Here is a 114,230-nt window from a genome sequence, read left to right as displayed (position 1 = left end):
GGGCTGCAGTCCGTTCAATCGCAGCGTGAGGTCGCAGACATAGAAGTTGAAGAAGTCACCGTAGATGCCACCTGCACGCCCCAAGATCTTCAACGCGGTCGGCAGCCTACTAATGATGTCGTTCAGTTGATCCTTCTGGTCGATGAGGGGCTGCTGGATGACCTCGAGTTGGGTGACGGTCTTCTGCAGCAGCGGACGGTTGTCGCCGAGCAGGTCGGCGACCGAGCCCGCAGCGTCGCTGATGTCGGCGACCGACGTCGCGATCGGATCGGCGCGGTTCTTCAAGCTGGTAATCAGCTTCTCGAAGTTCTGCACGGTCTCGTCGAACTGCTGCTGGTGCTTGACGGTCGTGTCCAGCACCGTGTTGAGGTTGCGGACCACCTCGCCGATGGCCTGGTCGCGGTCGGCCAGCGTCGACGTCAGCTCACTGGTCTGGTCGAGGATGTCGTTGATGGTGCCGCCCTGGCCCTGGAAGATCGTGATGATCGACTGGGCGATGTTGTTCACCTTGTCCGGATCGAGCGCCCGGAACAGCGGCCGGAACCCGCCGATCAGCGCGTCCAAGTCGAGCGCGGGCTGGGTGCGCTCGATCGGGATGGTGCCGCCTGCGGGCAGCCGCTTCTCGTCGTCGCCACGCTTGAGTTCGAGGTAGCGGTCACCGATCAGGTTCAGGTACCGGACCGATGCGGTGGTGCCCTGGAACAGCGGCAGCGACCGGTCGACGGCGAAGTCGACCTTGGCCTTGGTCCCGCCGTCGATCAGCTCGACGTTCGAAACCTTGCCGACCTCCACGCCGGAGGCGCGGACGAACTGTCCGGACCGAAGGCCACTGGCGTTCTTGAATATCGCCGTGTACCCGGTGGTGCGGTCGAACCGCAGCTGCCCGAACACCACGATGATGACCGCGGTGAACATGAGCAGCACCAGGGCGAAGGCGCCGAGCTTGATCGCTGTACCAGTAATCCTCATGGGTTGATCGTGTTCTCCCCGATTTGGCGTCCCCACACGTATTCGATGGCGAGCGGTTGACCGAGTCCGAGGTGGTTGTAAGGAGCGACGCTGGCGCCGGTGTCCATCACGAGGTACGGGCCCGGCCAGAGGTCACGGGTCACGGGCTGCCAGCAACCAGGCTGCCCCTCGGGGCCGCCGTGGGCGTTGACCCGCGGCAGGTTGTCGGGATACACGTACGGGTTGGGCGCACCGAGGATCTCGGAGTGGGTGCGCAGCGAGTAACCGTTGCCGCCGAGCGACGAGGCGATCTTGGGTTCGGCGTCGTGGAGGTTGCGGATGGTGCAGAACAGAGACGGGCTGTACTCGTCGAGCAGAGCGCTGGTCGTGACGAGATCGGCTGCGCCGCGGACCAGGTACGGACCGCTGCGCTCGAACACCTCTCCACCGGTGTTGCCGAACCCGACCGAGGACATCAACGCCTGGTCGAGATTGCCCCGTTGATCGTTGAGCGTGCGGGCCGTGGTGACGGCGTGCTCGAGTGAGTCGAAGAGGTCGGGCGCGGCGTTGGAGTACACCTCGGCGAGATCGGCCAGCCGCTGGTTGTCCTCACGGATCCGCGGCATGAGTGGGTTGACGTCGGCAAGGATCGCGTTGCCGTTCTCGATCGACTGACCGAACCGGTTACCCAATCCGTCGAGCGCCTGCGCGGTCGCGGTGAGCGTCTGGTTGAGCTTCACCGGGTCGACCTTCTCCGCCACCGACACCACGGTCTCGAACAGCGTGTTGAACTCCGTCGTCACCGTCGACACGTCGATCACGTCGGCCGATTTGATGCGTGCGGCCGACGGGTCCTTCGGCGAGCTGAACGCGACGTACTTGTTGCCGAACACCGTGGTCGCCTTGATCTCGGCGTCCACGTTCTGTGGGATCAGGTGGACGAACTTCTTGTCGACGTCGAGCATCACCCTGGCCTTGGGCACACCACCGACGTCCACCGCCTCGACCGTGGCCACATGGCCGATCTCGACGCCGTTGTAGGTGACCTTCGACCCGGGATCCATCGAAAGACCCGACCGCGCCGAGAGCATCGTCAGCTTCTCGGGCTTGGCGAAGGTGCCTCGGAATTCGCCCCATACGAGAGCGACGATGACGGCGGTGATCACCAGCAGGACCAGACCCGCCAGTTTGTACGGCGGTGTCTTCGGTGTGTTGACCGGCAATTGCACCTGGCCCGGGGCGGTCATCGATTACACCGTGAGGTTGAAGTTGGCGTCGGTGCCGTAAAGCGCCAACGAAGCGAACAGGACGACCAGCACGATCGCGATCAGGGAGGCGCGCATCGACCGGCCGACGGCCTCGCCGACGCCGACCGGACCGCCACTGGCGTAGAAGCCGTAGTAGCAGTGGTTGAGCATGACGATCACCGAGATGATGATCGCCTGCACGAACGACCAGGCCACGTCATCGGGGCGCAGGAACGTATTGAAGTAGTGCTCGTAGGTGCCGCTGGACTGGCCGTAGAACAGCGTGGTGGTCACCTGCGCGGCCACGAACGACATCAGGATCGCCATCGCGTACAGCGGGATGATGACGACGAAACCGGCAAGGATCCGGGTCGACACCAGATACGAGATCGACTTGATGCCCATCACCTCGAGGGCGTCGATCTCCTCGCTGATCCGCATCGCGCCCAGCTCCGCGGTCGCACCAGCCCCGACCGTTGACGCCAACGCGATACCCGCCTGCACCGGGGCCGCGATGCGCACGTTGACGAGCGCGGCGAAGAACCCGGTGAACGCCTCGACACCGATGTTGCCGAGCGACGCGAAACCCTGGATGGCGATCAGCGAGCCACCCGAGAGGGTGACGAAGCCAACGATGGCGACCGTGCCGCCGATGACGGCCATGGCGCCGGTGCCCATCCCGATCTCGGCGATCAGGCGCAGCATTTCCTTGCGGTAGTAGCGGAAGGCGTGCCCGATCGACCCGACCGCGGTGACGACGAACCAAGCGATGTGCCCGACGCTGTCGAGGAACCGCACCGGCGAGCCGACGAACTTCTCGCCACGGGCGACGGTGCGGGGGAACCGGGAGCGCAGAACGGTCGAAGTAGACATGTCAGTGCCCCGTTCCGAACCGCACGCCAATGGTTGTCAGGATCACGTTGACCGCGAACAGCGCGATCACGCACAACACCAGCGTTTCGTTGACCGCGGTGCCAACGCCCTTGGCGCCACCGGACACGGTCAGCCCGCGGTAGCAGCCGACCAGGCCGGCGATCAGACCGAACGTCATGGCCTTGACGATCGAGATGAGCACCTCGGGTAGACCGGTGATCAGCGTCAGCGTCGACACGTAGGCGCCTGCCGAGATGTTCTGCACGTACACCCCGAAGATGAAGCCGCCAACCAAACCGATGGTGATGACCGCACCGTTGAGCAGCAACGCCACGAACGTCGAGGCGATCACTCGTGGGACCACCAGTCGGTGGATCGGATCGATGCCAAGCACCTCGAGTGCGTCGATCTCCTCGCGGATGGTCCTGGCGCCGATGTCGGCGCAGATCGCGGTCGACCCCGCGCCTGCCACCACGAGCACCGTCACCAACGGGCCCAGCTGGGTCACCGCACCCAACGCCGCACCGGCACCGGAGATGTCGGCGGCGCCGAACTCCTTGAGCAGGATGTTCAGCGTGAAGATGATCAACACCGTCAGCGGGATCGACACCGCGAGGGTCGGCAGGAACGCCACCCGCATAAGGAACCAACCCTGAAGGATGAACTCCCGCCACTGGAAAGGCCGACGGAACAACGCCTTACCCGTCAAGACGCACATCTTGACGAAACCACCGACGGCCGTCAGACCAGGTCGGATCTGGTCGCGGACGTAGTCGACGATTCCTGGCGTCTGCGCTGTCACGAGGACCGCGCCCACGGGTCGTGGCGCGCCAGCAAATCCTGTCGCACGCCCTCTCCTCGCTGCTGCCCCATGTGTGTGATCGCGGTCTCCCTACTCGTCGGTAGTAAGGCGGACCACAGGACTGTACCCGATCCGATCGGAGCGGGGCACCGCATCGGCAGGATTGTGACCGCAACCGTTAGCAAACCCATCAGCGCTGGTCAGCCTTCTGACGTTCCGACAGAAACTGTTGACGCAGAAGAACTTTCGCCAGCGTCAACGGAACTCGCCACGCGGAAGCGCGTTCTCAGTTCCGTCTTCAGCACCTTGCCTGCAGGGTTTCTTGGCAGTGCTTCGACGACTTCCAGCGCCTTCGGATGCTTGTAGCGCGCCAGCCGTTCGGTGAGGAATCCGTCGAGGTCGGCCAGCGTCAGTTTGGTCTGCCCGACCGCGCCCAGGGCGACGATCGCCACCGGCACCTCGCCCCATCGGTCGTCCGGCCTGCCGATCACCGCCACTTCGGCGATCGCGGGGTGCCCTGCCAGCACGTTCTCCACCTCGGCGCAGTAGATGTTCTCGCCGCCGGAGATGATCATGTCCTTCTTGCGGTCGACCACCCAGACGTAACCCTCTTCGTCCTGGCGGACGAGGTCACCGGAGTGGAACCAGCCGCCGGCGAACGCCTCGGCGGTAGCCGTTGGGTTGTTCCAGTAGCCCGCCATCAATGTCGGTGCGCGGTAGACGATCTCGCCGATCTGGCCGACGGGTACGTCGTTCATGTCCTCGTCGACGACCCTGGCTGCGACCGTTGGGATGACCTTGCCGACCGACCCGAGCTTGCGGATCGCATCCCCACTGAGCAGCATGCACGTCACCGGTGACATCTCGGTCTGACCGAATGCGGCGAAGATCTGCGCACCGGGGAACGTTTCGGCCATCTCGCGCAGCAGCGTGTCGGACGCAGGCGCCGCCCCCCAGGACAGCACCCGCAACCGGAGCTGCCGGGGATTGGCCCTCTGCGCGGCGCACACCGCCTGCCACTGGGCAGGCACCAGGAAGATCGACGACACGCCCTCGGCCTCGAGCACGTCGAGCAACGCCCCTGGATCGAAGGCGCCGACCGGATACACCACGGTCGGCAGGCCGAGCAGAAGACCGCTGATGATGTTGCCGATGCCCGCGATGTGGAACAGCGGGACGCCGACGAACCCGACGTCGCCATTGATGTCGGGGCTGACCGTGAAGAGACTGGTCATCGCCTGCCCGGCGATGTTGTTGTGGGTCAGCACGGCGCCCTTGGGCCTGCCGGTGGTCCCCGAGGTGTACATGATCAGTGCGGGCGAGTCGTTGGGAATGTCTGGAATCTCCAGGGTCCCTGGGGCCCTACCCGCCTCGGCGAGCAACTCGTCGTAACCGAGGACTCCGTCTTCGCTCGCGCCGCCTACGACGATCACGGTGGTCAGAATCGGGTCGATGGCGCGGACCGCCGTCGCCACGCCGGCCAGCACCGGTTCGGTCACCACGACCCTGGCTTCGCAGTCGCCGACCAGGAAGGCGATCTCGGGCGGCGTCATGCGGAAGTTGACGGGCACCGCGATGGCGCCGAGCAGGTTGGTGGCCAGGATGGTCTCGACGAACTCCGTCCGGTTCAACATCAGGATCAACACCCGATCGCCGAAGGCGACGCCGCGCCGACTCATCGCACTCGCCAGGGCGGTGACGCGGCGGTCCAGCTCACCCCATGTCGTGGTGTGGCCGAGGAACCGCAGTGCCGTGGCATCGGGCTGCATCAACGCGTGGCGCGCGAGCTGGTTGGTCCAGTTCTGTCTGCGGGCCAGGTACGGCTGCTCGACGGGTGACGGCGAAGCGGTCAACGGCTGATGCTCCCCTGGTCACGGCGCAGGTTGCGCGACGTTGATATTTGATCAAACATGGTGTTGCCCCGGTCACAATATGGCCTCGGCCGCCCGGGGACAACCCCACGCCACGCATAGGAACAAAGCCAGGTCAATCACAGGACATGGCCAGGACGGACGGGGGACGGGACGCAGCCGTGAACGCACCCACCAAGCGGGTTCATCGCGAGCAACTCGCCGACGAGGTGGCCGCGCACCTGCGGGTTGGCATCATGTCCGGCACGCTGCGGCCGGGCACGTTCATCCGGCTCGACGAGACCGCCGCCGAACTCGGCGTCAGCATCACGCCGGTGCGCGAAGCCCTGCGCACGTTGCGCGGCGAGGGCATGGTGCGGCTCGAACCGCATCGGGGCCACATGGTTTCACCGTTGACGCGCGGTGACATCGAAGACATCTTCTGGCTGCAGGCCGCGATCGCCGGCCAGCTCGCCAGGACGGTTGCCGAGCGGATCACCGACGACGAGATCGACGAACTCGAGCGTCGCGCCGAAGCGGTGGCCGACGCCATCGCACATCGGCACGTCGACGACGTAGTCCACGCCGAGGTCGCCTTCCACCGGGCGTTCAACCGATCCTCGGGGCGGATCAAGCTCGCCTGGTTCCTGCACCACGCGGCCCGCTACCTGCCGCCGCGCATCTTCGCCGACGACCCGCAGTGGGGCCAGGTCACGGTGGCCAGTCGCCACGAACTGATCGCGGCCCTGCGGCGCCGAGACGCCGACGAGGTCGTTCGGCTGACCAACCGCCAATTCGCCGACGGCGCACGGAGACTCACCGCGCGCCTCGACGAACTGGGGTTGTGGTCGTAACCCGCTAAGAGGCAGCGCCGGAAGCTAACGCTTCGGCCCGTGATTTCAGGTTGCCCGCCAGGTGCTCGAGCGCGTCATTGACCATCTTCTTCACCATTGGCTGGGGCACCGGCATCGTCGTCTCGACGTCGAGGTCGACCGTCAGTAGCGCGGTCGGCCCCATGGCGACCACGGAGAACAGCTGCTCCTGCTTGGAGAACAGGTCGCCCTTCTGCATGACGGTCTGAATCTGGTTCTCGCCCGGGTAGTAGACGGCCTGGATGTAGCTGATGTCGAAGCCCGACACGGCTGCGTCGAGGCGCAACTGGCTTGGCCGGCCGTCGTCGTAGCGGGCCAGCACCCAGACGCCCTTCACCTCTTCGTTCCATTGCGGATAGGACTCGAAGTCCGCGACGATCGCAATGATCGAATCGGCAGAGGCAGAAACCTCCAGGGTCTTGCTCACGATCGGCATCAGACGAGCATATCGACCGCCATCCACGCGAACGGAGCCCAGTGAACCATCCCAAGAACACACCCATGCGGGTGGCGATCCTCGACGACTACCAGAACGTCGCGCTGACGTCGGCGGACTGGTCACCCGTGGCGGCCCTTGCCGAGATCACCGTGTTCACCGACCACGTCTCCGATCCGGACGAACTGGTCGAGCGCCTAGCCCCGTTCGACGCGCTCATGGTGATGCGGGAGCGAACCCCGTTGCCACGCAACGTCATCGAGCGACTGCCTCGGCTGAGGATGATCGCGTCGACCGGCGCGTTCAACGCGTCGATCGACATGGATGCGGCTGCTGACGCCGGCATCCACGTCACGCACACCACGGGCACGGTCGCGTCGACCGTCGAGTTGACCTGGGCGCTGATCCTCGGCGCGTCGCGCCATCTCGTCACAGAACGGCAGGCCGTGGCCGACGGCGGATGGCAGACGACCGTAGGGCGTGAACTGGATCGTCGCGTCCTCGGCGTCTTGGGCCTCGGCCGGATCGGAAGTCGGATCGCCAAGATCGGTGTGGCGTTCGGTATGGACGTGGTGGCGTGGAGTGCGAACCTGACCGCCGACGCCGCCGAGGAGTCCGGCGCCCGCTACCTGCCGCGTGATGAGTTCTTCGCCACCGCTGACGTCATCTCCATTCATCTGAAGCTCAGCGAGCGTTCCCGCGGTCTGGTCGGGGCCGCCGAACTCTCGGCGATGAAGGAGACTGCCCTGCTGGTCAACACGTCGCGCGGGCCGATCGTCGACGAGGCGGCGCTGATCGACGCGCTTCGATCCCGGTCCATCGCCGGTGCCGCGCTCGACGTGTTCGACGTCGAACCGCTGCCCGCCGGCCATCCGCTGCGCACCCTCGAAAACGTGCTGGCGACACCGCACATCGGATACGTCGCCGACCGCCCTTACCGGCTGTTCCACCGTGACGCCGCCGCTGCCATCGCCGAATGGCTGGAGCGCTCCTAACGCCCTATTCGACCACAGCCGGTTCCAGCAGCGCGCGGATGGCTTCGGGTATGGGGACCGGTCTGCGGGTCGACCTGTCCACGTAGACGTGCACCCAGTTGCCGACCGCCGCGACGGCCATGGGCGCGTCGGTGGTCCCCGGCGCGAAGACCGCAAGGCGGTAGGTGACGCTGCTCGTCCCGAGCCGCGTCACCGCGAGTCCGACGACGAGCGGGTCGGGGAACTTCAGCTCGGCGAAGTAGCGGCACCCGGACTCGGCGACCACGCCCAGCCACGGCGCGGTGATCGGCTCGATGTCGGTGCTGGTGTTGATCCAGGCGTTGATCGCGGTGTCGAACAGCGCGTAGTACACGGCGTTGTTGAGGTGGCCGAACATGTCGTTGTCCGTCCAGCGCGTGTGCACCGGCCAGTGCACCGGGAAGTCACTCCAGGTCAGATCTTTTTCGGCACCCGTCATGCGTTTTAGTCTGTCCCCCTGCACTTCGGGCGGAGGCACCCCCTCTTCGCGCGAGCGCTCATCGCCATCACGACGGGCACTGGCAGTCTGGTGGTCATGAAGATCCGCGGAGCCGTCCTCGAACGGATCGGCGCACCCCGCGACTACGCCCGATCGCGGCCGTTGACCATCGCCGACCTCGACCTCGAGCCGCCGGGGGACACCGAGCTGCTCGTCCGCATCGAGGCGGCGGGGTTGTGTCACTCGGATCTGTCGGTGGTCGACGGCAGCCGGGTCCGGCCGGTGCCGATGCTGCTCGGCCACGAGGCCGCGGGAATCGTCGAAGCGGCAGGCGCTGCGGTGAACGACGTGGCCGTAGGGCAGCGCGTCGTGATGACGTTCCTGCCGCGGTGCGGCGACTGCACCGCCTGCGCCACCGACGGTCTGGCGCCGTGCCTGGCGGGCAGCGCCGCCAACGGCGCGGGCACGCTGCTGTCCGGCGGGACCCGGCTGACGCGTGACGGTACCGAGGTGCTGCATCACCTCGGTGTGTCGGCGTTCGCCACCCACGCCGTCGTCGACCGCCGCTCGGTCGTATCGGTCGACGCCGACGTGCCTCCGGTGGTCGCGTCGCTGCTCGGGTGCGCGGTACTCACGGGAGGCGGCGCCGTGCTCAACGCAGGGCGCCCCCAACCCGGGCAGACGGTCGCCGTCGTAGGCATGGGCGGAGTCGGCATGGCGGCAATGCTGACGGCGCTGGCGCACGACGACGTCCACGTCGTCGCGGTCGACCAGGTACGCCACAAGCTGGACCGCGCGCTGGCCCTCGGGGCACACGAGGCGTATCCGCCGGATCACTTGGGCGACCTCAAGGCAGCGGTCGTGATCGAGGCAGCGGGACATCCGTCGGCGTTGGAGACGGCGATCGGCCTCACTGCGCCAGGGGGACGAACCGTCACCGTCGGTCTGCCGCATCCCGACGCCCGAATCAGTCTGTCGCCGTTGGGTTTCGTCGCAGAGGGGCGGTCGTTGATCGGCAGCTACCTCGGCTCAGCTGTGCCGGCAAGGGACATCCCTCGGTTCGTGGAGCTGTGGCGCTCCGGCCGCCTGCCGGTGGAGTCGTTGGTGTCGTCCACGATCGAGCTGGACCAGATCAACGAGGGCATGGACCGCCTCGCCGACGGGCACGCCGTCCGGCAGATCATCGAGATGTCCTAGTGAGTCGTTGAGGCCGTCGCGACGACACCGATTCGATGAATGACGCGCAAGGTGCCGTGTACCGTCGATGGGGCTGACCGAAGGCGGGAACAGATGTGGGGTAAGCGTCCGGACATGATCGTGCGGGACGGTTCGCCGTTCAACGCCGAACCGCCGTCAACAGCGTTGGCGGGTAGTGAGATCACCGCGATAGATACCTTTTACAGCCGCAATCACGGTCCCTTTCCCGACATCGCGCCCGAGCAGTGGCGCCTGCAAGTTGACGGCATGGTCGACACACCGCGCACCCTGACCTACGAGCAACTGATCAACGGCTTCAGCGCCCACTCGGTGGCGGCGACTCTGGCCTGCGCCGGTAACCGGCGAGCGGAGCTTCTAGCGGTCCGCCCGATACCCGGCAAGGACCCTTGGGCGCACGGTGCCATCTCGACGGCCGAATGGCGCGGCGCGAGGCTGGCGGACGTCCTCGACGCGGCAGGAGTCCACCACGGCGACGGTTTGCACGTTGCGTTCGGCGCACCCGACGTGGCGCCAGAAGCCGTCCCCGTCCAGTCGTATGGCAGCTCGATTCCGTTGGGCAAGGCCATGTCCGAGGAAGTGCTGCTGGCCTGGGAGATGAATTCCGAACCTTTGCCGCGGGTCCACGGTGGCCCGGTGCGGGTGGTGGTGCCGGGCTATGTCGGGGCTCGCAGCGTCAAGTGGGTGAACGCCATCAGGGTGCAATCGGTTCCTTCGGAGAACTACTTCCAAGCCAGCGACTATCGCATTCTGCCGCCCGAGGCCGACCCCGACACCGTGGCGCCGGGCGAGGGCATTTCATTGTCGTCGTTGCCGCTCAACTGCGACATCCTGGTCCCCGACGATGGCGCTGAGATTCCTGCCGGCCCGGTGACGATCCGCGGGTGGGCGCTCGCCGGTGACGGCCGCGGCATCGGCCGCGTCGACGTGTCCCTCGACGGGGGCAGCACATGGCGTCAAGCCGACGTCGAACCGGCGAGCAGCCGGTGGGCATGGTGGTTCTGGTCCCTGACCGTGGAGGTTCAACCGGGACCAATGGGTCTGACCGCGCGGGCCTGGGATGACACCGGCGTCACGCAACCGGAATCGCCTGCACAGCTGTGGAATCCGCGAGGATACGGCAACAACGCCTGGGCCCACATCAACGTCTCTGCGGGATGACGGCGCCAGCCTGCCCGCGCGTCCACGACCCGATCGTTCACTGCGAGATTTCCTCGAGTCGCCGGCCCGTCGCCCGCGGTCCGGGCAGGGCGACGAGGCCTGCGAGCAGACCCGTGACGGCGATCGTTGCGAATCCCTCGAAGAATGACCATTCGCGTACGACGACGGGCAAGAGCAGCGCGCCGACTGCGCCACCGATGTGGCCGATGCCGTCGGACAGCGCGAATCCGCTAGCGCGCCTACGGGTCGGAAAGCTCTCGGCCGTGAATGTGTAGGCGACTTGAAGGTATGACCCCAGGGCAGGTTAGTGGTGCGGATGGAGCACGGAGCCACAATCATGCCGTTTGGTCTAGAACCAGTCGTCGACCATCTCCAACGTGGTGCGGTCCAGACTCTCAAGCAGGTCCAGTTGTGGTGCGGTCCTTGGCAGTTCGTACCTGAAGAAGAACCGCGCCGCCTGCCGCTTGCCATTATAGAAAGCGCTGGAGAAGTCGCCGCTTGCCCTCTCGGCGGCGACGAACTGCTCCAGCCAGATCCAGGCGACCACGATGTGCCCGAACGCCTCGAGGTAGACCGCGCTGTTGGCCAGCGCGGCCTCGACGTCGCCAGAGCCGAACATCCCCGCCGTGACGGCGACGAGCCGTTCCCACGACGCCCGCAACCGCGTGGCCAGCTCGGCGGCCTCGCCACCGACCGCGGTGGCCTCGGCCACGGATGCGGAGACCGCTTTGCCGAGCTCGGCCAGACTGGCGCCACCCTGTTGAGTCACCTTGCGGCCCAACAGGTCCAGGCTCTGGATACCGTGGGTGCCCTCGTGGATCGGGTTGAGCCGGTTGTCGCGATAGTGCTGTTCGACGTCGTACTCGCGGGTGTACCCGTAGCCGCCGTGCACCTGGATCGCCAGGTCGTTGGCGGCAAGACACCACTGCGACGGCCAGCTCTTGGCCACCGGGGTGAGGATGTCCAGAAGGTGCGTCGCCTGCGCGGACTCCTCGGCGGACTCCGGGCCGTGTTGCAGGTCGATCAGCCGTGCGCAGTACAACGCCAGCGCCAGCCCGCCCTCCACATAGCTCTTCTGCGCCAACAGCATCCGCTTGACGTCGGGATGCTCGACGATCGCGATCTGAGGTGCCGACGGATCCTTGGCGGTCAGGGGCCTGCCCTGCGGGCGCTCCCGCGCGTACTGCAGTGACTTCAGGTAGCCGGTGTAACCGAGGGACACCGCACCCATTCCGACACCGAGGCGGGCCTCGTTCATCATGTGGAACATGTAGGTCAGGCCGCGGTGTGGTTCGCCGACCAGGTAGCCGACGGCGCCGGTTTCGCCGCCGGGGTTGAACGTCCCGTCGCCGAAGTTGAGCACGGTGTTGGTCACGCCCCGCTGGCCCATCTTGTGATTCAGCCCGGCCAGTGCCACGTCGTTGCGCTCGCCGATCGAACCGTCCGGGTTGACCAGGAACTTCGGCACGATGAACAGCGAGATGCCCTTGGTCCCAGCCGGACCGCCGGGAATCTTGGCGAGCACCAGGTTGACGATGTTCTCCGACATCTCGTGCTCGGCGCCCGAGATCCACATCTTCGACCCGAACAGGCGGTAGGTGCCGTCCTCGCGGGGTTCGGCGCGGGTGAGGACGTCGGCCAGCGACGAGCCGGCCTGCGTCTCCGATAGCGCCATCGTGCCGGTGAACCGGCCTGCGAGCATCGGCTTGACGAAGGTCTCGATCTGCTCGTCGGTCCCGAACTTGCCGAGCAGATTGGCGTTGGCGATGGTCAGCATCAGGTAGCCCGACGTGCTGACGTTGGCTGCGGACAGCCACGCGAAGGCCGCCTGCGCCACGCACATCGGCAACTGGGCGCCGCCGAGGCGCTCGTCGGCGCTCATCCCGAGGAGATCGGCCTTGGCGAACGCGTCCAGCGCCTCCTTGACCTCGTCGATGACGATGACGCGAGTGCCGTCGAACGTGGGTTCGTTGGCGTCGCTCTTCTTGTTGTGCGGGGCGAAGTACCGGGTCGCCAACTGCTCGCACAGATCGAGCACGCCGTCGAACGTCTCGCGGGAGTGGTCGGCGAACCGCTGCCGCTTGGTCAGCTCGTCGACGTGCAGCCACTCGTACAGCAGGAAGTCGAGATCGCGTCGCGACAACAGGTTGGACTTCATGGGTCCCATCATCGCCGAGACTGCTGGCAGATCGCGAAATTCACAGAGTCGGCGATCTGGCGGCAGTTCCGATGTTGGGCCGCAGCGGCGTACAGTACGTTCAGTTCGTACTGAACGTACTGTGCGGAGGTTTGGATGTCACCGGAAGAAGCCGAGTTCGTCGACCGGCTCGGTCTGTTCATGGAACGGCTCGGCGCGACGCGGACGATGGGGCGGGTCTATGGCTGGCTGTTGATCTGCGATCCGCCGCGGCAGTCGCTGACCGAACTGGCCGAGGTGCTGTCGGTCAGCAAGGCCTCGGTCAGCACGGTCGCCCGCCAACTGCAGGAGGGCGGGATGATCGAGCGGCTGCCAAGTCCTACCCGCCAGCACCACTACCGCGTCACGCCGGGCGGCTTCAGCAGCGTGCTCGACACGCAGCTGTCCCTGATGAAGCCCGGCATCGACGTCGCCGACTTCGGCCTGTCGCTGCTTGGCAAGGACCGCGCCGAGCAGCGCGAGCGGCTCGAAGACTTCCGGGACTTCTGTCAGTTCTCCACACAGGACTACCGCGATGAGTTGATGCAGCGGTGGAACGTCTACCGCGCCGACAGGAGGAAGAGATGACGACCAAGGTTGACTTCAGCTCCGTCGGTTGGCGTTCCGTGGAGTGGACGAACTTGGTCACCTTGTACTTTCGGGCATACGAAAGCCGTTCGCCCCGACCGATTTTGGGTGACCGTGCGGCGGCAGATGCCGTCGACCGCATCGACTACGACTTCAAGCGGATACACCGAGCGACGCAGCCGTGGGCGAACCAGTTTCTGGTCGCGTTGCGCGCCAAGAAGCTCGACGCCTGGACGGCCGACTTCATTCGCCGCCACCCCGACGCCGTCGTGCTGCACCTCGGCTGCGGGCTGGACACCCGGGCATTCCGGATCAACCCGCCCCCGACCGTGCGGTGGTTCGACCTCGATCAGCCTGGCGTCGTCGAACTCAGGCGCAAGCTGTACGACGAGACGGACGCCTACCGCATGATCGGCTCGTCGGTGACCGATCCCGGGTGGCTCGACCAGATACCGGCCGGCCGGCCGGCCGTGGTCGTCGCCGAGGGGCTGCTGATGTACATCACCGAACGCGAAGTCAGGGAAGTGTTCGCCCGTCTCATTGATCGGGTCGGTCACGGCGAGCTGCTCTTCGACGCGACGTCGCCGTCCGGCCCGCGGCTCTCGAAGCTCTTCACCCACGGAATCGTCAAGTGGGGCCTTCGCGACGCCCGCGACATCGAAGGATGGAATCTCGGGCTGCACTTCGTCGAGCAGGCCTCCACCATCGCGGGCTACGAGGCGATTCCGTACACACCACAGCGGTTGCTTTATCGGCTGATGTACGCAACCCCGGTCCGTAACTACGACGTGCTGAACCGCTTCGCCTTCTAGCGCGACGGGCCCGTGGCTTCAACGCCTTCTACGTCGATGCCCAGTGGCGATTCCGCCCGCACCGCCTCGTCCTTGATCAGGCCGCGCAGCAGGGCGGTGCTGAACTCGACGGCGATCTCCTGCGCCGTGCGGCGGCCCTGCGGCCGCAGCCACCGGTAGGAGCCCAGCGTCATCCCGATGTAGCCGAGCGCCAGCACGTGCGAGTCACAGTCGTAGAACTCGCCGCTGGCGATGCCGCGGTCGATGACGTCACGCATGTGTTCGTACACCGACGTTTCCGCCTTGCGGATGTAGGCCACCTGCTCCTCGGTGAACCACTCGGTGATGTACGGAGCTTCCTGGAAGTACACGGCCCCGCGCTCGATGTCACTGGCGATGCCAACGAGCAGGCGGCGGGTGAAGTGATAGATCATCTCGCGCGCGCTTGCGGATGGATCGTCATGCAGCGCGCCCACGGTGAAGTCGGCGGCACTCTTGCAGATGTCGAACAGAATCAGCGACTTGCTCGCGTAGTAGTGGTAGACCGTGGCCTTGTTGAGGCCGACCGCGTCGGCGACGTCGTCCATCCGGGTGCCGTGATACCCCCGCGCGGCGAAGAGCTTCGTGGCTACCGCAAGCAGCTCCTCGCGACGGGTCAACCCGTTCGAAGGTGGTTCCGTGGACATGGCGACTCACTATATGCAGGCCGGGACTTCGCCCGGGTACCAATCAACTGGTTGGCCAGTGTAGGCATTCGACGCCATCCGGTGTCGCTCGCGGGGTCCCTGGGACTAGACTTCTATCAAAGTCGCTTCGCTGGGAGGTACTGATGGATCCGAATCCGGACTACGACGCGAGCGACGAGATCGAGTACTTCTTCAACTGGTTCCCCTGGGCGCTGCGCGGCGTCTACCCACCTCCCGCGTATCCGCCGGTCTAACTCCGGGCTCGTACTTCATCCGTCGCGGTGTTTGCCCAGTAAACGGATTCATGCGCGGCTGACGCCCATTTGGCTCGTCATCGGTCGCTGAAACGACCTCGCACGGAGCCTCTCCGCATCCGCGGCGGGACATCACCGTCGTTCTCCGCCCCACCGGCGGTGCCTGCGACTTCGTGCCGTGCCCCACGGCAGCGCGTCACCGCCTGGAAGCCGGGCCGACGGATCTGTACGTCCGCAGCCGGACTCCGAAGGGCGTCGCATTCTGGCACACCGATGCAAGTTGCGGAGCATGCCACGCCGAACGGCATTTGCGGCTGCAACTAGTCTGCATGATCTGTGGATCGCAGGACACTACGCTAACTAATTCGCTAAAAGTGCATGATTTGCGCGAATGTCAATATTTGGTTAACGGCAAACGACCACTGTGCTACCTATTTTCGGCCCGGCTAGATAACTGCCCTACCGAAGTGGCTAGCCGTTGCTGGAACGCCGGAGCACCGTTACTCTCCTGCTATGTCAATCTTGACGACACGCTTGGCGCGCCCGTCGGGTGACTCATGTCCGCCGACGAATGCCCGGCCGACCGACTTCTCCCGTCGCCGCCTCCTGGCGCAAATCGCGAACACCACCATCGTCATGCGCCAGTGCTCGAGCCTGACGGCCGCTGCCGTCGCGTTGCTCGATCCCGCTGTCCCCGGTGCGGCGCACACCGTGCTCATGATGGGTCTGGCGGGGTGGGCCATCTATCGACTGGTCACCAGATCCGGGTCTGCCATCGCCACCGCGGGCGACGTGGCATGGCTCGTTGTCATCGGCGCCGCAATTCCCGTGCTGGCCACCCCCGACGAGTTCTTCGGGATGGCGAGTATCCCGCAGACCGTGGTCGCTGTCTCGATCGGCACTCTCGGAGTCCAGCTTCCCGCGCTGTGGTCGGCGACGGTACTGGCGGTCGGTATCTGCGCGTACGTTTCGGGCGCGTCCGCGGTGGTCGGCTGGGGTGGTGCTCTTCTCTTCCACGACCTCCTTTCGATCGTGGTCGCGTGGACCGTGTCGGTGCTGCTTCGGCTGGCGATCGAGCGGGTGGCTCGGACGGCGGATCAAGCACACCAAGATCGACTGGCCGCCGAAGTCGCCGCCGGCGTCGCCCAGGCACGCCGCAACTCAGACCGAGAACAGTTGGCGATGCTGCACGACACTGCCGCGGCAACTCTGTTGTTGGTCGCGAATACCCCGCACGTTCCCCTAGAGCGGGTGGCGGCCCAGGCGTCTCGTGACCTGATGGTTCTTCAGGCGCGACCTGTCATCGATCACTGCGCTCCCGTCGACGTCATTCGACTACTGCGGGACGATTCGACGTATCTGGACGTGCCGATCTACTTCACGGGCCTCGATCATCTGTGGTTGGACGCCGAGCCGGCCCACGCACTCGTCGCCGCCAGTCGGGAGGCACTCAACAACGTCGACCGCCACGCCGACGCGAATTCCGTGACCATCTACGCGGGTAGGCATCGCCTCGACATCACCGACGACGGTAGGGGCATCAGCACCGGGACGTCGCGGGGTCACGGAATAGACCAATCGATCGTCGCCCGGATGCAGCGCGTCGGCGGCCGCGCCTTCGTCCACTCGGCGCCCGGCGGCGGTACCACCGTCGAACTTCAATGGCGGTCCGACGACGAGGAATTGATCTCGGCCGGTTCCAGGGACGACGACGAGTTGGAGCGCAACCTGTGGTCGAGGTACGGACTCGCGCTTACCGTGTCCAACATCCTCGTCGTCACCGTCGGGTTGTGGCACGCCTTGTCGGCCAACATTCAGATGCCCGCGGTGCAGATCGGGCTGGCCGTCGCCGTCGCGCTGTGCGCCCTATCGGCACCCCTGACTGTCCGGCACGGCGGGCGGTGGGTGCTCCCGGGCGTCGTCGCGACCCTGACAGGTATCGCAATCGTTCAACAAGCGACGCTCAGCGAATCTGAGGTTGTCTACGCGAGCTGGTCGCAGGCGGCCGTCGGCTTCTGTCTCCTGCCGCATCTGCTGCGAAGCCCATTCGCAAGGGGCCTGGCGTTTCTCCTGACCCTCTGGATTACTCCGGCCGTCATCGTCCTGACCCGAGTACCGACAGTCCATATGGTGTTGGCCTTCGCAGTCGGGGCAGCCGCGTTCCTCGTCCCGCAGATTGCGGCTTTCTCGTTCATCACCTCGGTACGGACCTCACTCCGTCTGGCTCGACGCGAGAACGCGACACGCCTGCGCCTGGAGGCGCGAGTAGGCGTCGCGGAGGCCATGGCAAGCCAACGCGACCGGCGTTACTCCGACACTGTGGCTCGCCTCGTCCCGCTGCTTCGGACGCTGTCGCAACGGGGCCCGATCACCGAGGAACTTCGCCGTCAGGCTCGTGCGGAATGTCGCAGGCTTCGGGCACTATTCGATGAGTCCGGACCGGAGTCAACGCTGTTGTCGAAGCGCATCCAATCGTTGATCGGCGAGGCCGAGAGGCGAGGACTGAACGTCACGGCGCACGTCGACGGTGACCTTCCGACGATGTCGCTCGATACTGCCGAACGCGTGCTGCACCACATCGACGCCGCGCTCGACCGGGCGTCTACGTGGGCGCGAATAGTTCTGATTTCCGCGCACGCCGAAGTCGAATTGAGCGTGGTGTGCGACGTGGCGAGCAAGCGAAGCCCCGTGCGGCAACCATCCGGGGGTGCGGAAGTCGTTGTCGACAAAGACACGATGTGGATGACACTACGTGCAGGATGAAGACAGAATCGGGGGAATTGGTGGGGGCAGGGGGAAATACCGACACTACGTCGGTGGCAGTCGTGGATGATCACGACGCAATTCAGTTGGCGGTCCAAATCTGGTGCCAGGAGACGAATCCGCCGATCTCGATCGACGCGGGCTACCGTTCGACGACGGAGTTCCTCGCCACTCATCAGGATGGCTCGCTGGCGGTGGTCGTCTTCGATCTCGAGCAGAGCCAACACCGGCCCGATTTCGCGGGCCTCGAGAAGGTCGCCGCGATGGGACACCGGGTCATCGTCTACTCCCATCTCGCTGGCGACGAGGTGATCCTGCGCTGTCTGGAATTGGGCGCAGTCACGTTCATCGTGAAATCAGAGGGACGGTCTCATCTGATCGACGCCATGCGCGCCGCCCTTGTCAATGAGCCGTACGTGGGCCCGAAGATGGCCAAGGCGATCTTTCACGACAGGAGCGTGGGTAGGCCCAGGCTGGCTCCCCGCGAACAAGAGGTACTCATCGCGTGGTTCCAGACCGAGAGCAAGGATCTCGTCGGCCAGAAGCTGAGGATCTCCTCCACGACAGTCCGGACTCACCTGCAGCGCGTACGCGCGAAGTATGCGGCCGCGGGTCGTCCGGCGCCGACCAAGTCCGCCTTGGTGGCGCGGGCGATTCAGGACGGGATCATCTTCCTCGACGATCTGTAACCGCCTTCCGGTGTCGTCGAGATCGAGGACTGCGCGGGCAGATTCGTAAGTAACTCGAGTCGACCAAAATGACTGGCGACGGCGCTGACAACGCCGAGCCCCGAGTTGGTCGACTGCCACGCATCGCTCAGCGCGGAATCCACCGTTCCTCGATGACTGGTGGCCAGTGCCACGCCATGTCGGGCGCGCACGGTGAAACTGCCTGGACCATCCCCGAAGACGGCTCCCACGACCTCGTGATCGTCGAACACCAGGCGCCGCAGGGGACCAACCGTGCGCATCTCGACGCCCTTCTCCCGGGCCCGCGTCAGCAGCCAGGCGGATAGCGACATCTCCAATGGATTGCGCGGCGGAGAAACGAGATTGCTGATCTCGAGCCGTTCACCGGACGCCTGCACGTACTCCTTTGCTCCCGGAATGCTGATCCGGCTGTAGAGCACGCCGTACGGCGAGCTGAGGCAAATGCGGGTCCACCGCAGAAGGTTGGCACCGAAGAACGGAGCTACGGTGCCCGACGATGTCCGCGAACGATTCATCGGATCGTCGACGCGACGGAGGTTCACCGCACACGGCTCTGGCGAAGATCCTGGTGGGCCGGCGTCATCAGTGAGGGCGTGCAGGTACGCCATCGTCGCATCCGACAGTCTCTCTTCACTCCATACAGCTCGCAGGGCGCTCGCCCAGGTCCTCGGACGTGCCGACCGGTCCGCTCGTCTCCCCGCGTGACGGCATTCGGCGACGAGCACCGTCATGCCTGCGTCGGCCGCCGAGATGGCGGCGCCGAGCACCGCCGGACCCGACCCGACGCACAGCACGTCCACCTCCGTGTCGAAACGCTCCACCGCGTCGTTGTTACCCGTGCTTGGACCGCGTGAAAGCCCCTGTGCTCGCCGGTGATACCAGCGTCTCCCCCAATTGAACATTCACACCGCAGTTGTTGGGCCGACGAGCACGGCGGAGTTGTACCCGCCCATGCCCATCGACGTCTTGAGGGTGATGCCGCCGTCGAACGACGTGAGCCCATCGAGCAGACGTGGGTGGGCCGCGCTCACGATCGGGGCGGCCGGGATGACGTCGCGTTCGTAGGCCATCACTCCCGCGGCGAGTTCCACCGCTCCCGCACTGGCCAGGCAGTGACCAAGGAGTGGCTTGAGTGCGTACAGAGACGGTTGGTCCGTGCCGAAGACCGCCTCCAGGAACGCTAGTTCGGCGGTGTTGCACTGCTCGGTTCCGGTGCCGTGCGCGTTCAGATACCGCACGGCCTCAGCGTGTACCCCGGCATCGTCCAAGGCCTCGGTCACACAGCGAATCGCTTGCGCGTGAGAGGGATCCATGCCGGTGGCGTGGTAACCGTCGCTGGTCATCGCTCCGCCAAGGAACGCCGCGTAGGGATCGCTGGATCGCGACGACAAGACGAAACCCACCGCCGCCTCGCCAGGCGGAAAGCCACGACCACCCTCTTGGAAGGGTCGACACGCCTCCTGCGGTTCGATGTCCACGACGGCGGCACCCATGCCTGCGAATCCGGCCACCACCTCCGGAGTGAACGAGAGGTCCGCCGCGATCACGACGACGTCGTCGGCCTTCCCGGTGTCCAACCACTGCTTGGCAGTCAGCATCGCGTTGTTGGAGGAGGAACAGGTGGCCGACACCTCGAACGACGGGCCGTGAAACCCGAACTCCTTCATGAACATCGCCGTGGGCGTCGACGGGAAGGCGCGGACGAAGTCGCGCGAACGACGCGCGTTTCCTCGGCTTACCTCGCGCCATGCGTACATGTCGTTGAAGCAGCCCGCATAGAGCACGCCGACCCGTTCTCCCGGTGTCCATCCCCGCATTCGGGCGTCTGCCACTGCCTCGCGTCCCGACGCCATGAATGCTCGGCCGAACAGCCCGTCGCCGTCGGCCGGATCACCGCCTTCGGGCACGCGCGCGAGCCACGCGGAGTCGGCGCCGCCGTCGCCGAAACCGCCGAGGAGTCGGGCCGCGGACTTACCGCTGCACAGTCCGTCCCAGAACACCTCCCTGCCCCAGCCGTATCCGGTGACGAGACCTAGACCGGCGACGCCGATGTGATTGTGTGACATAGTTTTTCCTTAGTGTCGTAGATGATTTTGGGGGGGAGAACTACCGGGTGCCGTTGCCTGCGGCCGGCGACTGAATCCACGCGATCGCTTCGCCGTCGAACTGAGGTCCGGCAATGGCGGGCACGGGTGGCTCGAGCAACGCCGCCATGTCATGGAGGCGCTCGAGCGCGCGCGTCACGGCTTGCACGTCGACGCGGCCCGGATCGAACGAGGCCGAGAACAGCACCCGTCCCTCCACGGCACAGGCAGACACGCTGATGCCGTCGGAATCCACTGGGTAGGCCATCGTGATGTAGTGGGCATTGCTCGGGTCGAGCCACGGGATGTGTTCGACTCCGGGGTTTCGCATCATGGAGTTGAACGTCATCGTCAGCGGCCCCTCACCGGGCGGGGCCGACGGCGTCGGCCGGCGCAACGCGGTGGAAACCGCGCCCGCCAACAACGCCGGCACCGCACGTGATGACGACACCAGTTCCCTCAGAGCTGTCGCTACCGCTTCCATGTCCCTCATGTCCGCAGGTACGAACGCACTCTTTGCGAAGTTGCCCGGACGCAATGCCTGCTTCTTCGGGAGGTGGCGTCGCAGATCTACCAATGTGTAGAAGCCCGAGTCGTTCACCGAAATCCCTTCGGCGGACAGCGCTCGGTACACGGCTGACGCCATCAACGCCGTCGTGGGGAGATCAGGAAGGGCCGTCTTGCGCCAAGCCTTGAACGCATTGAATTCACTGGCCGACAGCAACGTGCCCGTCGCCGTCGTCGCCGACGGACGAACGGGATGTGGCACTGGGTTGGCCTCCGTTGGCACCGGCTCCGACGTGTCGGCCGACCGCATGTGGTGCCACCAGTCCCTCCAGTGCCGCCGCGACTCCTTGAGGAAGATGCTCAGCGCCACGCCGAGACCGGCGTCGGCTCTCAGCGGCCGCAGGCCGTCGACGTCGCCGAGTGCCATCAGCACGGCGAACGGCGAGAACACGGCGGCGTCTCCGCACGCATGCGCAAAGTAGAAGGTGATCGACGCCGGTCCGACGATGACCTTGAACGGTGCGGTCGAGTCCGGGTCTGGCCGGTTCGCGTCGAGATAGGAAAATGCATCGTCGACGTGGAAGGGATCGCCACCCACGATGGTCTCCGTCACGTGACGCCGCCGGTCCTCCGGCGCGACGGGGAGCCAGCGACCGCCCCCGGCTTCAAGCGTGCAGCAGAGCGGGTGGAGCGGGTCGGATTCCATGAATTCGACCATCTTCGAATGCAGTTCGTCGACATCCGGCGAATGGATCGGCGTCAGTGTGAGCACCGTCCAGTGGTTCAGCCAGGTGCGGTCCAGATAGCTGGTCCGCCTGCCGCGCCCGAAAACCCGTGATTTGCTCATTTTCCCAACCCCTCGTGTTGAAGTGACCTCGTGTCGAACTCGTGTCCGTCGATTCCCGTGGACACCGCAAGAACCGCGCCCGATGCCCGATAGACGTCGACGGTGCGTGTGACGACGTCCCGCCAGTCGGGAGCCGTGCACTTGTCCGGCCGCGGCGCCACGAGTTGTCGCCGTATCTCGGCAGCGACGGCTGCCGGTGACTCGTCAGTCATGACCGTGACGCATCGCCGGAGGAATTCGTCGGCGATCTCCCGGTGTGCGGGGATGTCACTCAGGATGATTCGCGCGCCGGCACACGCGGCCTCCACAGGGGCCATGCCGAATGCCTCGCGCTCGGACATGGACACGAAGACGTGCGCGGTACGCAGCCACCGGTGCAGTTCGTCGTCAGTTACGTTGCCCACCAGTTTGACCCGGTCCTGAAGCTGCAGCTCGGTCGTCAACGCCGCCAGTTCGTCACGTTGAGTTCCATCGCCGATGACGACCAGTTGTGTGGGCGCCGGAACCTGGCTGAACGCGCGGATTACCTCGTCGGTGCGTTTGTAGGGTTCCAGCCTGCCCACACAAACGACTGTGGGTGGTTGCTCAGGGATGGGTGGGGCGCTGCGAATCGTTGATGCGTCGATTCCGTTCGGTATCACGGTCACGCGGTCCGCGATGGACGGGAAGTCGCCGACCAGCATGCGGCGCTCGGCCTCGGACACACAGATGATCGCGTCGCATCTCCGAATGAACAGCTTGATGAGGTGGTAGTACGGGATGTGCAGAAGGTTCGCGATCTTCGAATGCCCGTGCTTGCCGTGGTAGTGGGGTGTGAAGACCGTGGGCGCCCGCCTGCCGAGTATTGCCAATGCCGTCGTCGCGTGATAGCTGTGCAGGTGCATCACGCGGTCACTGCGCCGGCTTCGGATCGCGGCCCACGCTAGGCCCGGCGACACGGACATCGAGCTGACCGCCCACGCTGGATAGGTGACTACCCAGCAGTCGTCCTGGTGCTCCACCTCGGTCCTGCCGACGCCGCGTCGGGCGGTCAGCACCACCACTCGTATTCCTTGGTACGCAAGCTCTTTGACGAGAGCCGACGCGTGTGACTCGAGCCCTCCACGCGTACCGCGGAAGCTGGGTGTGACGAGTGTGACGATTCCTGGGCCGCGCAGCCCGACACGGGCAAGTCCATTCATAAGCCGATCAGCCTCTCGATTTCTGCTGCGATGAGCGCGTGACCGTCCCGGTTGGGATGCGGATCGCCCTTGGTGCAGTAGTAGCTCAGCGCACAGACCCGGCCGATGGACGCTGTGACCGTGCCATGCCCTGCCAACGCGCTCTTGTCCGTCGCGGGCAGATCACCGCCTACGAGAGTGGTCGTGTCCACGAACAACGCGCCGTACTTCGAATATGTCTGCCGCAGAGCTGGATTGAGGTAGTCGTCGAACAAGGCCACCGAGAAGCCGGCGCGCTGCTGGGCGACGGGATCAAACGTCAGGTGATCGGCGACGAAGACGTTGATGTAGGAAACGCCGACGATCGGCACTTTCCGGCCGACCGTGGCGCGGACTCGCGACAGCAGGTAGTCCACGCTCAGCACGACTCGGGGCACTTGAACTTCCGCGCACCTCTGCGCGCTCGCGGCATCCTCCTCGTTCAGGCAGCGAATCACGTCGTTCCCGCCCATGGCGACGGTGACCAGGCCGATCCGATCTGGATGGCTGTCGATGAAATCCGTCGCGGCGACGGACTGAGGGCGGTCGGGGTAGTCGATGCCGCCTGGCGCAAGGGCGCCGGGTTCACAGCCGGGTTCGAAGGTCATCGCATACGCGGTTTCGCCCGAGCACGCGAAGTTGACGGTGGTCCATCCGTCGCCGCCCTTCGCGAGCTTGTCCTGAACCTGGTAGACGAAGGCGTCGACGGAGGTGGAGCCAGGACTGTCGCCGTTGGGTCGGTAACCGGCGGCATACGAGTCACCGATGGATACGTAGTACGTCGAGTCGCCGTCGCGACCAGAGGCCGTCGCCACTGCCGACCAGATCCCCCAGACGGACCCCGCAGCGAGTACCAGGACCATCGCCACGGCCCAGAGACGCGTCGCCCTGGTCATCGAAATTGTATTGCCACAGTTAATCATGGCAACTCTGAACATGGATGCAGACGACCGGACGACCCACGACGCGTACCAAGGTAGCCATTCGGTGTGCCTCCCGTCGGATGAGGTTTAGCCAATTCCTTGCGTTTGCGATGACGATAAGTCGGGTACCGCGGATGCACAACCCGAGACGGCCATTATCCGTCGCCTGGCGAACAATGCGTGAATTCGACTACATTCCGTGTAATCCGTTCGGCCGACAACGGCTGTAGCCATTTCCAGTATTGGCGATCATCGCACGTCAAAACCTTGTTCCGAAGCGAGTCCGATCGCTGAGACATCATCGGAATTGCGGCGGAGCGCCTCGGCCGACGGTCTCGGCAATACAGGATTCTACGGACCACGAGGCCGGTCCTCGGCTTTTCGCGGCGCGCGTCGGTGCTTTCTTCTGACGGACATCAACCACCTCGGATGCTTGCCTTCCACGCTCCTGACTAAATAGCCGAAACCGCCGCCGAGGCCCCTTTTCCGAGAAAAGGTGCATTCCGCCGAATCGGTGCTAATCTGCGAGAGCAAACTTTCAGACCGTTGCCGTTCCGAACGGCGTCGACTTCTTCCACCCGGCAGCACCAAGGGGAACAGATGACTACCAGACAATCGACTTGCCGGCCCAGCCGGACCATCCCGCCAAGAGGACGAATTCACCGCGACGGTGAGTTCCCGGTACTGGAAGGACCACGGCGGTGATCGAACTGTCCATCGTCATGCCGGTGTTCAACGAAGCTGCGACCGTTGCGAACGCCGTCGAACGCGTGCTGGCCGTGGAGTACCCGTGCCCCGTCGAACTGATCGTCGTCGATGACGGCAGCACGGATCTGACCGCCCGGCTGTTGCGTTCCTACGTCAAGCGTGGCGTAACCGTGCTGTGCCACCCCGTCAACCGTGGGAAGGGCGCCGCTGTGCTGACCGGTGTCCGCCGGGCCACCGGAACTCACGTGCTGATTCTCGACGCCGACCTCGAGTACAGCCCCGCAGACATTCCCGCGCTACTGGAGCCCGTCATCGCCGGCATCTCCGACCACGTCTTCGGCACGCGTGTCTTCGGCCTGAACACACGGTTCCCGTCCTACCGGTTCGCCATGGGTGGCCGAATCACCACGGCGGTCGCCAACATGCTTTTCGATTCGTGCCTGACCGACATGCATACCTGTCTCAAACTCGTTCCCCTGGAACACTTCCGCTGCCTCGCGCTCGCACAGCAGGGGTTCGGCCTCGACACCGAGTTGACGGCGATGATGCTGCACGCCGGCGTACGTCCGTACGAGGTGCCGATCACGTACAACGGCCGCACCCTCGAGCAGGGAAAGAAGATCGGTTGGCTCGACGGCTTGTCCTGCATGCGGATCCTGATGTGGACGCGGATGAAGAGGTCGCCGGCGCTCCCGCCCGGCCCGTTCGGCCAGGCCCGGATCGGGCTCGTTCCGGCCAGTCCGGGATCGCGCGCGAACCGGTCCCTGCACCTTGACGACGAGCCAGACTGGGAAATGCTCGATGCAGCCACCTGACACTCTGGTCGGCACAGGGACACCGGATTTCGTAGTTCAGCCCGCCGGCCACCAACGCAAGCGAGTCATGCTGGTGGGGCCGGGTTTTCGATTCCTCAGCGGTCTGTCGGTCTATAGCTGCCGGTTGGCCAACGCACTGGCGGAAGATCACGACGTGTCCGTCGTGTTGCTCGACCGCCTGATCCCCGCGCGGCTCTACCCGGGCTGGCGCCGAGTGGGCGCCGACCTGACGTCGTTGCGCTATGACCCGCGAGTGCGCGAAGTCGCGACCGTCGACTGGTACTGGGGCACCTCGATCGGGCGCATCCGGAGAGCGCTGGAAGTCGAGCGTCCCGACGTGATCGTGCTGCAGTGGTGGACCGTTGCGACGCTGCACACCTACCTCGCGTTGGCCCGGTTGGCCAACCGGGCCGGCATACCGATCGTGATCGAGTTTCACGAGGTACAGGACCCCGGCGAGGCGCAGGTGCCGCTCGCCGCCGCATACTGCCGGCGGTACCTACACCGCCTGGTGAGGCGGTCGGCCGGAGCGATCTTTCACACCGACCACGATGCCGACCTGTTCGCGTCCATGTTCGGCGCCGACGCGATCAGCCGGCTGCACACGGTGATAGCGCCGCACGGACCCTATGACCACGTGACGCAGGACTCGCGCAGGCCATCCCAGGAGCCGACAGACGGGATCGCGCCAACGCGGCTGCTCTGCTTCGGCCTCATCCGTCCGTACAAGGGCGTCGAGGACCTCATTCACGCCTTCGATGCGATGACACCCGAGCAAGCCGAACGGTTCGAGATCGACGTGGTCGGTGAGACGTGGGAACGATGCACCGCACCGGCGGAGGCGATCTCGGCCAGCCGCTACCGCGATCGCATCCGGTTCGACAACCGCTACGTCACCGACGCCGAGGCCGCAGCGTACTTCGCGAGCGCCGACGTGCTGGTGCTGCCCTACCGCCGCGGTTCGGCCAGTGGTCCCCTGCAGATCGCCATGAACAACGGAATATTCGTCGTGATGTATGCGGTCGGCGGACTCGTCGACGCGGTGCGCGACTACCACGGGGCCGTCCTGGTCCCGCCGGGCGACGTCGAGGCGTTGCGCGCGGCACTGCTGAGCATTTGCGACCGCCGCGGTGAGCGATTCGAGGATCCACACACCTGGACTCCACTCGTCGACGCCATCGATGCGCTGATCGCGGTGCCCCGATGACCGCGACCGTGACCGGGCCGCCGGCCGTCCGGACCACCGGCGAAGCGCCGGTGGAATCGTCGGCCGACGGTTGGTCGCACCGAGTCTCAATTCGGCTCGGCGGCTGGCCGGTGATCGTCGCCGCCGGGGCCGCGGGAACGTTGCTCGTCGGGTTGTCCTTCCGGCTGTCCTCGCAGGGACATCCCGCCGACCTGTACTACGTCGTCTTCTGGGCCGGCATGCTCACCGCGCTGATGCCGCTCACCGGTCGTCTGATCGGGAGCCGTACCCAACGCGGTACGCGATTGACGGCGCTACTGCTGTTCGGCGTGCTGACGTTGATGCCGAAGTTCCTGCGCAACCCGACCGGACCCCTGTACCACGACGAGTACGCGCACTGGCGCGAAGCGTTCGACGTGACGACGTCGGGCCGACTGTTTCAACCGAACGCCACCATCCCCATCGTCGAATTCTTCCCAGGAACGTCCGCCCTGACCGTCACCGCGCACTCGTTCAGCGGGCTGTCTCTCTGGTCGACGGGCGTTCTCATTCTGCTGGTGACGCACGTCCTCGGCTTGTACGCGGTTTATCTGATCGGCGAGCAGCTGCTGGCGTCGGCGCGCGCCGGTGCGGTCGCTGCGCTGGTGTATGGAATCAACCCGTCCGCAATATATTTCGACACTCAGTACGCGTACGAGAGCGTCGCGGTGAACTTCTTCCTGTGGGCCCTGGCACTCACCGTGCTCGCGACGCGGGCGCCCTCGGCGCGCGGCCGGCGCGCATTCTCCGCCGCCGCCGTCCTGGCGGGGGCGGGATGCGTGGTCACTCATCACCTGACCACCATCTTCCTGATCGCGGTCTTGATCGTCGTCGCGCTGACGTGGCTGCTGCGCGCAAGGTTGATGGACCGAGACGGCGGCGCCATGCCCTCGATGAGACCGTGGTGGGTCACGCTGACGTCCACCGTGCTCATCGCGATTGCATGGGTGTTCTTCTGCGCACGACCAACTCTCGATTACCTGTCGCCGTACCTGGGTACATCGGTGAATCAACTGAAGACGATGTCGGAGAAGAGCGGCCAGGGCGGACGCGAGCTGCTCGCCGCGAACGTCGCACCCGACTGGGAGCGCGTTCTGACCGCCGCAGCGCCCGTGGCGATACTCGTATGCTTCGTCGCCGCCGCGGCTCTGATGCGGCGCCGGCGCCTCTCGCTCGACTCCCAGACCTGGGGGCTCGTGGCGTTCGGGTGCGCCTACTTCCTCTCCCTACCGTTCATTCTTGCGCCGTCGGGCGCCGAGGGTGCGCGCCGATCATGGGGATTCACCTACCTTGGCGTGGCCTTGGTGGTCGCGTTCGTGGTGGTGCACTGGCCGGCAGGTCGGCCCCGCGTGGCAGGCCGCAGTCTGTCGGTCCCGTTGGCATTGGCGCTGCTCGTCACCCTCCTCATCGGCAACGTCGGCGGTGGGCTCAACGATCCCTACCGATTCCCGGGACCGTTCCGTTGGGGAACTGACACGAACTCCGCAAGCGCTGAAGCCCGTTCCGTCGCCGAGCAACTCGGTGCCACGGTCGGTCGGGCACGCGTCGTCGCGGATGCCTACACGGCGCTGCAACTAGCCGCCTACGGCGGTCTGGTGGTCGCCGCTCCATCGGACGGATTTCCTGCCTGGGACCTGACCCAGCGCAACGACGATCCTTCGCCGGAGCTGGCGCAAATGCTGACGTCGTCACGCTATGACTACCTGGTCGTCGACGTCAGGATGGGCGAACAGGCACCGTTCAACGGTCACAACTTCGGGCAGCGCGATCCACTACTTGGGCGGGCAACCCCGATGGCCTACCTGACCCGACTCGACCACGTGCCATGGGCGTGGCGGGTGATATCCACCGAGCACCTGCGGGTGTACCGGTTGGACCTGGCCGCGATCGCCGCGCGGACGCGGTAGGCCGCCGTGACACGCCCCACCCTTGCCGTTGTCCACACGATTCGTGGGTCGTTCGCCCCGTCCTCGATCGCCGCGCTATTGGCCCAGAGCGTGGCCGTCGTCGTCGTCGCGCTCGAATCGCCAGCCGCGCTGCGAATTCCCGCGATGATCGTGCTCCTGCTGATACCCGGCGCCGCGCTGGTTCGGCTGTTGACCGGCCCCGCTGCGGGCGCTTCAGCTGACCGTGCCGTGCGACTGCCGCTGTCGGTATTGCTGGGCATCCTGCTGTGGCTGGCCGTCGCGCTCCTGCTCGACGCGTTCGGAATCGCCCTGAGACCGCCGACTTTGGCGCTGGGCGCGGGAATCACCGGGCTGGCCCTCTTGGTCCTTGCCGGCGTTGCGCGGCGTCCCGCCCGACAGTCGAGCACGCCGCAAGCAGTCGCCGCGCGTACGACGAAGACGCTTCGGTCGGCCGTGGCCGTGGCCGGCGCGGCGCTCGTCATCGTCGCAGCCGCATGCGGCGCAGCGATGATGCTCGGCAAGCCCGTCGAGCGCTATACCACGTTGGGATTCGTCGACAGCAAGCCGTTCACCGGGGAGATTCCGGCCATCACGCAGGGGCAAACCGTCCGGCTCAATTGGGTGCTACGCGGCGTCGGGTGCATCCCGTCGTCCGCGTTGACGAGCGTGCGATTGACCGTCGACGGCGATGCCGTCGGCGACATTGCGGTGGACATCGATGGTGATGCCGACCAAACACTGACGGGCGCAGTGACTTTCACCGCTCCGATTGAGCCCGGCAGGCACACGGTGGAGCTGGCCGTCCTACCTGCGGCAGGCGACGGGACGCCGTTGCCCGAGCCCGGATATGTCAGCACGTTCCTGGAGGTGGACAAATGAATCGACGAGAATCCGACGGCGCGCTCAGCCGGGTCGCGGAAAGAGTGCGGCAGGCGACAGCTGACCCCATGATGCGCAACAGCCTTGCCATCATGGCCAGCACCGTCTTGACCTCACTACTCGGCTATGCGTTCTGGATGATCGCCGCCCGCCACTTCGACCGGGACGTGAACGGCACCGCCGCGGCCACCACCAGTGCCATCCAGGCCACGGTGCTGATCGCCAGCGTGGGGGCTGCCGCGGCACTCGTCGAGTGGCTACCCCGGTGCGAAGGTGCAATCGAATGGCGCCAGCGGGTCACCACCGCGATGGTCGTCTCCATCGCCACCGCGGCGGTCGGCGGCGGCGTCGTCGTCGGCGTCGTCGGAGTCGCCACGTCGACGTTGCCCCAACTCGCCACACCCGTTGGTGCCGTGCTCTTCTGCCTGGCGTGTGTGTTCTTCGCCGTGGGCCTGGTGATCGACTACATCGCGGTGTCGGAGCATCGCGGGGGCTTGTTCCTTGGCCGCAACATGGTGCTGTGCGGCCTGCGGATCCCGCTGCTCTTCATTCCGGTCTCGTTCCTCGGTGGCGCCGATTCGATCCTCCTGGCGTGGACGGCGGCTGCGGCCCTTTCGCTGGTGTGGGCCCTCGCGACGTTCGGCGTGAGGGACGGCCGCTCACTGATCCCCAACTTCGTCAATCTGGTTGCACACCTTCGTGAGATGGCATCGTCCCTGGTCGGTCAGCACCTGATCACCGTCTTCGCGATGTTGGCCGGTTATCTGCTGCCGGTGGTGGTCTACTCGCGGCTGTCGGCGACGGACAATGCCTACTTCTACATCACGTGGATGCTCGGTTCGGTGTTCTTCATCATCAGTCCGGCGGTGTCGGCGGCGCTCTTCGTCGAAGGTGCGGCGGACCGTGTCTCGATTCGCCCATTGGTCCGCAAGTGCGTCGTCGTCGTCTCGGTGCTGCTGGCAATCCCGATGCTGGCGTACCTGTTGGGCGGCAAGCTGATCCTCGGACTGTTCGGCGCAGACTACGTCGGGCACGGACAGCTGCTGTTGTTGCTCCTCACGTTGTCGGCGGTGCCCGACGCCATTACCAACATCGCGGTCGCGGTGCTGCGAGTGACGGACCGGATGCGGATGGCGTTGTTGTTGAACGGCGGCATGCTGGTGGCCTGCGTGGGCGCGGCCTGGCTCCTGCTGCCGACCACCGGCATCGTGGGTGCCGGGGTCTGCTGGCTGGCAGCTCAAAGCGTGGGAGCTCTCTGGGTGCTGGTCTCCTGGCGTCGGATCGTCGGATACGACGGCATCATTGATCCCGGCCTGTCCGGCGACGTCGCCGGCGACGTCCTGCCGGTCGCTGCGCAGAATGCAGACCATTGAGGGTTTTGCAGGTAAGCGACGGATATCCGCCGGCCACCGGCGGGTTGGAGCGGGTCGTTCAGTTATTGTCCAAAGAGCTGGTGGCGCAGGGTCATCCGACGACTGTGGCGACATTGAGCCGTCCGGACGCTCCCGGACGGGAAGTGGTGGACGGGGTGGATGTCCGGCGGCTCGACGGCTACACACGCCATCTGCGAAGGTTCGCCGCCGACCCGAGCCACTTCTTCCATCCGACGTGTCCCGATCCCCAACTGGTCCGGCGGCTGAACGAACTCGTCACAGAAGTCCGTCCGGACGTCATCCACGCGCACGGCTGGATTCTGAACTCCTGCCTCTCCCTGCGGCTGCCCCCATCGACGGCGCTCGTCGCGACACTGCACGACTACGGCCTGGTCTGTGCGAAGAAGACGCTGATCCAGGGTGACCGTCTCGACACCGTGTGCCAGGGAGCCCAGCTCTCGCGATGCCTGAGCTGCGCAACCGACTACTACGGGCGGTTGAAGGGTCCGGCACTGGCCCTCGGACTCCACCACAGCCGGAGTCGCCTAGGCCGCGTGTCGATGTTCATGCCGATCAGCTCGGTCGTGCGGTCGGCCAGTCTGGGCGAAGTGTCACCCGAGAGGATCTGCCAGATACCGTCTTTCGTAGCCGATACGGTATTCACCGACGCGGAACGCGGCGTCCGGCCCGCCTTTCTGCCGTCGGAGCCGTTCGTCCTGTTCGTCGGCGCACTCGGCGAGCACAAGGGGCTCGGGCTGTTGGCGGAGGCGCACCGACGGATGCGGGTCGCGGCTCCACTCGTCGTCATCGGCTCGGTTCGTTCGGATACCCGCGAGTGGACGGGGACCGCCGCGCGACCCGTGCTGGTGCGCACGGGCTTACCACACCAAGAGATCATGGCCTGTTTCGCGGCAGCCGCGGTCGCGGTGGCACCCTCGCGCTGGCAGGAGCCGCTGGGCTTGGTGGCGATCGAGGCGATGGCGGCCGGGACACCGGTGGTCGTGACGCGCGTAGGCGCACTGCCGGAGGTCGTCTGCCATGAAGGCACCGGCTTGGTGGTTGAACCCGGCGACGCCGGTGCGCTGGCCGAAGCCCTCGACAGGGTGGTTGGGGATCCAGCGCTTCAGCGCGCCTATGGGACTGCGGGCCGGGTCCAGGCCCAGCGCTACACGGCGTCGACCATCGTCCCCAGGATTCTCGACGGCTATCACCGGGCACAGGCAACGACGGTGTCTTCGTGGCGCGTCTAACCACGGCTGCTCCGGACGAGGTCGACCGCATACTGCGGCATGAAATGACCGGATCTCGGGTCGTTCCGGCCACATTCACCGTCAGACTCTCCCGGATGCTTGATCCACAGATAGGCGTCCGCATGGGCTCCCGCTGTGTTGGTCGTGGGCGCGGACCCCACCGCCCGACCCGGCGGGTTGCACCAGTTCAACGGCCCATCCGGCGCGGGTCCTGCGCCGTTTCGCGAGGTGTCGATGACGTAGTGCGCGCCGTTGGTCAGCTTCGACACCGCTTCGCCGTAGGCGATCTCCTCGTCGGTCGAGAAGAAGTTGGCGGCGTTCAGGGCGAATCCACGAGCCCTCTCTACCCCGACGTCGGCGAGCCGTCGAGCCAGCTCGTCGGGCGGGAGCCAGCGTGAATGCCCTCCGTCGATGTAGACCGCGGCGTTCGGGTTCGCGGTCAACGCGATCACCGCGTCGCGCAAGATGGCGAACCGATCTCCCCGCTCAGCATCCGGTAGGCAGTCGGCCGCGACCAAGCCATCAGGCTCGAGAACGATTCCGATCCTTGCCATCCCGATCCCCGCCGCGACCTCGGCTATCCACTTTCGGTAGTCGTCCGGCGTGGCGAATCCGCCCGTGGAGAAGTTGCCGCAGTCACGATGCGGGAGTGCGTAGGTCGCAAGCAGCGGAATTTCGCCGACGGATGAAGCAGCCTCGATGTACGCCCTCACCTCGGCGGCTACGAACTCGATGCCCGACTCGTCGCCGATCCAACGGACTTGTGGTGTGTCCGCAAGCTGCCTCAGCTCCGCGCTCGGTGGATTCGACTGATCGGCGGCGACCGCCGCCGACATCGACCAATCCACGTAGAAGCTGCCGCCGGACAACGGGTTCGGAGCGTCGAGCAGGCGCGTCTCGATCGGTTGCGATTCGACGTGACCCGAAGATGGGCGCGGTACGTCGTCCCGCCCGGTCAACAACCCGAAGGTGAGGAGCAGTGCCGCCGTCAATCCGAAGACGCCGAGCCCCGCGGCCGGCGCGGCCAAGATGCCACCGCGCCGCGCCATTGGAGCCGCGTGGCGAGCCATGTGAAAAGCGTACTGCTGCAATGTAATATCGGCCAGCTGAGAGGACCTCTAAACGGTGTGAGACCAGCAGGCGATCCGCGTGCCCGCGTGCGTCAGGCCGCCGCCGCCTTGACCGCACGACCGACATCCGCACGCAGCCGCGCGTACTCGGGTGAGAGACGAAGCTCCTCGGCGTCGACCCCGGTGCGCGGCAAGTCCACGGGCAGGTCGAGTGCCACCTGGCCTGGCCGCCGGGTCAGCACCACGATGCGCGATCCGAGGAACGCTGCCTCGTCGGCACTGTGCGTGACGAACACCGTCGTGCGACCGGACTCCGCGCTGACCTGACGGACGTCCTCCTGCAGGCGCTCACGGGTGAGCGCGTCCAGCGCGGCGAATGGCTCATCGAGAAGAAACAGCGGGGTCTCGGCGGCCAGCGCGCGGGCGATCGCCACGCGCTGCTGCTGCCCACCGCTGATCTCCCAGATCTTGCGGTCGGCGGTGCCGTCGAGACCTACTCGCTGAAGCAGCTGATCACGCCGCTCGGCACGGCGCTCCCGTGGCACCTTCGCGTACTTGAGCGCCAACTCCACGTTGCCGCCGACTGTGCGCCACGGGAACAGTCGCGGCTGCTGGAAAACCACACCTGCCGTCACGCCGGGCGTCGGAGGCGTCCCCTCCACCGCAACCGTTCCCTCGCTTGGGGTTTCGAAGCCGGCGATCAATCGAAGCAGCGTGCTCTTGCCGCAACCCGATGCGCCGACGAGCACCAGGAACGAGCCTGGTTCGACCGTGATGTCGACCGGCCCGAGCGCCGTCACTTGGTCCTTCCCCGAGCCGTAGCGGTGCGAAACGCTCTTGATCCGCAGGCCGCCGCGCGTGTCGGGTTCGGTCACGGCGTCACTGGGAGAGGGCACCGGGCAGTCCCTTGGTGTAGATCGCGTCCTGGAACGTCTTGAGCGGCGCGGCATCGGGAATCTGGTTCTGCTCGGCCAGGAACTCCGACGCGGACTGCAGGTTCTTGGCGATGTTGCCCACCGCGCCTTCAGTGCCGAGCCATTCCGGCGACGTCAGCTGTGCGGGCGTCAGGTACACACCCTGCTTGAGTTGTCCCGCAACGACATCGGGGGTCAGCCCGATCTCGGCCGCGATTGCCTTCGCGGCGGCGTCCGGGTCGTCCTTGATGGTGGTGAGTGCACGGGCCTCCTGCTGACGCCACTTGTCGACGACGTCGGGATGGGCGGCGGCGAACTCGTTGGACACTGCGGCAAGGTCCAGAGTCGGCTTGCCGTCCTTGGCCAGCTGACGGCTGGTGATCAGGTCCTTGCCCGTCTTGCGCAGGTCGTCGAGCGTCGGCAGCCAGGTGTAGGCCGCGTCGATGTCACCACGGTCCCAAGCCGCCAGGATCGCCTGCGGCTGCAGGTCGATCAACTGAACGTCCTTGGGCGACAAGTTGTTCTGCGCCAATGTGGCCAGCAGGCTGTAGTGCGCCGTTGACGCGAACGGCGTAGCGATCCGCTTACCCTTCAGGTCGGCGATCGTGTTGATGCCGCTGCCGTTGCGGGCGACGAGCGCCTCGTTGTCGCCTGCGACGTCGAGCACGAAGGCGACGCTGTAGGGGATGTTCAGTGGTGCCGAAAGGCCGCGCGCCACCGGGCTGGAGCCGAGCGCGCCGAAGTCCAACTCCTTGGCGATGAACGCGGTGTTGATGTCCGCGCCGGAGTCGAACTTGATCCACTTGATGTTGTAGTCGGGCAGCGCCTGCTCGAGCCACTTGTTGTTCTTGACGATCAGATCCCCACTGGGGAACGTCTGGTAGCCGAGGCGCAGGGTGGGCTTGGCAGCGTCCTGTCCGGAGTGGTCCACCGCGCACCCGGACAGTGCAAGCGCCGAGACCGCGACCGCCGCCAAAACAGCTCTAACTCTTCCAAGAGACTTCAAATCTTTCCTCTCCAGGGGACCGCGCGGCGTTCCACCGCGCGGAGTAATCCGTCAATGACGAGACCCGAGAACCCGATGGCGAAGATGCCGACGAGTACGACGGGGGTGTTGTTGTAGTTGCTTGCGTCCTTCACCAGGCCGCCGATGCCGGGGATGCCGTTGAACAGTTCGGCGGCGACCACCGATGAGTAGGCCATGCCGACTGCGAGGCGGATGCCGGTGAACGTCTCGGGAAGCGCCGAGGGCACGACGACGTCGCGGATCACCTGAGCCCGGGTCGCGCCGAGCGCGCGGGCTGCCTCAGTCAGACCGATCGGTGCCGCGACGACGGCTGCCGTGGTCGCCACTGCCGCGGGCGGAAGCGCCGCGAGGGCCAACAGCGTGATCTTCGGCGCTTCGTCGATGCCCAGCCAGATCACCAGCAGGAAGAAGTACGCCAACGGGGGAAGTGCGCGCAGGAACGTCAGCCACGGTTCGAGGACGCTGCGCACCCAGCCGATCGAGCCCATCACCAGGCCGAGCAGCACACCGAGACCGACGCCGATGACGACGCCGACCAGCACCCGCCGCAACGTCATGTAGAGGTGTTCCCACAGCAAGTACCCTGCGTAGCCGCGGACCCCGTCGTGGGTGGTCGAGACATCGATGAAGGCCTTCCAGACCGTGCTCGGGTAGGGCACGAAGGTCTGGTTCCAGATGCCTGCGGCGGCCGCGAGCTGCCACACGATCCCGAAGACGAGGACCGACAGCAGCGGCAGCGCGGCGCGGGTCAACCGGCCGCGCCAGCGACCTGGGGCGGCCGTGGACCGGATCGGCGAGTCGACCTGCGACTCGGCCGGCGTGATATCGACGAAGACCGACACTAAATTCCTGCGACTTCCTGCGGCGTGTGCGCTGATGCTGGACGGAGAGCGTCAGCGACAGCAGCAGTGGGCAGGCGGTGTCGCGCTCATCCCTACATTGCTACCGGGGGACGATTGGCTGGGAAAGAGCTGCGATCACCCTGAATCTAACGTGTTCGTGACGGGCTTTGGGGAGAGTGAAGGTACGGGGCGATACAAAACGCCCGCACTACCCGCTGAGGGCGTCGTTCAAACACGAGCGCCGCAATCCGTGTCGATTGATGCGGAAAGTCCAGCGTCACAAGCGAATCCATGCACACCCGCGACCGCCGCCGATGCCTCCGGTCCCGGGCGCCCGAAACCGCCTTACGGTCATCGCACAATCGAGGTAAGCTCGACTCGTCCACCTGGACACAACCGCCGTTTAGCGCCAAGCGGCCGTAACGCCGCACCGCGAGCGGGCAATTCATCCCACTTCGTTCCACGCAACCGCTTCGCAGATGTGCGGCGACGGCAGATCGCCGGTCCGTCGAACCGACGGATGATGCAGCGCGGCTCTCGTATTGCGATCCCGCGCCGCATTCTGGACACCGCCTAGGGGGTCCGCGCATGCACGCAGTTGCGCCCGAAGTGGTTGCGCCCGTTGAGGTTGCGCCGCCGAAGCATACCGATGAGTACCACGACGTCGTGGACATGTTCGTCGTCCTCAAGTCGCTGCCCGCCGAATCGCACGAGTTCGCCCGTCAGCGGGAACGCATCGTCACCAGGTGCCTGCACCTGGCCGACAACGTCGCGCGGCACTACGACCGGCGTGGGGAGAACCTCGAGGATCTGACCCAGGTCGCCCGGATCGGCCTGATGAACGCCGTGAACAGGTTCGACCCTGAGAAGAGTTCGAGTTTCCTCGGCTTCGCGGTCCCGACGATGATGGGCGAGGTCCGGCGGCACTTCCGCGATCACGGCTGGTCAATGCACGTGCCTCGGCGGATCCGGGACCGGCACGGGCAGATCACCAAGGCGACAGCACATTTGACGCAGGAACTCGGACGGGCACCGAGCGCCAGCGAGCTGTCGGAGCTGCTCCGCCTCGACCGGGAAGAGGTCGTCGAAAGCCTGGTCGCCTCGGCGTCGTACAACGTGCATTCCATCGACGCCCCCATCTCTAGCGGTGATGGAAACCCGCGGATGCTGACAGACACGATCGGCGACGTCGACCTCGAGTTCGACCACATCACCGACCGGGAATCGGTGCGACCGCTGCTGGCGGCACTGCCCGAGCGTGAGCGGACGGTGTTGTATCTGCGTTTCTTCGCCTCGATGACGCAGAGCCAGATCGCCGAGCGGATCGGCGTCTCCCAGATGCACGTGTCACGGATTCTCGAGCGGACCCTGTCGCAGCTCAGGGACGAACTCGTGGATCCGGAATCGGTAGATTGACGCCGACGCCGGCCAGCACGTCGACGAGGTGCCCTCTGACCCGGGCGTGCTGTTCGGCCGACAGTCGGATGCCGTGACGTGACGGGTGCGGCGGCTCGGGTCTGCCGACCGCGTCGGCGATGACGGACCGCAGGTGATGCTTGATCGCCAGGATGTCGACCCAGTCGAAGCATGCCGAGAGCTCCGGGTCGGCGATGACCCGTAGATAACAGTCCTCCAGCACTTCGACCGAGGTTGCGAGTGTGCTGCTGCCGGCGTCGGTGGTGGTGGTGATCGTCGTGGTGGTGCTCCGGTGGCGCATGCGTTGGCAGCCTGTCCGAGCATCGTTACGGCCACGAGCATGGCCCTTTCCGGACGGGTTTCGCTCCGCTCACCGCCGTGGCCGTCGGGCTGTGAGGCTTTCTTGGGGAGGTCTCCAAGAATCCGTTGAGAATCCCCCAAGCCGGTCTCCCGATGCTGTTCACGGCTCGCAGGAAGCGACCAAGAGAACCTCTGACAGGGAGACCAGGAATTGTTCACCAACCGGATCGCCAACATCGCCACCACCGCCATCGCCGCAGGCGCCTTCGGCCTTGCCGCCTTTGCCGGGGCCGCGACCGCTTCGGCCAGCTCGATCGATGACGAGTTCCTGACCAACATCGACGCTGCGAACATCACGTTCGACTCGGCGAAGGACGCCGTCCAGGACGGACACCTGGTGTGCAGCTACCTGGCAGGCGGCAAGACCGGCGCCAGCATCGGCGGCGAGATCATGGAGAACACCGACCTGAGCGCACATCAGGCGGCGGTGTTCGTGGTCGAGGCGGCCAGCGCATACTGCCCCGGATTCCTCGATCAGGTGACCGCGTAGACCTCTGACCGCCAGAGGGGGACGCGCGTGCTCGGCGCGCAAATGGGAGACTCTTCCGATGATCATCGGGATACCGCGGGAGTCTCACGCGGGTGAGACGCGTGTCGCCGCCACGCCGCAGACCGTCGGACAACTCATCAAATTGGGCTACTCCGTCGTCGTCGAGTCCGGTGCAGGCGATGCCTCCAGCTTCACCGATACCGCCTACGTCGAGGCAGGCGCCAGTATCGGTGAATCCGGAGAGGCACTGTCGGCCGACGTCGTGCTCAAGGTCAACGCTCCCTCCGACGTCGAGATCGCCGCATTGAAGGACAAGGCCACCCTGGTCAGCCTGATCTCGCCTGCGCTCAACCCGGAACTGGTCGAGAAGCTGTCCACCCGCCCGATCACGGTGATGGCGATGGACGCCGTTCCACGCATCTCGCGGGCGCAGTCGCTGGACGTTCTGTCGTCGATGGCCAACATCGCCGGGTACCGCGCCGTCGTCGAGTCCGCCCACGCCTTCGGCCGGTTCTTCACCGGACAGGTCACCGCGGCGGGCAAGGTGCCGCCTGCCAAGGTGCTGGTCGTCGGCGCGGGGGTGGCCGGACTGGCCGCCATCGGAGCTGCAGGCAGCATGGGCGCCATCGTGCTGGCCACCGACCCGCGGCCCGAGGTCGCCGACCAGGTCAAGTCCCTCGGCGGCGAGTACCTGTACGTCGATCCCGCTGGGGCCGCAGAAAAGGCCGAGGTGTCGGCCACCGGCTACGCCAAGGAAATGGGCGACGACTACAAGGCCCGCGAGGCGGCGCTGTACGCCGAGCAGGCGAAAGACGTCGACATCATCATCACCACCGCGCTGATCCCCGGCCGGCCTGCGCCCCGCATCATCACCGCGGAGATGGTCGCCTCGATGAAGTCGGGCAGCGTCATCGTGGACATGGCCGCGGCCAACGGCGGCAACGTCGAGGGCACCGTCAAGGACCAGGCGATCGTCACCGACAACGGTGTGACGATCATCGGCTACACCGATCTGGCCGGACGACTGCCCGCCACTGCTTCACAGCTCTACGGCACCAACCTGGTGAACCTGCTCAAGCTGCTCACCCCGGATAAGGACGGCCAGCTCACCCTGGACTGGGACGACGTCGTCCAGCGCTCGGTGACCGTCGTACGCGACGGCGAGACCACCTGGCCGCCGCCTGCCGTACAGGTGTCTGCGGCACCGGCTGCCGCCGTCGCTGCTCCCGTCGAGCCGAAGCCGGCCAAACAGCCGATGTCACCGCAACGCAGACTGGGCATCACGTTCGCCGCCGCCGCCGTGCTGTTCGTTCTCATCGCGCTGTCCCCGGCCGCACTGCAGATCCACCTGACGGTCTTCGCCCTGGCGATCGTGATCGGCTACTACGTGATCGGGCACGTGCACCACGCGTTGCACACCCCGCTGATGTCGGTGACCAACGCGATCTCCGGCATCATCGTCGTCGGCGCGCTACTGCAGATCGGACATGGCGACGCGATTGTCACCGGGCTGGCCACCGTCGCGACCCTGCTCGCCAGCATCAACGTCTTCGGTGGCTTCGCCGTGACGCGCCGCATGCTCGCGATGTTCTCGCGCAGCTGACCACGCTCCCGCCCCCTGACTCCCTCAATCGGACGGATTGCATGTTCACCCTAGAGACCACCGCCACCGCGGCCTACGTCGTCGCGGCCCTGCTGTTCATCCTGGCCCTGGCCGGGTTGTCCAAGCACGAGACATCGCGGCAAGGCAACACCTTCGGCATGGCAGGCATGGCGGTGGCGCTGATCGCCACCATCGCGCTGGCGCTGGCCCGCCACATCGAGCCGCTTGGTGTGGGCCTGCTGGCCGGCGCGATGGCGATCGGCGCGGCGATCGGGCTGTGGCGCGCCCGCGTCGTCGAGATGACCGGCATGCCCGAACTGATCGCGCTGCTGCACTCGTTCGTCGGCCTTGCGGCGGTACTGGTGGGTTGGAACGGCTACCTGCACGTCGAGGGTGACCCCCTCAAATACACAGCCGGCTCCGAGGCCGCCGTCCTGGACGGCCAGGGCCTGCTCGGCATCCACTCCGCCGAGGTCTTCATCGGCGTGTTCATCGGCGCCGTGACGTTCACCGGGTCGATCGTGGCCAACCTCAAGCTCTCGGCGCGGATCAAGTCAACGCCGCTGATGCTGCCGGGCAAGAACTTCCTCAACGTCGGCGCGCTTGTCGTGTTCATCGCGCTCACGGTGTGGTTCGTCATCTCTCCGCAGCTGTGGCTCCTGATCGCCGTCACCGCGCTGGCCCTTCTGCTCGGATGGCATCTGGTCGCCTCGATCGGCGGCGGCGACATGCCCGTCGTGGTGTCGATGCTCAACAGCTACTCGGGCTGGGCCGCTGCGGCGTCGGGCTTCCTGCTGTCCAACGACCTGCTCATCGTGACCGGCGCGCTCGTCGGCTCCTCCGGTGCCTACCTGTCCTACATCATGTGCAAGGCGATGAACCGGTCCTTCATCTCGGTCATCGCCGGCGGTTTCGGCATCGAGGCGGGCCCGGCGGACGACAAGGACTACGGCGAGCACCGCGAGATCACCGCGGAGGGCGCCGCCGAACTGCTGGAGTCGGCCAGTTCGGTGATCATCACCCCCGGTTACGGCATGGCGGTGGCACAGGCTCAGTACGGCGTCGCCGACCTGACCCGCAAGCTGCGCGCGCGCGGAGTCGACGTCCGGTTCGGCATCCATCCCGTCGCGGGCCGGCTGCCCGGTCACATGAACGTGCTGCTGGCAGAGGCCAAGGTGCCCTACGACATCGTGCTGGAGATGGACGAGATCAACGACGACTTCGACAACACCTCGGTCGTCCTTGTCATCGGCGCCAACGACACCGTCAACCCGGCGGCGTCGGAGGATCCGAGCAGCCCCATCGCAGGCATGCCGGTGCTCACGGTGTGGAACGCCGACAACGTCATCGTCTTCAAGCGCTCCATGGCCTCGGGCTACGCAGGCGTGCAGAACCCGCTGTTCTTCCGGGAGAACACCCAGATGCTGTTCGGTGACGCCAAGGACCGGGTGGACGCGATCAACGCTGCGCTGTCAGAGGCGGCCCACGCCGGAAACTAGGATGTCCAACCATGCCGGTTGACCGCCTCCTGCCCTCTGACGACGCCCGCGACCTGATCGCGCTCACCCGTGACGTCGCCGACAAGCTGCTCGACCCGATCGTCGACTCACACGAGAAATCGGAGACCTACCCCGACGGGGTGTTCGCCCAACTGGGTGCCGCCGGGTTGTTGAGCCTGTCGCAGCCCGAGGAGTGGGGTGGCGCAGGCCAGCCGTTCGAGGTGTACCTGCAGGCGCTCGAGGAGATCGCTGCCCGCTGGGCCGCGGTCGCCGTCGCGGTCAGCGTGCACAGCCTGTCATCGCACCCACTGCTGACCTTCGGCACCGACGAGCAGAAGCAGCGTTGGTTGCCAGGAATGCTGTCTGGCGAGCAGATCGGCGCGTACAGCCTGTCCGAACCGCAGGCCGGTTCCGATGCCGCGGCACTGCGGTGTACGGCCACCGCGGACGGTGACGGCTACGTCGTCAACGGGTCGAAGTCGTGGATCACCCACGGCGGCGTTGCGGACTTCTACACGCTGTTCGCGCGGACGGGTGATGGGGCCGGTTCCGCAGGGCAGTCCACGCAAGCGCGGCTCCAGCGCAGCGACCGGGGAGGTCGTGGAGCCATCTCCTGCTTCCTGGTGCCCGGTGACTTGGACGGGCTGACGTTCGGCAAGCCCGAGGAGAAGATGGGTCTCTCGGCCGTCCCGACCACGTCGGCGTTCTACGACAACGCCCGCCTTGACGCCGACCGCCGCATCGGCGCCGAGGGCCAGGGGCTGCAGATCGCGTTCAGTGCGCTCGACTCGGGCCGGCTTGGCATCGCCGCGGTCGCCACCGGTATCGCGCAGGCCGCACTCGACGAGGCACAGCGATACGCCAACGAGCGAACCACGTTCGGTCGCAAGATCATCGACCACCAGGGCCTTGGCTTTCTGCTGGCCGACATGGCCGCAGCCGTCGTCAGCGCCAGGGCCACCTATCTCGACGCCGCGCGCAGACGTGACCTGGGCATGCCGTACTCGACGGAGGCCAGCGTGGCCAAGCTGGTGGCCACCGACGCCGCGATGAAGGTGACCACCGACGCGGTGCAGGTGTTCGGCGGGGCCGGCTACACGCGGGACTACCGCGTCGAGCGCTACATGCGGGAAGCCAAGATCACGCAGATCTTCGAGGGCACCAACCAGATTCAGCGTCTCGTCATCGCCCGCGGCCTGACCACCTGAGATCGGTGCATGTCGGCGATATGCTCGCCGGCATGCACCTCGACGAACTGCACTGGTTCGTCGTGCTGGCCGAGGTCGAACACGTCACCGATGCGGCCGCCGAGTTGGGCATTCCGCAGCCGACCCTGTCACGCGCCCTCGCCCGCCTGGAGGCCGAGGTCGGCGTCCCCCTCTTCGATCGGGTGAACCGTCGGCTGCGGTTGAATGCCTACGGTGCCATCGTGGCCGAACACGCCCGTCGCGCCACCGGCGAGATGCGGTCGGCGAACGAGCGAATAGCCGCGCTGCGCGATCCCGACACCGGGACGGTCCGACTGGCCTTCCTGCACTCGTTGGCCACCTGGCTCGTTCCGGATCTGTTGCGGCGGTTTCGATTACACGCGCCGCAGGTCCACTTCGATCTCTATCAGGGCGCTGCGGACGCACTAGTGAATCGAGTGTCGGAGGGTCACGCGGACCTGGCCATCACCTCCCCGCGTCCCGCCGGCCGGGGATACGTGTGGCACGGGCTGTACTCCGAACGACTGTGCGTCGCGGTACCGCGCGGACATCCGCTGGCCAACCGTTCCCGATTGCGTCTCGTGGAGGTCGCCGGCGAACCCTTCATCGTGCTCCGCGTCGGGTCCGGCCTGCGGACGCTCACCGACGACCTGTGCGCGGCCGCAGGAATCCAGCCGAAGGAGGCGTTCGAGGCCTCCGAGATTCCCACGATGGAGGGCCTGGTCGCGGCGGGTTTCGGGGTTGCCGTCGTGCCCGTACCGCGTGCCGAGCGCGCTGATCCGATGCTCGCGTACCTGCCACTCTCCGACGCGGGTGCCAAACGGCAGGTCGGGTTGGCACTGGCCGCCGGGCGCGAGATGCCGGCAGCGGTGGCACGGTTCGTCGAGTTCGTGAAGAACCACGGCCAGATGACCTGATCATGCGTTCAACACATGAAGTCACGTGACTTCATGCATTGGACATATGTGGGGCACGACTCGACACTCGGTCGGTGACCATCAATGCTCCGCACCTCTCCGACGCGTGGGCCGGACACCAGCGGGGCTCGACGGAGTATCGACGGCTGCTGGCGGCACTGTTCTGCGCAGGGGTTGCCACGTTCGCCCAGCTGTACTCGCCGCAGTCGGTGCTGCCGCTGATCGCCGCCGACCTGAACACCGGTGCGGCCGACGCGGCGCTGATGGTTTCGGCCGCCACGGCAGGCCTCGCAGTGGGCGTCATCCCGTGGTCGATGATCGCCGACCGGATCGGCCGGGTGCGGGCGATGTCGGTGTCGGTCACCGCGGCGACCATCCTCGGCCTCGTCGTTCCGTTCGCTCCCGATTACGAGCTGCTGTTGGCCGGCCGGTTCATCGAGGGTCTGCTGATCGGCGGCGTACCGGCGATCGCGATCGCCTACCTCTCCGAGGAGATCCACCCCGACCACGCGGCGCGCGCAGCGGGGATGTACGTCGCGGGCACCACCGTCGGCGGACTGTTGGGACGGCTCGTCGCAGGCCCGATCGGGGAGGTCGCCGGTTGGCGGATCGGGGTGCTCAGCGTGGCGGCCCTGTGCGGGGCAGGAGCGCTGGGCTTCGTACGGCTCGCACCCCGGCCCCGCGGATACGACCCGTCGCGCGAGCGCTCACACGGCGCCGGCGGCGTGCTCCACAGGTTGACCGCCAACCTGCGGTCCCCGCGCCAGCTCACTCTCTTCGCCCTGGCCTTCCTCCTCACGGGTGGGTTCGTCGCTCTGTACAACTTCCTCGGCTTCCGGCTGATGGCCGCGCCGTTCCACCTTCCCCAGACGTTGGTGAGCCTGGTGTTCCTGGCCTACCTGGCAGGCACGTGGGCGTCGTCGCGGGCAGGAGCGGAGGCCAGCCGGTTCGGCCGCAAACGCGTGCTGCTGGTGTCGATCGCCACGATGATCGTCGGCGCGACGATCACCTTGAGCGACAACCTGTTCGCGGTTCTCGCGGGTCTGGTCATCGGCACGGCGGGCTTCTTCGGCGCGCACGCGATCGCGTCTGGTTGGACCGGCCGCGAAGCCACCGTCGGCAAGGCCCAGGCGGCGTCGCTGTACACCCTCTTCTTTTACGGCGGGTCGAGCGTCATCGGGTGGTTCGGGGGCGTCGTGTTCGATGCCGCAGGCTGGACGGCGGTCACTCTCACCATCGTCGCCCTTGCCGGCGTCGCCGCCGCCATGGCGCTGGCGCTGTTGCGCCGCGACTGAAGGCGGATCGCTATTCGCGACCGCTGGAGTCGGGGTTGGCGAGCACGCTCAAGGCGGGGTTGACGACGAAGCGGGCACGGTTGCCGCCTGCCTTGCGCGCCTCGAACATCGCCGTCGTCGCGATCGTCAAGACTTCGTCGACGACGTCATCGGGTGGCAGATGCATCAGCGGGCGCAGGGGCGTACAGACCACTCCGACGCTGGTGGTCAGCCGCGACGGGGTGTTGGTCACCGCGGAGCGGAGTCGATCGACGAGCGGTGACGCGTCGGGCGTGGTGAACGTGTCGGCGATGACGAAGTCGTCTTCGGAGACATGGGCAATGACGGCGTTGTGGCGGACGCAGCTGCGCAGCGCGCTACCGACCGTGACCCTTGCTAGATTGCCGCCCCGTTCACCCGACATGCCAGTAATGAGGGAGAAACCGTCGATGTTGACGATGATGAGGACCAGGTATCGGTCATCGTCGCGGTGGCGGGCGGCCAGCAGCGTGGCGGTCCGCTCGTAGAAGGCGTCGCGGTCCAGCAGCCCCGTCAAAGGCTCGAGCTGACTGGTCTCCACGTCCCCGCCGATCAGCCGAATCCCGGCTCGGCACACGGCGGCCGCGAAGACGTTGACCAGCGCCACCAGGCAGACACTGACGATCGCCAGCGCCGTGTCCAGGGGCGCGAGCCGGATCGCGAGGACGGTCAACGTCGCGATCGCGACCGCCCACGTGAACGCCAGCAGGCGCAAGCCGTGGAAGCACGCGATGTAGGCGGAGAGCACGGCGAACGAGGAGGCGCCGAGCAGACCCGCGACCGGACTGGTCGGGATGAGGCAGGCGGTGGCGATGCAGACCGTGCCCACCACGACGCACGCCGCCGACTCGATCCTGGAGGGCCAACGGTGGCGCAACCAGCGCAGCGCCATCACCACACAGCACGCCGTAATGAGCACGGCGAGCGCCTGGCCGACGAGGCCCTTCGGACCGAGTGGGCTGATCAGCGAGATCATCGGGACAAGGCCGAGGGTGGCGATGACGCCCGCGACGACGCGGCACGTACTTGCCTGCAGACCCCGCGCCGCGAGGATGGCCGTCAACCAGTAGTAGTGGTCCTGCCGCGGCTTCCACCGCTCGTTCGTCACGACGGCTCCCCAGGGCGGCACACGTGCAATCGACACATCACCGTCCCCTCGTCACCCGAACCCGATCCGAACCTATCAACGTAGAGGCACCTTGGGTAAGCCCTGCGCCTGCGATCAGGTTTTCTGCCGCGCCTGCGCGGGTAGTTCTCAGCAGTTCGGCGTGCAGCCCTCGCGCCTTCACTCATTCGATCCTCTCGGAAGGCAACTGCCGTGGCCCGGAAGCCCATCACCAATTCAAACGACGTGGTCACCTACTTGAAGGACCAACACGAAGCCATCAAGGCACTGTTCACCGAAACCCTTGACGCAACGGACGCCGACACCCAACGGGCGGCCTTTACGCGGCTGCGGACGCTCCTCGCCGTGCACGAAACGGCGGAGGAGATGATGGTCCACCCACGTGTGCGTCGCAAGGTCGTCGGCGGGGCCGAGATCGTCGACGCCCGCCTGACCGAAGAACACGACGCCAAGCTCGCGTTGGGTGCACTCGAGAAGATCCCATGCGGTACTGCCGACTTCTCCAAGGAGTTGGTCCACCTCCAAGCCGCGGTGCTGGATCACGCGAAACGGGAAGAGGCCGAGGAGTTCACGTTGCTCGAGGAGCAACTCGACGACGAGGAACTCCGCAAGCTGACGACTGCCGTCCAGGTTGCCGAGCGGATCGCACCCACCCACCCCCATGCGGGCGTCGAGTCGGCGTTCGTCAACTTCGCCGTCGGGCCGTTCGCCTCGCTGCTAGACCGTGCACGCGACGCCTTGCGAGGCAACGCAGCCTAAGTCGAGTCCTGCGTACGCCTGCAGGAGATTTGGCGCGCGTTTCGACTCAGCTGATCGCCAGGGAACATTGCGCCCACCGGACGGCGTTGTCGGTACGTCACTCCAAGACCGGAAGGGACGCCGATGACAACGGACTACGACGCACCCCGCAAGACCGAATCCGACGATGTCGCCGACGAATCCATCGAGGCGCTGGCGGGCCGGCGCAACGACGTGGCGGTTGCCGTGCTCGACGTCGACGACGGCGATGAGTTCGACGCATTCGAGCTCCCTGGCGCGGATCTTTCCGGTGAGGAACTGACCGTTCGAGTGCTTCCCAAGCAACCCGACGAGTTCACCTGCTCGTCTTGTTTCCTGGTGCACCACCGGAACCGGCTGGCAGTCCATGCGGGTGGCGAGTTCATCTGCGCCGACTGCGCCTGAGCCCGCACCGCCGCCATCGCTCGCCAGGTGTGCGCGTTACGTCGACGCAGCCTGTTCGGGCGGCGACGTAACGGTCACCAACGTCCCCTGACCGATCGTCGATTCGATGGCCATCGCACCGCCCATCGAGTCGAACCTCGCCTGAAGTGATGCCAGCCCGATGTGCCCCTCTGCGACGCGCTGCTCGACGATCGAGGGCTCGAAGCCGGCTCCGTCGTCGGCGACGGTCAGCACGATGCGGTCCCCGGCGCGGTACAGCCGGACGGTGACCTCGGTCGCGCCCGCGTGCTTGTTGACGTTCGCGAGCAGTTCGCGCGCCGCGCGGTAGAGCAATGCCTGCGAGGCCGGCCTGCCGACGTCTTCGAGGTCGGCCTCGATGATGAAGTCGCCACGCGTCTCGGACTGACGCAGAAGTTCCCGCACCCCCGGCGCGAGCCCGAGCTGGGCGAGCACCTGCGGGTGCAGCGCCGTCACCGTAGAGCGCAGCCCCGCCGCCGTCTCGTTGAGCGCCGCGTAGACCATGTCGAGAGCCGGGTCGGGAATGCGTTCACGCACCTCGTCGAGTTCCATCCGCGCGGCCAGCAGAGTCTGCAGCGGGCCGTCGTGCAAGTGCTCGGCGAGATCGCGGTTGGTTCGTTCGTCGGCCTGCATCGACTCGGCCACCAGTCTGCGGCGCACGTCGAGCAGGACCCGCACCCGCGACGCACGCCGAGTCAGCACGAGACACAAGGCCGTGGTGGCGACCGCCAACCACAGCAGAAACCCGAACTGCAGGTACACCACGTCGGGCAGGCCGACGTGATCGTCGCGTTTCGAGTAGACGATCCATGCCCCGAGATAGCACGCGGCGGTGCTGATGCCGAGAACGCCGGTCAGCACCGGTCGGTCGCCGAACGCGACGGAAAGCGGCAGCAGGAAGAACACGGGCAGTAGCGCGGCCGTCGCACCGCCCGACACGACGCACAGGGAGACGACCGCGAGCATGTCGACGCCCGTGGAGATCCAGCCGCCCCAGGAAGGCACAGGGCCGCGGAACACGGCCACCGCCCACAGCACGGCGACCACCGCGTACGCACCGAGGATCGCCGTGTAGACGCCGGGCAGCCAGCTGTCGACCTCCCACAACCAGACCAGGAAGCCCATCAGCGCAATCAGCGGCAGACGCAGCAGCGCAGAGACGCGAACGGGTTCTGCGGCGAAGTAGTCGACGATGCGCCGGAAGTGGCGAACCACCGCTATTCCAGTAGCCCGCGACGCATCGCTTCCGCGACGGCGGCGCCGCGATCACCGACACCGAGCTTCTCGTAGAGCCGCTGCACGTGGGTCTTCACGGTGGACGGCGCGAGAAACAGCTGCTTAGCCATCGCCGGGATGGTCTGGCCGCCCGCGATGAGGCCGAGCACCTCACGCTCGCGGGCGCTGAGCGTCGGGGTGTCCGAGTCGTTGCGACGCTGGATCTCTCCCACCAACCCGGCAGCGAGACTGGGCGCAACCACGTCGCGGCCCTTCGCGCAGTTCAACACCGCCTCGATCAGTTCGGCGCGGCTGGACTCCTTGGGGATGAAACCGGCGGCGCCGTTCTGCAATGCGCTGTAGACGATCGCCGATTCGTCGTGCGCGGAGATCAGCAGCACGCGCGTCGGCAGCTCGTCGCGACGAACCGCGGCGGCGACCTGCGCGCCGTCCAGGCCCGGCATCCGGTAGTCGAGCAGAGCAACCTGTGGTTTGTGGGTACGGATGAGCTCCAGGGCGGTCAGACCGTCGTCGGCCTCGGCGACCACGTCGATCGATCCGCTGGAGCTCAGTGCGCGGACCACGCCGTCGCGGAAGAGCGGGTGATCGTCACCCACCACTACGCGCACCTTCTCGCCGCTCGACCCGGTCACGCGGTCAGCTTGGCACAACACCGCGGCCCGTTCCTCCGATTGCGGGACACCCCACGGCACGCGGTGCGCGACGGCACCCGTCGGCCGACCTGACTGGTGTCATATCGTGACGGTCATGGACTTCGCGATGTCGGCCAAGGGGCAGGACTACCACCAACGACTCACCGATTTCATGACGGAGTTCGTGTTCCCGGCCGAGGCCTCCTACGACGCGTACCGGCACGAGAAGGGACCCGACGACCACACCGTTCCGCCGGTCGTCGAGGAGCTGAAGCTCAAGGCCAAGGAGCGGGGGCTGTGGAATCTGTTCCTGCCGTCCGAGTCGGGACTGACCAATCTGGAGTACGCGCCGCTGGCCGAGCTGACCGGCTGGAGCATGGAGCTGGCCCCGGAGGCGACCAACTGCGCGGCGCCCGACACCGGCAACATGGAGACCTTGCACCTGTTCGCCAATGACGAGCAGAGCAAGCAGTGGCTCGAGCCGTTGCTGAACGGCGAGATCCGCAGCGCGTTCGCGATGACCGAGCCCGCGGTGGCCTCCAGCGACGCCCGCAACATCCAGACCACCATGGTGCGCGACGGTGGCGACTACGTCATCAACGGCCGCAAGTGGTGGATCTCGGGTGCTGCCGACCCGCGCTGCAAGATCCTCATCGTGATGGGGCGCACCAACCCCGATGCCGCAAGCCATCAGCAGCAGTCGATGATCCTGGTGCCCGTCGACACCCCCGGAGTATCGATCGAGCGATCGCTTCCGGTGTTCGGCTGGCAGGACCAGCACGGGCACAGCGAGGTGTCATTCGACAACGTGCGGGTGCCCGTGACGAACCTGCTCCACGAGGAGGGCAGCGGCTTCGCCATCGCGCAGGCCCGGCTCGGGCCAGGCCGCATCCACCACTGCATGCGCGCGATCGGGGTCGCCGAGCGGGCGTTGGCGTTGATGGTCGACCGGGTGAACAATCGCATCGCGTTCGGCAAGCCGTTGGCTGAGCAAGGTGTGGTGCAGCAGCAGGTTGCCCAGTCCCGCAACGAGATCGACCAGGCCAGGTTGCTCTGCCACAAGGCGGCCTGGGTGATCGACGAGAAGGGCAACAAGGAAGCCCGCAACGAGGTCGCGATGATCAAGGCGGTCGCACCTCAGATGGCGTGCAACGTGATCGACCGGGCCATCCAGGTGCACGGCGCGGCGGGCGTCAGCGACGACACCGTGCTGGCCCGGCTGTACGGCTGGCACCGCGCGATGCGACTGTTCGACGGCCCCGACGAGGTGCACATGCGCAGCATCGCCCGCGCCGAGCTCGGCCGCGAAAAGTCCGCGTTCGCAGCGGCGGTGACCCCGTAGTGGCGGGCGATGATCTGTCGGGGGCGTGGAACTTTCGCGACGTCGCGGAGGAGACCGGGATCCGGCCGGGGCGGTTCTATCGGTCCAGTGAGCTGAGCCGGCTAGACGAGGGCGGCCGCGAGGCCATGCTGCGGCTCGGCATCACCGACGTCGCGGACCTGAGGTCGCTACGTGAGGTGGAGAAGCGTGGATCGGGCCTGGTACCCGACGGCGTCGAAATCCACCTGTTGCCATTCCATGAACTCTCCAACCGGAGTCCCGCGGGCACCGAGGCGCCGCACGAGTACGCCTTCGAGCGGATGCTGACCGAGAAGCCCGACGACGAGGACGTCGCCGTCGCAGCGGGCCGCTTCATGACCGAGGAATACCGGCGCTTCCCCGCCTTGGCCGGTGCGCATCTCGCTGTGCGCCAGGTTATTTCGATGCTGGCCGATGAGCGGCCCGTCATCACGCATTGCTTCGCGGGCAAGGACAGGACCGGGTTCACCGTCGCGGTCACGCTCGAGGCTGCAGGCGTGCCCGACGACGCGATCATGGCCGACTTCCTCCGCAGCAACGAGGCGGTGCCGCGACTGCGGGACCGCATCGTCGAGTCGATCCGCAACCGGGCCGGTGAGAACGTGACGGACGAGATCATCACGTTCGCCGAAGCACAGCTCACCGAAGAGGTGCTTGGCGTGCGGGAGGACTACCTCGTCACCGCGCGGCGCACCATCGACGAGGATTACGGCTCGCTCCCGAATTACCTTGACGCGCTTGGTGTGACCAGCGAGCAGGTGGATCGGTTGCGGGCCAGCCTGCTGGCTTGATTGGCGTCGCCGCTCTGGCCTACGCGTTTCCGGCAGCCCGTCGACCTGCCCGCCTCACAGCGAATTGGCGCCAGTGTCGGACCTGCGTGCCATCGTCACGACATGGACGACTCCCGAATCTTGCGCGGCATCGAGTTGCGATACGCGCTCACCGAGTACCTGGGCCAGCACGGAACATTCACCATCTCGACCCTGATCGATGGGCTCACCTACCAGGGCTTCGTCATCGCGGGAAACCCGGCGAAGTCCGTCTCCCACGCGTTGCGATGGGAGATGGCGCACTGCAGGGTCCGTCGGCGGGGTCGCGGAGCCGCCCCGGCGGCGACATCGGTCGGAGCGTTTACGCGCCGTTCTACATGCCGAGGTCAACCGAGTACCGAATCCACAAGCGGGTGATGGCACTTCGCAAACAGGCTGACCGGATTCGCTGCGAGGCGGGCACTTCGACCCACGGTTTCGCGCCGCGTCAGTTCTGCGGCACCTCGACGTCGGACATCAGCACGCGCACACCACCGGTGGACAGCCTGCCCAATGCTTCGAAGAACGCACCGGCCTCCGGCGTCGTGACCGCAAGACAGGCGGCTTCGTAGTCCGGGTAGTAGAGATCGATCATCCGGTAGGCGGGGGTCGGCGAGCCGTCTTCCTTGGGCCACACCTTCGACGCCTCGAAGCGAATGTGGCCAGGAATCCTGCGCGCCGCCTCCAATTGCTCAGCCCCGTAAGCCGCTTCGAACGCGCCCGGATCGGTCGGGTTGTCGTAGATGACCGTGATCTTCGTTTCAGACATGGCAGATCCTCCGCTTCAGTAGTTGACAGTGTTCGAGAAGGTCAGAAGAACGCGACGGCGACCACCCAAGCCACCGTCGCGAGCAACCCACCCGCGAGTTCCACCCCCACCGACAATGCGACGCCCTTGATGGCGTGCACCGTCGACGTCCACGCGACCCGTTGGTCGCGTCGCTTCGCCAGCTCGGCGAGGTACACGCCGAGCACGAAGCCGATCACCAGGCCCAGCACCGGAACGACGAAGAACCCGATGATGCCGAGCACGGCGCCGGCGACCAGGCTCAACGTCCCGACGTCGGCGCTCTTCATCCGCCGCATCGGCCACAGGTACTTCACCAGCAGCGAGGCGGCCAGCAGTGCAGCGACGATGCCGAGCGTCACCCACGCGACCGTCGTCCGTTCGAAGAGCGCCCACACCAGGATCGCGCCGAACACCAGCACGGTGCCGGGCAGCAGCGGGACCAGAATGCCGACCAACCCGACGGCGATCGCGAGGGCGACCAGGACGATCCCGACGGTGCTCACGGGCCAAGTCCATTGAGCTGCTCCGCAAGATCGAGGAAGTCGTCGGCAACGACATCGAATTCACCGTCGTCCACCTTTGGCAACGGGCGCCCCTCACCGTGTTCGAGCGGCCGCCGCACGTACCCGGTCATCAGACCGCTCGCCCGCGCCGCGCGCAGGTCGTCGGGATGGGCGGCGACGAGCATCAACTCTCCCGGCGCGACGTCGAGGAGGCCGGCACACCCGAGGTAGGCCTCCGGATCCGGCTTGTAGTGGTGGAACAGTTCAGCGGATATCACACAGTCCCACGGGAGCCCCGCACGCTTGGCCATGTTCGTCAGCAGGGACACATTCCCGTTCGACAGCGTCGTGATGATGAATCGTTCCTTCAGGCGGGTCAGGCCCTCCACCGAATCGGGCCACGGATCGAGCCGATGCCACGCGCGGTTGAGTTCGTCGACGTCGGCTTCCGGGACGGCGTCGATCCCGGCCCGATCGAGCAGGTCGTCGAGGATCAGATGGTGTAGTGCATCGATCTTCAGCCACGGAAGTTCGCCGGTTCGCACCCGGTTCATCGCCGCCGGGTAGCCGGACCGCCAGTCATCGGCAAAGGTGGCCCAATCCTCGGCCAGCCCCTGGTTTTCGCCGAACATCTCCAGTTCACCGATGATGCTGCCGCGCCAGTCGACGACCGTTCCGAATACGTCGAAGGCCAGCGCCCGTGGCATCGTCACGGCTCTAGAACGACCTTGCCTCGAATTCCACTGTCGGCCAGGCTCTCCAGCGCCGCCCGACCCTCCGACAGCGGATACCGCACCGGCGGCGGCGGTCGCAGCCCGGCCGCGACCAGCTCTCCGAGCCCTGCACCGATCTCTGCCTGCGCGCCGGGCGTGCGGTTGATGAACTCACCCAACCCGACGCCAACCACGCTGACGTTGCGCAGCAGCAGCCGATTGACCTTGACGGACGGGATGCCACCACCGGACGCGAACCCCAGCACCAGCAGCCTACCCTCGGTCGCCAGCACCCGGATCGCGTCGTCGAATGCTTCCCCACCGACCGGATCGACCACGACGTCCACCCCGCGACCGTCGGTGTGATCGCGCACGGCTTGCGCCCACCCTTCGGTCAACGGCAGCACGACGTCGGCGCCCAACGACTCGACGAACTCCGTCGCCCCCGGCCGGTGCACCATCGCGATCACCTTGGCGCCCAACGCCTTTGCGATCTGAATTGCCGCCGTACCGACGCCACCCGCCGAGCCGAGCACCAGCACGGTCTCACCGGCGAGCAGCCCACCACGCCGCACCAGGGCGAAGTACATCGTGTAGTAGTTGCCGAGCAGGCACACCGCCGCACCGTCGTCGATCTCATCCGGCGTCGGCTGCACGCTCGCCGGCAACAGTGCCACGCGCTCGGCCCACGCCCCGAGCATGCTCAACCCCGTAACCCGCTGTCCCACGGTGAAACCCGAGTCAGCCGGCGCCGAGCGCACCACCCCGGCGACCTCGGTCCCCGGCACGAACGGGGGGTTGAGCTTGAGCTGGTACTCGCCCTTGATCAGCAGCAGGTCCGGAAACGAGACGCCGGCCACACCGACGTCGACGACGACCGTGCCATCACTGGCAGGCTCATCGACGTCGGTGTAGACCAGTCCCGAAGGTCCGGAAAGCTCTTGCGCAACAAGCGCCTTCACGGGTTCTCAGCCGAGCTTGAAGCTGGCTGACTGCGCCGCGGACAGATCGGTGATCTCGCCCCACTTGCCTGCGACGTCGTCGACCGACGGCACGCTCGAGAACGTCACGCCGTCGTTCTGGAACAGCGCCGTGCGTTGCACCTTGCCGCCACCGACGATGAAGATCGAGTCGGTGTCGGGCAACTCCTCGGTCATCAGGTAGGCCACCACCGGTGCGACGTACTCGGGGGTCAGCTTCTCGAACACCTCGGGCGGCAGGATGTCCTGCGTCATGCGGGTGGCGGCGATCGGCGCGACGGCGTTGGTCTTGATGTTGTACTTCGCGCCTTCCTGGGCCAGCGTGTTGATCAGGCCCACCAGGCCCAGCTTCGCCGCGCCGTAATTGGCCTGGCCGAAGTTGCCGAAGAGACCACTCGTCGAGGTGGCGACGACGACGCGGCCGAAGCTCTGCTCGCGGAAGTGCGGCCACGCGGCCCGGATCACGTTGTAGCCGCCGTACAGGTGCACCTTGAGCACGGCGTCCCACGCCTCGAACGTCATCTTGTGGAACGTGCCGTCGCGCAGGATGCCCGCGTTGCTCACCACGCCGTCGACCTTGCCGAACTCGTCGAGCGCGGTCTTGATGATGTTCTCGGCACCTTCGGGCTCGGCGACGCTGTCGTAGTTCGCTACGGCGCGGCCACCTGCTTCCTTGATCTCCGTGACCACCTGGTCGGCCATGTTGTGTCCGGCACCCGATCCGTCGCGGGATCCACCGAGGTCGTTGACCACCACGCTGGCACCTTCGCGGGCCAGGGTCAGGGCGTATTCACGGCCAAGGCCACCCCCGGCTCCGGTGACGACGATGACGCGATCCTGCACTCCGGGCATAGTTTTCCTTTCCTCGGTCTTCAGTGACGAGACTTGGTTGCGTGCCGGTGCCGAGCCCTAGAAGAGCCTGCGCGCCAGCTTCCACGCCTTCTCTGTATACGGCGGGTAGATCAAGGCGCTCAAGTCGGGTCGGGTCGGCTTGGTCAGCACCGATTTCTTGTGGCTGAACTCCTCGAAGCCGAACCTGCCGTGATAGGCGCCCATGCCCGACGGACCGACGCCGCCGAACGGCAGTTTGGCGGTGGAGAACTGGAACAGCAGCTGGTTGACGAGCATGCCGCCCGCCGACACCTCCTTGATCACTCGCTCCCGGACGCTCTTGGTCTTGGTGAACAGGTAGGCCGCCAGCGGCTTGTCCCTCGAGTTCACGAATTCGATTGCCTCGTCCAGGGATTGGACGGTGACGATGGGCAGAATGGGCCCAAAGATCTCGTCGGTCATCAACGGCTCGCCTGGATCGGGATCGACGACGACGGTCGGCTGAATCTTCATTGACGTCGCGTCCGTGCCGCCGCCGAGCGCGACGGTGCCCTTGGTGGCCGACAGTGACGCGGTCAGTCGGTCGAAGTGGCGCTGGTTGACGATTGGCTTGCCACCAGGATCGCCGGCCTCGAACGTCGTGACGGCGGCCTTGATCTTGTCGACGAGTTCGTCGCGGATCGTGGCGTCTGCAATCACGTAGTCCGGCGCGATACAGATCTGGCCAGAGTTGACCAGCTTGGTCCACGCGATCCGCTTGGCGGCGACGTCGATGTCGGCGTCGGCCGCCACGATCACCGGGCTCTTGCCGCCCAACTCGAGCGTGACCGGGGTCAAGTGCGCTGCCGCGGCCTGGTAGACCTTGCGCCCGATCTCGGTACCGCCGGTGAAGCACAACCGGTCGAATCCCTGCTCGATGAGCTCCTGGCTGACCGCGCCGTCACCCTCGATCACCACGATCGCATCGCGGTCCAGATACTGCGGCACCAACTCCGCCATCAGGGCCGAGGATGCCGGCGACACCTCCGACGGCTTCAGGACGACGGCGTTTCCTGCGGCGATGGCTCCGACGGCCGGACCCAGGGTCAATGCGAACGGAAAGTTCCATGCGCCGATGATCAGCACGGTGCCGAATGGCTCGTATTCGATCCAGCCGCGCCCGGGCAACTGGGAGAACTCGAGCCTCCGGTGCTGGCGCTTGGTCCACTTGCCGACGTTCTTGGCGGCGTCGTGGGCCTCACTCGCGGTGCTGGCGATGTCGGCCAACCACGCCTCGAACGGCTTACGGCCGAGATCCTTCTGGAGCGCGTCGGCGATGGCGGCCTCGTTCTCGGTGACCAGCTTCTCCAGCCCTTGCAACTGCTGCTTGCGCCACTCCACGCTGCGGGTGCGCCCGGTAGCGAAGGTCCGGCGCACGCCGGCCACGATGCTTGCGATGTCGGGGGATGCCGCTTCGACCGCTTCGGGGGCGACTGAATCTGTGGTCATGGTTGGTGTCCTTCCTGACCCGAGGAAGTCCCAATCCTAACCAACCGGTTGGCCCAGCCAGAAGGCCTAGTTTCGCTCCGCGACGACGAACGTCGAGAACGTGCCGGAATCCACGTCCTCGGCGGGAAGCACCCAGCGGTCCAATCGGCGCATCTCGTCGACCGAACGCACGCCGGACGCCGCCCAGCCGTGCTCGTTGAGCCAATCGGTGACATCCGCGCGATCCGGATCGTCGTACATCAACTCCTGGATGTTCAGCGTGCTCTCGAGCCCGAACCGCTGCGCGATGCGCTCGAAGCGTGCCCGCATCTCGGCGCGGCGGCCGGCGCTCGTGACCCCTGCCGTCTCCACGGAGATGCGACTGCCAGGAGCGCTGAGCTCGGTGATCTGCTCGAACAACCGGTTCTGAGCATCTGCGGGCAGGTACATCAACAGGCCTTCGGCCAGCCACGCGGTCGGAACCGATGCGTCGAAACCCGCCTCCCGCAACGCCTTCGGCCAGTCGTACCGCAAGTCCTGCGGCACCTGGCGCAACTGGGCCGACGGCTCGACGGCGTGGTCGGCGAGCGTCGCGGCCTTGTACTCGAGCACCTTGGGCTGGTCGATCTCGTAGACGACGGTGCCGGCCGGCCAATCCAGTCGGTATGCGCGTGAGTCCAACCCCGACGCCAGGATGACGACCTGCCCGATGCCGGCAGCTGCGGCCTCGGCGAAGTACGCGTCGAAGAAGTGGGTGCGCACGGCCTGGTAGTTGCCCATGTGCTCGAAGATCGCGGCGGCCTCGGGATCCTCCTCGGCGACCTTGGCCACGAAGCCGCCGTCGAGCACGAACTCCCAGATACCGGTGCCCGCCCCGGCCACCAGAATCTTGGCGTACGGGTCGCGGATCAGCGGGTCGTCGCGGTCGGTCTCACCGGCTCGGGAGGCCGCCACCATCACCGCGGTCGATCCGACGCTGGTCGCGATGTCCCAGGTGTCGTCGTGCGAGCGCAGTGAGCTCATGGTTTCGCTCCATCGGGTCTGGCGCGCAGCCGCGCGCGAACGAAGATCGTTTCGTTCGTCATGCTACCGAAAAAGTTAGCTTGGCTACGCGGCTGCGGGTCACCGCGCCGAGATGAACCTTCTGCCCAGGAACTTGCGAGAGAGCCGCTGTGAAACGTGTGTTTCGGCGTGCAGACCGGATTCGCGGGCCGAGTTACTCGGCGAGCTTCCACAATTTATTCGCCAAAAGCAGCTCGAGCTTCTCCACGATGACGGTCAGCTCGTCGTGGCTGCCGACGTAGCCCGCGTAGAAGCCCATTCCCCACATCACCGCGATCAGCATCTCGACGAGCGTCGCGACATCGGTCTCGGTGGTGAGCTCACCACGCTCGATCGCGTCGGAGACCGCCCACGTCACGAATGCACGGGACGTCTTCAGGGAGTTGTGCTCGTCGCGGCTGAGCTCGGGATGCCGTTGTGACTCCAATACCGAGGTGACCAGGAAGGCAGCGGCCGAACGATCGCGGGATTCGGCCTGCATCGCGGCCGAGAAGAAGGCCGACAGCCGCTTCAACAGCGACGTCTCGACCTCGGCCTTCGCCATTCCTGCGGCGACCACCATCTCGTTGGTCTTGTCCACTACCTCCCCGTACAGCACGCGCTTGCTGGCGAAGTAATGGTTGATTGCAGGCCGCGTCAGGTCTGCACGTATCGCGATTGCCTGGAATGTCGCTGCGTCGTAGCCGAGTTCGCTGAACACCTCACGGGCTGCACGCACGATGCGCTCACGGGTCTCCGCCGCCTTAGCTGCAGGCGGACGTCCTGGACCCCGGGTCGCGGTATACGGCACAGTCAAATTGTGCCACACGCCACCGGTGTGTCCGAGGTGAATGGTTGCGGAAGGGTGGAAAGTATTTCCCTCAGCAAACCTTCGCCAGTGACGGCCAGTTGTAACTCCGATCGTGCCCGGCGATTTGCCGGAGCCGAAGATTACCCACAACCGGTGTACCGAAACACGCGGCAACTATGGTGACGCCATGGCGAGCGTCGTAACCCGGCAGTCGTACTTCGACGCCGGCCTCGACGTACTGTCTGAGCTCGGATATGGCGGCCTGAAACTCGCCGAGGTATGCAACCGGCTCGGCGTCACGACCGGCTCCTTCTATCACTACTTCACCAGCTGGTCGGCCTATACACGCGCACTCATCGCGCATTGGCGGCAGGACCGCACGGTCAGCATCATCGACGTCATTCGGGAAGAGCCTGATCCGCGGCGTCGCGTCGGCTTGCTGATAGAGGAGGGCCTCGCGCTGCCGCACAGTGCGGAGGGCGCGATCCGGGTGTGGAGTGCCATCGACGCCGAGGTGCACGCGGTGCAGGCGGCCGTCGACAGGCAGCGCTTCGACTTCCTCGTCGAATCGGCGTTCGAGATCCTGAAGAACGCACGTCAGGCCCGGGTGTTCGCGTCGTGGGCGCTCTACATTCTCGTCGGATTTGAACAGGCCACGCTGCCGCCGCGGAATGCCGACGACATCCACTGGATCGCCGACCAACTCCTCAACGCACTGGATTCGGGACGGTTCGGCACGCTGACCGACAACGGCTGATGGTGCCCGCTCCGCCGGTAGCATCCGGTGCATGCTGACCCCGGCTGGCCTGTGGCGCCGGGCGGCGGACCGGATCAACGAACGAGATCCGGAGCGGGACGCGCTGCGCCGCGCAGTCCGGGCAGCGATCGTGGTGCCCATCGTCGGGGCCGTTGCGTTCGCGGTCGGCGGCGGTTCGCAGACGCCCATGTTCGCCATCTTCGGTTCGGTGTCACTGCTGGTCATGGTCGACTTTCCTGGCAACCGCGCGGCACGGGCCGTGGCCTACGGCGGCCTTGCCGTCAACGGCGCCGTGCTCATCACGCTTGGTTCGCTGGTGGCGCCGATTCCCTGGTTGGCCGTGACCTTGATGTTTCTGCTCGCCGTCGCGGTGACGTTCTCGGGCGTGCTCAGCGAGATCGTCGCCGCCGGGCAACGGTCGACGCTGTTGACGTTCGTGTTGCCGGTCTGCACCCCGCCAGGACCGATTCCCGAGCGGCTGCTCGGGTGGTTCATCGCGTTGGCACTGGCCGTGCCCGCCGCGCTGTTCCTGCTGCCGCCGCGACATCACGACGATCTGCGCCGGCATGCCGCGGCGGTGTGCCGAACGTTGGCCGACCACCTCGACGGCCTCGCATCTGCCGATGACGTGTCCTCGGCGATGGGGGCACTGCAGGCCAATTTCCTCGGTGCTGACTTCCGGCCCGTCGCGCTGACCGCGGGCAGCCGCGCACTGGTGCGGGTGGTCGACGACCTGCAGTGGCTCTCCGACCGCATCACCGACGCCTCCGCGGACCTGCTGGCCGAGATGCGCGAACCCGTGGTGCGGGTGCTCCGCGACTCGGCGAGCGTCCTCACCACACCCAAGGCCGAGGGCCGCGACGAGCTCCGCTCCGACCTTGCGCTTGCGCTGGCCGTGCTGCGGTTGGTCGCACAGAGCCGCTACCGCGACGACATCGTCGAGATCCTCGGCGAGGAGAACGACGCGACCGCGATCGAGGTCGGCAGAAAGCTGTTGACCCGCCGCACGATCTCGGCGTGCGTCAGTGCCACCGGACGGGTCATCGGCATCGCCGCGGACGCGGATGCCCGGCCGGTGTGGGCCAGGGTGCTCGGCCGCCGACTCCCCGACTCCGGCGCGGCCGCCCGGGTGCTGTCGGAGTCCGAGGCGATCACGCAGTTGACCACGGGTTTCGTCGCCACGCGCGCGGTGGTGGTGCGCAACAGCCTGCGCACCGGCCTCGGCCTGGCACTGGCCGTCTCGATCACCCATGTCTTCCCCGTCCAGCACGGCTTCTGGGTGGTGCTCGGCGCCATGTCGGTGCTGCGCAGCAGCGCACTCACCACCGGCACCCGGGTCCTGCGTGCCGTCACGGGCACCGGAATCGGCTTCGTGCTTGGTGCGGTGTTCATCGAGCTGATGGGCGTCGACCCCGTGGTGATGTGGACGATGCTGCCGATCGTCGCCTTCGGTTCGGCGTACGTGCCCGAGGTGGCGTCGTTCATCGCGGGGCAGGCGATGTTCACCATGATGGTGCTGATCATCTTCAACGTGATCGTGCCGACCGGGTGGAGCGTGGGACTGGTCCGCGTGGAGGACGTGGTGGTCGGCGCCACGGTCGGTGTCGTCGTCTCACTGTTGTTGTGGCCGCGTGGTGCGTCGGCGACGGTGTCGAAGGCGATCGACGCCGCCTGCGCGGTCGGGTCGACGTATCTACGGGCGGCGGTGTGTCGCGTCCTGCGGGGTGCGTCCGAGGCCGCCAACGACCGCGTCTTCGCACTCGGGTACGACGCGTTGACGGCCTCGCGCACGCTGGATGACGCCTTGCGCCAATACCTTTCGGAGAGCGGCGGCTCCACCGACCTGCGTGCACCGGTGATCAGGGCCGCCAACCGCGCCATCCGGGTGCGCTCGGCGGCCGAGCTGATCGCCGACGTCGTACCGCCGCCCCTTGCCGCCTACCCTCAGGTGCGCACGGTACTCGAGACTCACACCGACGCCGTCTGCGCGCGCCTCGAAGGGGTAACCGACACCGTCGTGCACGGACCAATCAGCGATGACTTCGTGCTGACGCTGCGCGTCGAATCCGGTGGCGACGCCCTTTCGGTGTCGGCGGCTCTGCCGCTGGTCACCGTCGCGGCGAATCTCGGCGAGCTGGAGCTGCTGTATCCCGAGCCGGTTCGGCCCGTCACCAGCCGCAACTAGCGGCCTGAGGTGTGCGGCATCAGCGCGTTCGGCGGGATGGCGCCGAACTTGCCCGCGTTGAAGTCCTCCATCGCCTGAACCAACTCCGCCTTGGAGTTCATCACGAACGGTCCGTAGTGGAAGACCGGCTCGCGAATCGGCTTGCCGCCCAGGATCAGCACTTCCAGTGCGGGACGGTTCGAGTCCTGGCCGTCCGCGGCGTTGACCGAGATTCGGTCGCCAGGACCGAACACCGCCAACTGACCCTGCTTGATCGGATGCGCGACGGGCCCGACCGTGCCACGGCCGGACAGCACGTAGACGAGCGCGTTGAAGTCGCGGTTCCACGGGATGTTCAGCCGCGCTCCGGGCTCGATGGTTGCGTGCGCGAACGTGATGGGCGTGTACGTCGAACCAGGTCCTGGCTGACCGTCCCCGATCTCGCCTGCGATCACGCGCACCAGCGCGCCGCCGTCCTCGGACGACAACAGCCTGACCTCGCCACCTTCGATGGCCTGGTATCTGGGAGCGGCGAACTTGTCCTTCTTGGGCAGGTTCACCCACAGCTGGATGCCGTGGAAGGTGCCGCCGCTCTCGACGAGTTCGGCGGGCGGGGTCTCGATGTGCAGGATGCCCGAGCCGGCCGTCATCCACTGGGTGGCGCCGTCGGTGATGAGGCCACCGCCGCCATGCGAATCCTGGTGTGCGAAACGGCCGTCGATCATGTAGGTGACGGTCTCGAAGCCGCGGTGCGGGTGCCAATCGGTGCCGCGCGGCTCGCCGGGCTGGTACTCGATCTCGCCCATCTGGTCCATGTGGACGAACGGATCGAGGTCGGCGGCGCTGACGCCCGCGAAGGCGCGGACGACGGGGAAGCCCTCGCCCTCGTAGCCCCGCGGGCCGGTGGTGATCGAGCGCACTGGGCGCTCGGTGTCCGAGGCTGCGGGTCCGGAGACCCGGGGCAGGGTGAGCGTGTCGGCGGTGATGGCCGGCATCGGATCCTCCTTGGTCGTAGCGTATCCAAGGTAACCGGACTACGGTCCGATTAATTCCGCATGCCTCCGCGAGCAGGCCCGCTAGGCCAAGGCGGCGATCGCCGCTGCCCGCGCATCGGCGGCACTGGCCGTCGCCAACGCGGCATCGGCCGCGGCCCGGCATTGCGCGAGGGTGACCGTGGCGAGTTTCGCACCGACGCCCCCGACCGCCGCCGCGGCCGCAGACAGCGACGACACCCCGAGGCCGACCAGCACGCACGCCAGCAGCGGATCGGCGGCGGCCTCACCGCAAACCCCGACCGGCTTGTTCACCGCGGCACCAGCATTCGCCGCCGTGGCGACCAGCGCCAGCACCGCGGGCTGCCACGGGTCCGTCAGCGTCGCGAGTTCGGCCGACATCCGGTCGGCGGCCATCGTGTACTGGGTCAGGTCGTTGGTCCCGATCGACAGGAAGTCGACGTGGGCGAGGATCCGGTCGGCGAGCAGTGCGGCGGCGGGCACCTCGATCATCACGCCCGGCGTCAGACCGTACGAACGGGTCTGTACGGCAAAGGCTTCCGCCTCTGCAGGCGTCGCGATCATAGGTGCCATCACCCACGGCGCGCTGCCCGTCCGTTGTGCCGCCGCGGCGATCGCCTCCAGCTGCCTGGTCAGGATGGCGGGGTTGGCCTCGGCGATGCGGATGCCACGCACCCCCATGGCGGGGTTCGCCTCATCCGGATGGCCGACGAACTTCAGCGGTTTGTCCGACCCCGCATCGAGTGTCCGGATCACCACCTTGTGGCCGTCGAACGCCTCGAGCACGTCGCCGTAGATCTGCGCCTGCTCGTCGACCGAGGGCTCGGTATCCCGGTTGAGGAAGCACAATTCGGTGCGGAACAGCCCGATGCCCTCCGCCGGAGTCTCGCGCGCCAACCGGGCGGAGGCGCCGTCCTGGACATTGGCAAGGATCGCGACGATGTGTCCGTCGGCGGTGGCGCCCGGGCCCGTCCAGCCCTTTGCGAGGTCGGCCTCTTGCCGCGCCACCGCGACGGCCTCGGCCGCGGCGTGGGCGTCGGGCTCGACGGTGATGGTGCCGAGCGTGCCGTCGACCATCACCATCGTGCCGACAGGCACCTCGTCGAGACCGATGACGGCGACGACGCAGGGGATGCCGAGCTGGCGGGCGATGATCGCGGTGTGGCTGGTCGGGCCGCCGAGGGTGGTGGCGAGCGCGACGACGAGTGCGGCGTCCAGACCCGCAGTATCGACCGGCGCCAGGTCCTCGGCGCACAGGATCGACGGCACGTCGGGTACCGGCACGCCGGGTTCGGGCAGCCCGCTGAGGTCGGCGATGACGCGATCACGGACGTCGCGCAGGTCGGTGACCCGTTCGGCCATCATCCCGCCGATCTGGGTGAACATCGCCGCGATCTTGTCGATCGCGCCCGCGACTGCCTGCACCGCGGGAGTGCCGGCACTGATCCGCTTCTCGGCGTCCCCCAGCCAGGCCCGGTCCTGCGCCAGTGTGGCGGTGGTGGCCAGCACCTCCGAGGCGACGCCAGTGGCGTGCCCGGCTCGCGCGCGCAGCCGTTCGGCCACCGCTGCGGCGGCCGCGGTGAATCGGGCCACCTCGGCGGGTCGGTCCGCTTCAGCCAGTTCGGCGACCGGACCGTCGTTGATCCGGGGGCGCGCGCCCGGTCGGATCACCGGCGCATATTGCACCCCGCCCACCGCCGGGACCCCGTTCAGTACGCGAAGTGACGTCGTCGAAGATGGCGTGGTCATGTGAACCAGGTTACAAGAATCGATTGACAAGTCAACACAGTCAGGGGTAAAACAACACATATCAACATTCACAAAGTTGGTTTCCAACACAACCGGAGGGTCATGTACGCCGAAGAGCGCCAAGACGCGATCGCCGCCATGGTGATCAGCAAGGGCCGCGCCTCGGTTGCCGAACTGGCCAAGGCCTACGACGTCACCACCGAGACCGTCCGCCGCGACCTCGCCGTCCTCGACAAGGCCGGCGTCGTGCGCCGGGTACACGGCGGCGCGGTTCCCATGCGCGCCCTGCACCTCGTCGAGCCGGGCGTCGGCGAGCGGGAGTCCACCCGCGCGGATTACAAGGACGCCATCGCCGCCGCTGCGACCGAGTTCTTCCCGTTGAGCGGGGCAAGCGTCCTGTTGGACGCAGGGACCACCACCGCGCGCATCGCGGGCCTGATGCCGACCGACCGGGAACTCGTCGTCGTCACCAACTCGGTACCCATCGCCGCCCGGTTGGCTGCCTTCCCCTCGGTGTCGCTGCAGGTGCTCGGCGGCCGGGTCCGCGGCATCACCCAGGCGGCGGTCGGCGAGCAGGCGCTGCGGGTGCTCGACTCCATGCGGGTCGACATCGCCTTCATCGGCACCAACGCGATCAGCGCGCGGCACGGACTTTCCACACCCGATAGTGAGGAAGCCGCGGTCAAGCGCGCCATGGTCCGGTGCGCCAACTACGTCGTGGTGGCCGCCGACTCCACCAAGGTCGGCCGCGAGGACTTCGTCAGCTTCGCACCGATCTCGAGTGTGGACACCCTCATCACCGACAGTGAGATCGGCGATGCCGATCGCACGATGCTCACCGACGAAGGCGTCGAGGTCGTCATCGCGGAGGATCCCTCGTGATCGTCACCGTCACTCCCAACCCGAGCATCGACCGCACCGTCACGCTCGGCACACCGCTGACGCGCGGCGCGGTGCACCGAATCACCTCCGCCACGACCGAACCCGGCGGCAAGGGCGTCAACGTGGCCCGCGCCCTCACACTGGCGGGCGTGGAGTCCGTCGCCGTCCTGCCCGCCGCCGACACCGACCCCATCGTCGCGGCCCTGCAATCCAGCCGCGTGGCGTTCCGGTGCGTTCCTGTGACGGGCACCGTCCGCACCAACCTGACGATCACCGAATCCGACGGCACCACGACCAAACTGAACGAGCCGGGTGCGACGCTCGACGACTCCGCACGCAACGCCCTGACCCAGGCCGTCGTCGATGCCGCCGCAAGCGCGTCGTGGGTGGTGCTGTCGGGCTCCCTACCGCCGGGCATGCCCGACGACTGGTACACCGAGATCGTCGCCACGCTGGCGTCCGCCGCCTGCAAGGTCGCGGTCGACACTTCCGAGCGTCCGCTCGACGCCCTGGCCGCATCGTTCAACCGCGCCGCCCCCGACGTCATCAAGCCCAACGCCGAGGAGCTCGCGGGGCTGGTCGGTGCCTCGCCTGAGACGCTCGAAAGTGCCGCCGCATCAGGCGATCCGGAACCCGTGGTGCTGGCCGCGCAGCGGCTCATCGAGCTGGGTGCCCGCACGGTGCTGGTCACTCTCGGCGCGGCGGGCGCGGTGCTCGTCGACCAGACGGGGGCCTGGATGGCGACGCCCCCGCCGATCACGCCGCGCAGCACGGTCGGCGCGGGGGACAGCTCGCTGGCTGGCTACCTGCGTGCCGAAGTCGGCGGGGCGGAGCCGCCACAACGACTTCAGATGGCCGTCGCCTATGGCAGCGCGGCGGCCGCTTTGCCCGGGTCGGCACTGCCATCACCATCGCAGATCGACCTCAAAGCCGTTCGGGTGTATGCGATTACACCCCAATCCATTCGACCGTAACCCATCAGAAAGTAGCGAGATGTCCATCACCACCACCGACCTGGTCGCCCTCGACGTCGACGCCGGCGGCGGCAGGGAAGCCGTCATCGGCCTGCTCGCCGATCGACTCGCCGCCGCGGGCCGCACCACCGATCGTGCGGGCCTGGTCGCCGCCGCGATGGCGCGCGAGGCGCAGTCGGCCACCGGACTGCCCGGCGGCATCGCCATCCCGCACTGCCGCTCCCCCTACGTCGACGACGCCACCATCGGCGTCGCCCGGCTGTCGCCCCCGGTCGATTTCGGCGCTCCCGACGGGCCCGCCGACCTGGCCTTCCTGATCGCGGCGCCGGAATCCGGTGGCTCCGAACACCTGAAGCTGCTGTCCAGCCTGGCCCGGGCGCTGGTGCGCAAGGACTTCATCGAGTCGCTACGCAACGCGTCGTCGGCCGCTGAGGTGGTCGACCTGGTCGAAGGTGTGGTCAACCCCGCTCCCGCCACGCCCGTCGCAGCGGCGCCGGTGGTCGAGGAGGAGAAGCGGACGATCGTCGCCGTCACTGCCTGCCCGACCGGCATCGCACACACCTACATGGCCGCCGATTCCCTTGTCGCCGCGGGCAAGAAGGCCGGCGTCGATCTGCAGGTCGAGACACAGGGCTCGTCAGGCAGCACGCCGCTGCCCGCCGACACCATCGCCGGCGCGGCCGCCGTCATCTTCGCCACCGACGTCGGAGTGAAGGACAGAGGTCGCTTCGCGGGCAAGCCGGTCATCGCGTCCGGGGTCAAGCGTGCGATCAACGAGCCCGACAAGATGGTCGCCGAAGCACTTGCGGCCGCTGACAATCCGAATGCAGCGCGGGTGGAGGGCGTGGCAGGCGCATCGTCGTCGTCCGGCCCGTCGGCGTCCGGCGGAGTCGGGTGGGGCACCCGCACCCGGCAGATTCTGCTGACGGGCGTCAGCTACATGATTCCATTCGTGGCGGCGGGCGGTCTGCTCATCGCGCTCGGCTTCCTCTTCGCCGGATACGACATCGCCAACAAGCCCGAAGGCGCGACGCAGTCGCTCGGCAACATCATCGCCACCACCAACTCGCTGACCAACCTGCCGTCGGGCGGTTTCGTTCAATACCTCGGCGCGGTGTTGTTCACCCTTGGCGGGCTCGCGTTCTCCTTCCTGGTACCCGCCCTTGCGGGTTACATCGCGTTCGCGATCGCCGACCGCCCCGGCATTGCACCGGGATTCACTGCGGGAGCGGTGGCGGTCTTCGTCGGCGGTGGCTTCATCGGCGGCATCGTCGGCGGCCTCATCGCCGGATTCACCGCGCTGTGGATCAGCCGAATCGACGTCCCCCGCTGGCTGCGGGGCCTGATGCCGGTGGTGATCATTCCGCTGGTCGCCTCGCTCGTCGTCGGCCTGCTGATGTTCCTGTTGCTCGGCCGTCCGCTGGCCGCGGTTACCTCCGGGCTGACCAGCTGGCTCGGCGGTCTTTCCGGCAGCTCGGTGATCCTGCTTGGCGTCATCCTCGGCCTGATGATGTGCTTCGACCTCGGCGGTCCGGTCAACAAGGCGGCCTACGCCTTCGCCACCGCCGGCCTGAACGTGGCGGACCCGTCCACCCTGCGCATCATGGCGGCCGTCATGGCTGCGGGCATGGTCCCGCCGCTGGCGATGGCACTCGCCTCAGCCGTCCGACCCGGCCTGTTCACCGAGCCCGAGCGCGAGAACGGCCGCGCGGCATGGCTTCTCGGTGCCTCGTTCATCTCCGAGGGCGCGATTCCATTCGCCGCGGCCGACCCGCTTCGCGTCATTCCGTCGATGATGGCCGGTGGTGCGGTGACCGGTGCGTTGATCATGGCGTTCGACGTGACCCTCAAGGCGCCACACGGCGGCATCTTCGTGTTCTTCGCCATCGGGCATCTGGCGTGGTTCCTCGTTGCCTTGGCGGCGGGCACCGCCGTCGGCGCCGTCGCCGTCGTCGCCGCCAAGCAGTTCGCCAAGCCCAAGACCGATTCGGGAACGTCCCCCGAACTCGTTGCCGCCTGACATCGTCACCCCACCACAGAATGGAGAACCACCCATGCCCACCAAGACCGTCATCGTCGGATCCGCGATCGGACTGCACGCTCGCCCCGCTGCCGTGATCGCCGAGGCCGTGCTCAATGCCGGCGTCCCGGTGACCCTGTCCCTCGACGGCGGTGAGCCGGTGGACGCCGGCTCGGCGCTGATGATCATGACCCTCGGTGCCGGCAACGGCGCCGAGGTCACCGTGGCCTCTGACGACGCAGCAGCGCTCGACACCGTTGCCTCGCTGGTCCAGCAGGACCTCGACGCCTGAGCCGTTCGCCACAGCCCGGGCAAGAAAGCGGAACTCGGCCCATCAACTCGGCATTAGGATTGCCGAGTGCACAGGGTCCGGGGGCTCGACGTCAGGGGATGCGCTGCAAAACGCGCATTTTTGAGTTTGCTGGTGGGGAATCAGCACAGCGTGGATGCGTTGGTCGTCGAGGGGGGTGACGAATGCTGCGTCGCATCGGTGTCCTTCTCGCTGCGCTGATCCTGGCGTTGGTGAGCGCACCCGCTGCGTTCGCGATCGAACCGCCCACGATCGATCCGGCGGCCCTGCCACCTGATGAGACGGGTCCGGATCAGCCCACTGAGCAACGGCGGGTCTGCTCGGCGCCGACGGTGTTCCCCGGAGCCAACTTCGCCGACAAGCCGTGGGCAAGCGACTACCTTCGGCTCGCCGATGCGCAGAAGTTCGCAACGGGTCAGGGAGTAACTGTCGCAGTCATCGACACGGGCGTGAACGGATCACCTCGCGTGCCAGCTCTGCCCGGCGGTGATTTCGTCGACGCAGGCGGCAACGGAATGTCCGATTGCGATTCGCACGGCACGCTCACCGCATCGATCATCGCGGGGCGGCCCGGCCCCACCGACGGCTTCATCGGGGTGGCTCCCGACGCGCGCATCCTTTCGCTGCGCCAGACGTCGGACAACTTCCAGCCCACGGGATCGCGCAGCGATCCGAACGACCCCAACACCACGCAAACCGCGGGTTCGCTGCGCAGCCTTGCCCGGTCGATCGTGCACGCGGCAAACCTCGGCGCGCAGGTGATCAACATCAGCGAGGCGGCCTGCTACAAGATCACCCGCCCCATCAACGAGACCGGCCTCGGCGCCGCGATCGAGTACGCGGTCAACGTCAAGGGCGCCGTCATCGTCGTCGCAGCGGGCAACACCGGCCAGGACTGCAATCAGAACCCGCCGCCCGATCTCTCGATACCGGCCGATCCGCGGGGCTGGAAGCAGGTGCAGACCATCGTCTCGCCCGCGTGGTATTCGCCGCTGGTGCTCACGGTCGGCGGCATCGCCCAGAACGGCCAGCCGAGCACGTTCTCGATGTCCGGCCCGTGGGTCGGTGCCGCTGCACCTGCCGAGAACATCACCGCGCTCGGTTACGACGGCAACCCGGTGAACGCGCTGCAGGGCCAGGACGGCCCCGTCCCCATCAACGGCACGTCGTTCGCCGCGGCGTACGTGTCAGGCCTGGCCGCACTGCTCAAGCAACGGTTCCCCGACCTGACCCCCGCTCAGATCATGAACCGGATCACCGCCACCTCGCGGCATCCCGGTGGGGGCGTTGACAACTACGTCGGCGCGGGTGTCGTCGATCCCGTCGCCGCACTGACCTGGGACGTGCCGCCCGGCCCGAAGACCATCCCGTACAAGGTGAAACAACTGCCGCCGCCGGTGTACATCCCACCGCCGGACCGGGGACCGATCACCATCGTCGTCATCACCGGCGCCGCGCTGGCGGTCATACTCGGCATCGGCGCGATGGCCCGCCGCGCACTGAGGCGTCGATGAAGGCATTCCTTGCGCAGTTCGGCCTCCGCATCACCACCGGTCACCTGCTGTGGGCGGCGGTACTGATTCCGGCGTTGATCGCGATCTTCATTCCGCTGGACCTACTTTGGGTGGGCGTCACGGTTGCCGTGATCATCGCGATCTCGGTGGTGCTCACCGTGCGTGGCCGCAGGCTCACTGGCTGGTTCACGGCGATCTTCTCCTGGCGGCGACGCTACAAGACCGCCCCGCAACCCCCGTCGGCGCCTGCCGTCGGGTCCACCGTGATTCCCGGCGATCACGTCGCGGTGCGGTGGCAGGACGATCACCTGATCTCGGTGATCGAGCTGGTACCCCGGCCCTTCACGCCCACGGTCATCGTGTCCGGCGAGGCCTATACCGACGATGTCGTCGACACCAGGCTCGTCGAACAGCTCATCGCCGCATACAGTCCCGACCTGGACGCCGACATCGTCTCGGCGGGATACCGGGTCGGCAAGACCGCACCGTCGAGCCTCGTGGCGCTCTACGAGCAGGTGGTCGGGCCGTACCCGGCGCCTGCCAACCGCCGCACGTGGATCGTCCTCCGGGCGCTGCCCGAGGAGACGAGAAAGGCTGCTCAGCGGCGTGAAGCCGGCGTCGCCGGATTGGCTCGATACCTCGTCTCGTCGACGACGCGGATCGCGGATCAGTTGGCCAGCAAGGGAATCGACGCGCGGTGTGGCCGCAGCTTCGACGACTTCGACAGAGCGACGGAGATCAGCTTCGAGCGCGAGAGCTGGTCGTCGATCAAGGGCCGTAGCACTTTCACCGCGGCGTACACGGCCGCCGGTGGGCCGGACGTCTGGTGGTCGGCGCGCGCGGATCACACCATCACTCGGGTCCGGGTGCGTCCAGGAACCGCCCCGACGACGACGGTGCTGTTGACGACACTGGCGAATCCGTCTACGCCGCGCGGCTTTTCGTGTCTCTTCGGTGGTCAGCGGGCGGCCGCACTGCAGGGCCTGAGCCCGCTGACCGACCGGCACTACGAGCTGCCGATCGGCTCGGCTGGCGTCCTGGTCGGCGAGACCGCCGACCGGTACCCGGTGTACATGCCGTTCGACGACGTCGACGTCAGCATCAATCTCGGCGACGCGCGACTGTTCACTCAGTTCGTCGTGCGGTCGGCCGCATCGGGCGCCGTGGTCACCCTCGGTCCGCAGTTCCGCGAGTTCGCTGGGTTCATCAACGCACGCATCGGCCAAGTAGCCAAGGTGGCGTGGCCCAACGCCACCACCTACCTCGGTCCGCATCCCGGTGTGGGCCGGGTAGTGCTGCGAAGCAACTTCATCGACACGCCGCGGCATCGTCAGCTGCCCATCCGGCTGATCAATCCTCGCGAGGAAAGCCGCTACCAGATGGCGCTGGAACAATGATCCGGGGTTTGCTGAGGGGCGTACGCTGGATTCCCGAGGAGGGGATATGACGGGGGAAGTACGGGTCGAGCCTGAAGCTCTGAGGGCGATTTCCGGGCACATGACTGGTGGGCAATGGAATTCGTCGGACGTCGGCGCCGCGGCGCCCGACACGCTGCCAATCGGGACGGATGCCGCTGCGAACCTGAACAATGCTTCGCGGAATCTCCAGGAGTACCAGAAGCTCGCGGAGGCCGAGAACAAGCGCATCAGCGAGATGTTCACGATTGCCGCAGACGCATACGAGAAGGTCGACACCACGTGCGGTAAGGCGATAGACAACCCCGAGCGACGGGCTGCCATCGAACAGATTCCCGTTCCCGCGCCGTCCACGCAGCTGCCACCCATTCCGCAGGACCCCGCTGCACCACGACCGCTCGACGCGGGCGGTTACAGCGATGTCAAGGCCACCCACGAACAATTCCTAGGCGGTGACCAGGGGGCATCGCTGCACGACATCGTCGTGAATGCGAAAGTGTCGGCCAACATGGTCGCAGGTCACGCGGAAAAACAATTGCGCACTGATTGGGAGGGCCCTGCGGCGGAGGCGGCCTACCAGCGGTTGAATACGTTCAACGCGTGGCTGCATCAGCTTTCGACTGCGTGGACGCGGCTGGGTGAGGCGGCCCAAAAGGTCGCGGACGCCCATGCCGACGCGCGAGGCAAGCACGCCCCCATCTACTTTGAGTACGAGATTTGCGAGCAACTGCTCGTCAACTTGGCGAAGGAAATGACTGCCGGCAACTCGATCCAGACCCAGGCAAAGATGCAGGAAGTTCAGAAGAAGATGGCTGAGCTGCAGCGTGAATCCGACGAGGTGCGAGCGGATTACGCGGGCCGTGCCACTTTCGACCCAGTACGGGTCGAGAAGCCGCCGTTCGGGTCCAAAGACGGCTCCGGCGGCCCGGGGACGACTGCGCCGGGCCAGGGCGGAGGTGGCGGCGGCGCGCCCTCGCAGCCACCAACGGCGGCGCCACCGGCATCGCCACTGTCCGCGCAGGGCCCCGCAGGTGGAGGCGCCCCATCGGGTGGCGGCTCACCTTCGGGCGGTGGCTCACCGTCAGGTGGCGGTTCTCCTTCTGACGGCGGATCACCTTCCGGCGGGGGATCACCTGCGGGTGGCGGCCTGCCAAGCGGTCTGCCAGGGGGCGGACCAAAGGACGTGCCGAAGATACCCACCGATGATCCGAGCCTGAGGCCCGCCGCGGCGAGCGGGGGCGGAGGCTCCGGCGGAGGCGGTGGTGGCGGAATCCCGGCAATGGGGTTGCAGCCCAACGTCGGCGGCTCGTCCGTCGGGCCAAGTACGACAGCTGGCGGGCCCGGAGCGGGTCCCGGCCCGAGTGTTGCCGGCGCAGCTGGTGGCGGCATGGGCGGAATGGGTGGCGGCATGCCGATGCACGGCCAGGGCCAGGGCGGCGGCAAGGAGCGGAAGCGCACGCCCGGGCTGGCGCCCGACGAGGACATCTACACCGAGGATCGTCCGTACACCGAGGCCATCATCGGCCTTCGTCGCCGTAGGGAAGTCCAGGAAGACAAGGACTCCAGTTGACCGAGGAGATGCATCCCCAGGTCGCCGCCGTGTTGAAGCAGGCACAGCGGTTGCAGTCACTGATGGACGACCAGTTGGCCAAGATGAACACCGTGTCCTACACGGCGACCGACGAAACCGAGACCGTCGAGGTCACCCTCAATGGGCACCACTGGTTGACCGACGTATTCATCGAAGACGGTCTGCTGCGCCTCGGCGCGGCGACAGTCGAGGGGCGGGTCAACGAGGCGTTGCAGAACGCGACGTCCATTGCGTCCGCATCGATCGATGCAGACCGCGAACGCCTCGACGCGGCGGTCGCCGAGATCACGTCGGATCTGGACGACGGCACGTAACTGCGTGCACTGAGTGGTATCACTCCGGTATCATGTCGGCCATGGGAATGACCCTACGCACCAGCGATCAACAGACAGAAGCGCTGCGCCTGCAGGCCGCCGCTGAGGGGCGGTCGATGCAGGCTGTCGCGCTATCGGCCATCGACGAGTACATCGCCCGGCGTGCGCACGAGGCCAAGGTATCCGCGGCTCTCCAGCGCGTAGTGCGTGAGGAAGCCGGGGTTCTCGAGCGTCTCAAGGACGCATGACCGAATACCTGGATCTGGACGACTTGTTGGAAATCGCCCACAAGGCCGTCAGTCGGCAGGTCGTCGTCGGCGACTACGGCTTGCTTGAATCTGCTCTCGCGCGGCCCCGTGCGTCGGTGTTCGGCGAGGACGCCTACCCAGACCTGCACCTCAAGGCCGCGGCACTGCTGCACTCCCTGGCCCGGAACCACGCACTGGTGGACGGAAACAAGCGACTCGCGTGGACCGCCTGCCGTACGTTCCTGGCCATCAACGGTCAGTGGATCAGCGCGCCCGAGGACGACCGCTTCGACTTCGTGATCGAGGTCGCCACCGGTGCCCAGCCCGATCTCGTCGAGATTGCCGATCGACTACGCACCTGGAGCTACCAGGAGAGCTGAGCCCTCGGCAGCGTCAGAACCGCAGGTTCCGGAGGATGTCGTAGACGCCGGCGATCCACAGCAGCATTGGGATGACGGCGGCGATTGCCGCACCGTCCAGTAGTTCGAGGATTCGCTTGCTCACCGGCGACATCCGTCGCACGCCATCGGTCGCACCCACCAGGATCAAGGCGACCAAGGCAATCGCGGCGTAGATGCTCAGGACCAGCCACGCGCTCTCCGGATACCACTTGCACAGCCGGATGGTGACGCCGGTCGGAATCAACACCGTCGCCGCCAAAAGCGCCCAGGCGCACCACCGTTGGGCGTAAAGGCGCGACCGGAAGGCGCACGTCGCGGTGACCAACCCGGCCACGATCAGGCTGTGCAGGAAGAAGTGGCCTTGCACCACCACCGCGACCGAGCCGAGGGCGAGCACCAGGGCGCCTGCGGTGAGAAAGCCCACCAACAGCTGCCTGGCAAGGTGGCTGCGTTCGGTGAGGCGGGCCGCCGACTCGGGCACCGACGCGATGATCGCCTGCCAGGTCGGGGACTCCTCGTCGGAGACATCCGGACTCGAAACCGGGTCGAGCAGTTCATCATTGGACACCGTCTCGCCGGGGGCCGGTATCGGCGGCAGCGCGATGCGGGCAACGGCCACGGTCAGCTTCGCCGCGTTGGTGACGACGATCAAGCCGAAGGCGATCGCTCCGGCCGGCACCCAGTACTGCCACCCGTACCCGTAGGCCACCGCCGCGGCGGTGATCGCGACGGCCATCACCGCGCTGAACGACGCGACCTCGGCACGCTTGCGCGGCCCACCACGCGTCGCCAACACGAGGAGCAGCGCCACGCCCGCGGCACCCGCCACGTTCGGGGCGCCGAGCCCGCTGATGCCGGCAGGCAACGGAACGACCAACGCCGCCGCACCCGCCAACAGCGGAACCGCTGCGATCAGCAGACTCTCGGCCATGTCGAGATTGTGGTAACGCGTCCTGGCCATGACACTTCCGACGAGCACCCCCAGGCCGATGAGACCGAGGGCCAGCGTCCACCACCAGTCATGCCCGGTGTCCGACCATGCGCGCAATGCGGCGCCTGTGATCACCAGGGACACCGCCGGAATCGCCAAGCCCACGAAGCGGTTCAGCGCCGTGCGGTCGAATTCCGGTGACTCGTCGAGCACCGCGATGGCATCGATGACGTCCTCAACCAGTGGTCGGTAGCGCTCGGTGCGGCTGACCGACACCAGGGTGACGAGCGCCCCGTCGACCACCCCTGCGTCGTCGAGTGACTCAGTGCCCTTGATCGGCGGGGCACCGGGACGGGCGAACGTCCACTCCCCTTGGGCCTTGAAGTCGAAGCCGGCCAGTACCTCGGCAGGAGTGTCGTCGAGGAGCTCGGCCAGTACCTCCACCGCTTCGTCGACGAACGTCTCGATCGGCGCGGATGCGGGGAGAACCAGATCAGTCAGGCGGCGTCCCGTCAGAACCGTGACACGGGTCGTCGACGGCCGGCCGGGCGTCACGCCCGGCGTGCTGGGTGCGGCGGCCGTGGTGGTCAACGACGTTCGAGCCTGTCGAAGTCATCCGATAGCGCAGCACCGAGTTCGGTGATCCGGCGCCGGAACGTCTTGCCCAACAGATCGAGCTGAATCTCCGTGCCCGCGGCGATGTGCTTGTCCCAGGGCAACACGATCACGCGGCCGGGCGGAACGTGCCGTTCGAACTGCTCGACCAGATCTGCGACGTCGATGTTCGGCTTGCCCGGCACGACGTGGTTGATCACCACGCACGACCGGCCGAGCAGATCCTGATATCCGTTCTGCCGCAACCAGTCCATCGTGACGGCGGCTTGCCGCGCGCCGTCGATCGACGCGCTGGCCACGATCACCAGACCCGACACCGTGGACAGCACGCCACGGGAGGCCGGCTGGAAGAGGCCTGCACCACCGTCGGCGAGGACGAGGTTGTAGTACCTCGACACGATGCCGGTGGCACCCTTCCAGTCCTCGTCGTTGAACTCACGACGGGCGCCGCTGTACTCCTCAGAGGACAACACCTCGAGGTTGGCGGCGTTCATGCTCGTGTAGGCGCGGATGTCGTTGTAGCGGCTGAGTTCCTTGTCCGACAACAGATCCGCGACAGTTGCGGCGGACTGCCTGCCCGCGCGGTCGGCCAGGTTGCCGCCGTCCGGGTCGGCGTCGACGGCCAGGATGCGATCGCCGCGAACCTTGCTCAACTCCGAACCGAGCGCCACGGTGACGGCGGTCTTGCCGACGCCGCCCTTCAGACCGAAGACGCCGATCTGGTAGGAGTCGCGGGCGTTGCGACGGATCCGCGTGTGCAGATCCAGCTCGTAGATCTCGTCGGGCGACAACCCGAGGTTGATGCGCGTCAACATGTAGATCATGTGCCGCCAGCCGCGCTGGGACGGCATCTTCACCGCGGATCGCACGCCGACGTGCGAGAGGGCGTCGATGGCGCGGTGATTGCCGATGGTCGCGGCCGACGTCGGCGCGGGCTGGCCCGGCACCTGCTGAGCCGACGTCCACACCGCCCGATTCTCGGATTGCGGTTCGGCGAAGTGTTGCGACGGCGCGGGCGCGGGCGCCTGCCGCGCTTGGGGGGCAGGCGCAGGACGGGCCTGCTCGTAGCGGGCGCCGGTGGTCGGCGCACCCTGCGGCACGCGCATCATGCCGTTCGATACCCGCTGCTGCCCGGTGGCTTGGGTAGGCCTCATCTGGCTGGTGACCTCGGCCGGGCGCGGCGGCGGTGCGGCCGACACGGCCGTCTTCGTCGGCGGCGCGACGGGCATCGGGCCCGACGTGGGGGCCGACGGCGCATCAGGACGTGCCGCGTGTGTCGGCATGGGTCCGGCCTTGCCGGGCGCTACCGAGTCGCGGTCGACGGCTGCTGTCTCCTCTTCGGGCGGTTGAGTCGCGTCCGGGGAGTGGAAGAGCCGGTCATAGTCGGCCGACATGGAAACCTCTCAAGGGTTGGTTCACGTTGGGGCACGAGCTGAGGTGGGCGGGAGCGGTATTCGACCATCCCGCCCACCTCGGTGCTCGATTGGCTAGACGACGCCGCCGCCGAAGGTGCCTGCGACACCTTTGTCGGCACTGGCCATCTGCATACCCGCTTCCTGGATAGTCTGGCCGAGATTGAGCAGCGCCGCATTCAGTTCGGTGGACGCATTGTTCCACTTCGTCTGCAGCGCGGCGTAGGCACTCTGTCCATCGCCGTGCCACGCTGCGACCAGCCTGGCGAGGCCGGCGCTGCCCTCGTCGAGCAGGCCGTTCACCGTTACCGAGTGACCGTGGATCTCCATGGCGAGCGTCTCGATCACGCCAAATTGCCATACCTGTGCTGAACTCATGATCTTCTCCGATTCCGTTGATTGGTTGTCGTGGTCAGCCGTGGATGCCCAGGTTCACGGTCTGGCCGATGAGTCCACTCTGCTCGCCATCGTGCTGGTCGTACGTCACACCGCCGCCGTGAAGGTTGGTCACGATCTCGTCCAGCGCGGCCTTCTGCACCTGAGCTGCCTCCTGGTACCGCACGAACGCGGCGTGTGCGGCGGTGCCGGCCTGGCCTACCAAGGCGACAGACATGGCGCCCTGGGTCCCGTCGATCGCTCCCATGACGCCCTGAAGCCCCGTCGAGATGGTGTCGAAGTTGCTGGCCTCAGCAATGAGGACGGCAGAGTCTGTGGCTAACCCTGATCCACTGTCGGACATTTCTCGTACCTTTCTCTTGTGTCCTCACCAAGGGAATGGCGAGTCTTCCAGCCCCCCTGGGCCGGGAAGTCTTGTGTCGACGACTACCAGTCGTCTTCCTCGTCCTCGCCCAGATCCTGGGGAAGGAGTGTCGGCGCGAGCAGCCCCGTCTTGGAGCTCCCGCCGCCGCCCTTGCTGCCGTGACCGGCGCCGCCCACCGGGCCGCCGCCTGCGCCACCGGAGTTGTTGACCGGCGCAGACCCGGCACCGCTGCCACCCGCTGCCGCACCAGGAACCATCGCCACCGGGGATGCGCTGGGGCTCGATTCGGTCGGCTGGGCGACGAGGCTCGACATCAACGGCGTGCGGGTGGACGAACCACCCATGCCTGGCAACGACGCGGCCCGTACCAACCCCGCCCCCGAACTTGCTCCCGAACCACCCGCCAATGGGTGGTTCGACATTGGGCTGGCGCCGATCAGACCCATCTGAGCACCGTTGTTGGAGCCGAAACCGCTACCCATCTGGCTGAAGATCTGGGTGACCTGTTGCAGCGGCTGGCTCATCTGCTGCACGGGCTGCGTCACCATCTGGCCGAGTGTTTGGGGCACCTGCGCAGCCATGGAGCCCATCTGCGACACCATCTGGGTCGCCATCTGAACACCCTGCTGCGCGTTACCCTGCTGTTGACCCGTCTGCTGTCCGGCGTTCTGTGCACTTTGCGCGGCGTCCTTGGCGCCAGTCGCGACGTTGTTTCCCGCGTTGACTGCACCACCGGCCGTCATTCCGACGATCTGCATGGTGCCCTGGGCCGTGACCGAGGCAAACGTCGCCTCACGGATGATCGCGCCGCCCATCATCGCGACGTTCTGGCCGATCGCCATCGCGGCCCCAGCTTCGCCGACGCCAGGCACGACGATGGGCTGCGCAGGCGGGATCGGTTCGAACACCGTGTTCATGGAGGTCTCGGCCTGATAGGCCTCCATCACGGCGGCGGCCTGATTCCACATCCGGACGAAGTAGTCGGCCTCGTTGACCCCGATCGGCGCTGTATTGACCCCAAGAAAGTTGGTGGCCTCCAGCACCCCGTGCGTGATGTGGTTCATCTCGATCTCAGGTATTGGTGGCGTGGTGACTGCCGCCATCATGTACGCGTTCGCCTGCGCAATGGCCTGCATCGCCCGCTTTTGCGCCTGCAACGCCGTGGTGCGCAACCAGACCACCATCGGCGTGGTGGCCTCCACGGCCTGCTGGCTGGCCGTGCCCTGCCACGAGCTCTGCAATGCCACGAGGCTTGCCGCGAGCTCCTCGGCCTGTGTCTCCAGTGAGATCGCAAGGGTCTCCCAGCCGGCTGCTGCCTGGAACATCGGCGCTTCGCCGGCTCCAGCCATCAACCTGGCTGTGTTCACCTCTGGTGGCAATGCTCCATAGAACATCGCCAACATTGCGGGCACTGCGGACATAGTTTGCTGGGCTCAATCCTTTTAGGTCGACTTGTTGTTATTACGACACGAATGTCATTTAAGAAAGAGCCGCGGCGCTCGAGCCGTCGACAGCGGTGTAGATCGCGGCCGATTCGATATAGGCCGCGCCGGTGCGTGCCAACTCCTCCTGAGCGAAGGCATTCAGCGCATTGACTTCGAGCGCTTCTGTCGCGAACGCCATGGCGGCCTGCACCGAGACTTCCTCAGCACCTGCGGGGACCAATGCGCTGGCCTCGGTGGTCGCCGCCGTGCCGGTCGCCAAACCACGCGCACCATTTGCGACAACCTGAGATCCGACTCCGATGGCGCCTGGGTTGTGCTCCAAGGGTTGCATTTGCCGTTACTCCTTACATATTTCGAAAATACTGCATGGAGGGTCCAAGACCCGTGCTGGAGCGGTTGCTTGCTCCCCCGTGGAATCGATCCCCCGATCCCTTTGCTGGCGAGTTGCCAGAAGCGTTGCTGTACGTCTGAGAAAATTCTACCGGTCCGTAAGGGGTGGTGCTAACACTTCTTCTTCGGGGGGGTCCACGTAGGCCGCTTGAATGACTTCCTTGCCGTCCTGCGACCGCAGAAGTGCCTGGCCAGGAGGTCGCCGCTTCAGTTTGAACTCACTGGTCGGGAAGTCCATCTTCTCCCCGGACAGGAACAGCGTCGGCGAACCCGCCCCGTAGGCAGCGCCGACGAACTTGTCCAGCGACGCTCGCTGCGCCTGGCTCATCTGGCAGGTGACGATGATGTGTAGCCCGATGTCGGCCGCCGCGGGCAACAGCGGCGTCAACGGTGCCATCGGTCCGAACGGGCCACCTGCAGCCACGACCATGTGCCAGTCGTCGACGAGCAAGACCACCTCGGGCCCCTTCCACCACGACCGCGACCGTAGCTGCGAGGTGGTGAGATCCGCCGGCGGCAGGCGGACCTGCAGATTCGCCGCCAACGCCTTGATTGCTTCCTCGAGAGTCGCGTTGTTTCGGTTGATCGCGAACGCGTCGAGCAGGTGGCTCTTCGGAACGGCGTCCAGCAGACCCGACCGGTAGTCGGCAAGCATGAACCTGACCTGCGCCGGGTTGTTCCGTGCACAGATCGCCTGTGCGACGGCGTGGGCGATGGTGGTCTTGCCCGACTTCGGCGCCCCGAAGATCAGCAAGTGCGGCGAGGTGTGCATCGCGCTGTAGGCCACCGACAGGTCGGCCTCGCGGATGCCAAGAGGGATCGTCCACCTGGTGCGGTAATCGGAGTCTGAGCCCGGCGGTGTCGGGTCGAGCTCGCGAAGGTAGATGCGGTCGGGCAGCACCCTGATCTTCGGCGCCTCGTCGTTGTGCAGGGATCCGATGTGCTGGACTGCGGCGGTCATCGCGGGCACCAGGTCCGTCGCGCTGTGCACGCCGTCCAGGCGTGGCACCCCGATCATCAGGTGGTGCTTCTCCATCGAGATGGCGCGGCCAGGCCGGTTGACCGGGATGTCGCGGGTCATGCGGTCGATCTGCGTCTCGTTGATGTCACCGAGGCGGAATTCGATCTTGGTTCCGAGATAATCTCGAATCCGGGACTTCAATTCCGTCCAGCGCGGCGTCGAAATCACCGTGTGCACGCCGAACGCCAGTCCCTGTCCTGCCAGGTCTTGAACCACTGGCTCGAGGTCGGGGAATTCCGAGACGAACGCGGGCCATCCGTCGATCACCAGGAAGACGTCGCCGAACGGGTCCGCCGACGCCGGATGATTCGGGTCGTCGCGCAGTTGGCGGTACATTGCGATCGAGCCGACGCGGTACTGCTTGAACAGCGCTTCGCGTTGGCGCAGAACGGCTTTCATCTCCGCTACCATGCGGTTCACTCGGTCTGGCTCGGACCGCGTCGCGACGCCGCCCACGTGGGGCAGGTCCTCCAGATACATCAGTCCGCCGCCGCCGAGGTCGATGCAGTAGAACTGCACCTGACGCGGCGTATGCGAACACGCGGCCGACAGCATCATCGTCTGCAAGAACGTCGACTTACCGGTCTGCGGCGCGCCGCCGATCGCGATGTTGCCTCCGGCCGCCGAGACGTCGACGCCCCACACCTCCTGCTTGTGCCTGCGCGGTTCGTCCATGATGCCAAGACCGAAACGCAACAGCTGATGGTGGTCGCGCTCCACCAGTTCGTCGACCGGCGTCGGGTCGGTCAACGGTGGCAGCCACATCCGATACGCACGGATTTCACCCGTGGTCAGCTGCTCGAGGACGACCTCGCGCAACACCCGCTGTTCGGATTCGGTGGTCATATTTAGGTCACCGCCTCCGCGATCGGCGCCGCGGTGAACTGGCGGATCCGCACCTTGCTCACCGGGGCGTGTTTCGGCACCACCTCGCCGCCGTCGTCCACCGGCGTCGGCACGTAGTTCACACCCGTGAACACGCTGTGGAACTTCACCGGATCCTCCATGCCGACCCGCAAGAAGCCGACGCCGCTCTCCTTGTTCGTGATGTATTGCGCCTCAGGCGTTCCAATCACCATCTTGGACTCGGCCGAACTCGTGGTCCGCAGTGCGATGCGATACGTCAGGTTGGGCTCCAACTTGTCGATGCGAGCGCCGCCGGTGTTCAGCGACTGCGTCGCGAGAAGCAGGTGCACGCGCAGCGATCGGCCGACGCGGCAGATCCGGTCGAACAACTGGATGAAGTCGGGGTGGTTCTGCAGAAGCTCGGCGAACTCGTCGACGACGACGAACAGGGTCGGCAGCGGCGCCAGGTCGGCGCCCCGCTCGCGGTGCTTCTCGTACTCGGCGACGCCCGACAACGCACCTGCCGCACCGACCTGGATACCCGCTTGGCGCAGGATCGACTGCCGCCGGTCCAGCTCGCCGGTCAGCACCTCACCCATGCGGCTGACGAGCTCGGCTTCTTCCTCCATGTTGGTGACCACCGCCGCGGTGTGCGGCAGCTTCTCCATGCCGAGGAACGTCGAACCACCCTTGAAGTCGGTCAGCAGCAGGTTGACCTGATCAGGATGGTGCGTCGCGGCGAGCGAAAGGATCAGCGTACGAAGGAATTCCGACTTGCCGGAACCGGTGGTGCCGATCAGCATCCCGTGCGGTCCCGCACCGAACTCCGCGCCCTCCTTGATGTCGAGATACTGAATCTCGCCGGTCTTCAGCTCGTGTCCGAACGGAATGCGAAGCCGGTCGTGGTCGAGGTCGCTGAACATCCGCCACCGATTGGGCGTCACTTCCTCGATGGTCTGCGCCCCGACCAGTTGATGCCACTCGGTCGCAACCTTCTTCTGCACCCGGGTGCTCTTGTCGATGATCGTGCCGGTGATCGACCAGCCCGCGAGCTTGCGGGCGATGCGGCCAGCCTGGGCCGGGGTCAGCTTGTCCGTCACGTCGGTCACCAGGCGGAAATTCTGATTGGGCAGTCGGTCGTCGGAGGTGCCGTCGGCGTCGACCCGGATGCGGTACGTCGATCCGCGGTGGTTGCCGATCGTGATCACGGTGACGCCGGCCCTCCCGTCTGCCGGGAAGCCGGCCTTGCCTCCGGTGAGGTCGATGACGACCACATAGGGGCCGCTGGGTGTCGAGTCGGCCGTGTGTGGGCCGCGCGCGGTCAGGTCGCTCAGCCCGTCGGGTCGGGTGAACACCAGCCGCGTTGCGCCCGAGGCATCGGTGTCGGTCTGGTGTTGTGTGTGCGGCAACCACTTGAGCCAGGCCCACTCGGGGTCTTCCGGATTGTCGGTCAGTACCCGGATCTGCAGCAGGTCCGGCGGATGAAACACCGCGAGATGGCACACCATCGCGGTGATAAGCCCAGCAGCACCGGCCAAGTCACCGCCGATCGCGATGGTCGGGAAGGTGCGCAGCTGAACGAGTTTCGGGCAGTCGTGAATCAGACCGTGGGTGCGCAGGAACTTGGTCAACCACATGTGGCTGACGGGTTCGAGGTGCGGCTGAGGTGCGGCCTGCGGGCCCACGAGTTCACCGCCGACGGCGGGCTTGAGCAGCCGGTCGACGGCGGCCTCTGACCCGAGCCCGATCCGGGTGGCGGCGTAGAAGTCGTGGTTGACCTGACGCGACCACTGCCGGTTGGTGCCGATGATCGACAGCAGATCCTCGGGATGCGGTGCGTGGTAATTGAAGAACGTCACCTGCGCGGCGGCCGACGACGTCACGCGGGTCCGCAGACCGGACAGGTAGCGCAGATACTCCTTGCGGTCGGCATTGATTTCGGGCACCTTCTTGCCGCCCGGCCCACCACCGGCCATGAAGCCGACGGTGCCCATGATCATCATCAACGGCATCATCAGCATGTACGGCGAAAGCTGCCGCACGCCGGTGAAGATCATGATTGCGATCATCCCGAGCATGCCGCCGCCCATCACCCACGGCAGGATCTTCTGGACGCCCGACGGCGGGATGTCGATGCCTAGGTCGTCCGGCGGGGTCACGTTGATCTCGCCGGGCGTCAGTCGCGGTCCCCGCTTGATGGTTGGGGTGAATTTCTTGGTGGTCATCCCCCACCTCCTGGACGTGCCGCGGGAACGGCATTCGGGACGGCGTTCGGATCGCCAACCTTGCGCGGATTGGGATCGGCGGGCAGCGTGTCGTGCTCGAGCAATGCTGCCTGCTTGGACAACACCGGGCCGTCGACGAGCAGGCCCACCACCTGCCACGGCGCGGTCTTCGGCGCAGACAGCCCAAGGGCCTTGGCGGTGTCCTCGTCGGCCAGTCCGTACCGCACGCCCTGCGGATCGATGTAGTAGAGGCTCTCGCCGTAGCGCGGATCCGGCGACTGCAGTCGCACGTACTGTCCGCCATCGATGAACACCGTTGAGTCGCCGCCGATCTGCTCGATTCCGGTGTTCAGCGACCCTGCTCCTATCGGCAGGTGGCGTCCGATGACGACGCTGGTCTGGGGCGACTGGTCACCCGGTTCTCGCTCCCACGACCAGCACAGCGTCGGCGCGTCCTCGCGCAGTTGGATCTCCAGCGGCTTGTCCGGTAGCGGCGAGGTGTAGACCTGCTCGGCGATCTTCGCCACGTCGCTGGACTCCACCGACGGCGGGGTGATCAGACCGTAGGAATTGGTGGCGCGCAACGCCGCCGCCGTGGTGTCGTTGACCTTGGCGACCCCGTCGGGCAGCACCACGTACTTCTGTTCGTCGGAATCCGTCACGGTTTGGAAGACCGATCCGATGACCAGATTCGCAGGCAGGCCACTGTTATTCGGCGCGCCCGCGGCGGGGACCTGCGGCAGCAGCCATGGGCCGGCGTTGGGCAGCGCGTTGAACAGCCCCTCCGAAATGGGGGTTGCCTTGGCCGTCACCGGAATCCCCACGGCCGACGTGACGGCGCGGTCGCCCAATTCGATCGCGTGCCTGCCGGTGTCGGTGACCAACCAGTCCTTGTCCTGGAAGGACACCAGCACACCCTGATCGGAACGCATGGCACCGACCGAACCGTCGACGACGAGTGGCAACACGATGATCGATGAATTCACCGCCGGTGCAACACTTTCCGGTTTGGTGACGGTGTCGCACAACGTCCACATGGAATTGGCGGACGTGGACACCGGGGTGGCGTACGGTGCGCCGGGGATGCCGATGGGCTGACCCTTCGGCATCCGGTTCAGCTCGTCGGACTTCACCGCGCTCGGGGTGCCCGGGTGGCCGAGCACCAGTTGTGCCGACGTCAGGTTGTACACCGGATGCAGCAGATTGGTTCCGCCCATCACCACGTACAACTGGTTGGTGGTCCGGTCGACGAGCAGGTTGTCGCCACCGCGCTTGCCGAGCGGCTTGAAGTACGCCAACAGCACAGCACCGGCGCAGACGGCCACCGCGAGCACGATGCCCAATGACACCGCCCGGCTGTAGAACTGCAACGGGTCGTCGAACATTCGGGTGTCGCGGCGCACGATGGCGTGCTCGACGCGGCGCAGCAGGAACCGCCAGCCACTGACCTGGACCTTGGTGGTGAGTCGGAAGCCGGCCACGGTTCTACTCGACGATGCTCAGCCGCGCGTGCACGGCATCGATGGCTTCGGTCATGTCTTCCCCGTTGATCTCGCTGAGTTGCTCGACGCCGAGGCTGTCGAATTCAACCGAGCGGGCCAAGCGCATGTCCCTGTACTGCTCTCCGGCCTCGACCAGCTGCCGTGCGTATCGGCCGTTGCCCGCGATGTCGAGTGCCGGCTTCCCGTTGAGGGTGCGCTGACTCAACAGGGTGGCGGCCTCGAGCACCCTCTTGCCCGCCTCCTCGCTGAGCGTCGAGTCATTGGATGCGGCAAGTACCTTTGCGATGTCGACGATCTCGTCCGACGAGTACGAATCGAACTCGACCCGGGTGGAGAACCGCGACCGCAGACCGTCGTTGCTCTCCAGGAGGCGGTCGATGTCGGCGCTGTAGCCCGCGATGATGACGACGAGCCGGTCGCGGTCGTTCTCCATCCGGGCCAGCAGCGTGTCCAATGCCTCGGTGCCGAACGGGTCAGCGCGGCCGTCGCGTTCCTGCACCAGCGTGTAGGCCTCGTCGATGAACAGCACCCCGCCGAGGGCCCGGTCGATGGTCCGCGCCGTCTTCACCGACGACTGGCCCTCGTACTCGGCGACGAAGTCCTTGCGCGAGGTCTCGACCAGCTTCGGTTCGGCGATCACGCCGAGACCGGCGAGAATGTTGGCGACCACCCTGGCGATCGTCGTCTTGCCGGTCCCAGGGGGCCCGGTGAAGATGATGTGCTTGGACTGCTGGGCGACCTTCATCCCGCGCGCGGCCCGCACCTTCGCCATCTGCGTTGCGGCGCGGTATCTCTCGATCTGGTCCTTGACCCTGCTGAGCCCGATCTGGCGGTCGAGTTCGGCCTGCGCATCGAGCAAGAGTTTGTCGCGCGCCGAGGTATCCGCGACCACGCTGTTCGGATCCCACGGGTCCGTGCGGGCCGCGATCTTCTCCGCCGTGGTGGTGACCATTCGGTAGTTCGGATCCTTCAGCGCCGCAGCGACCTTCGGCTCCGCGTGGGTGGCCTGCAACCACTCCAGCAGCGCGACGGCCGACTCCTCGTTGCCCTGGCTGCGGCGCGTCATGGCCAGATTCCAGGCGATCGCGGTGGCACACGCCTCGCCGGCCGGTGACGAGTTGGATTCGGTGAGACGGCGTTCCGCCTCGGTGAAGAGTCCGAGGTTGGCGGCCGCGACGCCGTGCGCCACACCCGCGGCGGCGGCAAGGAACTTGTCCGGCCAGCTGCTCGCGCCCCGCACCTCGTCGATGACGTCGGTCCAGCGCTCGGCGGAGCCGTAGATGACGGCCTTGACCCACGACACCAGGTGCTCGGCGCCGGTGGACGGAACGTCGTCGAGCGCTTCCATGGCGTCGGCGTGGTTGCCGACGGCGGCCTCGTTCACCGCGAAGCCCATGGTGATCGCCAGCGGCGAGTTCACCGGGTAGGTGATGTCGCCGAACTGACCGCCGATGGGGACCCGGGCGTTCAGGGTGTTCATCGAGATCTCGGCGGCGCCGGCCAGCTGGCCGAATCTCGTCCGCGAAAACCACGCGCGAAACAGCGTCGCCCGGTCGGTGTCACCACAGCGGATACGCCCCACCCAGCCATCGCAGGCGGTCTCGTCGATCGTGGTGATCTCGGTGAACAGTTCGAGCGATCGTGCGGGGGCGTTCGGCAGCATGCCGACGGCGCTTCCGAAGAGTCCGGCCAATTGGTCAGTCATGGTTACTCGCGTATCGGGTGGCGAAGACCTGAGCCCGGGCAGCTTGCGCTTGGTCGGGTGACGGCAGGTCGAGGTCTCTGGTCAGGAAGTCATGTGTCGCGTAGTCGTCGTGGCCCTGTTCGCGCATGCCCTCGAGCATGAAGGAGTACTGCGCCGATCTGGCGTCCTGGGTGGCCAAGCGCGCGATCACGACGATCTCATCTGCGAGATTCGTTTCGGTCATCGCGTTTGCCTTCGGGGACAGATCGATGCGGTTGACGCGTCCATCCATGAAGGTTGTCACGGTCACGGTGCCGGGTGGATTCGTGACGGTGAACAGTGGCACCGACGGTCCGTCGGCTGCTGCTTCATCCGGGAGCGGATCGAGCGCATCCAGCAGGTCAGAAGTCGTGGAGTCGTCCACGGTGGAGTCGCCGAACCCGTCGAACACCGACACGCTCGACTCGGCGGCGGGCGCGGAGAAGTCCAACGCAGCAGCCAGATCGTCGTGATCGTCCTCGGGATCGTGCGGCGGAGATTCGGCCACCAGCTGAATGCCCTTCTCAGTCCGAATAGGAGTGGTTGGCAGCGTTGTTGTCGACGTTCTTGTCGAACCACGAACCCGACGGGAGGAACTCGACCAGACCGTCGAGCGCACGCTGCAGGTTTTCGTTCGTGCCGGGCAGGAAGCTGCCGTACAGCTCGCCGTTGACCTTCCGCGGGATGGACACGATGCGGCCGAGGTGCGAATCGAGCACACCCGCGGCGACGTCGGCCTGCGAATAGGTGCCGCCCGAATGCCGCTCGTTGGCCGTGATCTCCACCCAACTCTTGGGGGAGGCGATGAGTTCGGCGTATATCTTCGCCGAGGCCTGGTTGATGCCGAACTGAGCAAGCTGATTGGCCGACCTCGCGTCGCCGAGTCTGCTTGCCTGGGCGGTCAGTGGTTCGACCGCCGCTGGGGTCGCCGATCCGAGCACGACGTTGACCATCGCTGCCAGCCCCACCTGCGGCGCAACTCGCTGCAGCACCAGCATCTCGCCGTCACGGGCCGCGACGACGTGTCGAGAACCCTTGCGGCACACCACGAAACGCACCATTTTGCCGCCAACGTCGCGGCGCCACCATCGGCCCTCGAGTGTGCGGTCGGCGCGGCTGAGCGTGTCGACCATCGCCGCGACCTCGGGATGGGGCTCGCCGAACACGGTCAGCACGCCCTGCGCGACGAGGTCTCGGGTCACTTGATCCCACACCACGTTTCGCAGGTCGAGCTGCGGAATGTTGGGCCGGATCCCCAACGATGGAGGGAACTCCATGACGTTGAGTTTGTCGGCGATGACGAGCATGCCGTCGATGGTGACCTCGACGCCGACGACGTCATCGATGTGTGGGGCGTCCTGTCCAGCGCTGCCCGCCGCGGTCATCGGGTTTGCATCCGGTCGCCGAGGCTGCCGCCGGCCATCCCGTCGACTCTGTCGTACGCCCCTGCGGACGCGTCCAGCTTGTTGGCCACTTCCTCCGCAACCCCCTTCATTCCAGAACCCGCGGCGCGGCGCGCGTTCTGCACGGCCTCCACCGCTGTCGCGGTCGACCACGAGATCACCCCGTGGGTTACCCGCACCGAAGTGTCCACACCGTCGGCGACCTCGACGGCCGACCGAATCTCGGTGGCCGCTTGCCGCTGTTTGGCGGCCAGCTCCCGCAGCTGGGCCGTCGCAACTCGCAAATCGCCGGACATGTGATTCCCCTTCGTCCCCATCTTCCTATGGTCCTGGCGCCGGCGGCGGGCCGATTGGATTTTCTGAGTCCACCGTAACCGCGATCGGCGTGGTCAGCCGACTCGTGTCACCCTCGCCGGGGCCGGCCGCTTCGTCGTCATTCGCCTCGTCGGGCTTACCGGCCCCGTCCTCGTCCTTCTCGTCTTCGTCGTCCCCGTCTTCCTTGTCCTTCTCGTCCTCGGCGGACTGCCTCTCGGCCTCCTGCTTGAGCGCCGCCAGCACGGCCTCCTTGATCAGGCCGATCGGGATCCCGGGAGCGGGTGCCATCGGAGCTGCGCCCGCGCTCACCGCCGCGGGCGGCATTCCACCCGCAGGCGGAGCACCCGTGGCCGACCGTGCAGGCGAGGCGGGCACTTGGGCCGCCGGAGGCGTCGGTGACGGGGACGCGACGAACTGGGCCGGGCTGCCCGACGCTGATGTGGACGGAGGCGTGGGTGGCCCGCCCTCGGCAGGCTGGTCTTTCGACTCGTCCTCGGGCGACCGTTCGGGCTTCTCCTCCGGCGACGGTTCGGGCGGCGGAGGCAGTGGCGCCGGCGGGTCCTGGTCTTCCACCGCCGGGAAGAGGTCCGCGGTCTGCTCGACCTTCTCGTAGCGCCCGACGAGCTGCTGCAAGGCCGCGGCGTTCGCCTCGACCTTGGATGAGAGTTGGTCCAACTCCAGCGAGCTACGGCCGACTGCGATGAGCACCGCTTGGGCGTCGGCAGCCGCCTTCAAACCCAGGCCAGCGCCGGGGACGAGGCCCAGCGCGGAGGTGAGGAGCCCAACGTCGGCCAGCCAGTTGTACAGACCGTCGAGCCGGTCCCGATGAAAGTCGATCTGGAAGGCCTCGGTGGCGAGCGCGCCGTGCACCTCGTGGTCGGCGGCGGCCATCGCCCTGGTCCGCGTCATCTGCTTGACGTCCGTGACCGAGTACGCGGTTGCCCCCGCACCCGACCAGCTCTCGGTGGGCTGGGCGGACATCAGCGTTGCAACGGCACCGTGAAGTCGGGCGCCACCTTGACCGAATCGCGCGCCGTCCTCGGGCTCACCGAGGCCCGTGGTCAGCTTCATCCCTGCGATCACCAGCTGGCCGCCCGTGAGGATCGGCGCATTGGCTGCGCGGAGAAGCGTTGCTTTGCCACCGCTCCTCAATTTACCGTGCACCCCCATACCTCGAACCCTCTCGCCGGATGCGAGCGTACCAGCGGATCAGCGACCCCCTACGCACCAATTCCACCGCTGATTGAAGGGTGATCGAGCGACGATCGGCCCCCAATCGACCCTACTGAACAGGGTATACAGTGGCAAAACCGCGCCATCGCTCTGCGGAAGGGCAATCGAGCAGCGGGGCCGCACATCTCGGGTTCGTGCCACGTGCGACCACCGGAAATCGCCCCGCGGAAGTCCACCTCCGGCCGCCAAGCTGGCTCCACTGACGTTTGCTGGGCGCCAACAGTGGTCGCGGACCCCGCGATGATCCATTGGGCCGGCCACGGTGTGGTTGATACTTGATTCCAGGCAGGCAGCCACATCGTCTGGATTCCACGGGAAGGAGCCACGTGCCGTGAGCGAGCGTGACGACGCCCTGCGCAGGCAGCTCGGCTGGACCGGACCCGAGGAATCCGACTACGAACCCCCCGCACCCGTCGAGCCGACGTTCACCCCGGCGGCGACGCCGCTGCCCTCCCGGCCACCCGTCGACTTCGTGCCCGCCGATCCGGCGCCCCCGCCCGAAGAGCCGCCCGAACCTCTCACGAACGCGACGCGCGAGATGGACCGCCCGCCTATAGTCTTCCCCCCGCCGTCACCCCGCTACGGACCACCTCATGGACCGCCCGACGCGGGCCAGTTCGGCGGACTCCTCAGGCAGCAGAACTCGCCTCAACCTCAGAACCCTCCTCAACAGCAGGGCCCTCCACCAGCCCCCAACCCGCAACAGCGGGGACAACAGCAGCAGCCGCCGCCTGGTTGGCAGTTGCAACGCGCGCCGAATCCACCCGCACCGCCGAATCCCAGTCCGCCGCCGAGCCCCGGGCCGCCGCCTCCCTCCTGGCAGGCCCAGCAGTTCGGTCCCGACCCCCGGCTGGAGCCACCGCAACCGGCCGGGTCCTACGCGGACCGGATCAGGCGGGACGAGCTCGTCCCTGCCAAGCCGCTCCCGCCGTCGCGCGGCTGGCGCCTGGTGCTGTACCGGCTCACGTTCGGGGCGGTCAACCTTGGCCAGTCCGCGGAGGAGTTACGGCAGGCCGAGTCGGAGGCGCGGATCAAGTCGGTCTTGCGGGGCCACTACAAGATCGGCGTGATGGGCAAGGGCGGCGTCGGTAAGACGACGGTGTCCGCAAGCATCGGGTCGATCTTCGCCGAGCTGCGCCAGGACGACCGCGTGGTCGCCATCGACGCGGACACGGCGTTCGGCAAGCTCGGCAGCCGCGTCGACCCGAATGCGACGGGTTCGTACTGGGAGCTGGCAGGCGATCAGCACCTCGAGACGTTCGCCGACATGCGTAGCCGGGTGGGGAACAACGCCGCGGGTCTGTTCGTGTTGGCCGGTGAGGCCAGTCCCGCCCGCAGGCGCGTGCTCGACCCCGCCATCTACCGGGAGGCCACGGCACGTCTGGATCGCCACTTCACGATCTCGATCGTCGACTGCAGCTCCACGATGGACACACCCGTCACCCAGGAGGTGTTGCGGGATCTGGACGCCTTGATCGTGGTCTCGTCACCCTGGGTCGACGGCGCCGCCGCCGCCGGTCAGACGATGGACTGGTTGGCCAACCGTGGCTTGACCGGCCTGTTGCAGCGCACCGTCGTCGTGCTCAACGACTCGGACGGGCACGCCGACAAGCGCACCAGGGCCATCCTCGCCCAGCAGTTCGCCGGCCAGGGTCAGGCCGTGGTGGAGGTCCCGTTCGATGGGCACCTGCGGACCGGCAGGGTGATCGAGCGCACCACCGAGATGTCCCCTGCGACCCGGCGCAAGTTCATCGAGATCGCGGCCGCGCTGGCCGAGCACTTCCCGACCAACGACGACCGCGAACGCACCCGCGACCGGTTTTAGCGTTCAGCGCCAATCGATCTGGTCGATCAGCGACTCGATCAGCTCCGCTGCGGCAGCGGCCACCGGCTGGCCCGCCTCCGCCGCGACGATCGCATCCTCGGGCACGCCCGCAGCCTGAGCGGTCTCGCTGATCGTGAGGTTCGCCCGCCGTCGTGCGGCGTACAGCCGCTGACCGAGCGTCGCCGTCGGAGCCGTTGCGCCGAGCAGGGTCAGCTCGTCGATCTGGCGGCGCACGGTACTCAGCGCCTTCAGCAGGGGAGGCGTTAGCCGGCCGATCCGCGCCGCGCGTGCCGCCACTGCCTCGAGCTGCCGAAGGTCGGTCAGGATCGCGGTGACCCTGGGAGTGAAGGCCGGATCGTCGACCGGGGGCAGCGAACCGATCGTGTCGCCGAGGGTGTTGACAGCCGCTTCGATGGCCTGGGCGATCAGCGAGCCCTCGTCGCCGCCCGCCGGCGGTCCGGAGGACTCCGCGGGCGCGACGGAACCGCCCCGCCTGATCCGCGCGATGGCGCCCGGCGGCCACTGCAGAATTTCTTCGAGCTTGACCCGTGTCCGTTCTCGCGGCCAGCTCCGGCCCTTCTCGAACGCGATCAGCGCGCCGGCGTTGATGATGCCGTCGGCGGCCAGACTGCGCTGGCTGATGTCGAGTTCGCGGCGTCGCGCCGCCGCGGCAGCACCCGCGCGCACCATCCCCGGGTCTACCTCGAACGCATCGTCAGCATCGGCAGTGGTGTCGACGCTGATCAACATGCCCTCCGCTCAAGTGCTGCACCGCTAGTGTTCGCATCCACATTAGCCGGGTTTATCACCGTTGAGAACCGTTGCATCGATCCGGTTTGAAACGTGTCGTTGTGAAGTATCCAGGTCACCCTACCCGGCGTGCTCATCTTGCGCTGCAGATCAATAGCAATTTCACCTGGGTGATGCTCCACCAAACTTCGCTCCAGTTTGAACTGTTGCATCGCTATGGTTCTTTCAGGTACATTCGCGTCATCGCGCCGAGCACGACCACGGCGCACGGATGAAGGAGCAAGACATGAACGCAGTTGGCTGGGACGGGCTGCCGATAGGCGAGTGCACCCGCAATCCCGAGCGCTGGACGACGGTCGCCGACGAAGACGCCAAGACCATCTGCCGCCAGTGCCCGCGTCGGTGGGCCTGCGCACGCGAGGCAGTCGAACTGCCGCGGGCCGAGGGACTGTGGGCGGGCGTCGTCATCCCCGAGGCGGGTCGTGGACGGACCTTCGCGCTCCGGCAGCTGCGGTCGTTGGCCGAGCGCAACGGCTACCCCGTCCGCGCCCGACGCCTCTTCCTGGAATCGGCCTGATCGCTCGCCTCGCCGCCGATCGAGGGGACGGCAGCGCTGCGAGCGGAACGGAATAGCCGGGTGCTCCTTGCGGTTGGGATGAGTCGACGGTGTCGAGCAATGCCCCGGGTACCACCCCAGAACAGTCGCCTAGTGCGACCACATGCCGAGAGGCGCACTGCCGGCACCGTCACCCGAGCCGTCGACGCAACTGCGTCGACGGCTCGCTTCATTCCCGGCACAGTGTGTCCACAGGCCCGAATCTGCCTGTGGATGGATGTGCCTCCGTGTCGGACGCCGGTCCTAGCGTGACGACATGACGTACTGGATCAACACCGTCAGCCGCGGCCACGTGCTACGCGGCGTGGCAGGCGGTTTCACGCAGGCCAACCACGGCAACCACACATGTTGCGCAGGATGGCACGGGGCGACTGGATCATCTTCTACTCGCCCAAGACCGACTATCCCGACGGCGCGCCACTGCAGGCCTTCACCGCGATCGGGGAGGTCACCGACGACGAGGTCTACCAGGTCGACATGGACCCGCAGTTCCAGCCGTGGCGGCGCCGGGTCGAGTTCCTGCCGTGCTCGGAGACACCCATCCGCCCCCTGCTCGACGATCTCGACTTCGTCGAGGACAGGTCGCGTTGGGGCTACCGCTTCCGGTTCGGCGTCTTCGAGATCGACGAACACGACTTCAACGTGATCAAGAACGCGATGACCGGACTAGTCTGGACGGGGTGAGCAACACCGAGCTGGTGCCTGACGAACTCGCTTGCGCTGCTTCACGATTCGCCGGCGTGTTGCATCCGCGCGACGTTCCGCTGGGCGGCCCTCGGGCGATCCGGGTGCGCAGGACGCTCCCGCAGCGCGAACGGTCGCTGATCGGCGCGTGGTGCTTCGTCGACCACTACGGCCCCTACGACCTGAGCACCGGGCCCGGCATGGACGTCCCGCCCCATCCGCACACAGGTCTACAGACGGTGAGCTGGCTGTTCAGCGGTGAGGTGGAGCACCGCGACTCCGCAGGCGTGCACGCGATGGTCCGCCCCGGCGAGCTCAACCTGATGACGGCGGGTGCAGGCATCTGCCACTCCGAGGTATCCGTGGCGGGAACGACGCCTGCGACGCGGTTCCTGCACGGCGCGCAGTTGTGGGTCGCCCTTCCCGACGCCGACCGCGAGACCGACCGCGGCTTCGCCCACTACGTTCCCTCCCCGCTGGCCGTGGACGGTGCGCGCGTACGCGTCTTCCTTGGCGAGCTCGCCGGGACGCGGTCACCGGTGCACACCTTCACGCCACTGCTCGGCGCCCAGGTAGATCTCCGCCCCGGCGCGACGATCACATTCGACGTCGACCGCTCCTTCGAGCATGGCGTGCTGCTCGATCAAGGCAGCGTCGAGGCCGGCGCGGTCACGCTCGGAGAGGGCGACCTCTGGTACCAGTCGCCTGGGCACGACTCGCTGACGCTGACCAACCGCGGCGACGGCCCGGCACGGGTGCTGCTGCTCGGTGGGCCGCCCTTCGGGGAGCAGTTGGTCATGTGGTGGAACTTCGTCGGGCGCAGCCACGACGACATCGCCGAGTACCGGGAGATGTGGCAGGCCCAGGACGAACGCTTCGGCGCGGTATCCGGTTATCCGGGCACGCGGCTGCCCGCTCCCCCGCTTCCGAACGGCAGGCTGCGGCCACGCCCGTGAGCGGCCGCGGGAGTAACGCACGGGACAAGTCCGTTCTCCTTGGGCGCATATTTGCCGCGTAAGGCACCGGCAACGAAATCCGTCGCGGCTCAGCAGCGCAAACGGTTCTGCGGGCAATCTCGCGCGCGTTTCAACGCGGCGGTAAGAGAATTTTCCGTCGTGCGAATACCCCCACGAGCTGCGAATTGCGTTGTATCTTCGCCCTACGTCGAGCTCACGGCGACCTATCATGCGCGCAAGACAAGCCGAACAGAATCACCCTCGCCCCCCAATCCCGAGGAGATGATGATGGCGCCAAGCGGTACGTGCCGCCTCTACCGACCGGATCCGATCCATGTCGGTGAAGTCGAGCGGTGGGGTCGGGCAGAAGCGAGCGCAACGGCTACTGCGAATCTGGTCGTGGTTTCGGTCCGCGGCGAGGTTGACGCGAGCAATGGCATCGACTTGACGGGTTACGTTGAACGGCACCTCGGCATTGCCGGGACCCTCGTCCTCGACCTGAGCGGGGTGGGGTTCTTCGGTGCCTCAGGTCTCGCCGCCCTTCGAAGGATCGACCTGTGCTGCGACCGCACCCGCTGGCAGCTGGTCGCCAGCGCGGCAGTTCGACGCGCACTTCGCGCCTGCCACGCAGAAGACCTCCCGCAGGCCGAGAGCGTCGCAGCGGCGCAGCGGCAATTCGGAGGACGCACCGAGCAATCCGCCGTGCTGGTTTCTTCCAGCCGCTAGGTGGTTGCTCGGCAACCGCGTCGAGCTGGGGTAACGCCCGCCGATATCGTCGGCTGCGATGACCACCGACCTGCCACCGGCATACTTCCTGCGCGACGGCGCCGATTTCGCCCCCACGACCATCGCAAGGGGGCCGTGGGGATCGTTCATGAGCGGAGTCTTCGTCGGTGGCATCCTCGGCCACGCCGTCGAGCGGGCGGTGATCGGCGACCCCGACCTGCAGCCCGCGCGGCTGACCGTCGACCTGTTGCGGCCCGCCGCGATGACACCCGTCCGCATCCGCACGACGATCGTCCGCCGAGGCCGGCGGCTCGTGCTCGTCGAGGCGGAGATGACGCAGTCCGGCACCGACACCGTGGTGGCCAAGGCGAGCGGGCTCTTCCTCCGCAAGGGCGAACAGCCGCCGGGCACGGTGTGGACGTCACCGGTGGCCATGCCGCCGTTCCCGCCCGAGCCCGACGGACCTGTCGACGCCGCGACGATGCAGATCTGGACCTACGGCAAGGACCCCGACGGCGCCGGCGGCGTCGGGGTGCTTGCCGAATGGCAGCACGACGGGCCGAAGTTCGTCTGGGTGCGCCACGCCAAACCGCTCATCGACGGTGAGCCGATGACGGCGTTCACCCACGCCGCGATGGCTGGTGACTTCGCCAGCTCGCTCACCCACTTCGGCACTGACGGGCTGTACTTCATCAATGCCGACTACACGGTGACGCTGAGCAGGCTGCCCGATGGACCCGACATCGGGTTGGCGGCCGTGACGCACTCCAGCCATGACGGGGTCGCCACCGGAACGGCGGCGATGTTCGATCGCCGCGGGCTGATCGGCACGGCGACCGCCACGGCCCTGGCCAACCCCGGTTTCACGCCAGAGACGGCGGGTTGAGCGCTTAGGTCAGGTACTGCGCGGTCGACCCGGATACCGGCATCTCGGGCATCCCGAGCTTGCGGTGGTCCCAGCTGCGCAGCCGGGTCGGCACGACCCGTACCGCGATCCGGTTGTTCATCATCTGCTCGACGAACGGCTTCATGTCCTCGCTGTACGGACCGGTGTAGCGCTCCCACACGCTGATCCCTACGCGCAGAAGCAGTTCCGGGTCGCTGTCGACGATCTCGGCCTGACCGTCGATCGACACTCCACGCAGCGTGTCGTAGGTCTTCCCGTCCTCGATCATCACCGTGATCGTGGGGTCGCGGCGGAGGTTGACCGCCTTCTGCGACTTGGCCTTGGTCTCGAACCAGACCTCGCCGTCGAGGACGGCGTACCACATCGCGATCAGATGCGGTCGCCCGTTCGGGCCGACGGTGGCCATGGTCGCGGTGCGGCTGTGATCGATGAAGTCGACGATCTCGTCGTCGCCCATGACGATCTTGGAGCGCTCGTTCTTTCCCATCCCGAATCTCTATCAGGCGCCCGCCACGGCCACGGTCACCGGGATGCCGTTGAGCGCCCCGTTTCCGGACGGCTCGTCGAGGAACTCCGGCGGCGACAGCACATTGGTGTTGACTCCAGGGGAGTCGTTGGCGACCGCCATCCGGGTGCCGGGCTTGCCGTGGCCCCAGCCGTGGGGCATCGACACCACGCCCGGTTTGATGGCGTCGGTGACCTCCACCGGTACGTCGATTCGGCCCGCCGACGACGTGACGGTGACGACGTCGCCGTTGGCCACGCCGCGCCGGCCGGCGTCATCGCGGTGCATCAGCAGGGTGCACCGCTCCCTGCCCTTCATCAGCGGCGCGACGTTGTGCAGCCAGGAGTTGTTGGACCGCAGGTGCCTGCGACTGACCAGAACCAACTCGTCGGGCTCGCGGTCGAGACGCGCGGCCAGCCTCGGCAGGTCGTCGAGCAGGTACTGCGGGGCCAAGCGCACCTTGCCGTCGGCGGTGCCAAGAACACCCGGCAGTTGCGGGACCATCGGCCCGTAGTTGATCCCGTCGGGTCGAGCCTTCAGCTTCTCCAGGGTCAGGCCGTCGGGATTCTCGCCGTAACGGTCTCCGAATGGACCGGTGCGCAGAGTCAGGTCCAGCACCCGCTCTGGACCGCCATGGGCGTAGTTGGCCCGGAGCTGCGCGCCGTCGAGTCCCTGGGTGAAGGCCATGTAGTCGAAGAACCCGTCGTCGATCGCGGCGACGTCGACGTCCTCGGCGGGGGTTCCCGTGCACAGCCCCGTGAGCCGGATCAGGATCTCCCACTCCTCGGGGCGGTCGGCATCGGCGGCCTGGAACACCGGCGGCGAGTAGTGCGCGAAGCTGTTCACCGCGAAGTTCAGGATCAGGTCGTCGTGGTGCGGCTGTTCCAGCGGCGAGAGGCCAGGCAGGATGACGTCGGCGTGCCTGGTCGTCTCATTGAGCCAGAGGTCGACGGAGATCATCGCCTCCAACTGGGGCAGCGCCTCGTCGAGCTTGTCGCCGCGTGGCGTGGACAGCACCGGGTTGCCCGCGACGGTGATGAGCGCCTTGATCTGGCCCTCCCCCGGCGTCGCGATCTCCTCGGCCATGCAGGACACCGGTACTTGACCCAGCACTTCCTTGGCGCCGCGGACGCGGGTGCGGAACCGGCCGAATTCGGCGAGCCCGTCCTCGAGGCCGGGCTGCGGCTGCACGGTGATCGACCAGGCCGCAGCCCTCGGGAACATCAGCCCGCCTGGGGCGTCGAAGTGGGCCGTCAGGATGTTGACGACGTCCACCAGCCAGCTGGCCAGGCTGCCGAATTCCTGGTTGCACAAGCCGATTCGGCCGTACACCGCTGCTCGCGGCGTGCTGGCCAATGTGCGGGCCAGTTCTCTGATCCGCTGCGCGGTGATGCCGGTGGCCTCGGCAACGCGTTCCGGTGACCAGTCGCTGGCCACCTCCTGCATCCGCGAAAGGCCGTCGATATAGGGCTCGACGGCGCCGAGCGATACCAGGTCCTCGTCGAACAGCGTGTGCACGACGGCCAGCAGCAGCGCCGCATCGGTCCCGGGGGTGATGGGCAGCCATTCGTCGGCTCGCGCGGCTGTGGCGGTACGGACCGGATCGATGACGATCACCTTGCCGCGCTTGCGGATTCCGTCGATGATGCCCATCACGTCGGGCGCGGCCAACAGCGAACCCTGGGACGCCGCGGGGTTGGCTCCCATGACGACCAGCAGGTCGGTGCGCTGGATGTCGGGCACCGGGAACAGCCACCAGCCGCCGTACATCAGATGCGACGACAGGTTCTTCGGCCACTGATCGATGGTGCCGGGCGAGTAGGTCATCGGCATCCCCGACATGCCTAGCAGCACACCGGCGTAACGCGCCAGCGAGAACGAATGCGCAAGCGGGTTCCCGGTGTAGGCGGTCACTGCGCCGATTCCGTACTTCTCGATCACCGGGGCCAGCAGTTCCGTGCACCGTCTGAATGCCGCGTCCCAGGTGACTTCCTGCCACTCTCCGTCGACCTTGATCATTGGCTGGCGGATGCGGTCGGGGTCCTGATGCACCGCGCCGAGCGTGGCGCCCTTCGGACAGATGTGGCCTGCGCTCCAGGTGTCCTCGCGGTTGCCACGGATACCGGCGACCTTGCCGTCGGCGACCTGAATCTCCAATCCGCACATGGCTTCACACAGTGGGCACGTGTAGAGGTGCAGGCCGTCCTCCCCGATGCCTGCCAACTGCCTGGTGGATCCGCTGGTCATCCGAATGCCTCCCTCGTCCTGCGCCACACGAGCCTTTGTTGTGACACACTGTAACGACTAATCGAGGGTTGAGGGAGCGAACGTGGAGACGAGTTCGGCGACGCCGCGGCACCGCCGCCAGGGGTCGCGCCGAGACCCGTCGATCGACGCCGCGGTGCTGGAGGCCACCCGTCGCCTGCTGGTGGAGCGGGGATACTCGGCGACCACCATCGACCTCATCGCCACCACCGCCGGGGTCAGCAGGCCTGCCATCTACCGCAGGTGGAGTTCGAAGGCGCAGCTCGTCCACGAAGCGGCGTTCCCCGACGTCGGCCCCGGTGTGCCCGCCGACGACTTCGTCGCCGAGATCACGCGGCTCTGCCATGGCGCCATCGCCATGTACGGCGACCCCGTGGTGCGCGAGTCGATACCCGGCCTGCTCGTCGACCTTCGCTCGGACCGCCGGATGCGCCGGGTGCTCAGCGACCGACTCGAGGCCACCGTGCGCGGCCGGCTCGCCGCGAGGCTCGATGACGAGGTGGCCAACGGCGTGGCACGGTCGGTCGTCAGCGCGGACACCGTCCTGGACGTGATCGCCGGCGGCGCCTGGTACGCGGTGTGCGTGCGCCGGGTCAAGGACACCGACCGCGCCGCGCGAGAACTAGCCCTGTTGGTCTTGCGCGGCGTGCTGTCGTAGTCGGGTTCAGGCGGTCTTGCCGAGCATCGGCAGCAGCAACCGGCGGCGGGCACCGATCTCGTCGGCGAAGTGATTGAGCGCAATGGGCAGCGAGCTCGCGATGGTGATCGGATCGTCGTCGGTCAGGCCGAGTGCGTCGACGACTTCGTCGCACGCCACCAGTGCCCACTCGACACCAGTGGCGCCGCAGCGCTCGTCGACGGCGTCCAGCAGTGAACCGCTGTCGCCGCGAAGCGAACGCACTCCGGAAAGGTCGAGCACGAAGGGCTTGTCACCGAGGATGAAGCGGCTCGCATACGCGGTGAGGCGGTCGAGGTTGTCCGGGTGGATGGCGCCGCTGACGCCGACCACGGTGGCCAGTTGACGACAATGCGCGTGGATCTGAGCGCCATCGCAATCGAAGGCGGGGTTTCCGTACCGGAAGGTGGTAGTCATGGGAAGCCTCATTTCGATGATCCGCTCGGTGCGAACCTCGATTCCGAAAGTAGGGCGCAAATCTAAGGCGTCGGGGAGCTGCGTCTAATACTCTGTTAAGAGCGGCTTTTCAGGCCGTAACTGTGGCCCGGGCAACACTGTCGCCATGGTTTGGCGGCGGAAGTTTCGGGTATCCAGCCGGCCCGGTTGCGGCCCCGGTACGCCGCGACGCGGCCCGCTCGCAACCCCCGCGAGATACCCTCTGCGCACTGGTCCCTTTCACGAGATCGTCAGGACATGATTCGAGTCAGCAGAGTGGTGGTGGCGGTCAGCGCCTTGTGCGTGGGGTTGCTCATCGCCGGATGCTCGACCGTCACGCAGGGGCACGCGGTGTCCACCCTCTACGACCCGTTCCGCGCCGGCGGTCTGCCAGCCGAGGACGGCCCAAGCGGCATCCGGGACAACGCACCCCAACCGACCGGAGACGTGCAGGACACCGACGGCGGGGACATCGACAGGTTGACACTGCTGGCCGTCAACGACGTCGCCGATTTCTGGGAGAAGAACTACAGCGCCTCGCTGGACGGCACGTTCACCCCGATCGAGCGCCTGGTGTCCTACGACTCGAATGACCCGTCCAGCCCGGCTGTGTGCGGGACGGAGACCTACCAGGAGCCCAACGCGTTCTACTGCCCGAGCCGCAAGACCATGGCGTGGGACAGGGCCGTCATGGTCCCGACGGGGCGGCAGTTCTTCGGCGACGTCTCGATCGCCGCCCTCATGGCTCACGAGTACGGGCACGCCGTGCAGCACATGGCGGGCATCGTCGACGACTCCACCTCCGTCATCGTCAGCGAGCAGCAGGCCGACTGCTTCGCTGGGACCTACATCCGCTGGGTCGCCGAGGGCCAGTCTCCGCGGTTCTCGCTGAGCACGGGCGACGGTCTCAACCACGTGCTGGCCGCGGTGATCACCCTGCGCGACCCGATCCTTGGCCCCCAGGACACCGAGATGCTCGAGAAGGGCCACGGCACCGCGCTGGACCGGGTCAGCGCCTTCCAGATGGGATTCGTCTCAGGTGCCTCGGAGTGCGCCAAGATCGACCTCGCTGAGATCGAGGCACGGCGCGGCGATCTGCCGATGGCGCTGCCACTCGACCAGACCGGCGACGTGCAGAGCGGCCAGGTGAAGATCGACGAGGACATCGTCGACACCCTGATGGAGGTCCTCGGCCAGGTCTACAACCCGAGTGACGCGCCAAAGCTGTCCTACGACACCGAATCGTGCAAAGACGCGCAGCCCAGCCCGCCGGTGTCCTACTGCCCCGACACCAACACCATCTCCGTCGACCTGCCATCGCTGAAGAAGCTCGGTGAGGCCGCCGACGAATCGAACTACGTGCTGCTGCAGGGCGACAACACTGCGCTGTCGGTCGTGACGTCGCGCTACGCCCTGGCCATGCAGCACGAGAACGGTGACCCCGTCGACACGCCGGTCGCCGCCATGCGGACGGCGTGCCTCACCGGGGTGGCGCAACGGGCGATGGCCGAGCCGATCGAGCTGCCAAGCGGCAAGAGTCTGACGCTCACCGCGGGAGACCTGGACGAAGCCGTGGCCGGGTTGTTGACCAACGGTCTGGCGGGCAGCAACGCAGACGGTCAGACGGTGCCCGCCGGCTTCACCCGCATCGTGGCGTACCGCTCCGGCCTGGGCGGCGACCGCGACCTCTGCTACAAGCGCTTCAAATAGCGTCCACGGAACGCCCCCGAACCACCGGAGAGGCACCCGAACCGGGTGCCCCTCTTCTCATTTCGGCCGGATTGAGCCCATATTCCTTGCCAGACAAGTGATCTACGTCGCTTATTGGTGTTCAACCAACGGCCCTCACACGTCATTGCTGCCAGGTGTCGATCAGATCCTGCCAGCGGAATTAACCCCCTGACCTTGGCGTTTCAAGTACCAGTACGGCAGGTTCGGAAATTCCAAACCCGCCGACAAGGGCTCCGAACCGCGACCCACAGGACACGGATCGACCCACCGAGAGAAGAAAGAAGTACACGCACATGAAGAAGTTCGGATTCACCACCATCGTCGCCAGCGGCCTGATTGCGGGCGTTCTCGGCTTCGCCGCTCCCGCCGCCCAGGCTGCGGTTGGCCCGGTGTCGCCGACCACCATTTCCGCCGGCATCGACCACCACACGTGGCTCGACCAGATCGGCCCGTCCGTCACCGTGCCCCAGGTGGACACCACCGTTCACCAGAGCCGCTGACACTAGCGACACCAAAGAGGGGCACCCGCCAGGGTGCCCCTCTTTTTCATTGCTGGACTAGGCGCCGGCCGACTACGCGCCTGGCAGTCGTCCGAGTTGTTGCAGGACGGAGTAGAGGTTGGCGACTCCCCAGTGCTCGCTGATCTTGCCGTCGCGCACTCGCATGGCGTCGACGGTTTCGAACTGGATCGCTCGGCCGGTGGGCGGGACGCCGAGGAAGTCCCCGAGATGGGTGCCGTGATAGATCTTGTAGGTCGTGACCAGGTCGCCCTCGACCGACTGCCAGCGGATCTCCGGGCGGAAGTCGGGGAACGCGTCACGCAGCCGGGCGTAGAGCACGCGGACACCTGCTTTGTCCGGAGTCGTTCCGGGCTGAGGCGTGTGGTCGACGAAGTCGTCGGCGAACAGTTCGTCGAAGAGGGCGAAATCCCCCTCGCCCTGGACTTTCTCGGTGTTTCTACGAACGATGGCCTTCGCCTCGGTGGCCGCATCGTTGGGGGTACCGGGGTTGCTCACGCGAGTCTCCTTCTGGTGGGTGCTGCTCGAGGGTAGCGAAGGCCCTGATCCCTGCGAACCCACGCAGCCCCCCGATTATTGCTAGAGGAGTGTCGGGCAGCGGTGTTACCGTGAATCCATGTCCGCGACGCACGACGACTACGTGCAGGCCGGGATGCACCTTGCATCCACGGCCGCTTTGTCGTGCGCAGGCACCATCGCATCCATCAAGGAAAACACCGAGCGCAGCTACAGGCAGCCCAGGTGCTTCCGGTCATTCCGCCAAGCTTCCGCCCCGTTCGTGGGCGAGCGCCCCGGCCGGAAGCTTGGGCCTGAAGACAAATCTCATATATCTCTCAGCATTGCTGTTGGCCCTGCTCGGAACGTCGTCTGACGCTCCGGTAGTTCTTTGCACCTAATTGCCGTGCAGCTAAACGACTTCCACTGAAATACCCGGTTTACATGGGCCGATGTGCGGAGCATCATCGTTCTAGCAACACACCCGGACAGATCTGGTGCAACGCGGACTGGATGGCGAATAGTGCTGTCTAGTCGGGACTTTGACAACTACACAGTGGTGGCATCTGCGCTCGTGGCGGAAAGCATGGAAGACGCGTCCGGCTCAAACCCGGATGCCCGGTCTGGGCGTGCAGGTTCGACTCCTGCCGAGCGCACTTGGACGCGTCACGCGTCCGTGGCGGAACTCGAAGACGTGCCGGATTCAGGCTCTGGTGCCCGTGGTCGGGCGTGCAGGTTCGACTCCTGCCGGACGTACACGACAGCGGGTCGTTGGTGAAATCGCGTATCACTCTCGGCTTTTACCCTTGAGTTCCGGGTTCGAGTCCCGGGCGGCCCACACACCACCGGCGCCGTTAGCTGAGTTGGAATAGCACTGGATTCTTAATCCGGGGACGGGGGATCGAAACCCTCACGGCGCACCGCATTCCCCGGGGGCACGCCAAACACCTTGCGCGGTAGGACAGTTCGGAAGTCCGCCGGGCTCATAACCCGGAAGTCGCAGGTTCAAATCCTGTCCGCGCAACCATGTTTCATACCCGCACATACGGAAAGGAGGTACGCAGACATGGCCATCCTGACGCCTGACCTCAACGTCGAGGTCTACAACGCCGACTACCGCGCACTTCCCCAGATTCCGTGGCAACCAGGCGGTCCGGCTGATCTTGCGGCGTGAGGTGCACGTCATCGGCGTGCGCAACCCCGCCGTGCACGTTCACAGCCCGTCACTGGTGATCGAGTTGCCGGCATCGGTCGCACTGCGGAAATACGTATACCCCTTACAAGCCGCACACCCGGGCCACCCGCGACGGGGTGTTGAGCCGTGACGGACACACCTGCGCCTACTGCGTCGGTCGTGCCGACACCGTGGACCACCTCCTGCCCCGTTCACGAGGCCGCGGCGACACGTGGTTCAACCTGGTGGCGGCGTGCCAGTCATGTAACGGTCTCAAGGGCAACCGGACGCCGCAGGAAGCCAGGATGGCCCTGGTCCGCGAGCCGTTCGAGCCGAGGGAGCGCGACAAATTCCGGTATGCGCCTGTGCTGGAGCGAATTTGATCCGCTGCGAGGGGCCCGGCAGCAGCACGGCCGGGTCCCTCACACCTGCTCTTTCAATCCCCGGTCGGTTAACCGGTAAACCGGCGGACTGTTAATCCGCGACTGTAGGTTCGACTCCTGCCCGGGGAGCCTGGGAGATGCCCGGCGTGTGAGGCGAATATGGTTCGTCGGCGAAACATCGTGCCTCGTGGGGTAATCGGTAGCCCACCGGATTTTGGTTCCGGGGAGTTCAGGTTCGAGTCCTGACGAGGCAGCGCAGTAGCAAGTCCCGTTCGGATATGGGTTGTCTTCTGCCCTTTCAAGGCGGCGGAGCGGGTTCGAGTCCCGCGCGGGGCGCCGGTGCCCGGTAGCTCAGTTGGTTGAGAGCGCCGCTCTGATATGGCGGAGGCCGGAGGTTCAATTCCTCCCCGGACAACCAGATGTTGCGTAGCTCCGTCGGTGAGAGTATCCGCCTGTCGAGCGCTGTTCCGGAGCGGCTATTAGGAAGAATGGCTCGATGCAGGTTCTCGACACGATTGCGACGGTTCTCCTGTTCATCGTGCTGATCGGGGGGGTGTGGTTGTCCATTTATCTCGGCGCAACGAGTTTCATGCTCAGCGACAGCGGCGCACCGGGAATCGCAATCATCGGCGTGGTTCTGGCGGTCGTCGGGATACCGCTGTCGGTGATAGCCGTGTAGGTCATCGCCGTGATTCGCGCCTGGCACGCGGACGGCTCCACGTTCTACTACCCGCTGGTCGCGTTCGTCGTGGGCACGGTGTTGGCTGCGTTGGTAATGGGTGTAGCCATGGGGATCGTTCAACTCGGCCTTCGACTTCACGGAACCGACGAGGAGCGCCGTCGGGACGACAAGGGCAAGCAACCGCGCGACGCGGGAGGCTCGGCAGAACCGGAGGTCCGTCCTGTGGCTGAGCCCGTCGAGACGGCGACGACATCTGCCCCACCCAGAGTGCTCGGCTTCGAGACGACGCACGAATTCCGGGATGGGTCTCCCTTCGTGGAACTCGGTATCGAACGAGAAACAGGTCGCCGATATCTGAAAACCCCGATGTCCCAACGCAACGGGGAATGGGAGGAGTACTACGGCATCGACCTTCCGGAATACGAGACGTTCGCCGCTGACGCCACGGAGGCACACGGGTTCGCTACCGAGTGCCGCCGCCAAGAACACCCCGACCGATGGCTGTTCTGGCCCGGGGCCCGGGCGCCCGATCCAATCACCATCGACCGGACGCGTCTGGCCAAGAAGCGAGCGATCTTGCTGACCGATCACCCCACCAATTCCTCGAGCGTCCCCGTCGAGGGCCTTCCCGTCGGAACCCCGTTCGTCCAGATCGTGGGCAGCGCCGTTGATCTCGATGGCAATGTGCAGGCCCGATTACCGGCAGTGGACAGCCCGATCGTCTCCATCGCTGCCGACCAGCTGGGCCTGTAACTCGCACCTCGGGAGGCGTGGCAGAACGGTAATGCAGCTCGTTGCTAACGAGCCGCCGCGTCACTCGCGGCTGGGGGTTCGAATCCCTCCGCCCCCAAAGCCCCTGTAGCACAACGGATAGCGCATCGGTTTCCGGAACCGGCGGTTGCAGGTTCGATTCCTGCCAGGGGCGCCGTGCGACCTGCCACACCTCTGTAGCTCAAGGGATAGAGCGCCAGTTTACGAAGCTGTGGATGGGAGTTCGAATCTCTTCAGGGGTACCAATCGCAGCACGCATGGCCCGCGTAGCTCAACAGGACAGAGCACCGGTCTCCTACACCGGACTTCGTGTGGGTTCGAGTCCCGCCGTGGGCACCGTGATGCCACCGCCGGATTAGCTCAACGGGAAAGAGCTCCTGTCTCGTAAACAGGTGGCGCGGGTTCGAGTCCTGCATCCGGCTCCACCCCAGCACCTTTCGCCTCCGTAGCTCAAATGGACAGAGCTGCGAGCTTCTACCTCGCGCGATGTGGGTTCAAGTCCCGCCGGGGGGCACGTGGTGCTGCCACCTAGCGGCGGGATTGCGTGGCTGTGAGCGCGAGCGAGTACGCGGCGGTCGAGGTGAAGTCCAAAGCTGGCTCGACGGTCTGCCAGGCACCGACATCGTCGACGTAGCGTGCGCCATGTCCGTCGAATTCGCTGAACGTGGTGCCCTCGGGGCCGGCGAACGAGCACTCCTTCATCGTGTCGAATCGATTGAGTTCTTTGAGGAGGTCGGCGGCATTCGGGCCGTTGACGACCGCGCCGACCAGTGGACCGCCGCCGGCGAGGTTGGCTACCTGGTGTTCTGGGCACCGGGGTGACACGGCGCCGGCACCGATGACGAAACTGGTGCCCCACGCGTTGGCACCCAGGACCCACGAGCGCTGCTCAGAGGCGAAGCGCGCGTAGCGATCGTCACCGGAGACGCGCTCGTAAAGGGTTGCCGTGGTGGCCAATCCGAACGCGTGCGGTACGGAGTCGAAGCCGGTCTGGTCAGCACCCGCCCCGAACGGATCGGTCTTCGCGTTGGCCATCCCGTCGTCGAGTTGCCGGCGCAGGTCGGCCACGAGCGCCAGCGAGTCAGGGGTGTGCATGGCGATCAGCTCGGCGTGGCCGAGAGCGCTCACGTCGCCGAGTTCGAGGGTGCCCTTCTGCTCGCCAGCCAAATAGCGTGCCGCCCAACGACTGCCTTGTGCCACCCAGTCCGCGGCGCGGCCGTCCTCGAACCGAAAGGCTGCGCGGGCGAGTTCGGCGGCGGCGAACTCCATGTCGTCGTTTCCCGATCCCTCCGGGTAGAACTCGGCCGGAAAGGCCGCGACGATCTCCGGATCGTCGGACGTGTCGGCCGCTCCGTAGATCGCTGCGGCCCGCTCCAGCCAGAGTCGGGCATCCCGCGGGTCCCGGGTCGTCTGCGCAGCGAGCGCGAACGCCGCAGCGACGCGGCCCGCGAGATTGAGCGGCACCGCATCGCCCGCCTCATTGGCGGCGAACACCGGGCGGTGCGCAAGCCACCAACGCGGATCACCCTCGGCCGCGGTCTCCGCGTCGTCCGACTCGGGCAGTCGCCAGACGTCGTGGTCGCTGATGACGTCGTCGTTGCCCACCCCGGTGCCGACCTGGGCATAGAGCACCCCGGTTTTCGGGTCCCACATCTTCGTCAACCACGACAGTCCGTGCAGCGCTTCGGCGGCCAGGCCGGGCGTCACTCCGAGGCCCGCCTCCATCTCGGTGCGCTGGGCAAGCAGGAGATCGGCGGTGGCGTACGCGGTCGTCCCGGTGAACTTCAGGAAGTCACCGGCGTCGAACCAGCCGCCCTCGACGTCGACGGTGGTCCCGGTCGGCACGAGGTCTCCTGTCAACACGGTGCCATCGTCGGTGAACGTAGGAGCCTCATAGATGGCCGCCGTGTTGTCGTTCAGATGTGACGGCTTGCGGCTCTGCACCGAGGCGATGACGTCGGCGCCGTCGCGTTGGGCTCGGAAGAACTGGACGTTCTGGGTCAGTAACGGCAACGCGAGCGCAGCTGCTGAGTCGATGCGGATGGTCGCGGCTGAGGCGTTCACCCCGTCGACCGTGAGCGTGTAGGTCCCCGGTGTGGTGACGGCGGTGAAGTCGACCGGGTACACGGACGGATAGCGCGCGTTCCATGCGCCGCGGCTGGCACCCAGCCTTCCGGTCACTACGGGTTTCCCTTGAGCGTCTCGAAGGGTGAAACCGTTGTCGCCCAGTGTGTTATCCCCCATCACGTACGCGGTTTTCGTCTCTCCCGAGATATAGCCGACCTGATCGAACCGCAGCACCGCGTGCACGTCGGTTCCTTCGGTCGGTGCCGTGGACTGCGGGCCTGAGCATGCCGCCAAGATCGCGGCCGCGAGCACGACGGCGGCACAGGCGGCGGCAGGCCGCCGGTGGACACGACGTGTTGTCATGCGTTGAGAATGCCGGATCGCCGAGGCGGGCAACGCGTGTACCCGGGCCGAACTGGGGACCTCGTCCACCCGGGCCGCCGCAGCAGCCTTACTCACAGCAGCCTTACGACCCACAGCGGCGGGAAGGCTGGCGCCGCTCCCTCGCGTCGGCTCGAGCGTTCCAGATGACCGCGGCAACCTCTGGTTGCCGGCGAGTGGTGCCGATCCGTGGGAATACGACGTCCTGGGCGCGGCCTGCGCCGCACGCCGCTGCGCCGACGAGTTGCTCGCCCTGCGCGCAGAGATGAAAGGGAGCGTTCGGTCCGGTCAGCGTGCTGGCGTCAAGGTCGGAACTGACACGACCGACCTGACGAGCTTCACTCCGAACGCTGCGACCACCGTGCTCGCGGCCGAGCCTCACTGACCGGCAGAGAGGAAGAACTCGTAGTCAGCGGCCAGCTCCTCGAGGCGATCGAGGCGCTTCTGGGTGCCTTCGCCGTCGTGATCGGCGATGAGTTCCAGCAGCGCCGCAGCCATCTGCAGGGGCGCAACTTGGGAGTCGAAGACGAAATCCGGGTCAACCGGCGCAGGTAGCACGAAGTCGGCCAGAGGCGACAGTGGGCTGAGTGCGGAGTCGACAAGCAGGATCACCTTCAGTCCCTCTGCGCGCGCGGCACGAACGGTCAACAGCGCCTGGGTGGGGTAACGCGGCATCACGATGACCAGCAACGCGGTGGCGCCAGCCATCCGCGCCTGCGCGATCTTCTCGACCATATGACTGTCGCTCCCCCACAACGCCATCACCGACGGATGGATTTTGGAGGCGAAGAAGGAGAACCACGATGCGATGGGAACCGAGCCGCGGAATCCACATACCGGCATCGGCTTTGACGCGGCCAATGTCGCGGCGGCCTCGCGCAGCACTGACAGGTCAGCCAACTGCTCACGCAGGAAGGTCAGGCTCTCGATACTGTGCTCGACAGCTAGCTGCAGGCGGTTGAGTCCAGCGCCGGTATCCGGGGGCCGTGACCGAGGTGTGAGCACCACGTCACGCACTGCCTCGATCATGGCGCCGTAGCCGCTGAACCCGACCGCCGTGGCGAAGCGGGTGACCGACGGCTGGCTCACGCCGACCCGGGACGCCAGCTCGACGCTGGAGAGGAACGCGACCTGCGGGCCATGATCGCCGATGTAGCGGGCGATACGTCGCTGGACCGGCGTGAGCACCCCCGACCGAATACGGTCGACGAACAGGTCGTCGACCGTCGCGGCCGACGGCACGGATTTCGCGGTATCGAGCCCGGGCTCGCTCTGGCTCTCGTCCACGGATCCGGGCGTGGCCGACCTAGGCAACGGCGAGCTCGACGATTGCGCCCTGCTTCAGCCAGGTCTCGAGGCCTACCAGACGCATTTCCAGTGCGCCGCTTACGATTTCGCCGATGTATGAGATTTGAAGGGGCTCGTCGGCAGTGTCGTCGCCGTACACGATGCAGAACTGCTGACGTGGGCTGTAGAAGCAGACAGCACCAGTGGCTTCGCCCTTTTCCGCACGACGCATCTGACCCACCTCCTCGGTGCGATACATGTTCTCCCACGGCGCGACAACCGGCAACGTGAAGAACACCATGTCGCCGATCAGCTTGCCGTGCTGCAAGGTGGTCTTCATCGGCAGCTTGTCGCGCAGGGTCTTTGCCAGGTTGGGCACCTTGTCTTCCCAGACGTTGATCCGGCAGACGTCTTTTCCGGCGACGATGAATTTCAGTTCCATACGGGTGATGACCTTTCGGGGTTTGACGGGTTTGAGAGCGACTCAGTTCGCGGTGCGGTCTTTCCTCGGAAAGGCGTTGCCGAGCGCCCACGGGTAGACCGCATCGACAGTCATGTGTAGGCGGTTGGCGTAGGAGATCGCCGCCGAGCAGAGCCGGTGCAAATCGTCCAGCGACTCGGTGCTGCCGGCGACCTCGACGAACTTGTGGATCACCGACGCGGCGTGGGGAAGCCCGACGAAGTCGAAGAAATCGGCCTTATAGCCGATGATCTGCCTGATGATCGACTGAAGCGTCGCCAGATCCGAGGATTCGATCTCGCAGACCTGGATCAGGCCCCACAGCATCTCGTCAGACAGGGTGCGCGCCTCGCCCTCCGCGAACATCAGCGTGGACAGGTACTGCCCGCGAGCGCCCGTGCCGCGGGGCACCTCACCTCGCCCGAGGGCGGACACCTCGTCGGGAATGGTCAGCCAGATGGCTTCCCGCTCCGCCTCGAGCGTCGCGATCATTTCATCGACTGCTACCGACATGACATTCCTTTCGTAGGGTTCTTGCTGATGTCGAGCCCCGTCAGAGCACGGCTTGCAGGAAGCTGCGCGTGCGAGGGTGTTGCGGGTTGTCCAGGACATCGGTCGCCGAGCCGTACTCGACAATTTGGCCGTCATCCATGAACGTCACAGAGCTGGCGATCTCGCGAGCGAACGCGATCTCATGAGTGACGACGATCATGGTCATCCCCGTCCCGGCGAGGTCGCGCATCACCGAGAGCACCTCACCGACGAGCTCAGGGTCGAGGGCGCTGGTGGGTTCGTCGAAAAGGATCAGGCGGGGCTCCATTGCCAGCGCCCTCGCGATTGCCACGCGCTGCTGCTGGCCGCCGGAGAGCTGTGATGGGTAGTGGTCGGTACGGCTTGCCAGGCCCACGCGGTCCAGCAACTCCCTCGCCCGCGCCCGGGCCTGGGCGCGCGGGGTGTTGCGCACCGTCATGGGCGCACACATCACGTTCTCAATGGCCGTCATATGCGGAAAAAGGTTGAAGCGTTGGAACACCATGCCGATGCGGTCGCGGTTGCGCGCGACCTGTCGTTCACGCAACTCGACGACGTGCCCGCCGCGCACCTCGTGGCCGATGAGCGAACCGTCGACGACGATCACCCCGGCATCGACGGGCTCCAGGTGGTTGATACATCGCAGCAGGGTCGATTTGCCCGAGCCAGATGGTCCGACCAGGCAGGCAACCCCACCTTCTTCCACCGACCAGTCGATACCGCGTAGCACCTCGTTGGCACCGTAGGACTTGCAAACACCGCGGGCTTCCACCATCAACCGACTCATGCCTGCACCACTTCCTGGGCCGCCCGGAGCGCACGGCCGGGCACACCCTTTGAGAATCGGCGTTCGAGAAAAGTCTGGCCAAATGACAGGAGCGTCGTCAGCAGCAGATACCAGAGACTCACGACGATGAGCAGCGGGATGGTCTCGAAGTTGTGGCCGTAGATCGCCTGCGCCGAGTACAGCAGGTCGGACAGTGCGATCACGCTCACCAGGGAGGTCAGCTTGAGCATGCCGATCACTTGGTTGCCCGTCGGCGGCACAATCACCCGCATCGCCTGCGGCAGCACCACCTTGCGCATCACCTGCGGGTAGGTCATGGCAAGTGCCCGAGCAGCTTCGATCTGCCCGCTTTCCACCGAACTCAGTCCGCCCCGGACGATCTCGGCCATGTAGGCAGCCTCGTTGAGTCCTAGTCCGAGCAAAGCGGCGACATACGGCGTGATGATGGCGTTGGCCGAGCCGGTGAAGAACACCGGCCCTCCGAACGGCACGCCCAACGACAGCGTCGGGTAAAGCGCCGCGAGGTTGTACCAGAAGATGAGTTGCACCAACACCGGCGTACCGCGAAAGAACCAGATATAGGTGTGCGCGGCCCATGCCACCAGAGGGTTGGCCGACATCCGCATGAGGGCCAACAGGACGCCGCCGACGATGCCTACCGCCATCGCGACTGCCGTCATCCACAGCGTGAGCATGAGACCGTCGAGGATGGCGCGGTCGAACAGGTAGCGCCACACGGTGGCCCAACCGATGTTCTGGTTGTTGACCAAGCTGTAGGCGACGCTTGCGGTTACCAGCAAAACGAATGCACCGGCGACCCAGCGCAGCGCACGTGTGGGCCGCTTGACCCGCAGGCCGGCTATCTGGGCGGCGTCGACGCGTGGCCGGCTGGATCCGCCCACGCCTCTCGACGCGGAGCGGGTGATCGGGGTCTGCCCAAAGCTCGGCGGCATGACGACCACCGATCAGGGCGTCGGCGTCGGGATGGGGTTACTGGCAGCCACGTTGATACCGGGCTCAGTCAGCATCAGGTCCGGCAGGCCCCACTTTTTCATTATCTTCTCGTACGTGCCGTCGGCGACGATCGCCTTCAGAGCCGCCAAGAAGGCTTGCTGTAGCTGGGTGTCTTCCTTGTTGAAGATCATTCCGTTGTAGTACTTCTGCAGCAGCGGGTTGGTCACCAGTCGCAGCGGCTTGGGGGCGGCCTTCTGCAGAGCATCGGCGGCCGCGTAATCGTTGAGCACAAAGTCGACGCGGCCGGAGTACAGCGCAAGCAGCGCGGCGTCGCCGGACGGGAACTGCTGCACGTCAACAGGTTCCTTGCCGTTTTTGGTGCAGTGCGGGTTGATCGTCGACTGCAACTGCTCAGCCAAATCGAGGCCCTGCTGCACCGCGGTTTTCAGACCGCAGAGGGTGAGCGGGTCTGATGTGATCGACGTGTTCGACTCAAGCATGTAGACGGCGCCGGTCGCGTAGGCATCATCGACGAACGTGACCACCTTCTCGCGATCCAGATTGTCCGAGAAACACGACATCGCCATATCGAAACGCTTGCTCTGCACCGCGGGGATCAGCCCGTCGAAGGCGACAGAGCTGTCCTCTATCTTGATGCCAAGTCTGTCCGCCATCGCGTGGTACAGGTCCGGCTCGTAGCCGACGATCGCCTTGCCCTCGAGGGACTCACACGGCGGGTACTCGGCGTCGGTGCCCAACGTGACGACCCCGGATTTCTGGATGTCCTCCGGCAACATCGCGTGCAGTTCGCTTGAGGCACCCCCTGTCGACGCGGGCGAGCCCCCGGTCGACGAGTCGCCGCCCGATCCGCAGGCGGTGAGCATCGTCGCCAGGCCGGCGGCGGCGAAGGCAGCCGTAAGCATCGTGGGGCAGGTGGAACGGGTCATGTGAGGTCTCCATCTGTGCTGCCAGCTTTGCGAAGCGCATCAGCGACCAAGGCCGCCACCGACACCCTTTGCCCGTTGAATCGCTCCATTAGATGGAGCGGCTTGAAGTATTCAATGCAACAGAGGATGCCATTGAAATTTGTCATTCATGTTTCGGACGGGTGTCATCCGTGTACCCAAGCAATCTGCCAACTCATCCGACTCCCCCGCCTCGATTCGCTTCAGCTCCGCGACGGACGACTGCGTGAGTTGCCCAGCCCGCCAGTGGAAATCGCTGCGCCCGGGGGCGCGACCGGCGGCTGGCAGTGCGGCCGCCGCTTCCGCGGGGCCGCGCACGCTGCGGGCGGTGGAGGAGGTAGACATGATTCGCAGCACCCGATCGCACGCTGTTGCCGAAGCCCAAAGACAGCACTGACACGAAAATATGGTGACCCCGAGCAGGTGACCAGTGATCGATCGCAGGTTGCTGGCTATGCGGTGTCGGCCAGTGGTGCGAGCATGACGGTGTAGCCGAGCGCTTCGAGTTGGCTGACCGCGCGTGCTTTGGCCTTCGCTGGTTTACGCAGGGTGTAGTAGTCGATCCCGCGTTCACGGTAGAACGCTCCGTCGGTGAGCATGTTCCACGCGGTGATGATCATGGCGTGTTCGACGGCGACAAGTGCGCGCATCGGTCCGCGCCGAGCTCTGATCCGTTGGTACTTCGCGCAGAAGTAGGTGTTCTTCGACCGTGCCGCTGACATCGCCGAAACGCCAAGTGAACCCTTGAGATACGGATTGCCCGGACGTGTCCTCGTCGACTTGACTCGGCCAGCGGATTGGTTGGAGCCCGGTGAAACTCCGGCCCA

General features: G+C 66.4%; 110 protein-coding genes, 15 tRNA genes and 1 pseudogene (1 of these 126 running past the window's edge). 66 read left to right on the top strand and 60 right to left on the bottom strand.

All coding sequences use genetic code 11. From position 1 onward, the window contains the following. The 5 genes from HNP02_RS16160 to fadD5 all read right to left on the bottom strand — a co-directional run. On the bottom strand, window positions 1–969 hold the 5' portion of the coding sequence (locus tag HNP02_RS16160; RefSeq protein ID WP_184440170.1) for a virulence factor Mce family protein. It extends 63 nt beyond the left edge of the window; the window shows 969 of its 1,032 coding nt (coding positions 1–969); it begins with the start codon at window positions 967–969; the stop codon falls past the left edge of the window. Next, window positions 966–2,195, bottom strand: coding sequence for an MCE family protein (locus HNP02_RS16155; protein ID WP_184440167.1), 1,230 nt, complete (start codon window positions 2,193–2,195; stop codon window positions 966–968). The genes HNP02_RS16160 and HNP02_RS16155 overlap by 4 nt, the downstream gene beginning before the upstream one ends. Before the next feature lie 3 nt (window positions 2,196–2,198). Then, complete coding sequence (locus HNP02_RS16150) at window positions 2,199–3,068, bottom strand: ABC transporter permease (RefSeq protein ID WP_184440165.1); 870 nt, start codon at window positions 3,066–3,068, stop codon at window positions 2,199–2,201. A 1-nt stretch (window position 3,069) separates the two neighbouring features. Beyond that, complete coding sequence (locus HNP02_RS16145; protein ID WP_375373683.1) at window positions 3,070–3,786, bottom strand: MlaE family ABC transporter permease; 717 nt, start codon at window positions 3,784–3,786, stop codon at window positions 3,070–3,072. Between the two features lie 284 nt (window positions 3,787–4,070). Beyond that, window positions 4,071–5,723 carry a fatty-acid--CoA ligase FadD5 gene (fadD5, locus tag HNP02_RS16140; RefSeq protein ID WP_184440161.1) on the bottom strand — a complete coding sequence of 551 codons (1,653 nt, stop codon included), beginning with the start codon at window positions 5,721–5,723 and terminating at the stop codon, window positions 4,071–4,073. Window positions 5,724–5,869: 146 nt separating this feature from the next. Between fadD5 and HNP02_RS16135 the strand changes: the two genes are divergently transcribed. Then, entirely contained in the window at window positions 5,870–6,574 is a 705-nt protein-coding gene (locus tag HNP02_RS16135) for a GntR family transcriptional regulator (RefSeq protein ID WP_184440159.1), read from the top strand. A 4-nt stretch (window positions 6,575–6,578) separates the two neighbouring features. Here HNP02_RS16135 and HNP02_RS16130 read toward each other — a convergent pair whose 3' ends face one another. Next, window positions 6,579–7,028, bottom strand: a complete 450-nt coding sequence (locus HNP02_RS16130; RefSeq protein ID WP_184440157.1) for an SRPBCC family protein — start codon at window positions 7,026–7,028, stop codon at window positions 6,579–6,581. Between the two features lie 65 nt (window positions 7,029–7,093). On the opposite strand from HNP02_RS16130, the gene HNP02_RS16125 reads away from it, so the two are divergent. Next, window positions 7,094–8,023: a D-2-hydroxyacid dehydrogenase family protein gene (locus HNP02_RS16125; protein WP_184440764.1), complete on the top strand. Its 930-nt coding sequence runs from the start codon at window positions 7,094–7,096 to the stop codon at window positions 8,021–8,023. Between the two features lie 4 nt (window positions 8,024–8,027). Here HNP02_RS16125 and HNP02_RS16120 read toward each other — a convergent pair whose 3' ends face one another. Then, a complete protein-coding gene (locus HNP02_RS16120; protein WP_184440155.1) occupies window positions 8,028–8,480 on the bottom strand; it encodes a thioesterase family protein in 453 nt (150 codons plus the stop codon). A gap of 96 nt (window positions 8,481–8,576) precedes the next feature. Here HNP02_RS16120 and HNP02_RS16115 point away from each other — a divergent pair, with 96 nt between their 5' ends. Together HNP02_RS16115 and HNP02_RS16110 are read left to right on the top strand one after the other, a co-directional pair. After that, window positions 8,577–9,677, top strand: coding sequence for an alcohol dehydrogenase catalytic domain-containing protein (locus tag HNP02_RS16115; RefSeq protein ID WP_184440153.1), 1,101 nt, complete (start codon window positions 8,577–8,579; stop codon window positions 9,675–9,677). Window positions 9,678–9,770: 93 nt separating this feature from the next. Next, entirely contained in the window at window positions 9,771–10,856 is a 1,086-nt protein-coding gene (locus HNP02_RS16110; protein ID WP_184440152.1) for a sulfite oxidase, read from the top strand. 37 nt (window positions 10,857–10,893) lie between these two features. Here the strand turns inward: HNP02_RS16110 and HNP02_RS42760 are convergent, their stop codons facing one another. Continuing rightward, window positions 10,894–11,028 (bottom strand): hypothetical protein, encoded by a 135-nt coding sequence (locus tag HNP02_RS42760; protein ID WP_255506590.1) that lies wholly within the window; start codon window positions 11,026–11,028, stop codon window positions 10,894–10,896. Window positions 11,029–11,205: 177 nt separating this feature from the next. Continuing rightward, a complete protein-coding gene (locus tag HNP02_RS16105) occupies window positions 11,206–13,014 on the bottom strand; it encodes an acyl-CoA dehydrogenase (protein WP_184440151.1) in 1,809 nt (602 codons plus the stop codon). A 135-nt stretch (window positions 13,015–13,149) separates the two neighbouring features. Here HNP02_RS16105 and HNP02_RS16100 point away from each other — a divergent pair, with 135 nt between their 5' ends. Continuing rightward, entirely contained in the window at window positions 13,150–13,620 is a 471-nt protein-coding gene (locus tag HNP02_RS16100; protein ID WP_184440149.1) for a GbsR/MarR family transcriptional regulator, read from the top strand. Then, on the top strand, window positions 13,617–14,432 hold the full coding sequence (locus HNP02_RS16095; RefSeq protein WP_184440147.1) for a class I SAM-dependent methyltransferase: 816 nt from the start codon (window positions 13,617–13,619) through the stop codon (window positions 14,430–14,432). The genes HNP02_RS16100 and HNP02_RS16095 overlap by 4 nt, the downstream gene beginning before the upstream one ends. Here the strand turns inward: HNP02_RS16095 and HNP02_RS16090 are convergent. Beyond that, the gene (locus HNP02_RS16090; protein WP_184440146.1) at window positions 14,429–15,097 is read right to left on the bottom strand and encodes a TetR/AcrR family transcriptional regulator; all 669 of its coding nucleotides are present in this window, start codon (window positions 15,095–15,097) and stop codon (window positions 14,429–14,431) included. The two genes, HNP02_RS16095 and HNP02_RS16090, sit on opposite strands and share 4 nt — an antisense overlap. A gap of 140 nt (window positions 15,098–15,237) precedes the next feature. On the opposite strand from HNP02_RS16090, the gene HNP02_RS42755 reads away from it, so the two are divergent. The 3 genes from HNP02_RS42755 (at window position 15,238) to HNP02_RS16080 (ending at window position 18,803) form a co-directional block, all read left to right on the top strand. Continuing rightward, complete coding sequence (locus HNP02_RS42755) at window positions 15,238–15,351, top strand: hypothetical protein (protein ID WP_369798370.1); 114 nt, start codon at window positions 15,238–15,240, stop codon at window positions 15,349–15,351. A 513-nt stretch (window positions 15,352–15,864) separates the two neighbouring features. Next, window positions 15,865–18,114, top strand: a complete 2,250-nt coding sequence (locus tag HNP02_RS16085) for a sensor histidine kinase (RefSeq protein WP_184440144.1) — start codon at window positions 15,865–15,867, stop codon at window positions 18,112–18,114. Between the two features lie 53 nt (window positions 18,115–18,167). After that, entirely contained in the window at window positions 18,168–18,803 is a 636-nt protein-coding gene (locus tag HNP02_RS16080; RefSeq protein WP_309241576.1) for a LuxR C-terminal-related transcriptional regulator, read from the top strand. Here the strand turns inward: HNP02_RS16080 and HNP02_RS16075 are convergent. From HNP02_RS16075 to HNP02_RS16055, 5 genes are all read right to left on the bottom strand, one after another. Continuing rightward, window positions 18,770–19,645 (bottom strand): hypothetical protein, encoded by an 876-nt coding sequence (locus HNP02_RS16075; protein WP_184440139.1) that lies wholly within the window; start codon window positions 19,643–19,645, stop codon window positions 18,770–18,772. The genes HNP02_RS16080 and HNP02_RS16075 overlap by 34 nt on opposite strands. An 81-nt stretch (window positions 19,646–19,726) precedes the next feature. Beyond that, window positions 19,727–20,890, bottom strand: coding sequence for a beta-ketoacyl synthase N-terminal-like domain-containing protein (locus HNP02_RS16070; protein ID WP_184440137.1), 1,164 nt, complete (start codon window positions 20,888–20,890; stop codon window positions 19,727–19,729). Window positions 20,891–20,930: 40 nt separating this feature from the next. After that, entirely contained in the window at window positions 20,931–22,262 is a 1,332-nt protein-coding gene (locus HNP02_RS16065) for a hypothetical protein (RefSeq protein ID WP_184440135.1), read from the bottom strand. Beyond that, complete coding sequence (locus HNP02_RS16060) at window positions 22,259–23,443, bottom strand: glycosyltransferase family 4 protein (RefSeq protein ID WP_184440133.1); 1,185 nt, start codon at window positions 23,441–23,443, stop codon at window positions 22,259–22,261. The genes HNP02_RS16065 and HNP02_RS16060 overlap by 4 nt, the downstream gene beginning before the upstream one ends. Then, window positions 23,440–24,357, bottom strand: a complete 918-nt coding sequence (locus HNP02_RS16055) for a GDSL-type esterase/lipase family protein (protein WP_184440131.1) — start codon at window positions 24,355–24,357, stop codon at window positions 23,440–23,442. The genes HNP02_RS16060 and HNP02_RS16055 overlap by 4 nt, the downstream gene beginning before the upstream one ends. 728 nt (window positions 24,358–25,085) lie before the next feature. Between HNP02_RS16055 and HNP02_RS16050 the strand changes: the two genes are divergently transcribed. The 6 genes from HNP02_RS16050 to HNP02_RS16025 are packed head-to-tail and all read left to right on the top strand — an operon-like array spanning window position 25,086 to window position 32,541. After that, window positions 25,086–25,907, top strand: coding sequence for a glycosyltransferase family 2 protein (locus HNP02_RS16050; protein ID WP_221317664.1), 822 nt, complete (start codon window positions 25,086–25,088; stop codon window positions 25,905–25,907). After that, window positions 25,894–27,114, top strand: coding sequence for a glycosyltransferase family 4 protein (locus HNP02_RS16045; RefSeq protein ID WP_184440129.1), 1,221 nt, complete (start codon window positions 25,894–25,896; stop codon window positions 27,112–27,114). The genes HNP02_RS16050 and HNP02_RS16045 overlap by 14 nt, the downstream gene beginning before the upstream one ends. Further along, window positions 27,111–29,039 carry a hypothetical protein gene (locus HNP02_RS16040; protein WP_184440127.1) on the top strand — a complete coding sequence of 643 codons (1,929 nt, stop codon included), beginning with the start codon at window positions 27,111–27,113 and terminating at the stop codon, window positions 29,037–29,039. Before HNP02_RS16045 ends, HNP02_RS16040 begins: the two co-directional genes overlap by 4 nt. Before the next feature lie 6 nt (window positions 29,040–29,045). Then, the gene (locus tag HNP02_RS16035) at window positions 29,046–29,918 is read left to right on the top strand and encodes a hypothetical protein (protein WP_184440125.1); all 873 of its coding nucleotides are present in this window, start codon (window positions 29,046–29,048) and stop codon (window positions 29,916–29,918) included. Then, on the top strand, window positions 29,915–31,291 hold the full coding sequence (locus HNP02_RS16030) for a lipopolysaccharide biosynthesis protein (RefSeq protein ID WP_184440123.1): 1,377 nt from the start codon (window positions 29,915–29,917) through the stop codon (window positions 31,289–31,291). Before HNP02_RS16035 ends, HNP02_RS16030 begins: the two co-directional genes overlap by 4 nt. Then, a complete protein-coding gene (locus tag HNP02_RS16025; protein WP_184440121.1) occupies window positions 31,288–32,541 on the top strand; it encodes a glycosyltransferase family 4 protein in 1,254 nt (417 codons plus the stop codon). The genes HNP02_RS16030 and HNP02_RS16025 overlap by 4 nt, the downstream gene beginning before the upstream one ends. On the opposite strand, the gene HNP02_RS16020 is transcribed toward HNP02_RS16025, so the two are convergent. The 4 genes from HNP02_RS16020 to HNP02_RS16005 form a co-directional block, all read right to left on the bottom strand. Continuing rightward, complete coding sequence (locus HNP02_RS16020; protein WP_184440119.1) at window positions 32,538–33,611, bottom strand: glycoside hydrolase family 6 protein; 1,074 nt, start codon at window positions 33,609–33,611, stop codon at window positions 32,538–32,540. The genes HNP02_RS16025 and HNP02_RS16020 overlap by 4 nt on opposite strands. A 92-nt stretch (window positions 33,612–33,703) precedes the next feature. Beyond that, a complete protein-coding gene (locus tag HNP02_RS16015; RefSeq protein ID WP_375373679.1) occupies window positions 33,704–34,486 on the bottom strand; it encodes an ABC transporter ATP-binding protein in 783 nt (260 codons plus the stop codon). Between the two features lie 4 nt (window positions 34,487–34,490). Continuing rightward, the gene (locus tag HNP02_RS16010) at window positions 34,491–35,501 is read right to left on the bottom strand and encodes an ABC transporter substrate-binding protein (protein ID WP_375373678.1); all 1,011 of its coding nucleotides are present in this window, start codon (window positions 35,499–35,501) and stop codon (window positions 34,491–34,493) included. A gap of 26 nt (window positions 35,502–35,527) precedes the next feature. Then, window positions 35,528–36,394, bottom strand: a complete 867-nt coding sequence (locus tag HNP02_RS16005) for an ABC transporter permease (RefSeq protein WP_184440113.1) — start codon at window positions 36,392–36,394, stop codon at window positions 35,528–35,530. A gap of 588 nt (window positions 36,395–36,982) precedes the next feature. Here HNP02_RS16005 and HNP02_RS16000 point away from each other — a divergent pair. After that, window positions 36,983–37,810, top strand: a complete 828-nt coding sequence (locus HNP02_RS16000) for a SigB/SigF/SigG family RNA polymerase sigma factor (protein WP_184440111.1) — start codon at window positions 36,983–36,985, stop codon at window positions 37,808–37,810. Here the strand turns inward: HNP02_RS16000 and HNP02_RS15995 are convergent. Further along, a complete protein-coding gene (locus HNP02_RS15995; RefSeq protein ID WP_184440109.1) occupies window positions 37,773–38,111 on the bottom strand; it encodes a hypothetical protein in 339 nt (112 codons plus the stop codon). The genes HNP02_RS16000 and HNP02_RS15995 overlap by 38 nt on opposite strands. 210 nt (window positions 38,112–38,321) lie before the next feature. Between HNP02_RS15995 and HNP02_RS15990 the strand changes: the two genes are divergently transcribed. The 6 genes from HNP02_RS15990 (at window position 38,322) to HNP02_RS15965 (ending at window position 45,182) form a co-directional block, all read left to right on the top strand. Then, complete coding sequence (locus HNP02_RS15990; RefSeq protein WP_184440107.1) at window positions 38,322–38,660, top strand: DUF732 domain-containing protein; 339 nt, start codon at window positions 38,322–38,324, stop codon at window positions 38,658–38,660. A gap of 58 nt (window positions 38,661–38,718) precedes the next feature. Next, window positions 38,719–40,263, top strand: coding sequence for a Re/Si-specific NAD(P)(+) transhydrogenase subunit alpha (locus HNP02_RS15985; RefSeq protein ID WP_184440105.1), 1,545 nt, complete (start codon window positions 38,719–38,721; stop codon window positions 40,261–40,263). Window positions 40,264–40,304: 41 nt separating this feature from the next. Continuing rightward, a complete protein-coding gene (pntB, locus tag HNP02_RS15980; RefSeq protein ID WP_184440103.1) occupies window positions 40,305–41,762 on the top strand; it encodes a Re/Si-specific NAD(P)(+) transhydrogenase subunit beta in 1,458 nt (485 codons plus the stop codon). An 11-nt stretch (window positions 41,763–41,773) separates the two neighbouring features. Beyond that, the gene (locus tag HNP02_RS15975) at window positions 41,774–42,970 is read left to right on the top strand and encodes an acyl-CoA dehydrogenase family protein (RefSeq protein ID WP_184440094.1); all 1,197 of its coding nucleotides are present in this window, start codon (window positions 41,774–41,776) and stop codon (window positions 42,968–42,970) included. A gap of 32 nt (window positions 42,971–43,002) precedes the next feature. After that, window positions 43,003–43,887: a LysR family transcriptional regulator gene (locus HNP02_RS15970; RefSeq protein WP_184440092.1), complete on the top strand. Its 885-nt coding sequence runs from the start codon at window positions 43,003–43,005 to the stop codon at window positions 43,885–43,887. Window positions 43,888–43,967: 80 nt separating this feature from the next. Then, a complete protein-coding gene (locus HNP02_RS15965; protein ID WP_375373682.1) occupies window positions 43,968–45,182 on the top strand; it encodes an MFS transporter in 1,215 nt (404 codons plus the stop codon). A 10-nt stretch (window positions 45,183–45,192) separates the two neighbouring features. On the opposite strand, the gene HNP02_RS15960 is transcribed toward HNP02_RS15965, so the two are convergent. Further along, a complete protein-coding gene (locus HNP02_RS15960) occupies window positions 45,193–46,308 on the bottom strand; it encodes a GGDEF domain-containing protein (RefSeq protein WP_184440088.1) in 1,116 nt (371 codons plus the stop codon). A gap of 210 nt (window positions 46,309–46,518) precedes the next feature. Here HNP02_RS15960 and HNP02_RS15955 point away from each other — a divergent pair, with 210 nt between their 5' ends. Together HNP02_RS15955 and HNP02_RS15950 are read left to right on the top strand one after the other, a co-directional pair. Beyond that, on the top strand, window positions 46,519–47,085 hold the full coding sequence (locus HNP02_RS15955) for a hemerythrin domain-containing protein (protein WP_184440086.1): 567 nt from the start codon (window positions 46,519–46,521) through the stop codon (window positions 47,083–47,085). A gap of 123 nt (window positions 47,086–47,208) precedes the next feature. After that, window positions 47,209–47,508, top strand: a complete 300-nt coding sequence (locus HNP02_RS15950; protein ID WP_184440077.1) for a DUF4193 domain-containing protein — start codon at window positions 47,209–47,211, stop codon at window positions 47,506–47,508. Window positions 47,509–47,544: 36 nt separating this feature from the next. Here HNP02_RS15950 and HNP02_RS15945 read toward each other — a convergent pair whose 3' ends face one another. Together HNP02_RS15945 and HNP02_RS15940 are read right to left on the bottom strand one after the other, a co-directional pair. Next, window positions 47,545–48,741, bottom strand: coding sequence for an ATP-binding protein (locus tag HNP02_RS15945; protein WP_309241574.1), 1,197 nt, complete (start codon window positions 48,739–48,741; stop codon window positions 47,545–47,547). Between the two features lie 2 nt (window positions 48,742–48,743). Beyond that, window positions 48,744–49,394: a response regulator transcription factor gene (locus HNP02_RS15940; RefSeq protein ID WP_184440075.1), complete on the bottom strand. Its 651-nt coding sequence runs from the start codon at window positions 49,392–49,394 to the stop codon at window positions 48,744–48,746. 127 nt (window positions 49,395–49,521) lie between these two features. Here HNP02_RS15940 and HNP02_RS15935 point away from each other — a divergent pair, with 127 nt between their 5' ends. The 3 genes from HNP02_RS15935 (at window position 49,522) to HNP02_RS15925 (ending at window position 51,941) form a co-directional block, all read left to right on the top strand. Further along, the gene (locus HNP02_RS15935; protein ID WP_184440758.1) at window positions 49,522–50,736 is read left to right on the top strand and encodes an acyl-CoA dehydrogenase family protein; all 1,215 of its coding nucleotides are present in this window, start codon (window positions 49,522–49,524) and stop codon (window positions 50,734–50,736) included. Beyond that, window positions 50,736–51,545 (top strand): tyrosine-protein phosphatase, encoded by an 810-nt coding sequence (locus tag HNP02_RS15930; protein ID WP_184440073.1) that lies wholly within the window; start codon window positions 50,736–50,738, stop codon window positions 51,543–51,545. Before HNP02_RS15935 ends, HNP02_RS15930 begins: the two co-directional genes overlap by 1 nt. Window positions 51,546–51,647: 102 nt before the next feature. Continuing rightward, window positions 51,648–51,941 carry a hypothetical protein gene (locus HNP02_RS15925; RefSeq protein ID WP_375373677.1) on the top strand — a complete coding sequence of 98 codons (294 nt, stop codon included), beginning with the start codon at window positions 51,648–51,650 and terminating at the stop codon, window positions 51,939–51,941. Between the two features lie 70 nt (window positions 51,942–52,011). Here the strand turns inward: HNP02_RS15925 and HNP02_RS15920 are convergent, their stop codons facing one another. The 8 genes from HNP02_RS15920 to HNP02_RS15885 form a co-directional block, all read right to left on the bottom strand. Beyond that, the gene (locus HNP02_RS15920; protein WP_184440071.1) at window positions 52,012–52,332 is read right to left on the bottom strand and encodes an EthD family reductase; all 321 of its coding nucleotides are present in this window, start codon (window positions 52,330–52,332) and stop codon (window positions 52,012–52,014) included. 41 nt (window positions 52,333–52,373) lie between these two features. Next, window positions 52,374–52,856 carry a DUF456 domain-containing protein gene (locus tag HNP02_RS15915; protein WP_184440069.1) on the bottom strand — a complete coding sequence of 161 codons (483 nt, stop codon included), beginning with the start codon at window positions 52,854–52,856 and terminating at the stop codon, window positions 52,374–52,376. Next, complete coding sequence (locus tag HNP02_RS15910) at window positions 52,853–53,563, bottom strand: haloacid dehalogenase type II (RefSeq protein WP_184440756.1); 711 nt, start codon at window positions 53,561–53,563, stop codon at window positions 52,853–52,855. The genes HNP02_RS15915 and HNP02_RS15910 overlap by 4 nt, the downstream gene beginning before the upstream one ends. 2 nt (window positions 53,564–53,565) lie before the next feature. Continuing rightward, window positions 53,566–54,531 (bottom strand): NADPH:quinone oxidoreductase family protein, encoded by a 966-nt coding sequence (locus tag HNP02_RS15905; RefSeq protein ID WP_184440067.1) that lies wholly within the window; start codon window positions 54,529–54,531, stop codon window positions 53,566–53,568. Between the two features lie 6 nt (window positions 54,532–54,537). Then, on the bottom strand, window positions 54,538–55,401 hold the full coding sequence (locus HNP02_RS15900; protein WP_184440065.1) for an SDR family oxidoreductase: 864 nt from the start codon (window positions 55,399–55,401) through the stop codon (window positions 54,538–54,540). A gap of 57 nt (window positions 55,402–55,458) precedes the next feature. Next, window positions 55,459–56,868: an aldehyde dehydrogenase family protein gene (locus HNP02_RS15895; RefSeq protein WP_184440063.1), complete on the bottom strand. Its 1,410-nt coding sequence runs from the start codon at window positions 56,866–56,868 to the stop codon at window positions 55,459–55,461. 66 nt (window positions 56,869–56,934) lie between these two features. Further along, complete coding sequence (locus HNP02_RS15890; protein WP_184440061.1) at window positions 56,935–57,870, bottom strand: class I SAM-dependent methyltransferase; 936 nt, start codon at window positions 57,868–57,870, stop codon at window positions 56,935–56,937. A 193-nt stretch (window positions 57,871–58,063) separates the two neighbouring features. Then, window positions 58,064–58,699, bottom strand: a complete 636-nt coding sequence (locus tag HNP02_RS15885; RefSeq protein ID WP_184440059.1) for a TetR/AcrR family transcriptional regulator — start codon at window positions 58,697–58,699, stop codon at window positions 58,064–58,066. Between the two features lie 187 nt (window positions 58,700–58,886). Between HNP02_RS15885 and HNP02_RS15880 the strand changes: the two genes are divergently transcribed. Next, window positions 58,887–59,456 carry a TetR/AcrR family transcriptional regulator gene (locus HNP02_RS15880; protein ID WP_184440057.1) on the top strand — a complete coding sequence of 190 codons (570 nt, stop codon included), beginning with the start codon at window positions 58,887–58,889 and terminating at the stop codon, window positions 59,454–59,456. 31 nt (window positions 59,457–59,487) lie between these two features. Next, window positions 59,488–61,641, top strand: coding sequence for an FUSC family protein (locus HNP02_RS15875; protein ID WP_184440055.1), 2,154 nt, complete (start codon window positions 59,488–59,490; stop codon window positions 61,639–61,641). On the opposite strand, the gene HNP02_RS15870 is transcribed toward HNP02_RS15875, so the two are convergent. Beyond that, window positions 61,638–62,615 carry a pirin family protein gene (locus HNP02_RS15870; RefSeq protein ID WP_184440053.1) on the bottom strand — a complete coding sequence of 326 codons (978 nt, stop codon included), beginning with the start codon at window positions 62,613–62,615 and terminating at the stop codon, window positions 61,638–61,640. The genes HNP02_RS15875 and HNP02_RS15870 overlap by 4 nt on opposite strands. A gap of 81 nt (window positions 62,616–62,696) precedes the next feature. Beyond that, window positions 62,697–64,382 carry a putative PEP-binding protein gene (locus tag HNP02_RS15865; RefSeq protein ID WP_255506586.1) on the bottom strand — a complete coding sequence of 562 codons (1,686 nt, stop codon included), beginning with the start codon at window positions 64,380–64,382 and terminating at the stop codon, window positions 62,697–62,699. 102 nt (window positions 64,383–64,484) lie between these two features. On the opposite strand from HNP02_RS15865, the gene HNP02_RS15860 reads away from it, so the two are divergent. The 10 genes from HNP02_RS15860 to HNP02_RS15815 all read left to right on the top strand — a co-directional run bounded on the left by HNP02_RS15860 (window position 64,485) and on the right by HNP02_RS15815 (window position 74,030). Further along, entirely contained in the window at window positions 64,485–65,264 is a 780-nt protein-coding gene (locus HNP02_RS15860; RefSeq protein WP_184440048.1) for a DeoR/GlpR family DNA-binding transcription regulator, read from the top strand. Further along, window positions 65,261–66,238: a 1-phosphofructokinase gene (pfkB, locus tag HNP02_RS15855; protein ID WP_184440046.1), complete on the top strand. Its 978-nt coding sequence runs from the start codon at window positions 65,261–65,263 to the stop codon at window positions 66,236–66,238. The genes HNP02_RS15860 and pfkB overlap by 4 nt, the downstream gene beginning before the upstream one ends. A 19-nt stretch (window positions 66,239–66,257) precedes the next feature. Further along, window positions 66,258–68,258, top strand: a complete 2,001-nt coding sequence (locus tag HNP02_RS15850) for a fructose-specific PTS transporter subunit EIIC (RefSeq protein WP_184440044.1) — start codon at window positions 66,258–66,260, stop codon at window positions 68,256–68,258. A 34-nt stretch (window positions 68,259–68,292) separates the two neighbouring features. After that, a complete protein-coding gene (locus HNP02_RS15845; RefSeq protein ID WP_184440042.1) occupies window positions 68,293–68,550 on the top strand; it encodes an HPr family phosphocarrier protein in 258 nt (85 codons plus the stop codon). 185 nt (window positions 68,551–68,735) lie between these two features. Further along, complete coding sequence (mycP, locus tag HNP02_RS15840; protein ID WP_304611006.1) at window positions 68,736–70,082, top strand: type VII secretion-associated serine protease mycosin; 1,347 nt, start codon at window positions 68,736–68,738, stop codon at window positions 70,080–70,082. Continuing rightward, a complete protein-coding gene (gene eccE / locus HNP02_RS15835) occupies window positions 70,079–71,479 on the top strand; it encodes a type VII secretion protein EccE (protein ID WP_184440038.1) in 1,401 nt (466 codons plus the stop codon). The genes mycP and eccE overlap by 4 nt, the downstream gene beginning before the upstream one ends. Before the next feature lie 46 nt (window positions 71,480–71,525). Further along, window positions 71,526–73,067 carry a hypothetical protein gene (locus tag HNP02_RS43555; RefSeq protein WP_184440036.1) on the top strand — a complete coding sequence of 514 codons (1,542 nt, stop codon included), beginning with the start codon at window positions 71,526–71,528 and terminating at the stop codon, window positions 73,065–73,067. Continuing rightward, on the top strand, window positions 73,064–73,402 hold the full coding sequence (locus tag HNP02_RS15825) for a YbaB/EbfC family nucleoid-associated protein (protein WP_304611005.1): 339 nt from the start codon (window positions 73,064–73,066) through the stop codon (window positions 73,400–73,402). Before HNP02_RS43555 ends, HNP02_RS15825 begins: the two co-directional genes overlap by 4 nt. 41 nt (window positions 73,403–73,443) lie before the next feature. Then, window positions 73,444–73,650: a CopG family transcriptional regulator gene (locus tag HNP02_RS15820; protein WP_184440034.1), complete on the top strand. Its 207-nt coding sequence runs from the start codon at window positions 73,444–73,446 to the stop codon at window positions 73,648–73,650. Next, window positions 73,647–74,030, top strand: a complete 384-nt coding sequence (locus HNP02_RS15815; protein WP_184440032.1) for a type II toxin-antitoxin system death-on-curing family toxin — start codon at window positions 73,647–73,649, stop codon at window positions 74,028–74,030. The genes HNP02_RS15820 and HNP02_RS15815 overlap by 4 nt, the downstream gene beginning before the upstream one ends. Before the next feature lie 13 nt (window positions 74,031–74,043). On the opposite strand, the gene eccD is transcribed toward HNP02_RS15815, so the two are convergent. The 14 genes from eccD to HNP02_RS15745 all read right to left on the bottom strand — a co-directional run bounded on the left by eccD (window position 74,044) and on the right by HNP02_RS15745 (window position 89,803). Then, window positions 74,044–75,573: a type VII secretion integral membrane protein EccD gene (gene eccD / locus HNP02_RS15810; RefSeq protein WP_184440029.1), complete on the bottom strand. Its 1,530-nt coding sequence runs from the start codon at window positions 75,571–75,573 to the stop codon at window positions 74,044–74,046. After that, window positions 75,570–76,991 (bottom strand): MinD/ParA family protein, encoded by a 1,422-nt coding sequence (locus HNP02_RS15805; RefSeq protein ID WP_184440027.1) that lies wholly within the window; start codon window positions 76,989–76,991, stop codon window positions 75,570–75,572. The genes eccD and HNP02_RS15805 overlap by 4 nt, the downstream gene beginning before the upstream one ends. Before the next feature lie 93 nt (window positions 76,992–77,084). Continuing rightward, entirely contained in the window at window positions 77,085–77,387 is a 303-nt protein-coding gene (locus HNP02_RS15800; RefSeq protein WP_184440025.1) for a WXG100 family type VII secretion target, read from the bottom strand. Between the two features lie 34 nt (window positions 77,388–77,421). Further along, window positions 77,422–77,748, bottom strand: a complete 327-nt coding sequence (locus HNP02_RS15795) for a WXG100 family type VII secretion target (RefSeq protein ID WP_184440023.1) — start codon at window positions 77,746–77,748, stop codon at window positions 77,422–77,424. A gap of 83 nt (window positions 77,749–77,831) precedes the next feature. Beyond that, on the bottom strand, window positions 77,832–79,190 hold the full coding sequence (locus HNP02_RS15790; protein ID WP_255506585.1) for a PPE family protein: 1,359 nt from the start codon (window positions 79,188–79,190) through the stop codon (window positions 77,832–77,834). Window positions 79,191–79,248: 58 nt separating this feature from the next. Next, on the bottom strand, window positions 79,249–79,545 hold the full coding sequence (locus tag HNP02_RS15785) for a PE domain-containing protein (RefSeq protein ID WP_184440021.1): 297 nt from the start codon (window positions 79,543–79,545) through the stop codon (window positions 79,249–79,251). Window positions 79,546–79,692: 147 nt separating this feature from the next. After that, the gene (gene eccCb, locus HNP02_RS15780; protein WP_184440019.1) at window positions 79,693–81,471 is read right to left on the bottom strand and encodes a type VII secretion protein EccCb; all 1,779 of its coding nucleotides are present in this window, start codon (window positions 81,469–81,471) and stop codon (window positions 79,693–79,695) included. 2 nt (window positions 81,472–81,473) lie between these two features. Then, window positions 81,474–83,696 (bottom strand): type VII secretion protein EccCa, encoded by a 2,223-nt coding sequence (gene eccCa, locus HNP02_RS15775; RefSeq protein WP_184440017.1) that lies wholly within the window; start codon window positions 83,694–83,696, stop codon window positions 81,474–81,476. Next, window positions 83,693–85,177 carry a type VII secretion protein EccB gene (eccB, locus tag HNP02_RS15770; protein WP_184440015.1) on the bottom strand — a complete coding sequence of 495 codons (1,485 nt, stop codon included), beginning with the start codon at window positions 85,175–85,177 and terminating at the stop codon, window positions 83,693–83,695. The genes eccCa and eccB overlap by 4 nt, the downstream gene beginning before the upstream one ends. Before the next feature lie 4 nt (window positions 85,178–85,181). Further along, window positions 85,182–86,903, bottom strand: a complete 1,722-nt coding sequence (gene eccA, locus HNP02_RS15765; protein WP_184440013.1) for a type VII secretion AAA-ATPase EccA — start codon at window positions 86,901–86,903, stop codon at window positions 85,182–85,184. Continuing rightward, window positions 86,896–87,432 (bottom strand): YbaB/EbfC family DNA-binding protein, encoded by a 537-nt coding sequence (locus HNP02_RS15760; protein ID WP_221317678.1) that lies wholly within the window; start codon window positions 87,430–87,432, stop codon window positions 86,896–86,898. The genes eccA and HNP02_RS15760 overlap by 8 nt, the downstream gene beginning before the upstream one ends. 13 nt (window positions 87,433–87,445) lie before the next feature. Beyond that, the gene (locus HNP02_RS15755; protein ID WP_184440009.1) at window positions 87,446–88,306 is read right to left on the bottom strand and encodes an ESX secretion-associated protein EspG; all 861 of its coding nucleotides are present in this window, start codon (window positions 88,304–88,306) and stop codon (window positions 87,446–87,448) included. After that, window positions 88,303–88,620, bottom strand: coding sequence for an ESX-1 secretion-associated protein (locus HNP02_RS15750; RefSeq protein ID WP_184440007.1), 318 nt, complete (start codon window positions 88,618–88,620; stop codon window positions 88,303–88,305). The genes HNP02_RS15755 and HNP02_RS15750 overlap by 4 nt, the downstream gene beginning before the upstream one ends. A gap of 25 nt (window positions 88,621–88,645) precedes the next feature. Continuing rightward, the gene (locus tag HNP02_RS15745) at window positions 88,646–89,803 is read right to left on the bottom strand and encodes an EspA/EspE family type VII secretion system effector (RefSeq protein ID WP_184440005.1); all 1,158 of its coding nucleotides are present in this window, start codon (window positions 89,801–89,803) and stop codon (window positions 88,646–88,648) included. A gap of 400 nt (window positions 89,804–90,203) precedes the next feature. Here HNP02_RS15745 and HNP02_RS15740 point away from each other — a divergent pair, with 400 nt between their 5' ends. Further along, window positions 90,204–91,697, top strand: a complete 1,494-nt coding sequence (locus tag HNP02_RS15740; protein ID WP_184440003.1) for a MinD/ParA family protein — start codon at window positions 90,204–90,206, stop codon at window positions 91,695–91,697. Between the two features lie 3 nt (window positions 91,698–91,700). Here HNP02_RS15740 and HNP02_RS15735 read toward each other — a convergent pair whose 3' ends face one another. Beyond that, window positions 91,701–92,447: a transcriptional regulator gene (locus HNP02_RS15735; RefSeq protein WP_184440001.1), complete on the bottom strand. Its 747-nt coding sequence runs from the start codon at window positions 92,445–92,447 to the stop codon at window positions 91,701–91,703. A 286-nt stretch (window positions 92,448–92,733) separates the two neighbouring features. Between HNP02_RS15735 and HNP02_RS15730 the strand changes: the two genes are divergently transcribed. The 5 genes and pseudogenes from HNP02_RS15730 to HNP02_RS15710 all read left to right on the top strand — a co-directional run bounded on the left by HNP02_RS15730 (window position 92,734) and on the right by HNP02_RS15710 (window position 96,315). Continuing rightward, the gene (locus HNP02_RS15730; protein ID WP_184440000.1) at window positions 92,734–93,024 is read left to right on the top strand and encodes a WhiB family transcriptional regulator; all 291 of its coding nucleotides are present in this window, start codon (window positions 92,734–92,736) and stop codon (window positions 93,022–93,024) included. 295 nt (window positions 93,025–93,319) lie between these two features. Next, window positions 93,320–93,747: pseudogene (locus HNP02_RS15725) on the top strand (EVE domain-containing protein). After that, on the top strand, window positions 93,744–94,703 hold the full coding sequence (locus HNP02_RS15720) for a pirin family protein (protein ID WP_184439998.1): 960 nt from the start codon (window positions 93,744–93,746) through the stop codon (window positions 94,701–94,703). Before HNP02_RS15725 ends, HNP02_RS15720 begins: the two are co-directional and overlap by 4 nt. Window positions 94,704–94,991: 288 nt before the next feature. Continuing rightward, window positions 94,992–95,429 (top strand): STAS domain-containing protein, encoded by a 438-nt coding sequence (locus tag HNP02_RS15715; protein WP_184439996.1) that lies wholly within the window; start codon window positions 94,992–94,994, stop codon window positions 95,427–95,429. Window positions 95,430–95,487: 58 nt separating this feature from the next. Further along, a complete protein-coding gene (locus HNP02_RS15710) occupies window positions 95,488–96,315 on the top strand; it encodes a thioesterase family protein (protein ID WP_184439994.1) in 828 nt (275 codons plus the stop codon). A 4-nt stretch (window positions 96,316–96,319) separates the two neighbouring features. On the opposite strand, the gene HNP02_RS15705 is transcribed toward HNP02_RS15710, so the two are convergent. Together HNP02_RS15705 and HNP02_RS15700 are read right to left on the bottom strand one after the other, a co-directional pair. Beyond that, the gene (locus HNP02_RS15705) at window positions 96,320–96,823 is read right to left on the bottom strand and encodes a pyridoxamine 5'-phosphate oxidase family protein (RefSeq protein ID WP_184439992.1); all 504 of its coding nucleotides are present in this window, start codon (window positions 96,821–96,823) and stop codon (window positions 96,320–96,322) included. Between the two features lie 12 nt (window positions 96,824–96,835). Then, window positions 96,836–99,088: a molybdopterin-dependent oxidoreductase gene (locus HNP02_RS15700; RefSeq protein ID WP_184439990.1), complete on the bottom strand. Its 2,253-nt coding sequence runs from the start codon at window positions 99,086–99,088 to the stop codon at window positions 96,836–96,838. An 82-nt stretch (window positions 99,089–99,170) separates the two neighbouring features. On the opposite strand from HNP02_RS15700, the gene HNP02_RS15695 reads away from it, so the two are divergent. Then, on the top strand, window positions 99,171–99,764 hold the full coding sequence (locus HNP02_RS15695) for a TetR/AcrR family transcriptional regulator (protein WP_184439988.1): 594 nt from the start codon (window positions 99,171–99,173) through the stop codon (window positions 99,762–99,764). A gap of 6 nt (window positions 99,765–99,770) precedes the next feature. Here the strand turns inward: HNP02_RS15695 and HNP02_RS15690 are convergent, their stop codons facing one another. Beyond that, window positions 99,771–100,199: an anti-anti-sigma factor gene (locus HNP02_RS15690; protein WP_184439986.1), complete on the bottom strand. Its 429-nt coding sequence runs from the start codon at window positions 100,197–100,199 to the stop codon at window positions 99,771–99,773. A gap of 276 nt (window positions 100,200–100,475) precedes the next feature. On the opposite strand from HNP02_RS15690, the gene HNP02_RS15685 reads away from it, so the two are divergent. After that, window positions 100,476–101,927: a neutral zinc metallopeptidase gene (locus tag HNP02_RS15685; protein ID WP_184439984.1), complete on the top strand. Its 1,452-nt coding sequence runs from the start codon at window positions 100,476–100,478 to the stop codon at window positions 101,925–101,927. 314 nt (window positions 101,928–102,241) lie between these two features. Next, the gene (locus tag HNP02_RS15680) at window positions 102,242–102,448 is read left to right on the top strand and encodes a hypothetical protein (protein WP_184439982.1); all 207 of its coding nucleotides are present in this window, start codon (window positions 102,242–102,244) and stop codon (window positions 102,446–102,448) included. A gap of 72 nt (window positions 102,449–102,520) precedes the next feature. Here HNP02_RS15680 and HNP02_RS15675 read toward each other — a convergent pair whose 3' ends face one another. Next, window positions 102,521–102,964: an ester cyclase gene (locus tag HNP02_RS15675; RefSeq protein WP_184439981.1), complete on the bottom strand. Its 444-nt coding sequence runs from the start codon at window positions 102,962–102,964 to the stop codon at window positions 102,521–102,523. Between the two features lie 565 nt (window positions 102,965–103,529). Between HNP02_RS15675 and HNP02_RS15670 the strand changes: the two genes are divergently transcribed. The 18 genes from HNP02_RS15670 to HNP02_RS15585 all read left to right on the top strand — a co-directional run bounded on the left by HNP02_RS15670 (window position 103,530) and on the right by HNP02_RS15585 (window position 106,485). Next, window positions 103,530–103,617 (top strand) — tRNA-Leu (locus HNP02_RS15670). A gap of 14 nt (window positions 103,618–103,631) precedes the next feature. After that, window positions 103,632–103,717 (top strand) — tRNA-Leu (locus HNP02_RS15665). 9 nt (window positions 103,718–103,726) lie between these two features. Next, window positions 103,727–103,799, top strand: a tRNA-Lys gene (locus HNP02_RS15660). Between the two features lie 10 nt (window positions 103,800–103,809). Beyond that, window positions 103,810–103,881, top strand: a tRNA-Lys gene (locus tag HNP02_RS15655). Window positions 103,882–103,911: 30 nt separating this feature from the next. Then, a tRNA-Met gene (locus HNP02_RS15650) sits at window positions 103,912–103,988 on the top strand. Between the two features lie 284 nt (window positions 103,989–104,272). Further along, window positions 104,273–104,518 carry an HNH endonuclease gene (locus tag HNP02_RS42740; protein WP_309241573.1) on the top strand — a complete coding sequence of 82 codons (246 nt, stop codon included), beginning with the start codon at window positions 104,273–104,275 and terminating at the stop codon, window positions 104,516–104,518. Window positions 104,519–104,575: 57 nt separating this feature from the next. Then, a tRNA-Asn gene (locus tag HNP02_RS15640) sits at window positions 104,576–104,647 on the top strand. 52 nt (window positions 104,648–104,699) lie between these two features. Next, a tRNA-Gln gene (locus tag HNP02_RS15635) sits at window positions 104,700–104,772 on the top strand. A gap of 11 nt (window positions 104,773–104,783) precedes the next feature. Beyond that, window positions 104,784–104,854, top strand: a tRNA-Glu gene (locus HNP02_RS15630). Window positions 104,855–104,858: 4 nt separating this feature from the next. Next, window positions 104,859–104,936, top strand: a tRNA-Ile gene (locus HNP02_RS15625). Between the two features lie 78 nt (window positions 104,937–105,014). Continuing rightward, on the top strand, window positions 105,015–105,197 hold the full coding sequence (locus tag HNP02_RS15620) for a hypothetical protein (protein ID WP_184439979.1): 183 nt from the start codon (window positions 105,015–105,017) through the stop codon (window positions 105,195–105,197). Between the two features lie 9 nt (window positions 105,198–105,206). After that, window positions 105,207–105,953, top strand: coding sequence for a hypothetical protein (locus HNP02_RS15615; protein ID WP_184439977.1), 747 nt, complete (start codon window positions 105,207–105,209; stop codon window positions 105,951–105,953). A 10-nt stretch (window positions 105,954–105,963) separates the two neighbouring features. Further along, a tRNA-Ser gene (locus HNP02_RS15610) sits at window positions 105,964–106,050 on the top strand. Between the two features lie 2 nt (window positions 106,051–106,052). Next, window positions 106,053–106,125, top strand: a tRNA-Arg gene (locus HNP02_RS15605). A 16-nt stretch (window positions 106,126–106,141) separates the two neighbouring features. Next, window positions 106,142–106,216: transfer RNA gene (locus tag HNP02_RS15600), tRNA-Arg, on the top strand. 15 nt (window positions 106,217–106,231) lie between these two features. Further along, window positions 106,232–106,307 (top strand) — tRNA-Arg (locus HNP02_RS15595). A gap of 13 nt (window positions 106,308–106,320) precedes the next feature. Next, window positions 106,321–106,396: transfer RNA gene (locus HNP02_RS15590), tRNA-Thr, on the top strand. Window positions 106,397–106,410: 14 nt separating this feature from the next. Then, window positions 106,411–106,485: transfer RNA gene (locus tag HNP02_RS15585), tRNA-Arg, on the top strand. Between the two features lie 14 nt (window positions 106,486–106,499). Here the strand turns inward: HNP02_RS15585 and HNP02_RS15580 are convergent. The 8 genes from HNP02_RS15580 to HNP02_RS15545 all read right to left on the bottom strand — a co-directional run. Beyond that, entirely contained in the window at window positions 106,500–108,401 is a 1,902-nt protein-coding gene (locus tag HNP02_RS15580) for a glycoside hydrolase family 9 protein (protein WP_184439975.1), read from the bottom strand. 396 nt (window positions 108,402–108,797) lie between these two features. Beyond that, on the bottom strand, window positions 108,798–109,706 hold the full coding sequence (locus HNP02_RS15575; protein WP_184439973.1) for a MurR/RpiR family transcriptional regulator: 909 nt from the start codon (window positions 109,704–109,706) through the stop codon (window positions 108,798–108,800). 19 nt (window positions 109,707–109,725) lie between these two features. Beyond that, window positions 109,726–110,148, bottom strand: a complete 423-nt coding sequence (locus HNP02_RS15570) for a cyclophilin-like fold protein (protein WP_184439971.1) — start codon at window positions 110,146–110,148, stop codon at window positions 109,726–109,728. A 42-nt stretch (window positions 110,149–110,190) separates the two neighbouring features. Further along, complete coding sequence (locus HNP02_RS15565; protein WP_184439969.1) at window positions 110,191–110,679, bottom strand: hypothetical protein; 489 nt, start codon at window positions 110,677–110,679, stop codon at window positions 110,191–110,193. A gap of 40 nt (window positions 110,680–110,719) precedes the next feature. Next, entirely contained in the window at window positions 110,720–111,484 is a 765-nt protein-coding gene (locus tag HNP02_RS15560; RefSeq protein WP_304611004.1) for an amino acid ABC transporter ATP-binding protein, read from the bottom strand. After that, on the bottom strand, window positions 111,481–112,437 hold the full coding sequence (locus tag HNP02_RS15555; protein WP_184439966.1) for an amino acid ABC transporter permease: 957 nt from the start codon (window positions 112,435–112,437) through the stop codon (window positions 111,481–111,483). The genes HNP02_RS15560 and HNP02_RS15555 overlap by 4 nt, the downstream gene beginning before the upstream one ends. A gap of 12 nt (window positions 112,438–112,449) precedes the next feature. Further along, window positions 112,450–113,385 carry an ABC transporter substrate-binding protein gene (locus tag HNP02_RS15550; RefSeq protein WP_184439964.1) on the bottom strand — a complete coding sequence of 312 codons (936 nt, stop codon included), beginning with the start codon at window positions 113,383–113,385 and terminating at the stop codon, window positions 112,450–112,452. 470 nt (window positions 113,386–113,855) lie between these two features. Further along, on the bottom strand, window positions 113,856–114,230 hold a 375-nt coding region (locus tag HNP02_RS15545), incomplete at its 5' end, for a transposase (protein ID WP_184439961.1).

The organism is Mycobacterium sp. AZCC_0083 (assembly GCF_014202335.1).
GTDB lineage: Bacteria > Actinomycetota > Actinomycetes > Mycobacteriales > Mycobacteriaceae > Mycobacterium.
Note: the sequence above shows the minus strand (reverse complement) of the source record. Positions and strands in the feature narration are given on the sequence as shown.

Coding starts and splice junctions, on each gene's coding strand:
- HNP02_RS16155 (WP_184440167.1), bottom strand. CDS start 2,195: ATGACCGCCCCGGGCCAGGTGCAATTGCCGGTCAACACACCGAAGACA.
- HNP02_RS16150 (WP_184440165.1), bottom strand. CDS start 3,068: ATGTCTACTTCGACCGTTCTGCGCTCCCGGTTCCCCCGCACCGTCGCC.
- HNP02_RS16145 (WP_375373683.1), bottom strand. CDS start 3,786: ATGTGCGTCTTGACGGGTAAGGCGTTGTTCCGTCGGCCTTTCCAGTGG.
- HNP02_RS16135 (WP_184440159.1), top strand. CDS start 5,870: ATGGCCAGGACGGACGGGGGACGGGACGCAGCCGTGAACGCACCCACC.
- HNP02_RS16130 (WP_184440157.1), bottom strand. CDS start 7,028: ATGCCGATCGTGAGCAAGACCCTGGAGGTTTCTGCCTCTGCCGATTCG.
- HNP02_RS16125 (WP_184440764.1), top strand. CDS start 7,094: ATGCGGGTGGCGATCCTCGACGACTACCAGAACGTCGCGCTGACGTCG.
- HNP02_RS16120 (WP_184440155.1), bottom strand. CDS start 8,480: ATGACGGGTGCCGAAAAAGATCTGACCTGGAGTGACTTCCCGGTGCAC.
- HNP02_RS16115 (WP_184440153.1), top strand. CDS start 8,577: ATGAAGATCCGCGGAGCCGTCCTCGAACGGATCGGCGCACCCCGCGAC.
- HNP02_RS16110 (WP_184440152.1), top strand. CDS start 9,771: ATGTGGGGTAAGCGTCCGGACATGATCGTGCGGGACGGTTCGCCGTTC.
- HNP02_RS16105 (WP_184440151.1), bottom strand. CDS start 13,014: ATGAAGTCCAACCTGTTGTCGCGACGCGATCTCGACTTCCTGCTGTAC.
- HNP02_RS16100 (WP_184440149.1), top strand. CDS start 13,150: ATGTCACCGGAAGAAGCCGAGTTCGTCGACCGGCTCGGTCTGTTCATG.
- HNP02_RS16095 (WP_184440147.1), top strand. CDS start 13,617: ATGACGACCAAGGTTGACTTCAGCTCCGTCGGTTGGCGTTCCGTGGAG.
- HNP02_RS16090 (WP_184440146.1), bottom strand. CDS start 15,097: ATGTCCACGGAACCACCTTCGAACGGGTTGACCCGTCGCGAGGAGCTG.
- HNP02_RS16085 (WP_184440144.1), top strand. CDS start 15,865: ATGTCAATCTTGACGACACGCTTGGCGCGCCCGTCGGGTGACTCATGT.
- HNP02_RS16070 (WP_184440137.1), bottom strand. CDS start 20,890: ATGTCACACAATCACATCGGCGTCGCCGGTCTAGGTCTCGTCACCGGA.
- HNP02_RS16065 (WP_184440135.1), bottom strand. CDS start 22,262: ATGAGCAAATCACGGGTTTTCGGGCGCGGCAGGCGGACCAGCTATCTG.
- HNP02_RS16060 (WP_184440133.1), bottom strand. CDS start 23,443: ATGAATGGACTTGCCCGTGTCGGGCTGCGCGGCCCAGGAATCGTCACA.
- HNP02_RS16055 (WP_184440131.1), bottom strand. CDS start 24,357: ATGACCAGGGCGACGCGTCTCTGGGCCGTGGCGATGGTCCTGGTACTC.
- HNP02_RS16045 (WP_184440129.1), top strand. CDS start 25,894: ATGCAGCCACCTGACACTCTGGTCGGCACAGGGACACCGGATTTCGTA.
- HNP02_RS16040 (WP_184440127.1), top strand. CDS start 27,111: ATGACCGCGACCGTGACCGGGCCGCCGGCCGTCCGGACCACCGGCGAA.
- HNP02_RS16030 (WP_184440123.1), top strand. CDS start 29,915: ATGAATCGACGAGAATCCGACGGCGCGCTCAGCCGGGTCGCGGAAAGA.
- HNP02_RS16020 (WP_184440119.1), bottom strand. CDS start 33,611: ATGGCTCGCCACGCGGCTCCAATGGCGCGGCGCGGTGGCATCTTGGCC.
- HNP02_RS16000 (WP_184440111.1), top strand. CDS start 36,983: ATGCACGCAGTTGCGCCCGAAGTGGTTGCGCCCGTTGAGGTTGCGCCG.
- HNP02_RS15995 (WP_184440109.1), bottom strand. CDS start 38,111: ATGCGCCACCGGAGCACCACCACGACGATCACCACCACCACCGACGCC.
- HNP02_RS15985 (WP_184440105.1), top strand. CDS start 38,719: ATGATCATCGGGATACCGCGGGAGTCTCACGCGGGTGAGACGCGTGTC.
- pntB (WP_184440103.1), top strand. CDS start 40,305: ATGTTCACCCTAGAGACCACCGCCACCGCGGCCTACGTCGTCGCGGCC.
- HNP02_RS15975 (WP_184440094.1), top strand. CDS start 41,774: ATGCCGGTTGACCGCCTCCTGCCCTCTGACGACGCCCGCGACCTGATC.
- HNP02_RS15970 (WP_184440092.1), top strand. CDS start 43,003: ATGCACCTCGACGAACTGCACTGGTTCGTCGTGCTGGCCGAGGTCGAA.
- HNP02_RS15950 (WP_184440077.1), top strand. CDS start 47,209: ATGACAACGGACTACGACGCACCCCGCAAGACCGAATCCGACGATGTC.
- HNP02_RS15935 (WP_184440758.1), top strand. CDS start 49,522: ATGTCGGCCAAGGGGCAGGACTACCACCAACGACTCACCGATTTCATG.
- HNP02_RS15925 (WP_375373677.1), top strand. CDS start 51,648: ATGGACGACTCCCGAATCTTGCGCGGCATCGAGTTGCGATACGCGCTC.
- HNP02_RS15920 (WP_184440071.1), bottom strand. CDS start 52,332: ATGTCTGAAACGAAGATCACGGTCATCTACGACAACCCGACCGATCCG.
- HNP02_RS15910 (WP_184440756.1), bottom strand. CDS start 53,563: ATGCCACGGGCGCTGGCCTTCGACGTATTCGGAACGGTCGTCGACTGG.
- HNP02_RS15900 (WP_184440065.1), bottom strand. CDS start 55,401: ATGCCCGGAGTGCAGGATCGCGTCATCGTCGTCACCGGAGCCGGGGGT.
- HNP02_RS15895 (WP_184440063.1), bottom strand. CDS start 56,868: ATGACCACAGATTCAGTCGCCCCCGAAGCGGTCGAAGCGGCATCCCCC.
- HNP02_RS15890 (WP_184440061.1), bottom strand. CDS start 57,870: ATGAGCTCACTGCGCTCGCACGACGACACCTGGGACATCGCGACCAGC.
- HNP02_RS15880 (WP_184440057.1), top strand. CDS start 58,887: ATGGCGAGCGTCGTAACCCGGCAGTCGTACTTCGACGCCGGCCTCGAC.
- HNP02_RS15875 (WP_184440055.1), top strand. CDS start 59,488: ATGCTGACCCCGGCTGGCCTGTGGCGCCGGGCGGCGGACCGGATCAAC.
- HNP02_RS15870 (WP_184440053.1), bottom strand. CDS start 62,615: ATGCCGGCCATCACCGCCGACACGCTCACCCTGCCCCGGGTCTCCGGA.
- HNP02_RS15865 (WP_255506586.1), bottom strand. CDS start 64,382: ATGACCACGCCATCTTCGACGACGTCACTTCGCGTACTGAACGGGGTC.
- HNP02_RS15860 (WP_184440048.1), top strand. CDS start 64,485: ATGTACGCCGAAGAGCGCCAAGACGCGATCGCCGCCATGGTGATCAGC.
- HNP02_RS15850 (WP_184440044.1), top strand. CDS start 66,258: ATGTCCATCACCACCACCGACCTGGTCGCCCTCGACGTCGACGCCGGC.
- HNP02_RS15845 (WP_184440042.1), top strand. CDS start 68,293: ATGCCCACCAAGACCGTCATCGTCGGATCCGCGATCGGACTGCACGCT.
- eccE (WP_184440038.1), top strand. CDS start 70,079: ATGAAGGCATTCCTTGCGCAGTTCGGCCTCCGCATCACCACCGGTCAC.
- HNP02_RS43555 (WP_184440036.1), top strand. CDS start 71,526: ATGACGGGGGAAGTACGGGTCGAGCCTGAAGCTCTGAGGGCGATTTCC.
- HNP02_RS15820 (WP_184440034.1), top strand. CDS start 73,444: ATGGGAATGACCCTACGCACCAGCGATCAACAGACAGAAGCGCTGCGC.
- HNP02_RS15815 (WP_184440032.1), top strand. CDS start 73,647: ATGACCGAATACCTGGATCTGGACGACTTGTTGGAAATCGCCCACAAG.
- HNP02_RS15805 (WP_184440027.1), bottom strand. CDS start 76,991: ATGTCGGCCGACTATGACCGGCTCTTCCACTCCCCGGACGCGACTCAA.
- HNP02_RS15800 (WP_184440025.1), bottom strand. CDS start 77,387: ATGAGTTCAGCACAGGTATGGCAATTTGGCGTGATCGAGACGCTCGCC.
- HNP02_RS15795 (WP_184440023.1), bottom strand. CDS start 77,748: ATGTCCGACAGTGGATCAGGGTTAGCCACAGACTCTGCCGTCCTCATT.
- HNP02_RS15790 (WP_255506585.1), bottom strand. CDS start 79,190: ATGTCCGCAGTGCCCGCAATGTTGGCGATGTTCTATGGAGCATTGCCA.
- HNP02_RS15785 (WP_184440021.1), bottom strand. CDS start 79,545: ATGCAACCCTTGGAGCACAACCCAGGCGCCATCGGAGTCGGATCTCAG.
- eccCb (WP_184440019.1), bottom strand. CDS start 81,471: ATGACCACCGAATCCGAACAGCGGGTGTTGCGCGAGGTCGTCCTCGAG.
- eccCa (WP_184440017.1), bottom strand. CDS start 83,696: ATGACCACCAAGAAATTCACCCCAACCATCAAGCGGGGACCGCGACTG.
- eccA (WP_184440013.1), bottom strand. CDS start 86,903: ATGACTGACCAATTGGCCGGACTCTTCGGAAGCGCCGTCGGCATGCTG.
- HNP02_RS15755 (WP_184440009.1), bottom strand. CDS start 88,306: ATGACCGCGGCGGGCAGCGCTGGACAGGACGCCCCACACATCGATGAC.
- HNP02_RS15750 (WP_184440007.1), bottom strand. CDS start 88,620: ATGTCCGGCGATTTGCGAGTTGCGACGGCCCAGCTGCGGGAGCTGGCC.
- HNP02_RS15735 (WP_184440001.1), bottom strand. CDS start 92,447: ATGTTGATCAGCGTCGACACCACTGCCGATGCTGACGATGCGTTCGAG.
- HNP02_RS15730 (WP_184440000.1), top strand. CDS start 92,734: ATGAACGCAGTTGGCTGGGACGGGCTGCCGATAGGCGAGTGCACCCGC.
- HNP02_RS15715 (WP_184439996.1), top strand. CDS start 94,992: ATGGCGCCAAGCGGTACGTGCCGCCTCTACCGACCGGATCCGATCCAT.
- HNP02_RS15710 (WP_184439994.1), top strand. CDS start 95,488: ATGACCACCGACCTGCCACCGGCATACTTCCTGCGCGACGGCGCCGAT.
- HNP02_RS15705 (WP_184439992.1), bottom strand. CDS start 96,823: ATGGGAAAGAACGAGCGCTCCAAGATCGTCATGGGCGACGACGAGATC.
- HNP02_RS15700 (WP_184439990.1), bottom strand. CDS start 99,088: ATGACCAGCGGATCCACCAGGCAGTTGGCAGGCATCGGGGAGGACGGC.
- HNP02_RS15690 (WP_184439986.1), bottom strand. CDS start 100,199: ATGACTACCACCTTCCGGTACGGAAACCCCGCCTTCGATTGCGATGGC.
- HNP02_RS15685 (WP_184439984.1), top strand. CDS start 100,476: ATGATTCGAGTCAGCAGAGTGGTGGTGGCGGTCAGCGCCTTGTGCGTG.
- HNP02_RS15680 (WP_184439982.1), top strand. CDS start 102,242: ATGAAGAAGTTCGGATTCACCACCATCGTCGCCAGCGGCCTGATTGCG.
- HNP02_RS15620 (WP_184439979.1), top strand. CDS start 105,015: ATGCAGGTTCTCGACACGATTGCGACGGTTCTCCTGTTCATCGTGCTG.
- HNP02_RS15580 (WP_184439975.1), bottom strand. CDS start 108,401: ATGACAACACGTCGTGTCCACCGGCGGCCTGCCGCCGCCTGTGCCGCC.
- HNP02_RS15570 (WP_184439971.1), bottom strand. CDS start 110,148: ATGGAACTGAAATTCATCGTCGCCGGAAAAGACGTCTGCCGGATCAAC.
- HNP02_RS15565 (WP_184439969.1), bottom strand. CDS start 110,679: ATGTCGGTAGCAGTCGATGAAATGATCGCGACGCTCGAGGCGGAGCGG.
- HNP02_RS15560 (WP_304611004.1), bottom strand. CDS start 111,484: ATGAGTCGGTTGATGGTGGAAGCCCGCGGTGTTTGCAAGTCCTACGGT.
- HNP02_RS15555 (WP_184439966.1), bottom strand. CDS start 112,437: ATGCCGCCGAGCTTTGGGCAGACCCCGATCACCCGCTCCGCGTCGAGA.
- HNP02_RS15550 (WP_184439964.1), bottom strand. CDS start 113,385: ATGACCCGTTCCACCTGCCCCACGATGCTTACGGCTGCCTTCGCCGCC.